This window comes from Bremerella alba, assembly GCF_013618625.1.
Lineage (GTDB): Bacteria > Planctomycetota > Planctomycetia > Pirellulales > Pirellulaceae > Bremerella > Bremerella alba.
The window spans coordinates 173,014-271,231 of the sequence record NZ_JABRWO010000012.1; the positions used below are offsets into that span (position 1 = coordinate 173,014).

Annotated in this window: 82 protein-coding genes, 1 tRNA gene and 1 riboswitch (1 of these 84 cut by a window edge); of the genes, 35 read left to right on the forward strand and 48 right to left on the reverse strand. The window is 54.5% G+C overall.

Annotation, left to right across the window (positions count from 1 at the left end):
* The 5 genes from HOV93_RS20375 to HOV93_RS20395 form a co-directional block, all read right to left on the reverse strand.
* Positions 1-102, reverse strand: partial view of a BON domain-containing protein gene (locus tag HOV93_RS20375; RefSeq protein WP_235990722.1) — the start only. 117 nt of this gene lie to the left of the window's left edge; the window shows 102 of its 219 coding nt (coding positions 1-102); the start codon lies at positions 100-102; the stop codon falls past the left edge of the window.
* 205 nt (positions 103-307) lie between these two features.
* Positions 308-3,124, reverse strand: coding sequence for an alanine--tRNA ligase (gene alaS / locus HOV93_RS20380; protein ID WP_207398383.1), 2,817 nt, complete (start codon positions 3,122-3,124; stop codon positions 308-310).
* 384 nt (positions 3,125-3,508) lie between these two features.
* Entirely contained in the window at positions 3,509-4,648 is a 1,140-nt protein-coding gene (recA, locus tag HOV93_RS20385) for a recombinase RecA (RefSeq protein ID WP_315853444.1), read from the reverse strand.
* 265 nt (positions 4,649-4,913) lie between these two features.
* A complete protein-coding gene (gene thpR, locus HOV93_RS20390; RefSeq protein WP_207398384.1) occupies positions 4,914-5,486 on the reverse strand; it encodes an RNA 2',3'-cyclic phosphodiesterase in 573 nt (190 codons plus the stop codon).
* A 31-nt stretch (positions 5,487-5,517) separates the two neighbouring features.
* Positions 5,518-6,420, reverse strand: coding sequence for a PfkB family carbohydrate kinase (locus tag HOV93_RS20395; protein WP_207398385.1), 903 nt, complete (start codon positions 6,418-6,420; stop codon positions 5,518-5,520).
* 240 nt (positions 6,421-6,660) lie between these two features.
* Between HOV93_RS20395 and HOV93_RS20400 the strand changes: the two genes are divergently transcribed.
* From HOV93_RS20400 to HOV93_RS20410, 3 genes are all read left to right on the forward strand, one after another.
* Positions 6,661-9,606, forward strand: a complete 2,946-nt coding sequence (locus tag HOV93_RS20400) for a hypothetical protein (protein ID WP_207398386.1) — start codon at positions 6,661-6,663, stop codon at positions 9,604-9,606.
* Between the two features lie 145 nt (positions 9,607-9,751).
* Entirely contained in the window at positions 9,752-10,630 is an 879-nt protein-coding gene (locus HOV93_RS20405; RefSeq protein WP_207398387.1) for a DUF1559 family PulG-like putative transporter, read from the forward strand.
* 53 nt (positions 10,631-10,683) lie between these two features.
* Entirely contained in the window at positions 10,684-11,142 is a 459-nt protein-coding gene (locus HOV93_RS20410) for a hypothetical protein (RefSeq protein ID WP_207398388.1), read from the forward strand.
* Between the two features lie 3 nt (positions 11,143-11,145).
* Here the strand turns inward: HOV93_RS20410 and HOV93_RS20415 are convergent, their stop codons facing one another.
* Positions 11,146-12,093: an isoaspartyl peptidase/L-asparaginase gene (locus HOV93_RS20415; RefSeq protein WP_207398389.1), complete on the reverse strand. Its 948-nt coding sequence runs from the start codon at positions 12,091-12,093 to the stop codon at positions 11,146-11,148.
* Between the two features lie 290 nt (positions 12,094-12,383).
* Here HOV93_RS20415 and HOV93_RS20420 point away from each other — a divergent pair, with 290 nt between their 5' ends.
* Complete coding sequence (locus tag HOV93_RS20420) at positions 12,384-13,172, forward strand: hypothetical protein (RefSeq protein ID WP_207398390.1); 789 nt, start codon at positions 12,384-12,386, stop codon at positions 13,170-13,172.
* 4 nt (positions 13,173-13,176) lie between these two features.
* Here HOV93_RS20420 and HOV93_RS20425 read toward each other — a convergent pair whose 3' ends face one another.
* The 4 genes from HOV93_RS20425 to HOV93_RS20440 form a co-directional block, all read right to left on the reverse strand.
* Entirely contained in the window at positions 13,177-14,400 is a 1,224-nt protein-coding gene (locus tag HOV93_RS20425) for a class I SAM-dependent rRNA methyltransferase (RefSeq protein WP_207398391.1), read from the reverse strand.
* A gap of 7 nt (positions 14,401-14,407) precedes the next feature.
* Positions 14,408-16,000 (reverse strand): glutamate--tRNA ligase, encoded by a 1,593-nt coding sequence (gene gltX, locus HOV93_RS20430; protein ID WP_207398392.1) that lies wholly within the window; start codon positions 15,998-16,000, stop codon positions 14,408-14,410.
* Between the two features lie 134 nt (positions 16,001-16,134).
* On the reverse strand, positions 16,135-17,667 hold the full coding sequence (locus tag HOV93_RS20435; protein WP_207398393.1) for a hypothetical protein: 1,533 nt from the start codon (positions 17,665-17,667) through the stop codon (positions 16,135-16,137).
* Between the two features lie 208 nt (positions 17,668-17,875).
* A complete protein-coding gene (locus tag HOV93_RS20440) occupies positions 17,876-18,736 on the reverse strand; it encodes a fumarylacetoacetate hydrolase family protein (RefSeq protein ID WP_207398394.1) in 861 nt (286 codons plus the stop codon).
* A gap of 266 nt (positions 18,737-19,002) precedes the next feature.
* On the opposite strand from HOV93_RS20440, the gene HOV93_RS20445 reads away from it, so the two are divergent.
* A complete protein-coding gene (locus tag HOV93_RS20445; RefSeq protein ID WP_207398395.1) occupies positions 19,003-21,246 on the forward strand; it encodes a diguanylate cyclase in 2,244 nt (747 codons plus the stop codon).
* A gap of 175 nt (positions 21,247-21,421) precedes the next feature.
* Here HOV93_RS20445 and HOV93_RS20450 read toward each other — a convergent pair whose 3' ends face one another.
* Complete coding sequence (locus HOV93_RS20450) at positions 21,422-23,023, reverse strand: glycine--tRNA ligase (RefSeq protein ID WP_207398469.1); 1,602 nt, start codon at positions 23,021-23,023, stop codon at positions 21,422-21,424.
* 190 nt (positions 23,024-23,213) lie between these two features.
* Between HOV93_RS20450 and HOV93_RS20455 the strand changes: the two genes are divergently transcribed.
* Together HOV93_RS20455 and HOV93_RS20460 are read left to right on the forward strand one after the other, a co-directional pair.
* Entirely contained in the window at positions 23,214-24,041 is an 828-nt protein-coding gene (locus tag HOV93_RS20455; protein ID WP_207398396.1) for a hypothetical protein, read from the forward strand.
* Positions 24,042-24,238: 197 nt separating this feature from the next.
* Positions 24,239-25,036, forward strand: coding sequence for a hypothetical protein (locus tag HOV93_RS20460; RefSeq protein ID WP_207398397.1), 798 nt, complete (start codon positions 24,239-24,241; stop codon positions 25,034-25,036).
* On the opposite strand, the gene HOV93_RS20465 is transcribed toward HOV93_RS20460, so the two are convergent.
* From HOV93_RS20465 to HOV93_RS20480, 4 genes are all read right to left on the reverse strand, one after another.
* Complete coding sequence (locus HOV93_RS20465) at positions 25,033-26,424, reverse strand: alkaline phosphatase PhoX (RefSeq protein WP_207398398.1); 1,392 nt, start codon at positions 26,422-26,424, stop codon at positions 25,033-25,035. The genes HOV93_RS20460 and HOV93_RS20465 overlap by 4 nt on opposite strands.
* 112 nt (positions 26,425-26,536) lie before the next feature.
* Entirely contained in the window at positions 26,537-26,860 is a 324-nt protein-coding gene (locus HOV93_RS20470) for a DMT family transporter (RefSeq protein ID WP_207398399.1), read from the reverse strand.
* A gap of 38 nt (positions 26,861-26,898) precedes the next feature.
* A riboswitch (guanidine-III (ykkC-III) riboswitch) is annotated at positions 26,899-26,963 on the reverse strand.
* A 107-nt stretch (positions 26,964-27,070) separates the two neighbouring features.
* Positions 27,071-28,039 (reverse strand): UDP-glucuronic acid decarboxylase family protein, encoded by a 969-nt coding sequence (locus HOV93_RS20475; RefSeq protein WP_207398400.1) that lies wholly within the window; start codon positions 28,037-28,039, stop codon positions 27,071-27,073.
* 43 nt (positions 28,040-28,082) lie between these two features.
* Positions 28,083-29,408 (reverse strand): UDP-glucose dehydrogenase family protein, encoded by a 1,326-nt coding sequence (locus tag HOV93_RS20480; protein WP_207398401.1) that lies wholly within the window; start codon positions 29,406-29,408, stop codon positions 28,083-28,085.
* A 237-nt stretch (positions 29,409-29,645) separates the two neighbouring features.
* Here HOV93_RS20480 and HOV93_RS20485 point away from each other — a divergent pair, with 237 nt between their 5' ends.
* A complete protein-coding gene (locus HOV93_RS20485) occupies positions 29,646-31,001 on the forward strand; it encodes a sugar porter family MFS transporter (RefSeq protein ID WP_207398402.1) in 1,356 nt (451 codons plus the stop codon).
* Here the strand turns inward: HOV93_RS20485 and HOV93_RS20490 are convergent.
* Positions 30,998-31,582 (reverse strand): MBL fold metallo-hydrolase, encoded by a 585-nt coding sequence (locus HOV93_RS20490; protein WP_207398403.1) that lies wholly within the window; start codon positions 31,580-31,582, stop codon positions 30,998-31,000. The genes HOV93_RS20485 and HOV93_RS20490 overlap by 4 nt on opposite strands.
* Before the next feature lie 146 nt (positions 31,583-31,728).
* Here HOV93_RS20490 and HOV93_RS20495 point away from each other — a divergent pair, with 146 nt between their 5' ends.
* Positions 31,729-32,679, forward strand: coding sequence for an epimerase (locus HOV93_RS20495; protein WP_207398404.1), 951 nt, complete (start codon positions 31,729-31,731; stop codon positions 32,677-32,679).
* A gap of 60 nt (positions 32,680-32,739) precedes the next feature.
* On the opposite strand, the gene HOV93_RS20500 is transcribed toward HOV93_RS20495, so the two are convergent.
* Positions 32,740-33,258: a DinB family protein gene (locus tag HOV93_RS20500; RefSeq protein WP_207398405.1), complete on the reverse strand. Its 519-nt coding sequence runs from the start codon at positions 33,256-33,258 to the stop codon at positions 32,740-32,742.
* Positions 33,259-33,755: 497 nt separating this feature from the next.
* On the opposite strand from HOV93_RS20500, the gene HOV93_RS20505 reads away from it, so the two are divergent.
* On the forward strand, positions 33,756-35,255 hold the full coding sequence (locus tag HOV93_RS20505; protein ID WP_207398406.1) for a DEAD/DEAH box helicase: 1,500 nt from the start codon (positions 33,756-33,758) through the stop codon (positions 35,253-35,255).
* Between the two features lie 93 nt (positions 35,256-35,348).
* On the opposite strand, the gene HOV93_RS20510 is transcribed toward HOV93_RS20505, so the two are convergent.
* The 3 genes from HOV93_RS20510 to HOV93_RS20520 form a co-directional block, all read right to left on the reverse strand.
* Complete coding sequence (locus HOV93_RS20510; protein ID WP_207398407.1) at positions 35,349-36,914, reverse strand: choice-of-anchor I family protein; 1,566 nt, start codon at positions 36,912-36,914, stop codon at positions 35,349-35,351.
* 296 nt (positions 36,915-37,210) lie between these two features.
* Positions 37,211-37,912, reverse strand: a complete 702-nt coding sequence (locus HOV93_RS20515) for a tetratricopeptide repeat protein (protein ID WP_207398408.1) — start codon at positions 37,910-37,912, stop codon at positions 37,211-37,213.
* Positions 37,913-37,984: 72 nt separating this feature from the next.
* The gene (locus HOV93_RS20520; RefSeq protein ID WP_207398409.1) at positions 37,985-39,241 is read right to left on the reverse strand and encodes a hypothetical protein; all 1,257 of its coding nucleotides are present in this window, start codon (positions 39,239-39,241) and stop codon (positions 37,985-37,987) included.
* 220 nt (positions 39,242-39,461) lie between these two features.
* Between HOV93_RS20520 and HOV93_RS20525 the strand changes: the two genes are divergently transcribed.
* The gene (locus HOV93_RS20525) at positions 39,462-40,568 is read left to right on the forward strand and encodes a transporter (protein ID WP_315853445.1); all 1,107 of its coding nucleotides are present in this window, start codon (positions 39,462-39,464) and stop codon (positions 40,566-40,568) included.
* Here the strand turns inward: HOV93_RS20525 and HOV93_RS26660 are convergent.
* The 5 genes from HOV93_RS26660 to HOV93_RS20550 form a co-directional block, all read right to left on the reverse strand.
* A complete protein-coding gene (locus HOV93_RS26660) occupies positions 40,532-40,708 on the reverse strand; it encodes a DUF2314 domain-containing protein (RefSeq protein ID WP_207398410.1) in 177 nt (58 codons plus the stop codon). The genes HOV93_RS20525 and HOV93_RS26660 overlap by 37 nt on opposite strands.
* An 88-nt stretch (positions 40,709-40,796) precedes the next feature.
* Positions 40,797-42,617 (reverse strand): hypothetical protein, encoded by a 1,821-nt coding sequence (locus HOV93_RS20535; protein WP_207398411.1) that lies wholly within the window; start codon positions 42,615-42,617, stop codon positions 40,797-40,799.
* 37 nt (positions 42,618-42,654) lie between these two features.
* On the reverse strand, positions 42,655-43,605 hold the full coding sequence (locus tag HOV93_RS20540) for an SgcJ/EcaC family oxidoreductase (protein WP_207398412.1): 951 nt from the start codon (positions 43,603-43,605) through the stop codon (positions 42,655-42,657).
* Between the two features lie 144 nt (positions 43,606-43,749).
* Complete coding sequence (locus HOV93_RS20545) at positions 43,750-44,874, reverse strand: HlyD family secretion protein (RefSeq protein ID WP_207398413.1); 1,125 nt, start codon at positions 44,872-44,874, stop codon at positions 43,750-43,752.
* Positions 44,875-44,905: 31 nt separating this feature from the next.
* Positions 44,906-45,220 (reverse strand): DUF3302 domain-containing protein, encoded by a 315-nt coding sequence (locus tag HOV93_RS20550; RefSeq protein WP_207398414.1) that lies wholly within the window; start codon positions 45,218-45,220, stop codon positions 44,906-44,908.
* Positions 45,221-45,421: 201 nt separating this feature from the next.
* Here HOV93_RS20550 and HOV93_RS20555 point away from each other — a divergent pair, with 201 nt between their 5' ends.
* Entirely contained in the window at positions 45,422-46,195 is a 774-nt protein-coding gene (locus HOV93_RS20555) for a class I SAM-dependent methyltransferase (RefSeq protein ID WP_207398415.1), read from the forward strand.
* Positions 46,196-46,198: 3 nt separating this feature from the next.
* Here the strand turns inward: HOV93_RS20555 and HOV93_RS20560 are convergent, their stop codons facing one another.
* Positions 46,199-47,626, reverse strand: a complete 1,428-nt coding sequence (locus tag HOV93_RS20560; protein ID WP_207398416.1) for a DUF1501 domain-containing protein — start codon at positions 47,624-47,626, stop codon at positions 46,199-46,201.
* 15 nt (positions 47,627-47,641) lie between these two features.
* Complete coding sequence (locus tag HOV93_RS20565; RefSeq protein WP_207398417.1) at positions 47,642-50,683, reverse strand: PSD1 and planctomycete cytochrome C domain-containing protein; 3,042 nt, start codon at positions 50,681-50,683, stop codon at positions 47,642-47,644.
* 115 nt (positions 50,684-50,798) lie between these two features.
* On the opposite strand from HOV93_RS20565, the gene HOV93_RS20570 reads away from it, so the two are divergent.
* A complete protein-coding gene (locus HOV93_RS20570) occupies positions 50,799-51,164 on the forward strand; it encodes a hypothetical protein (RefSeq protein ID WP_207398418.1) in 366 nt (121 codons plus the stop codon).
* Between the two features lie 198 nt (positions 51,165-51,362).
* On the opposite strand, the gene HOV93_RS20575 is transcribed toward HOV93_RS20570, so the two are convergent.
* The gene (locus HOV93_RS20575) at positions 51,363-52,589 is read right to left on the reverse strand and encodes an ATP-grasp domain-containing protein (RefSeq protein WP_207398419.1); all 1,227 of its coding nucleotides are present in this window, start codon (positions 52,587-52,589) and stop codon (positions 51,363-51,365) included.
* Between the two features lie 439 nt (positions 52,590-53,028).
* Here HOV93_RS20575 and HOV93_RS20580 point away from each other — a divergent pair, with 439 nt between their 5' ends.
* The 11 genes from HOV93_RS20580 (at position 53,029) to HOV93_RS20630 (ending at position 68,383) form a co-directional block, all read left to right on the forward strand.
* Positions 53,029-55,020 carry a hypothetical protein gene (locus HOV93_RS20580; protein ID WP_207398420.1) on the forward strand — a complete coding sequence of 664 codons (1,992 nt, stop codon included), beginning with the start codon at positions 53,029-53,031 and terminating at the stop codon, positions 55,018-55,020.
* Positions 55,021-55,962: 942 nt separating this feature from the next.
* On the forward strand, positions 55,963-56,739 hold the full coding sequence (locus HOV93_RS20585; protein ID WP_207398421.1) for a hypothetical protein: 777 nt from the start codon (positions 55,963-55,965) through the stop codon (positions 56,737-56,739).
* 23 nt (positions 56,740-56,762) lie between these two features.
* Positions 56,763-57,989 (forward strand): ABC transporter permease, encoded by a 1,227-nt coding sequence (locus tag HOV93_RS20590; RefSeq protein WP_207398422.1) that lies wholly within the window; start codon positions 56,763-56,765, stop codon positions 57,987-57,989.
* A 3-nt stretch (positions 57,990-57,992) separates the two neighbouring features.
* Positions 57,993-58,700, forward strand: a complete 708-nt coding sequence (locus HOV93_RS20595; RefSeq protein WP_207398423.1) for an ABC transporter ATP-binding protein — start codon at positions 57,993-57,995, stop codon at positions 58,698-58,700.
* A gap of 446 nt (positions 58,701-59,146) precedes the next feature.
* Entirely contained in the window at positions 59,147-59,674 is a 528-nt protein-coding gene (locus tag HOV93_RS20600) for a sigma-70 family RNA polymerase sigma factor (protein ID WP_207398424.1), read from the forward strand.
* Positions 59,671-61,332 (forward strand): LamG-like jellyroll fold domain-containing protein, encoded by a 1,662-nt coding sequence (locus tag HOV93_RS20605; RefSeq protein ID WP_207398425.1) that lies wholly within the window; start codon positions 59,671-59,673, stop codon positions 61,330-61,332. The genes HOV93_RS20600 and HOV93_RS20605 overlap by 4 nt, the downstream gene beginning before the upstream one ends.
* Positions 61,319-64,216: a PSD1 and planctomycete cytochrome C domain-containing protein gene (locus tag HOV93_RS20610; RefSeq protein WP_235990724.1), complete on the forward strand. Its 2,898-nt coding sequence runs from the start codon at positions 61,319-61,321 to the stop codon at positions 64,214-64,216. The genes HOV93_RS20605 and HOV93_RS20610 overlap by 14 nt, the downstream gene beginning before the upstream one ends.
* 35 nt (positions 64,217-64,251) lie before the next feature.
* Positions 64,252-65,658: a DUF1501 domain-containing protein gene (locus HOV93_RS20615; RefSeq protein WP_207398427.1), complete on the forward strand. Its 1,407-nt coding sequence runs from the start codon at positions 64,252-64,254 to the stop codon at positions 65,656-65,658.
* 303 nt (positions 65,659-65,961) lie between these two features.
* On the forward strand, positions 65,962-66,930 hold the full coding sequence (locus HOV93_RS20620; RefSeq protein ID WP_207398428.1) for a DUF1559 family PulG-like putative transporter: 969 nt from the start codon (positions 65,962-65,964) through the stop codon (positions 66,928-66,930).
* A 117-nt stretch (positions 66,931-67,047) separates the two neighbouring features.
* Positions 67,048-67,479, forward strand: coding sequence for a carboxypeptidase-like regulatory domain-containing protein (locus HOV93_RS20625; protein WP_207398429.1), 432 nt, complete (start codon positions 67,048-67,050; stop codon positions 67,477-67,479).
* A gap of 103 nt (positions 67,480-67,582) precedes the next feature.
* Entirely contained in the window at positions 67,583-68,383 is an 801-nt protein-coding gene (locus HOV93_RS20630) for an AraC family transcriptional regulator (protein WP_235990726.1), read from the forward strand.
* A gap of 40 nt (positions 68,384-68,423) precedes the next feature.
* Here HOV93_RS20630 and HOV93_RS20635 read toward each other — a convergent pair whose 3' ends face one another.
* Both HOV93_RS20635 and HOV93_RS20640 read right to left on the reverse strand, forming a co-directional pair.
* A complete protein-coding gene (locus tag HOV93_RS20635) occupies positions 68,424-69,074 on the reverse strand; it encodes a peroxiredoxin-like family protein (RefSeq protein ID WP_207398430.1) in 651 nt (216 codons plus the stop codon).
* 457 nt (positions 69,075-69,531) lie between these two features.
* Positions 69,532-70,017 carry an SRPBCC domain-containing protein gene (locus HOV93_RS20640; RefSeq protein WP_207398431.1) on the reverse strand — a complete coding sequence of 162 codons (486 nt, stop codon included), beginning with the start codon at positions 70,015-70,017 and terminating at the stop codon, positions 69,532-69,534.
* A gap of 184 nt (positions 70,018-70,201) precedes the next feature.
* Here HOV93_RS20640 and HOV93_RS20645 point away from each other — a divergent pair, with 184 nt between their 5' ends.
* The gene (locus HOV93_RS20645) at positions 70,202-70,885 is read left to right on the forward strand and encodes a helix-turn-helix transcriptional regulator (RefSeq protein WP_207398432.1); all 684 of its coding nucleotides are present in this window, start codon (positions 70,202-70,204) and stop codon (positions 70,883-70,885) included.
* A 124-nt stretch (positions 70,886-71,009) separates the two neighbouring features.
* Here HOV93_RS20645 and HOV93_RS20650 read toward each other — a convergent pair whose 3' ends face one another.
* The 8 genes from HOV93_RS20650 to HOV93_RS20680 all read right to left on the reverse strand — a co-directional run bounded on the left by HOV93_RS20650 (position 71,010) and on the right by HOV93_RS20680 (position 78,595).
* Positions 71,010-72,023 (reverse strand): NAD(P)-binding domain-containing protein, encoded by a 1,014-nt coding sequence (locus tag HOV93_RS20650; protein WP_235990728.1) that lies wholly within the window; start codon positions 72,021-72,023, stop codon positions 71,010-71,012.
* Between the two features lie 310 nt (positions 72,024-72,333).
* Positions 72,334-73,317, reverse strand: coding sequence for a zinc-dependent alcohol dehydrogenase family protein (locus HOV93_RS20655; protein WP_207398433.1), 984 nt, complete (start codon positions 73,315-73,317; stop codon positions 72,334-72,336).
* A gap of 148 nt (positions 73,318-73,465) precedes the next feature.
* Positions 73,466-74,146: an isochorismatase family protein gene (locus tag HOV93_RS20660; protein ID WP_207398434.1), complete on the reverse strand. Its 681-nt coding sequence runs from the start codon at positions 74,144-74,146 to the stop codon at positions 73,466-73,468.
* A 129-nt stretch (positions 74,147-74,275) separates the two neighbouring features.
* A complete protein-coding gene (locus HOV93_RS20665; RefSeq protein WP_207398435.1) occupies positions 74,276-75,202 on the reverse strand; it encodes a helix-turn-helix domain-containing protein in 927 nt (308 codons plus the stop codon).
* 853 nt (positions 75,203-76,055) lie between these two features.
* Positions 76,056-76,181: a hypothetical protein gene (locus tag HOV93_RS26235; protein WP_261358642.1), complete on the reverse strand. Its 126-nt coding sequence runs from the start codon at positions 76,179-76,181 to the stop codon at positions 76,056-76,058.
* A 306-nt stretch (positions 76,182-76,487) separates the two neighbouring features.
* Positions 76,488-77,078 (reverse strand): GyrI-like domain-containing protein, encoded by a 591-nt coding sequence (locus tag HOV93_RS26495; RefSeq protein ID WP_207398436.1) that lies wholly within the window; start codon positions 77,076-77,078, stop codon positions 76,488-76,490.
* Complete coding sequence (locus tag HOV93_RS20675; protein WP_207398437.1) at positions 77,071-77,442, reverse strand: hypothetical protein; 372 nt, start codon at positions 77,440-77,442, stop codon at positions 77,071-77,073. The genes HOV93_RS26495 and HOV93_RS20675 overlap by 8 nt, the downstream gene beginning before the upstream one ends.
* Before the next feature lie 409 nt (positions 77,443-77,851).
* Positions 77,852-78,595 (reverse strand): SDR family NAD(P)-dependent oxidoreductase, encoded by a 744-nt coding sequence (locus tag HOV93_RS20680; RefSeq protein WP_207398438.1) that lies wholly within the window; start codon positions 78,593-78,595, stop codon positions 77,852-77,854.
* Positions 78,596-78,741: 146 nt separating this feature from the next.
* Between HOV93_RS20680 and HOV93_RS20685 the strand changes: the two genes are divergently transcribed.
* Together HOV93_RS20685 and HOV93_RS20690 are read left to right on the forward strand one after the other, a co-directional pair.
* Positions 78,742-79,041 carry a hypothetical protein gene (locus HOV93_RS20685; protein WP_207398439.1) on the forward strand — a complete coding sequence of 100 codons (300 nt, stop codon included), beginning with the start codon at positions 78,742-78,744 and terminating at the stop codon, positions 79,039-79,041.
* A gap of 105 nt (positions 79,042-79,146) precedes the next feature.
* Positions 79,147-79,821, forward strand: coding sequence for a TetR/AcrR family transcriptional regulator (locus HOV93_RS20690; protein WP_207398440.1), 675 nt, complete (start codon positions 79,147-79,149; stop codon positions 79,819-79,821).
* 932 nt (positions 79,822-80,753) lie between these two features.
* On the opposite strand, the gene HOV93_RS20695 is transcribed toward HOV93_RS20690, so the two are convergent.
* From HOV93_RS20695 to HOV93_RS20720, 6 genes are all read right to left on the reverse strand, one after another.
* Complete coding sequence (locus HOV93_RS20695) at positions 80,754-81,512, reverse strand: phosphate ABC transporter ATP-binding protein (RefSeq protein ID WP_207398441.1); 759 nt, start codon at positions 81,510-81,512, stop codon at positions 80,754-80,756.
* Positions 81,509-82,408 carry a phosphate ABC transporter permease PstA gene (gene pstA, locus HOV93_RS20700; protein ID WP_207398442.1) on the reverse strand — a complete coding sequence of 300 codons (900 nt, stop codon included), beginning with the start codon at positions 82,406-82,408 and terminating at the stop codon, positions 81,509-81,511. The genes HOV93_RS20695 and pstA overlap by 4 nt, the downstream gene beginning before the upstream one ends.
* Positions 82,405-83,247, reverse strand: a complete 843-nt coding sequence (gene pstC, locus HOV93_RS20705; protein WP_207398443.1) for a phosphate ABC transporter permease subunit PstC — start codon at positions 83,245-83,247, stop codon at positions 82,405-82,407. Before pstC ends, pstA begins: the two co-directional genes overlap by 4 nt.
* Complete coding sequence (locus HOV93_RS20710) at positions 83,234-84,103, reverse strand: phosphate ABC transporter substrate-binding protein (RefSeq protein ID WP_207398444.1); 870 nt, start codon at positions 84,101-84,103, stop codon at positions 83,234-83,236. Before HOV93_RS20710 ends, pstC begins: the two co-directional genes overlap by 14 nt.
* A 67-nt stretch (positions 84,104-84,170) precedes the next feature.
* Positions 84,171-85,085 (reverse strand): sulfurtransferase, encoded by a 915-nt coding sequence (locus HOV93_RS20715; RefSeq protein WP_207398445.1) that lies wholly within the window; start codon positions 85,083-85,085, stop codon positions 84,171-84,173.
* A gap of 37 nt (positions 85,086-85,122) precedes the next feature.
* Positions 85,123-85,446 (reverse strand): ArsR/SmtB family transcription factor, encoded by a 324-nt coding sequence (locus HOV93_RS20720; RefSeq protein WP_207398446.1) that lies wholly within the window; start codon positions 85,444-85,446, stop codon positions 85,123-85,125.
* Between the two features lie 656 nt (positions 85,447-86,102).
* On the opposite strand from HOV93_RS20720, the gene HOV93_RS20725 reads away from it, so the two are divergent.
* The 4 genes from HOV93_RS20725 to HOV93_RS20740 all read left to right on the forward strand — a co-directional run bounded on the left by HOV93_RS20725 (position 86,103) and on the right by HOV93_RS20740 (position 89,557).
* Positions 86,103-86,564, forward strand: a complete 462-nt coding sequence (locus HOV93_RS20725) for a hypothetical protein (RefSeq protein WP_207398447.1) — start codon at positions 86,103-86,105, stop codon at positions 86,562-86,564.
* A gap of 254 nt (positions 86,565-86,818) precedes the next feature.
* Entirely contained in the window at positions 86,819-88,201 is a 1,383-nt protein-coding gene (locus HOV93_RS20730; protein ID WP_207398448.1) for a rolling circle replication-associated protein, read from the forward strand.
* A gap of 35 nt (positions 88,202-88,236) precedes the next feature.
* The gene (locus HOV93_RS20735; RefSeq protein ID WP_207398449.1) at positions 88,237-88,452 is read left to right on the forward strand and encodes a helix-turn-helix domain-containing protein; all 216 of its coding nucleotides are present in this window, start codon (positions 88,237-88,239) and stop codon (positions 88,450-88,452) included.
* The gene (locus HOV93_RS20740) at positions 88,436-89,557 is read left to right on the forward strand and encodes a tyrosine-type recombinase/integrase (RefSeq protein ID WP_207398450.1); all 1,122 of its coding nucleotides are present in this window, start codon (positions 88,436-88,438) and stop codon (positions 89,555-89,557) included. Before HOV93_RS20735 ends, HOV93_RS20740 begins: the two co-directional genes overlap by 17 nt.
* A 1-nt stretch (position 89,558) precedes the next feature.
* On the opposite strand, the gene HOV93_RS20745 is transcribed toward HOV93_RS20740, so the two are convergent.
* From HOV93_RS20745 to HOV93_RS20755, 3 genes are all read right to left on the reverse strand, one after another.
* Positions 89,559-92,231, reverse strand: a complete 2,673-nt coding sequence (locus tag HOV93_RS20745) for an AAA family ATPase (protein WP_207398451.1) — start codon at positions 92,229-92,231, stop codon at positions 89,559-89,561.
* A 182-nt stretch (positions 92,232-92,413) separates the two neighbouring features.
* A tRNA-Pro gene (locus HOV93_RS20750) sits at positions 92,414-92,487 on the reverse strand.
* Positions 92,488-92,669: 182 nt separating this feature from the next.
* Positions 92,670-93,428: a 2-phosphosulfolactate phosphatase gene (locus HOV93_RS20755; RefSeq protein ID WP_235990731.1), complete on the reverse strand. Its 759-nt coding sequence runs from the start codon at positions 93,426-93,428 to the stop codon at positions 92,670-92,672.
* A gap of 107 nt (positions 93,429-93,535) precedes the next feature.
* Between HOV93_RS20755 and HOV93_RS20760 the strand changes: the two genes are divergently transcribed.
* Entirely contained in the window at positions 93,536-93,943 is a 408-nt protein-coding gene (locus HOV93_RS20760; protein WP_207398453.1) for an NINE protein, read from the forward strand.
* Between the two features lie 215 nt (positions 93,944-94,158).
* Here HOV93_RS20760 and HOV93_RS20765 read toward each other — a convergent pair whose 3' ends face one another.
* Positions 94,159-95,091, reverse strand: coding sequence for a cupin-like domain-containing protein (locus HOV93_RS20765; protein WP_207398454.1), 933 nt, complete (start codon positions 95,089-95,091; stop codon positions 94,159-94,161).
* Positions 95,092-95,405: 314 nt separating this feature from the next.
* Between HOV93_RS20765 and HOV93_RS20770 the strand changes: the two genes are divergently transcribed.
* The 3 genes from HOV93_RS20770 to HOV93_RS20780 form a co-directional block, all read left to right on the forward strand.
* Positions 95,406-96,014 (forward strand): superoxide dismutase, encoded by a 609-nt coding sequence (locus HOV93_RS20770; protein ID WP_207398455.1) that lies wholly within the window; start codon positions 95,406-95,408, stop codon positions 96,012-96,014.
* Between the two features lie 403 nt (positions 96,015-96,417).
* The gene (locus HOV93_RS20775; protein ID WP_207398456.1) at positions 96,418-97,533 is read left to right on the forward strand and encodes a hypothetical protein; all 1,116 of its coding nucleotides are present in this window, start codon (positions 96,418-96,420) and stop codon (positions 97,531-97,533) included.
* 411 nt (positions 97,534-97,944) lie between these two features.
* Positions 97,945-98,218, forward strand: a 274-nt coding sequence (locus HOV93_RS20780) for a hypothetical protein (protein ID WP_207398457.1), incomplete at its 3' end; no start/stop codon positions are given.

A 98,218-nucleotide genomic window follows, 5' to 3' on the forward strand; every position in this document is an offset into this window, starting at 1 on the left:
GCGACCTTCGCTGTCTTCCACCTTAAGGTGACGACCAGGAAAGTGCGGGTTGGCGGACAGGGCCTGGTGAACATTACTCGCAATCGCGGTCATGTCTTGCATCACGGGTGCCTCACGAAAGGTCTGAGATCGGGGGAATTAGCGGCTGAGTGCTATCACTGCTATCGGAAGCCCAAGAGGCAAACCTCAACGAATTTTCCGCCGGCGATGCCAAGCCAGCCGAAACACTGCGGTTTGTTTGGATTGCAACGATTGCTAGACCGACTTCTGATCTCGTCCCTTAATACGTAAAGCACGTCGGCACTGTTTACGCGAACAAGCTCTTCGCCAACTCTTCCGCCTTAGCCATTGCCGTAGGAATCTGAGCCGCGTACTTACCACCGGCTTGCGCCATGTCAGGTCGACCGCCCCCCTTACCGCCAACGAGTGCCGCAGGCTTCTTAACCCAATCGCCTGCCTTTTTGCCGCTATCCACAAGCGTCTTGCTGAGCCCAGCCACGATGGTGACTTTGCCTTCTTCGGCGGCCGCAAACAGCATCACAGCCGACGATTCGGTGCTCTTGCGAATCTGGTCGATCAGCTGTCGCATGAGGTTAGCATTGGCACCTGGGACGTCGGCGACGACGACGCTCACCTTGCCGACCATGGTGGCTTTGGCCAGAAGGTCGTCACCGGAAAGCGTGCCGGACTTCTCGCGTTCGGCCAGCTGATGCTTCAGCTTATCGACTTCGTGATAGAGCGTTTCGACTCGTTCGGCTGACTCAAACAGCGGGCTGTTAAGCAGTCGGGCCGACTCTTTCAGCATCTCTTTGCGGTGGTAGTAATCGACATCGGCGCCGCTGTACGGTTTGACCGCAGTGGGGGCCTTAGGCGTTTTGCCACTGCCGTTGACTGCTTTCTTCAGGTCGCGAATGTACCCGGTCAGGCTGCGGACCGCTTCAGGAATGCTGGGCACATCGCACTTGAGCGTCTTGGCCATAGTATCTAGGGAGTGATCGACCTTCTCGCGATACTCTTTCGCCTTTTCGCCGGTCAAAGCGATGATGCGCCGCACGCCGGCCGAGACGCTTTCTTCGCTGATGACTTCAAACGCTTCGACCTGCCTGGTATCGGTCAGATGCGTCCCGCCGCATAGCTCGCGGCTGAAATCACCCATGGTAACCATACGGACCGGGTCGGGGTATTTCTCGCCGAACAGCATCATCGCGCCCAGTTCCCGGGCCTTGGCCAGGGGCACCGTTTCCCATTTGACCGTGCCGCCGTCGACAACTTTTTCGTTCACGTCGGTTTCGATGGTGGTCAGTTGATCGAGGGCGATCGGTTCCATGTTGGTGAAGTCGAAACGCAGGAGGTCGTCTTCCACCTTCGAGCCCTGCTGCTGGGCGTGCGAACCGAGCGTATTCTGCAGCGCGTGATGCAAAATGTGCGTGGCCGAGTGAGCCCTTTTGATGGCCGCACGTCGGGAGGTATCGACTTCAGCTTTGGCGGTGCCGTCGGTGGTAATGGCCCCCTTGGTCAGGTAGCCTTCGTGCAGAAAGAGATCGCTATCCTTCTGCGTGTCGGTAACGATGAACTCGAAGTCGTTGGAATAGATTCGACCGGCGTCGCCGACCTGCCCACCTGATTCTCCGTAGAACGGCGTCTTGTCGAGCACGACGATTAGCTTGTGCTCTGGGCCGGTCGTGTCGCACTGGTCGACCAAGTGCGATTCTTCATCTCCCTCGTGGGCAGTGACGATTCCCTTGATGGTCACCTCGGTGACTTCGTTTTCGTAGCCGACGAAATCGGTAGAGCGAACCGAATTCTTGAGCGACTCAATCGGACCGGTTTCGAAAAGCTTGACCTGATCGCCGCCAGATCGCTCGCCGAATTCTTCCATTGCCTTTTTGTAGCCGACCCAGTCGAAGGTGAAGCCATGTTCGATGGCGACTTGCTCGAACAGTTCTGGCGGGAAGCCGAACGTTTGGTAAAGCTCGGCCGCTTCGTCCCCGTTGACCACCGTCCGATTGGCCGAACGCATGCCGGCAAAGATTTTGTCGCTACGGGCAATGCCGTCGTCTAAAGAGTGGTGGAAGTTCTCTTCCTCGCTCTTGATGACGTTTTTCACACGTGTGACGGAGTCTTGTAAATCTGGATACGGTGTCTTCATCATCTCGACGATTTTGTCGACCAGTTGGTAAGCAAACGCATGATGAATGCCCATCTGGTGACCATCGAGGACCGCACGGCGAAGCAAGCGGCGGATGACGTACTTCTCTTTATTGGCGCCAGGGTAGACATTCTCGTGGACGGCCATGGTGCAAGCGCGGATATGATCGGTAATGCGGCGCAGGCGGCGGCCTTCGTCGGAATCGGGATTGTACTTCACGCCGCAGATTTCACCTGCCGCTTCCACGATCGGACGCAGGATATCGATGTGGTAGTTGGTGGTGACGCCTTGCAGGGTGGCGGCGGTTCGCTCAAGCCCCATACCGGTGTCAATGTTCTTACTGGGGAGCGGTTCGAGGTTATCTGGCGGATCTCCCACGCGATTGAACTGCGTGAAGACGAGATTCCAGATCTCGACCTTCTTGCCATCTTCGGGCGTGAAATAAATTTCACTACACGGACCGCAGACCCCATCGGGGCCTTGGCTGGGAGCGCTGGCTGGCCAGAAGTTTTCGTCTTCGTCGAGGCGCTCGATACGATTGAACGGCAGGCCAATCTTTTCGTGCCAGATGTTGGCCGCTTCGTCGTCATCTTTGTAGACGGTGACGCTCAACTGCTGGGGATTCAGCGCGAGCCATTTTTTGTCGGTCAGAAATTCCCATGCCCAGTGGATCGCTTCTTCTTTGAAGTAATCGCCGAAGCTGAAATTGCCCATCATCTCGAAGAACGTATGGTGATAGGCGGTGCGACCGACGTTGTCGATGTCGCCGGTGCGCAGGCACTTCTGGCAGGTCGTGGCCCGGGTAAAATCGAGTTTCACACGACCGAGAAAGTGATCCTTAAACTGGTTCATCCCCGCCGGAGTGAACAGTACCGAAGGGTCCCACGTGGGAACCAGAACGTCGCTCGGGCAACGTGTGTGTCCTTTGGTCTCGAAAAAGCTGAGGTACTTTTCGCGTAGTTCGTCGGTTTTCATTGGGAAACTAGTTTTCAGTGTTCAGTTTTTAGTGTTTCGGCAGAAAGCGAGAGCCACTGCTTCTTCCCCAATCATTGGGACACAAGTCCTTCATGATAAGTTCTTTGCCAATTTGGGCAAAGGTGACTGGTTCGCTCTAAAATAGGGGTCTCGCAAGAACCAAAACAAGGCCGGCCGCCCCCTGTGCTGGGGCAGCCGACCTCAGAACCCTGTTTTAGTAACGCAAAGATACGATGAAGGCAAATCCCGGGGAGGAATTTTGCCCGATCTACTTGCGTAGAGTGCGAGGAGCGAATCGGATCATCGAAATGGTTAGTCAAGTCGTAAAGACGGCCCCGCTGCAAGGACCGCGTAGGAAACCTGCCCGAGAGGGCGGGTCGTCTGTTACAAATCTTCTTCGGGTGGCATCTCGCCGTCGTCTTCCGCGTCGGGGACCGGGACCACCATCGGTTCGATCTCCGCCAGCACTTTTTGCTTGATTTCCTCGGTAAGTTCTGGATTCTCGACCAGGAAGACCCGGGCCTTTTCCTTACCTTGGCCCAATTGAATGTCGCCATAACGGAACCAAGCCCCGCTACGAGCGACCACTTTGTGGGTAATCCCCAGATCTAGTACGTCCCCTTCATAGCTGATGCCGTCTTTGTGCATCATGTCGAACTCGGCGATGCGAAACGGCGGGGCGACCTTGTTTTTGACGATCTTCGTACGAACGCGCTGCCCGACCACATCTTCGCCGTCCTTCAGCTGTCCGATGCGGCGAACATCGATTCGACACGACGAATAAAACTTCAAGGCCCGGCCACCAGGGGTCGTTTCAGGGCTGCCGAACATCACGCCGACCTTCTCGCGGATCTGGTTGATGAAGACCACGCAGGTCTTTGATTTGGCGATCGCTCCGGTCAGCTTACGCATCGACTGACTCATTAAACGGGCCTGAAGGCCGACATGTGAGTCACCGATTTCACCGTTGAGTTCCGCCTTAGGAACCAACGCTGCGACCGAGTCGACCACGATGATATCCACAGCGTTCGATTTGACGAGCATCTCGGTGATTTGCATTGCTTCTTCACCGCTCGATGGCTGGCTTACCAGCAGGGTTTCCAGTTGAACGCCCAGCTTCTTGGCCCAACTTGGGTCGAGTGCGTGTTCGGCGTCAACAAACGCGGCAATTCCGCCCATTTTTTGGGCTTGGGCAACCGCGTGCAGGGCAAGCGTCGTTTTACCGCTGGATTCTGGGCCGAACATTTCAATAATTCGACCGCGTGGAATTCCTTTGCCACCGAGGGCCAAGTCGAACGAAAGCGATCCAGTCGGGATCCCTTCGATCACCTTATGATTGTTGCCCAGGGGCATGATGGCCCCCTCACCAAACGACTTTTCGATTTGCGCGAGGGTCGTTTTCAGGGTGTTATTCCCGGCAAACACGTCCTTCTTGGCGTCCGCTCCCTTGGAAGCGGTGTCCTTTCCGGACGACTTTCTTTTGGCTGCCATTTTACCGTTGCTCTTGGTTGCGACCGTGACCATTTCTCAGGGCTCCTTTATGGGGAAAGACTGCAGGTACTGCAAGCGGCCTGCAAGCCTAAGTGCACAGATGAACAGTGTACAAATTTGCATCGTCGATGCAATCTTGTTTCTGTGTTGTTTCTAGAAATAATGATCGGTGAAGCCCCTGACACGTTAGGTCCAGGGCCGGAAAAAAAACTCCAAACGACCGACAAATATGCGTAACACCTGCCACAGAAATGTGTTACGACTTGGGACACGTAGCTATACAAGGTAAGCGGGACACTTAACCAAGCGTGCCGCGTCCGATCAGAGTAAATTTGGGACCGGTGCGGTCCAGCTTGCTGGCAAAGATACAAACTTCTTTCACGTGGCACTGACCTATCGACAATTGGGCGTTTTCAGCCAGCAGTGCCTGGAGATCGTCGATTTTACCGCCTACGCGCTTGAGCCGCCCAAGCGTGAGATGAGGGTGATACTTTTTGCGAGAATCAGGCGGGAATCCGATCGCTGCCAGATTCTCAGTCAGATCTTCCTGAAGCGAAATCAGCTGCTCGGCCCCCGTGCTGGCACCAACCCAGAGTGTGCGAGGATTGTCGACGTCGGGAAATGCTCCGGTACCGAACATCTCGAGTTCGAAGGGCGCATGCTCGGCTGCGATCTCAATGGTTTTCCTCGAGATATCGACCACGTCTTGGCCAGTAACATCGCCCAAAAAATTGGTCGTGATATGTAAGTTTTCTGACTCGACCCACTTCACATCCGTCTCAGCGGCCGAGAGCTTTTTCATCAGCTTCTCGGCCCGGCGACGGACATCCGAGGAAATTCGCACGGCCAGAAAACAGCGAGTCGCTTCCATCAAGCAGTACGCCTTCGGAGTAGTAGAAGAGTTAGAACGTAAGCATCTGACGATATTGGGCGAAACGACCGTCGATTTCATCGCGGCTTGTGCCCTGCAAGCGATCCATGCTGAAGTCTTCGACGATGAAGCTGGCCACGACGGTTCCGTAAGCCATGGCTTCCTTGAGGGTCTTCGGATCGAAGTCGTTCTGTTCGGCCAGGTAACCCATCATGCCGCCGGCGAAGCTGTCGCCGGCACCGGTCGGATCGACCACTTGCGGCGTTGGGAAGGCAGGCATCACGTAGGTTTCTTTTTCCGAGAAGAACATCGCACCATGCTCTCCCTTCTTCAAAACCACGAATTTTGGCCCCATTTCCAAAACCTTCTGGCCGGCTTTGACTAGGTTTTCTTCCTGGGTCAAGAGTTTGGCTTCGCTGTCGTTAAGGACCAGGCCGTCGATACGGCTGAGCAACTTCATGAGTTCGTCGCGTTCGATCTCGATCCACAAGTCCATCGTATCGGCCACTACCAGACGCGGGCCAGTCATTTGATCGAGCACCTTCAACTGGGTTGCCGGCGCGCCATTGGCCAGAAACACGAATGGGCAGCGGGTCGCTTCCTCGGAAAGGGTCGGGCTGAAGTTCTCCAGCACGTTCAGATGAACTTCTAACGTATCACGGTCATTCATATTGTCGTGATACTTGCCGGTCCAGCGGAAGGTCTTGCCCCCCTTTTCGACTTCGATGCCGGTCGTATCGATGCCACGCTCCGAGAAAAGCTTGGTATGCTCTTCTTGCCAGTCTTCGCCCACGACCCCCACCATGCGGACGCCGCTGAAAAAGCTGGCGGCATAGGAAAAGTGGGTTGCCGATCCGCCGATGATGTTTTCGCGAACTTCAGTGGGCGTATGAATCGAATCGATGGCGATGGAACCGACGACCAAAAGTGACATGGGGGCGTCTTTCGTTTTAGCGTGAGCAGTGGAAAATCATTTTCAACCGATGCGATGTTCCGACCCAACGATGGGAAGTTCTCCCTGTCTGGGCCATAATGAACCTCGCAAACGCCCCATTATCGGGGAATTCGCTTCGACTGCAACGTACCGCATGAAACCAAATCGGCATTGTGGTCATTTTCTTGTGGCGTCCTGAACCCCTTCATATTCGCTCGATTGCCTCGAAAGGTCGGAAAATTGCCTTTTCGCTCTGCCCTGCTCTGCGTGTTAATTTCCGCCTGCGTTTTCTATTCGTTCGCTTATGGTGACGAAGAAAAGCGGTTTGTGGCTCTGCTGGAAGATGGCCGAGTGGTAGAAGACGACGTCCTACGCAACTGGTATTCCGGCAATGCGATGCCGCAGTTGGCTGGGCAAAGCTTGATCAACGGGGGTAATCCCATGCGGTGGATGGTGGACCGCTCGTTGGGTCCTGCCGAGATGCCCAACGCCTACATCGAGCTTTTCTCAGGGGATCGCATTCCAGGGCATCCCGATGCCTATGCGGCCGAAGGGGTCGAATATCAGGCCGACGTGCCTGAGCATTTTCTGATTACACCCAGCTTTCCGTTTCGCCGGTCGACCAACTCGCGTTACCGCTCTGATATACGAGTCCGTCGCGACTTCGTGCGGAAGATCGTCTGGGAACAGTTGCCTGCGTTGATCGATCGCCATGTTCCAGCGACGGTCTTTTTGAAAAACGGGCGTGAGATCACCTTCCGCGCAATTCGCTTCTCGGAAGCAGGCATTCACCTACTGGTCGAACGCGAGCGAATGTCGTTCGGCTTTCATGAAATTGCCGAACTACACCTGGAAGTAGAATCCCCCTGGCAGTCTCATTTGCGTGAACTGGCGATCCTCTTCCCCGGTGGCAAGGTCGCTCCGGCCGATCAGCAGAGATTGGTGCAATGGGAAACCTCGGACGGCCTGGTTGCCACCACTAGCGTGCAGCGTATCGATGCCGATTCGCGGGGAGACAACAACAACTCCGATCGTTGGGCGCATGGTATTCAGCCGGCCTGGTCGATCGATCCGATCTGGGTCGAGTGCCGCTCGACCTGGATGCGGAGAAGCTGGGCTTTCGACGAAATGCCCCTATTTCGCTTGCCATATCACGAGAGCCGCGATGGGGCCATGTTTTCCCGTAACGGTTTCTCAGCCCGCATCAACCGAGGGATTTTGGCAGGTACCGCCAAGAGTGGCGATCGCATCAGCGGGTGGAGTTTGGGTGTGATGGCCCCCAGCCGTTTGAGTTTTGCCTTGCCGCCGATTGCCACTGGGTTTCGCACTTCCGTTGGGATCGATCAGGCCGCGCATGACCGGGGCTGTATTGTCGGTCGCGTTTTCGTCTCGTGGGAGAGTTCTCCGAAGTTTGAATCCAAATCGATTGTCGGTTCTGAAAAAACGACCGAAGGGGGTAATATCCATTGGAATAGCTTGCCTGGCGACGGGCAACTGATTTTGGAAGTGGACATGGCCCATCAAGATCGTCCCGAAGGTGCCGATCCGTTCGACATCCGCGACATGGTCAACTGGATTGAACCGCGTGTCCTTCTCGATCACCAGAAACTGCGCGAGGCCATCGACGAGCAAACGCCGGAGACGATCTTGGCCTGGAGCGGATGGCAACTCACATCGGACATTGCCAAGCTGCGTTTCCATACAACCCGCCGCCGTGTGGAATATCCCTTCGAAGCACCCTCGTGGCGGACCACCGTTGTCGCAAAGGACGAACCGCTGCGGTTGACGACAACCAAGAGGATCGCTCCTGAAACATCCTATCTGGAAATCAACGCAGCCAAGTTCGACGGAGGGGATGAGCCGAATATTGAAGTTCGTATCAACGACATTCCGGTTCTTTCGGAACCTCTCAAAAACGTTAATACGCACGATCATGTGAACACTCCGGCACCCTATTTAGTCGATTTGACTCCCTTCGCCGGGCATGAAGTTACGCTCGAAGTCTCGCAAACGCCAGGGCCAGACAATATCGCCGTGGATTGGCGTGGGATTCACTTTCTGTCAGAGCCATCGTTTCTGATGCCGGTGTTGGATGCTCCCTCCGAAAAACAAGTTGACAGCTTGTTAACGATCGCTGGACAGCCGGCCGGTGCGATCTGGAGGAACGATATTCGCTTGGTCAGCCGACCGGCCCTCGAGATCAACGATGGGCCATGGGTGCAGATTGCCAGTTTCGATCGTCCGATCGAGATTCGCGAACGCCCGCTGCCGGGTCAGTATCGGCAGTTGCGGTTCGCCTTTGAAAAACAGGGGGATGGCTATGTCCAGATTCGCCTGCTTCATGATCGTGATACCGAGTCACCGGCCATCTATTCGGTTGGGACAAGCAAAGCGGACCAAGGAGTCATCAAGCTAGACCCGAAGAAGATTAAGGAAAATGACTGGCACCAAGTCGGACCAGATATCTTCTCCAATTTTCGCGAACTCAACATCACCGGTATTGCGATTCAATCGGTCGGAGAAAGTAAATCAACGTGGGATCATTTTGTTTTTTCCAGCAGCGCCAGGCACTACGATCAATTGGCCTCCATCTCTCCGCTCAACAACAACTGGGACGACTGGCAAAAGCGATCAGAAGAGGTACTACCGCAACTTCGCAAAGCGCTGGTACAGGTCGATCGGCCCCAAAAACCCGGTCGTCCGGCAATTATGATTGACCAAGGCCAAGGCATCTTCGCCATGCTCGGAGATGACGATTGGAAACGGGGCAATCAGGTCACAATTACGCGAGATGACGGTAAAAAGTTCCCTGCCAAATGCCTGGGGATGGATGAAGAGTCGCAACTGGGGCTGATTCGAATTGAGAATATTGAGCAAGATGGACAATGGACCCAGATCAATCTGGCCGGCAACGATAAGTTCGATCGTCGGTTTGCCTACATGCTGGCTCAGCAAGATTCCGAGCCAGAGTTGATTGCTTGGGATATCTGCCGACCGATTACTTTCACAAACGCTATTGAGATCCTTTCCGGATCCCCCTCCATAGACTTCTCGATCGGTGCAATCGCAATCGATCGAAATCATCAGGTCGCCGGATTCGTACGCGGCAAATGCCCTAATGGGGAGCCAATTCTTACCATCGCCCATCCGCTTACGCAGAAGCGTGCCACCCTTAAGGGCGATTAACAAACTCATTTCTTTTAAATATATTTACAGCATATTACTTACCGCAAGACTCTTTATCCTTCCCGTCCAATTCGCAGGAACGCGGAGTCATTGGCGGTGCTGCGTAGCTATTCTTATCATCTCTCCATTCTTATTGGGAATCCCCATGCGCAAGACTCATGCTTTTACATTGGTCGAGTTGCTCGTCGTCATTGCCATTATCGGCGTGTTGATTGCATTGCTTTTGCCGGCGGTTCAACAGGCACGCGAGGCAGCCCGCCGCATGCAGTGCACCAATGGCGAGAAGCAAATCATCCTGGCCATGCACAACTATGAATCAACTTTCAAGTTGTTTCCCACCGGCCGTCTTGGATGCGATGGTGCATGCAACCCTACCAACGGCCCTGGTACTAGTGGTTTTGTGTTACTGCTCCCCTTCTTGGAAGAGAACAACCTATACGAATTGTTTGCACCCTATGGACCTAGTTCTGGGTTCCCAGGATCGCTCCCCGAATCGACTCTGTCGGCGCGTCCCGATGCTTTCGTTTGTGCCAGCAGCACCATGCCAGAAACAGTGACTTCCGGCAGTAAGCAATGGGCAACCAGTTCCTACGCGTTTGTCTCGGGGCATTTTGGACCTTCACAGGGCATCGGCGCGAAAGTGAAGTGGGATAACTCAGGCATGTTTGTTTACCGCGATTCATTCGGCGTCCAGGAGGCGGTCGATGGCCTTTCGAATGTGATGTTTGTGGGTGAAGTAATTGACGGCCATCTTTCCAATCACATCAACCGCTGGACCATCGCAGGCCGTCACCTCGATTCGCTGCGATCTACCGAAAACCCCGTGAACACGCCCGCCGGACAAGGCATCACCACGTCGCCGTACGGGGACGCACTCAACGGTGCATTTGGTAGCAGGCACCCAGGCGGAGCGAACTTTGCTTTTGGCGACGGATCGGTTCATTTCATTCCTGAAACGATCAATCTGACCGTTTACAAACTGCTTGGCCAACGGGCATCCAATAAGCCCAAAGCAATTAACTAGAAACGGCAATCGTCTGAGCGTTTCATTGATAATCATTCTTCAGAGATTGCCTTATGTCGAAATCCTTGTTGGTCAGCGCAGCACTCACCGCGCTGATGCTTGTTGGTTGTGGTGATGGTCGCCCTGCGGTGGTGAAGACGTCGGGGCAGGTTTTCCTTAATGGAGAACCTTTGATCTTCAAGGGGGATGGCTTCGTACAGGTGATTCCGGCCGATAATCGACCGGCAACCGGAATGATCAATCCCAGCGACGGTACCTTCACACTGACCACGTTTGACAATGATGATGGGGCCGTTCCCGGTGAACACGCGGTCACAATCCTCGTCAAGGCGCTGGGGCCTGGTGGTCAATCCGTGAACCTGCTTCCCACGGAATATACCGAGATGGAAACGAGTGGGCTCACGGTTGTCATCGATAAGCCGACGGACTCACTCAAGATTGAACTAGAAGGAAAGATGCGTGCTGCCCCCGACAGCACCAACGCCCTGCGGGGAGACGCTTCGGGCTTCTAATGATTAGTCACTAGGAAACATGGCTTCGCAGGCCTCTAGCCGAGAGCCTGCCTGGTCGGTGACGGCGATCTTCCAGTCACCACGCATACAAACCCCGGCGTGCGTTCCATCTTTGGCCAACAGATAAAGTTGCAAGTTGAAGTTAGGACGGCCCAGGGGATCTAACTCGAACGGCGGAGCGTGCTTGGCGGCGTGCTCTAAGGTTTCCATTCCGGCCTCCCTGGGCGACATCCCCTGCCCCATCAAGTGCACCGCCAGGAAGCTGCTGCAGTTGAGCAGGTTCGCCTCACCGTGCCCGACACTTCCACATGTGCCATGCTCGTTGTCGACGTACAGGCCGGCTCCGAAGATCGGCGAATCTCCAACACGACCTTTGGTTTTAAAGCAGTGTCCACTGGTCGAAGTCACACAGGCCAGGTTGCTTTGCTGATCTTGCCCTGCGGCGTGTACGGTTCCGCCGGGGTGACGATAAAAATGGGTTAAGATTCTCATAAGCTGCTCGGTCTCTTCATCCGCCGGAGCTGGCAGCCACTCTTTGTTGGACTGATAGGTCCTCTTCCACAGACGCCACAGCTTGCGTGCTTTCTCAGTTAGCAAGTCTTCCGTTGGAAAACCGCAAGCCCGAGCGAATGCATCGGCTCCTTCGCCCTGCAACATCACGCGACGCGATTCTCGCATTAGGCGGAGAGCAACCTGCGAGACATAACGCACGCCTGAAAGGCCGATAATGGAACCTCCGCGGTGCGATCGACCATCCATTACGGCGGCGTCCAAGCTGACATGCCCCTGTTCGTCGGGAAGGCCGCCATAGCCGACGGTTAGTTCGTCCGGGTCATCCTCGACCAGCCCCACTCCTTCCACGCACGCATCGATCAGCGGAAAGTTCTCTTGCAGCTTCTTCCAGGCCAACCGAGTGGCTTCCAAACCGTTGTGCGAGGCAATCACTTTCATGGTTTTTTGTCACCACCAGAGCGGTATAATTAATGGACTCGAAATGAACACGAACGCGTGATCTATTTTCCACGTTTCGTCAATGTTAACGGATATTGAATGCAGGACATCTTACCAGATGCCCTGCTTGCTGACGTTCCGCAAGGCGGTCGTTTGCAGGGATAGTTAACCTGCCAGCGAGATACGTGAACGCTCAGTACATCGTTGCTCGTTAGAATCGGGATCGTGATGCGTTTCTTGGCAAATGCGTATCATCCGATCTAGGATCGCCTTGCTCCATTGAAGGACTCATGACCAATCCATTCGACGAAAGTGATTCGCCCACGCATTTGCGAATCAACCAAAGCCCGGAAGTACTTCCTCGCCAGGCACAGTGGCTACGCGGCATCGGCGGCGTCATGGTGGGGCTTTCGCTGATTGTGGCGTTTGCTCCCCTCTTTTTCGCTGCGGACGTATCCTCTATCGAGACAACCTCGTACCTGCTTTGTCTGGTCACGGTGCTGGTTCTCGACGGGTCGCTCGTGGCGGTGCTTATTACCTGGCGGACCGTTGCCATGTCGCGTTTGGGCGAATGGCAATTCACGATCGAAGGGTTTCAATCATCGCATTATCGCAATCTGCTGCTCGGAGGCGGAATGCACACGGTCTCGTTGTTCCTGCTGTGGATTCCCTTGCTCATGCAAGACAAACCCAACACACCGCTGAACGGTTTTTTGCCCTTTGTGGCGATGGCCGGATTTGGCGCGTTGGCAAGTATGCCCTGGCTCGTGCAGTTTTTTCTGAATGTCAAAGGACACGATCTTGAAGTGCACGAAGAAGGCATGATGATTGGCGGCTTCTTTCCTTGCCGCTTCAATCGCATCCGCAGCTACAACGTCTGGGAAGATGCTGCCTCGCTGGTGGTCTTCGATATCCGTGGACGCGGCCCCGTTGAAGTATTTATGCCCCCTAACGATCGAAAACTTCTGGTGGCGGAACTTCGCCGTCACGTGGGGCCGCCACAACGAGAAGGCCGCTCGGAAGACCTGTCCGATGACAACCATAAAGGACAATTCGGAAACCTATCGGTATTTCGATAGCCGGCTATCCAACGCTGGCAATGAAACACTTCAGGTATTCATTTTCCAGACAAATTGCGTTCACCGGATGATCGGGGGCTGCTCCGCGCTGTTCGAGAAGTCGCAGATCGCGGCCCGTTTTCTGCGACACGCCGAGCAGCATCATCAGAAAATCCTCGCGGCTTACATTTCCACTGCAGCTGCAAGTCACCAGGATGCCGCCAGGCCGTAGAAGTAGCGTGGCATGGCGATTGATATGGAAGTAGGCCCGCAAGGCTTCGTCGATCGTGCGGCGAGACTTCGTGAACTTAGGGGGATCAAGGATGATTGCGTCGTACTGGTCGCCGGCATCAACGCGGGCCTTCAAGTAATCGAAACAATCGGCTTTCTCGAACGTCACGTTGCTTAGTTGGTTACGTTCCGCATTTCGTTGAGCCGCAGAAATCGCTGGACCACTTCCATCGACGCCATGCACCGAGGCTGCCCCACCATGCTTGGCGGCATTCATGGCGAAGCCCCCGCTATAGCAGAACATATCCAGCACCTTGGCGTTTTGCGGCAAATAACTGGCAGCTACACGCCGATTGTCACGCTGGTCGAGGTAGAATCCGGTCTTCTGCCCTTGGTTCATATCGACCTCGTACCGCAAGTCGTTTTCGACGAGCTCGATCGGTTCGCTGGGCAGTTCACCGGAAAGCAGTCGCGGTTCGACTTCCAGGCCTTCAAGCTTCAAGACGCCTGCTTCTCCACGCAGAGAGATGCTTTTGGGTTTGAGCAGATCGGCTAGAATCGCTGCGATGCTTTCGACGCGGCGGTACATTCCCAGCGAGGTGATCTGAATCATCAGATGCCCGGCGAAGTTTTCGACAATCAGACCGCTCAGCCCATCGGCCTCGCTATAAACGAGTCGGCAGCCTGCGTCGTCGTGCAGGAGCCCCTGTTCGCGGCGCATCAAGATGGCTCGCTCCAGACGGCCACGCCAGAAGTCGTCATCTAGTGGCTGCTGCTGGTCCCACGAGTAAAGCCGTACACGCAGGTGGCTGTTGCGATTTATCAAACCGTACGCGATAAAGCGGTCTTTATCGCTGTGAAGCTGGACCACATCACCATCTTGCACCTTGCCAATGACTTTATCGATGCCGCTGTCGCGGACCCAAGGATGCCGTCCAAAGAACGGCTGAGCCTTGCGCGGGCGAAGCTTTACAATCGGGATAGAGGACGCGGGTACATCGCTTGTTTCATCGGACATTGGGGGACTATTCAGATTCAGAAGGAAACTTTTCCTGGGCCAATTTCAACGTCGCGTCCATACGTTTCAGACACGCCTCTTTGCCCAATATGGCCAAGCAATCAAACATGCCAGGCCCGACCGTTTTGCCGGTCACGCTCAGGCGAACACCATGAATGATGTCGCCAATCTTAATATCCGCCTCGTCGATGAACGCGTGCATCTCTTTATCGAGATGCTCGACAGTCCAATCCGAAACATCGGAAAGATGATTGCGGAAGGTTGCCAATATGGCCTGAGCTTCGGGGCTGGAAAGCCGCTTCTTGAAGCCCTTCTCGTCCATTTCCATCTTATCGTCGGCGACATAGAAGTAATCGGCGTAGGAAAGAATGTCCCCCATCACCTTCAATCGATCGCCACAGGCCGCGACAATCCTTTCCAACTTCTCCATCTCCCCTTCGGCGTTAGAATCAGCAACCAGGCCAGCCTTGGTCAGGTAAGGCATCATCGCGGTGGCCTTTTCCGATACCGATAGCTTTTGCAGATGGCGATCCTGGAAAGCCCACAGCTTTTTGGCGTCGAAACTGGCCGGAGCCTTGGTGACGCGTTCCAAGCTAAAGTGCTCGATCATTTCGTCGACGGTGAAGTCTTCGGTCTTGTCGTCTAACGACCAACCCAGCAGCACCAGATAGTTGAGGATAGCCGCTGGCAGGTAGCCGACCAGTTCGTAGAAATCGACGATCACCGGGTTGAACGTCTCGGCTGACATATGAACGCCCATACGGTTGGCGATGTCCTGACCATGTTCGTTGACCCGCTTGAAGTCGGGGTTCTTCAAATACTTCTCGAGCTTTCGCTTGCTCAGCTTGTTCTTACTGCCAGGCTCGGCAACGTACGGCAGGTGAGCATAGACGGGCAATTCGTACCCAAGCGACTGGGCGATGAAGATTTGCCGTGGGGTATTGGGCAAATGCTCTTCGGCACGAATCACATGCGAGATCTCTAGGTCGTGATCGTCGACCACACTGGCCAGGTGATACAAGCACGAGCGATCGCTGCGTTGGATAACGTGGTCGTTTTCTTTAGACCACTCGAACGAGACATCGCCACGGACCGCGTCGGTAAACTCGCATTTACCTTCGCGAGGCATCTTCAAACGGACGACAAAGCTGCGTCCTTCGGCCTCGAACTTGGCGCGTTCCTCCAGCGTGGTCGCCATCCATTTGCGGCTGTACTGAAATGCTTTCTTTTCAAAGTGTGCTTGATCGCGTTCGGCGTTGACTTCTTCGGTGGTCGAGTAGTCGTAATAGGCGAAACCGTCTTCGATCAGCTTCTGGGCGGCAGCTTTGTATTTGTCGGAGCGTTGCGACTGATAATAGGGCTCGTGCGGGCCGCCCATGCCGGGGCCTTCGTCCCAGTCGATGCCTAGCCAATTGAAGCCATCGAGAATGGGCTGCAATGCTTCTTCGACGTTGCGTTGTTGGTCGGTATCGTCGATCCGCAGAATGAACTGGCCACCGTGTTTGCGAGCAAACAGCCAATTGAAGAGGGCGGAGCGAACACCACCGATGTGCAGGTAACCGGTCGGACTGGGGGCGAAGCGAGTACGAACTGGTGCCATGATGATGCGGGTTTAAGCCGTGTTGGAGGAACCGAACAGCGACAGGTGGCTTCCCCTTATCGGGAGTAAGCCACCCTGAACGATCCCTAAGCTTAGACGCTTGCGGCAAAGCCCGTCAAAGGGTCTGCGGTGATTTAAGCAGCCGCTCGGCGTTTTAACTTCTTTAAACGTCGCCGTTCGGCCTTGCTGAGCAGATGATCTGGTTTGGCTTCCAGTCGCAAGATTTCCTCATCCTCGGTGGAATTTGCCGAGTCGTCGTCCTCCTGAGAATACCTGCCGGTAATAGTAGGCACCTGATTGGCAGCGGGTTGCTCCTGAGGAGCCGGCGTATGCTTCGGTCGTGTTTTGACCCTTGGCTTCATCGTTGCCCGCTCTTGCTCGTCGGTTGCCGCCTCTTCCTGGTCGGCATCTTCGGCAGATTTTTTGCCCCACGAGAACCACCCTCGCTTTGGCGTTTCTTCAGCTGGCTCTTGCTCGATCGTGGACGCCGCGATCTTCGGCTTGGCTGGCGTCTTGATTTCCGTTTCTGCCGAATCGTCTTCTACCTTCTTTTTGCCGAATGAGAACCACCCCCGCTTCGGTGTTTCGCCTTGCAGAGTTTCCTCTTCCGTCACCTTGGCGGCAGACTTCGCGGGCTTCTTTACCGGCTTAGCAGCTTCCTCAGGTGACTCTTCTGATTTCTTCTTACCGATGGAGAACCATCCGCGTCGCGGCTTGGCTTCTTCTTCGTCCTCTTCGGAATTCTCTGGGGCAGTGGGTTTCGCCGCTGGCTTTTTGGCCGCAGAACGAGTGGCCTTCCTCGGCTTCGCTTCCTCTTCCGTTTCTTCTTTTACTCTCACCGAACGCCGTGAGATCAGCCCCTGGGCGTCTAACCACACAAATCGCGAATATTGGACGAGGGTTGCCAACAGCAGCCCCACACCCAAAAGCTGGGCCGCATGGATCGCCACTCCAGCCGGCACACTACTAGGAAGCAACAGTAAATCCATCTGCAGGGCCATCCCGGCGAATAGCAGCGCCGCACTGATCAGGCCGACGGCGATCGTGCCGAAGCTTTCGCGAACTTCAATGAGCGCTCGCAGGGCCATCGATCCATAGGCAACACACCACACGACAACCCACCAGCCATCGGTCTGGCCGAGCAGTCGCACACGCGTGACAGCTTCTAACCCACGAGCGACATCAGTGCGGAAGTTCAGCATGCAGTCTAAGCTGGCAAACAACAGTAGCCCGGCAAACCATAACCAGCAACGATACCGGCCACGGTAGTCATCCAAGCGATGCCGTCGAATACGATACGTGAGAAACGCCAGTATCGCCCCAACCAAGAGCGAGCCTGCGGAGAGATACGTTCCCAGGCTATCTACCCGGGTCAGATCTGCCCAACGCACAATATTCGCGCCGTAGTGATGCATCGCTAGCAGCACAGCGACGCCGAGCAAAATAGTGGCATAAATGAATGTGACATGAACAAGATACACCGGCACCATATCAACGATGCGAATCCTTCGCTCGTCGACGGCAGTTCTCGAGTAAGTCCGTGCCGATTTGCGTACAACGTCGTCCGCTGTGGTCGCCGCAGTTTGAGTGCCTGAATCGCTAGTGCGATCGTCCATGAGGGCCCGGCGACGACGTTCGTCGCGCAGGCCATTCCGCCTGAATTGCATGCTCAGATCCATCCCTGGTGAAAGAAATGTCCACGTCCCTGTGGCATTTAATCATCCTACACTTCTCATTTCGGCAATTGATCGGAGTGTTCTGAATGATTGCTGGACAGTATTTAGCCAGCAAACGACCGACGCTTATCGCATCGCGTAAAACACGTAAAGTCGGGCACGATTGCTGGCAAGGCTAGCGGTATCTCGCTGGCCTACGCTATTTGGCGTCGATCACCGGGTTGGTGAGCACACCTAGCTTTTCTATCTCGACCTGTACTTCATCGCCCGGCTTCAAGAAGACGGGTGGATTTCGTGCCATGCCCACCCCCGGCGGCGTTCCCGTGTAAATCAAATCGCCTGGCATCAAGGTGCAAACCTGCGAAAGGTAAGAGATCAAAACGTCGATTCGGAAGATCAACTGGCTGGTCGACGAGTCTTGCATCGTTTCGCCATTGAGTCGGCACTGAATCCGCAAATCATGTGGGTCTTCGATCTCGTCCGCCGTTACCAACTCGGGGCCGAGGGGGGCGAAGCTATCAAACGATTTGCCAAGCAGCCACTGCTTGCCCGGCTTGCCCTTTTGCCAATCACGGGCCGATACATCGTGCCCCACCGCATAGCCGGCAACATGGCTCATGGCATCTGCCTGGGCAATGTTCTTTCCGGGGCGACCGATTACCACGACTAGCTCCGCTTCGTAATCGACTTGCTTGCTAACTGCAGGCAGTTCGATCGGCTGGCCGTCGGCTCGCAGACAGGTGGGAAACTTGTTGAAAACAACCGGTTCATCACCGACTGTCGCCCCAGTCTCGGCGGCATGGTCAGCATAGTTCAAACCGATGCAGAGAATCTTTTGTGGTTCGACAACCGGAGCAAGCAAACGAAGCTTGGCCCGATCAAGGAGTCGCCCTTCCTCTGCGGCTTCCAATATGGCTTCGCGATGCAACGACAGCATCGGTAGCAAGTGCTTCATCTGAGTTGGCAGCAACGGGTCGGCCTGATTCAAGTCGACATAACCTTCGCCACGGGCCACGGCGGTACGTGGGCCGGTTTCACTTTGATAGCTGATCAATCGCATATCCGTCGACAACTTTCCTGAGAAGCAAGTCCCACAATCGGTAAAAACCTAACAACACTCAAAACTCAACTTATCGCAATTACTCGCGCGGGACAACGAGACGTTTCTGCTTTCCAACGATTGATCTGGTGTTCGAGAGCTATAGTTTTACGGAAATCCCACTTCTTAGTCGGACGTAGTTTGCTGTTCTATGGATTCTGACGTAGCGTTCAGCGCTAACCTTCCAACAACACTCAAGCGCGGTAAGCGATGGGCAGCAATATCTGATGGCCACGGAACCTCCTCACAATTCTGGCTCATTTGACGCTACGGACGTACCCCCTGGCCCCGTAGATGATCCGATTCACACCATATCGAATTTAATCGCCTGGGCCGACGAACCGTCGGAGGAGACGGTCGACGACGAATTTGGTGAAGCAGACAATCAACTCATTCAAGTAAGCCTGGGGATTGCCTCGGGGCTGTTCTACTCGCTGCAAGCGAAGCACTTCCCGACGGCTTCGCACTCGCTGCGCGTCGCCAAACTGTGCTCCCGGTGGGCCGCGATCCTCGACTTAGAAGCCTACCAGCGCGATCAGTTAGAAGTCGCCGCTCTCTTGCACGATATCGGCAAGATGGGTGTGCCTGACTATGTGTTGGCATGCCCAGGCAAGCTGGCGGCCGAAGAACAATTGCTGATGGATCGCAGCCAAGATATCGGCTTGGAGATTCTCTCGGCTTGCTGCGACGGTGAAGAGATCGTCGACCTGATCCGCTTCAACTATGCCTGGTTCAATGGTACCCATGGCAATTACAACTTGAAGGGGAAAGACATCCCCATCGAAGCTCGGATGCTGGCCATTGTCGATGCGTTTGACTCGATGACTGTTGACCAGATTTTCCGCCGGGCCCGCTCAACAGAACGTGCATTCGCCGAGTTATTTTCTTATGCCGGTACTCAGTTCGATCCGGACCTGGTCAGTAACTTTTGCGAAATGATGTCGCATCCGTTGCCAACAGAAGCGCAATCAACCCGCAATTGGCTCAGGGTACTTTCTCCAGAACATGCCAATAAACATTGGCGTGTGAACCAGCAAGGTGCCAATCCGTCGAAGTTGAGATCGCAGGCACCGTTCCAGGATAGCCTGGTTCGACACATTCATGACGCGGTCGTCTTTATTGACATCAACTTGCAGATACTTGGTTGGAATCAAGCGGCCGAGCGTCTAACCGGTTTGACACGTGACGCCGTCGAAGGCCATTACTGGACATCCGAATTGCTCGGGCTGGCCGATCATCAAGGTCGCAAGATCACCAGCGAGACCGACCCGGTTCGTGTGGCCATTGCTGCCGGTACCCAAGGCATGCACCGTCTTTCGATTCGCAACGCGGCCGGAAAATTTGTGACCGTCACGGCGCATATCGTTCCGGTGGTTGGCGAGGACGGAAAGAACCTCGGCACTACCATCCAGATGCACGACACATCCGGCGTCGAGTCACTCGAAGAGCAGATTCAATCACTGCACTACAGAGCGACCCGTGACCCACTGACCGGACTGGTCAATCGTGCCGAAATGGACCGTGGCTTGATCGATATGGTCGAACGCCACACGACCATTGGCCGATCGTGCAGTGTGATCATCTGCGACATCGACTTCTTCAAGAAAATCAACGATACATTCGGCCACCAAGCCGGCGACGAAGCATTGATCTCGTTTGCAAATTTGCTTCAGATGGATGCTCGCTCGGCGGATATTTGTGCCCGCTATGGCGGGGAAGAATTCGTGGTCCTTTGCCCTAGCTGCAACAACGAAGAGGCCGCACTACTGGCCGAGAAGATCCGCAGCGACCTGGCAGCAATGCCTCAGTCGGCATTGGGTGGCAAGAACATGACCGCCAGTTTCGGCGTGACCGAGATCCAGCGTGGCGACACGGCCGATTCCATTTTGAACCGCGCCGATCGAGCGTTGCTACAATCGAAAGAAATGGGTCGCAACATTGTCACCCAGATAGGCAATGGCTTGAAAGAGCCTGCCATTGGCGATCGACGCGGTTGGTTTACCCGTCTGATTGCTCCGGCGGAACCGGAAGTCCTGCTCAAGCGAGCGATGAAGACCAAAGTCCCCCTCAACCTGGCCGCGGAAAAGATCCGAGGCTTCGTCGCCGATCATCGGGCCGAGGTGCTCAACGTTAGCGATGAATCGATCAAAATCATGGTCGACGGAGAATCGTTGCCATTGCAGCGCCGAGTCGCCGACCGCGCTGTTCCACTGATCATCGAATTGAGGTTCAGTCCTATCACCGGTGAAAACGGCGGGCAGCATACCATGGTTCAGATTTCAATCTCCCCCCGCCGCAATCGCGATCGACGCAAGCGGGACGCAATCGAACGAGCACGTCATTTACTGATGAGCCTGCAGTCGTACATGGTGGCCTACGAATTCGTCGACACCACCATTGCCGCCGAGGAAGAACAGCCTACCTGGTGGAGCAAACTGTGGGGCAAGCCGCGCAAAGTGGAATCACGCTGAGGTTGGTTGGATCTCGGATCGCTTGAACGCGATAGGGATTTCTAGTTACTCAGCGTCGAATGTGCTCTAGAATCCCTCGCCCAAGCCCTCTCCTTTCGAAGGAGAGGGGACATGATTTGGACGACGCTAACCGATTCACTTGGTACGACGATCTAACCAGATTTGGCCAAGCCAACTAGCCGATCAGCTTTCGCAGTTCATCACTGAGATCGTCGGCTTTCACACGCCATTGGTCTAACGTGTCGCGATGACGAATGGTGACCGTTTGGTCTTGCATGCTGTCGCCGTCGACGGTGATGCAGAACGGGGTACCAGCTTCGTCTTGTCGACGATAACGGCGACCGACGGCCCCCTTTTCGTCGTAGAAGACATTCCACTCTTTCTTGAGTGTGCGATAGATGTCTTGAGCCATCTCCGGCATGCCGTCTTTTTTGACCAGCGGGAAGATCGCCGCTTTGATCGGGGCGATTCGCGGGTGCAGTTTCATCAACGTGCGCGTTTGCATCTTACCCTTGTCATCGGGTGCTTCGTCTTCCGTGAATGCTTCGCACAAAAAGGCCAGCATCGCGCGGTCTGCACCGGCCGATGGTTCGACCACGTGTGGCACGAAACGTTCGCCGGAGAGGTCATCGCGATACGAAAGATCCTTGCCGCTACCACGATGCTTGGGCTTGCCTTCTTCGTTCAGCTCGACCGTCATCGGATTGGTGTTGGGATCTAGCTTGCCTTCCATATGACTACGCAAATCGAAGTCACCTCGGTGGGCAATCCCTTCCAACTCGCCATATTCGCCTTCGGGCAAGAATGGGAACGCGTATTCAATGTCGGCCGTACCGATCGAGTAATGTGCCAGCTCTTCGGGGTGGTGCTCGCGAAGGATCAGCTTGCCTTTATCGAGTCCCATGTCCTGGTACCACTGGAAACGACGTTGCCGCCAATAGGTATACCAGTCTTGCGACGAATCGGGATGGCAGAAAAACTCGATTTCCATCTGTTCGAATTCACGTGAGCGGAACGTGAAGTTACGCGGCGTGATCTCGTTGCGGAAGCTCTTACCAACCTGGGCGATACCAAAAGGAACGCGAACACGGCTACTATCGACCACGTTCTTGAAGTTCACGAAGATCCCCTGTGCCGTTTCCGGCCGCAGGAAAGCCGCGTCTGAATCGCCACCGAGCGCGCCGATCGTCGTCTTGAACATCAAGTTGAATTCGCGCGGCGGGGTGAGCGAGCCCAAGCTCTTTGCGTCAGGACCGAGAACCTGTTCGAAGTCGTCTACGGTCGTCAACGAAACGAGCGGGCCATCCCACTTCAGTTCGTCCGCGTTCTTGGATCGCATGCCGAAGAATTTGAGCGCCTGACGTTCGAGATCGGCTTCCGGCGATTCCGAATCACTACCGGCGGTGGCGAAGATTTTTTTGCCTTTCGCTTCGACCCAACGTCCCTGGATCTGATCGTGGCGATAGCGCTTTTTCGACTCGCGGCAGTCGACCATATAATCGTGGAACAAGTCGTAGTGCCCGCTGCACTTCCAGACCTGAGGGTGCATGATGATCGTGCAGTCGAGACCGGTCATCTCGTACGCAGCCGGAGCCCCAGGCAGTTGGGCCAGGTCGTCGTGACCGGTGACCATATCACGCCACCAGGCATCCTTGATATTGCGTTTCAGCTCGACGCCCAACGGGCCGTAGTCCCAAAATCCATTGATACCTCCATAGATTTCGGATGACTGAAACATGAAGCCTCGCCGCTTGCACAACGAGACGAGCTTTTCCATTTCCATGGCGTCGATTCTGCTTGAAGTGGGTGAATAGCGTAAGTCGTTAACAGGTAAACATCTAAGTGTACCTCAGGGGTCCCTGGGGCGTCTACGTGGGTCGTCAGCCGGCAATTGGCTCGATTGCTTGCATGGTTTGCCCTAAAATTCGGACAATTCCTGCTGCCGAAGGTTCTGTCCCGTTGATTTCATGCCTAAAGACCTAATCAATCCGTTTCAGTCGCCGCAAGACACGCCGGATGAGTCGCCGTCGGCTGTTTCGGCAGTGGCTGAAGAAGTTTGGCCGTTCGTGGCGACAAAGCTAGCGATGATCGAAGAAATCGATCCGCCGCTAGGCAGGCAGATTGTACCAGGCCAGCCGTGGGGCAAGATCCTTTCTTATTTACTGCTGAGCCTTGTTGGACTCTATGTGCTTTGGATTGGGGTGATGCTGCTCGTGGCGTGGGGCACAAGCAATTCCGACGCCCTGGCCTCCCTCACGATGCAGCACATCCCGACCCTGCTGTTTGTCATATTACCAGGCATTCTGTTTGTCCTGACCATCAGCCGTCACTACTTTCAGCAGGACGTCTCCACCTTCCGCCGATTAGCAAAACTGATTCGTCAGCGCGAAACCAAACCGATCCCCTCGCTGAACTCCCCCAACTGCCAGTTCGTAGCGATCGTCCCTCGAGAACGCTGGCAACTTCCCGAACAGCAGCTCACGCAGGAAGTCGCTATCTTGCATGTCAACCCTTACGATTCGCGGATCATCGTGGAAGGGGCCGAGCATCGCTTTTGGATACCCTCGCAGGCTCTGCTCAAGTGTGGAGTCGACTGCTTCACAAAAGCGAAGAAGCAAGTCTGGGTGCTTTGCCTAGTCATTCAAACCAGCGAAGGTCCGCGGGAAGTATGCCTAAGGGCTGGCAACGTCGACGGCTTCTGGCAATCGAATAACCAGCGAAAGTCCGTCGCTGAAAAGTTTTGGGGACGAATCTTGCTGCTGAAACAAGCACCGCATTCGACCAGGAAAATATAATTAGCCAAGCCGTAACGACTCGTCGAACTCCGCTAGGCGTCTCCGCCAGAACTTATCCATTTGAAACCAAACCCCTTAGCCCCCCAAGAGCTGTGTTCTCGAATCGGAAAATCCGACCAACTTTGGCAAACCGATGGTCAAAGGAATGCAAAAGCGGAAGAATATAGAAACCGTATCCTGCATCTAAAGAACACGACATGACCACCCAACCCACCAATCCGTTTGCTGCACCGCTGGCCGACATTTCGGCAACCGGCAAACCGGAAGCCGACCAGGCGTACCCCATGACGGCCACGGCCACTGCGGTGATCGAGGATGTCCCGGAGCCACATTGCGGGAAAGTACGCACCTTGGGCATGCGTTTTCTACTTGGGCTACCCCAGGTATTGATTCCCATCACGCTTGGGATTTTGTTTTACACTCTGGCGGCGTTCGGTCCGGTGTGGTTGAACCTGGGTGGGAACGCGTCGCTCGCACTCTTGGTAGCCAGCATTATCCTCTTTTTCACACTGATCTATATCCTGACTAACGCTTTCTGCCAGGACCGCTGGTGGGAAACGCTCTTGCGGCGACAAATCGACAATCGCTCTGCCCCATGGATCGCAAGAGAGAGTTTCCCTAGCGAATTTGTCACGCTGACATCAACGCAGCCACAGTCGATGGCTTCGTTTCAGTTGGGCTCGAACGAGGCCGAGATCATTGACATCGGCCTCCTTCAACTGGACAAGACCGAGGGAGAAATCGTGCTCGAATGCGACAACCGCCGCTATCGCATTCCTCGCGGTTCCCTGCTGTTGTGTGACGTCCGGAAAATCAAGTTGCAGTCACCGTGGATTGTCGTGGTGAATCTCGCTTGTCAGACAAGCGAGGGCCCCCACGAGTTCTGCATCATGCCGGCCGACATCCAACCATGGCTTATATTCACGGCGCAGCACCGCAAAAAACAGGCAGAACGGATCGCAAGTGAAATCCTCGCTCTCCCCAAGGTCGATTAGACCAAAACGTCATCCCACGGCCCGGTGATCGCGAACGTGATACCAGGCGTTTGGATATTGGCAAACATCCACTTCCCATCAGGGCTGAATGTCGACCCGGCCCACTCCTTATCGACGTACGAGCCGCGAAGGCCGTTATGCTCGCCATTAAGCGTGATGTTGTTCTCGGCGAAGTTTTTCAACCGACCATCCTTTGTCAGGATTAGCATCCGCTGCGGTAGTGGGTCTTCGCCGGAATAGTCGTTGTCTTCGCAGAGAACCAAGCCTCCTTGAGGACTTACACACAAGTTGTCCGGCATGTTCAAAACGCGTTTGTTGCGTGATTCGTAAAGCAACGTGACCGTTTGCTGCTTGGGATCAAACTGCCAGATCTGTCCTGCCTTGGCAGCTCCGCCGTTGGTGGCATCGAAGTAAATCAAATCATTGCCGTACCAGCAGCCTTCGAGCCGAGAAAAGGTTGAGCCGCCGAGCTTTTGACCTTGCTCGAAAACCGAGTCGACCTTCGCATCAGGGTTCGTTTTCTCTAACGCTGGGTTCGCAATCCGATGCCACTTAACCGGGAACGACGAGCCATCTTTAAAGCCGCCACGAAGGTCAGGATGCCCCACGACCTCGGCGATTTCCAGTACACCGCCGGCCGCCAACTTGCCTGGCTGCGTAGGGCGGAAGCGATAGAAGCCTGCTTTGCCTTGGTCTTCGGTCAAATAGACATCACCCGTCTTGCGATCGATGGCGACGGCCTCGTGCACGAAACGTCCCATCTCCTTAATGGGCTGCGCAGTAGAAGTGCCATCCGAGGGAACTTCAAAGACCCAGCCATGATCCTTTTCGTAATGGGCCTGGCGATTGCCGTCCTCAGGCCCATCCAGGGTTTCTTCACAGGTCAACCAACTAGCCCAGGGAGTCACGCCACCGGCACAGTTACGGACGGTGCCGGAGATGGCACCGTAACTGGACAGCCACTGTCCGCGCTTGATGTCAAATTCTAACTGGGTACAACCACCGGTGGCCGATCGATCGTAGGAAGAACCATTTCTGCTGCTAAACGCAGGTCCTACCTTGCCGAGTTCGTGATTCCTAGTGATGAGCAACTTGTTAGCCTTTTGGCCTACCACGCCCATTCCGTCGTGAGCAGATGGGGTCGACTGGCCGTCGTCCATTTTATCGCCCGTCCAACCGTACGATACGTAACGAAACCCTTCCGGGAGTTTCAACAGCGGCAAGCCAGTTGCTTCATCCTTCACAGGAACCAGAGATGCCGATTGCCGGGCCGTCTCTCCGAGTGCCGTTCGCGCGCCCAGGGTCGACAGGGCACCTCCAATGGCAAACGATCCAAAAACAGAAAACGTATCACTCAGAAATTCACGACGCGATTTAGGGTCAGCCATATCCGGTTCCCAAGATGGGACTTAAAAGAAACATCAGTGCCATGCGGCAAGGTACCTAAAGTGCCGGCGAGCTGACAAGCGGCTTCACGAATTCTTAACACGTAATTCGGGTTCACGTGGCTGCCGTGCTGAACTTTAATCCCAGGATGGCAATCCCCAGTAGAGCCATAAAAAACAACCGGGCGACTGAGACCGGTTCGTTCAGGATCGCCATACCAAGCACGGCAGTTCCAGCCGCTCCAATCCCAACCCAAACAGCATACGCTGTCCCAATCGGCAAATCGCGAACCGCGACTGAAAGCAGGTACATGCTGCCAGCCAAGGCAATCACCGTCAAACAGCTGGGCCAGAAGCGAGTAAAGCCTTCGGTATATTTAAGACCCGTTGCCCAGACAATTTCGAGAAGACCGGCTGCCAATAGAATCCACCAAGCCATGATAAGCTCCTTGTAGGACGACACGAGGTTAGTTACTTCGTGCGTCGTCTTATCCTGACCGGGTACGGCGCGTCTCGTCCGGGGCTGTATGCGTAGCCAACGTTGGTAAGATTATTCGCAAGCACCCAACCAACCGCAAGCCCGGCTTACCGCACTCACGATCGGGGCCGCCCCCCCCCGACAGTAGAGCCTGACCTCTTAGCTACCCCACTAAAAATTAGGTGTGGGGGGGCGATACTGCGAAAGATCGATGGTCTTGAACCAGTCGATGGTTTGCTTGAGGCCGTCTTCCAACTGGGTAGTTGGCTCCCAACCTAAGTGCTTTCTTGCCAAGGTAATGTCCGGTTGACGCTGTTTGGGGTCGTCGGAGGGCAAGTCCGTGTAGATGATCTCCGACTTAGAACCGGTCAGTTTGACGACCAGCTCAGCTAACTGCCGGATTGAGAACTCGATGGGGTTCCCCACGTTGATCGGGCCTACCTGATCGCAAGCCATCATCTTAATGAGGCCGTCGACCAGGTCGTCGCGGTAACAGAACGAGCGTGTCTGCGAGCCATCGCCGTAAATGGTAATCGGCTCGCCGGTGAAGGCCTGGCGGATGAAGTTCGAGATCACGCGACCGTCGTAAGGATGCATCCGCGGCCCATACGTATTGAAAATTCGTACGATACGGACCTGAACGCCGTTCATGCGATGATAATCCATGCATAGCGTCTCGGCGGCTCGCTTGCCTTCGTCGTAGCAAGCGCGGATTCCGAGCGTGTTGACGCTGCCGCGATAGGTCTCTGGCTGCGGATGGATTTCCGGATCACCGTAAATTTCCGACGTCGAAGCAAACAAGTATTTCGCGCGGCAACGTTTGGCCATCCCCAGCAAGTTGATCGAACCCATCACCGACGTTTTCATGGTCTTGATGGGATTAAATTGATAGTGCCCAGGAGCCGCCGGACAGGCCATGTTGTAGATCTCGTCCACCTCCAACCAGACGGGATGGATGATGTCGTGCCGAATGACCTCAAAGTTCGGCTTCGACAACAAATGGACGATATTCGACTTCTGGCTGGTGAAGAAGTTATCGACGCAGATGACATCGTGCCCCTGTTCGACCAGTTCTTCGCAAATTCGCGAACCTAGAAAGCCAGCGCCGCCGGCTACCAAAATGCGTTTGATCTGAGACATAAAATTTCAGGTCGCTCTCTGTAGTAAAGTCCCAATCCGCAGGCTAGGTTTTGGAAACATCGACTGGTCGACGGCCCACCGAGAAATACGTGAACCCATGCTTTTCCATGTTGCCCAACTCGAACAGGTTACGTCCATCAAAGATGGTCGGTGATTTCATTTTCGCTTTTAGTTTCTTGAAGTCCGGCGTGCGGTACTCGTTCCATTCGGTGTTGATAGCCAAGCAATCCGCACCGTCAACGGCTTCCATCTCGCTTTTGCAGTATTTGCGAATTTTGTCGCCAAATTGAGCCTGAACGTTTTCCATCGCCTCGGGATCGTGCACGTGGATGATCGCTCCCTTGTCGGCCAGATAGTTCAGCAGTTCCAGAGCGGGCGCTTCGCGAATGTCGTCGGTCTTCGGCTTGAATGCGAGTCCCCAAACGCCGAACGTCTTGCCAGCAACGTCGCCACCATAGAACGCATCGATCTTACGAACCAGCGATGCCCTCTGATGAACGTTGACTTCGTCGACTGCACGCATGATCTTCGGCTCAAGCTGCAATGTTTCCGCCAAAGACGCCAAAGCACGAACATCTTTCGGGAAACAACTTCCACCGTAGCCCAAACCGGGAAAGAGGAACTGAAAACCGATGCGTTGATCGTGCCCCATGCCGATCCGCACATCGTTGATGTCCGCCCCGACTTTCTCGCTGAGATTGGCGATCTCGTTGATAAAGCTAATCTTGGTAGCCAATAGTGCGTTGGCGGCGTATTTTGTTAATTCCGAGCTTTCAGGGCTCATGAACAAGATGGGCTTGCCGGTGCGAACCAGCGGGGCATGCAGCGTTTGCAGCAACTCTTCGGCCGCTTCGTTACGAACGCCGCAGACAACGCGGTCGGGATACATAAAATCGGAGATGGCCGAGCCTTCTTTCAAAAACTCGGGATTGCTTGCCACGTTGACTTCGCGGCCGCATAGCTCCTTAAGCATCTCGTACACCTTGCCGTTGGTGCCGACCGGGACGGTGCTCTTTACTACCACCAAAGCGTCTTCTCGTAGATGGGGCGCGATGCCTTCGACGACCTTCCATACGGCAGAAAGATCGGCAGCCCCGCTATCAGACTGAGGTGTTCCGACGGCGATATAGACAATATCGGCATCTGGAATCACGTCGGCAGCATTGGTGGTGAACTGCAGTCGCCCCTCTTCATAGTTTCGCGAAACCAGTTCCGACAGGCCCGGCTCATAAATCGGGATAATGCCCTGCTTCAGTCCTTCGACTTTGGCCTGATTGACATCAATGCACGTGACTTCATTTCCCAAATCAGAGAAACAGGTTCCCGTTACCAGACCCACGTAGCCTGTGCCTATGACTGCTAGCTTCATCTAAACTCTTCCTGGCAGGAAATCGACTATGACGGTAATCGAATTAGTGTACCCCAGTTTGTAAAGGATAACAGGTGAAGAGGCTTTACGAGACCACACCTCCCGAGGCAATTCAGGATCATCTGCGGAAGAAAAGCCTTTTTTAAGCCGCATGAGTGTGAGAGAATCCGGCGGAGTCATCACACAAGACGTGATCCAGTCTTGATCTCTTTACCTAATCTTCCTGTAATCGCTGATATGCTCCCTCGAATTATATTCTGGTCGGTAACGGCTTCCCTGGCCGGCTTTCTGTTTGGTTTCGACACCGTCGTGATTTCTGGCGCAGAAAAAAACATCCAGCAGTTGTGGGGGTTAGAAGACTTTCAGCACGGACTGGCCTTGAGTGCCGCTTTGTGGGGAACCGTGATCGGGTCGATGATTGGTTTCTGGCCGACCGATCACTTCGGTCGCCAAAAGACATTGGTATCGATCGGCATACTCTATTTTGCGTCGGCGATCTGGTCTGCGCTCGCGACTGACCCTTATTCCTTCATGCTCGCTCGATTTATTGGCGGCCTGGGCGTAGGGATATCGACGGTGACATCTCCGCTGTATATCTCTGAGATCTCTCCACCCCAAGACCGTGGCAAACTCGCCGGCATGTTTCAATTCAATATTGTTTTTGGCATTCTGATCGCGTTTCTCTCGAACGCATTGATTGCGCAGTGGTTTGCCGAATCGGTCGCAGAAGGAGAAGTCAATAACGCTTGGCGGTGGATGTTGGGCGTCGAAGCGATTCCCGCGATTATCTATTCCATCTTTTGTTTCTTTCTACCAGAAAGTCCTCGTTGGTTGATTGCCCGCCAAGGGCAACGTGAAAAGGGAATCGAAATACTGCGTCAAATCATGCCGGATGATTCGCCCGGACACGTGGAAGCGGTAGCCGATGAAATCGAAATCACCGCCCAACAAACAATCGCAGGCGGCAGCATTTGGCAAGCGAAATTGCATGTACCGATGCTGATGGCCTTCCTGATTGCCTTCTTCAATCAGCTCTCGGGCATTAACGCGGTGCTTTATTTTGCCCCGCGGATCTTCGAGTTAACTGGGCTCGGCGAAGAAGCCGCTTTGCTAACATCGGTAGGAATTGGTGTAACCAACCTCATTTTCACATTTGTCGGCTTGGCCTTGATCGACCGCCTAGGACGCCGCACGTTGATGATCATCGGTTCGATCGGTTACATCGCCTCGCTTGGCCTCTGCGCGTGGGCCTTCCACAGCGAGCATTATTCAATCGTGCCTCCTTGTATTTTTGCGTTTATCGCAGCCCATGCGGTCGGTCAAGGCGCAGTTATCTGGGTCTTCATTTCTGAGATCTTTCCCAATCGCTACCGAGCCGTCGGGCAGACACTCGGTAGCTTCACACACTGGTTTTTTGCGGCGACGCTCACGCTCGTGTTCCCTTACATGGTAACCGCGTTCGCTCCTGCGATCGTCTTCGGTATCTTCTGCGGGATGATGGTCTTGCAATTGCTGTGGGTGCTTGTGCAAATGCCTGAGACAAAAGGGGTCCCGCTGGAAGAGATCGAGCGAAAACTTGGCATTCATTCCTAATTGCCGGTACGACTTGCCGAGACCCGCTTGTGCAGCCGCTTGAGACGTCGGAGGTGCTCTCCCGGTGCCGCGAGACTGCCGTGATTGGGCAGCACTCCGCGCGGATTCAAAGCTAGTGCCGTCTCGATACTGCGTACATTTTGTTGAGAATCGAGGTTGAAGATATCCAGCGGCAGTCGAGCTTCGTCACGGTAACTGACAAATAAATCGCCGGTCAGCAGTAACTTCTCTTCGCCCCACCAGAAGCCCATATGCCCGGCGGTATGACCTGGCAGATGAACTGCTTGAATGCCAGACGCGATATCGAGATGATCGGCATCGAGCCGCGGGGCGGCAATCCAGGCACCGTAAGCTTTGGCCAGGTGGGCCACATTCAAGATATGATCGAGATGCCCGTGAGAGACCACAATCCCTCGGACCGGCTCATCTTGCCATCCTTCTCGACGAAGGGCGTTCTGAAGTAATCGCCACCCCCCGATGAAACCGCCATCGATAACATAAAGCCCTTTCTCATCGCGCAGCACGAAGAAGTTAAGCGCCGGGGCACGCACTTCCAATATTCTGGGATGAACTATAGGCATATCATTACGATCGGTTTGCAGAAGTATTTGGCTTACCAAATAACGCAGTAAAAGTTGTCCGGCAAGGCACCCCTCTTCAGTTAACTGTGGCAGCGGCTTGCGGGTAACACTAGACCAGCTTAGCACGATGCATAGGATTTATAACGTTGGCAGACACCTCCCCAACCCGTCGAATCGTCATCGCAGGCGGAAGCGGATTCCTGGGTCTTTCGCTGGCTCAGCACCTGCACGAAAACAACTTCGAGGTTGTCATACTTTCACGAAATACCCCCAGGTCGGAAGGACCCTGGACGCATGTGGCCTGGGACGGTCGATCACTCGGCAATTGGAAGAGTTGCCTTGATGGAGCATACGGCATGGTCAATCTGGCGGGGCGAACGGTCGACTGCATCAAGACGCCAGACCATCAGGACGAAATCCTCCGCTCACGCGTGGAATCGACCAGGGTCCTCGGCCAAGCCCTACGAGCCATCGACCAGCCTCCCCCGGTTTGGGTTCAGATGGGAACAGCCCACATCTTCGGCGATCCTCCCGAAGCAATCTGCACCGAACAATCGGCGATCGGAGTGGGGCTGGCACCCGATGTGGCCATGGCATGGGAAGAAGAGTTCGCTAAGGCGAGACTCCCTTCTCAGCGTGGTATCGTGCTGCGAACCAGTTTCGTTGTCGGACGCGACCGGGGCGCCGGTGGAGGTGCCCTGGATCGCTTGAGCCTCCTCACTCGATTGGGGCTCGGTGGCCGTATTGGCACCGGCAAGCAGGGCTTTAGCTGGATTCACGAACTCGATCTGAATCGTCTTTTCCAACGAGCACTGATCCAAGAAAGCATGCACGGAGTCTACATTGCCTCGGCCCCCAACCCTGTCTCGCAAATCGAATTCATGCGAGCGTTACGCGAAGCGATGGGCATACGATTTGGATTGCCGGCGTTTGCTTGGATGGTCCGCCTGGGGGCACCCTTGCTGCTGCGGACCGACCCGAACTTGGCTCTTTATGGACGGTACGTGCGGTCCGATAAGTTACGGGAAGAAGGCTTTGCGTTTCAGTTTCCTGACGTCGGGCCGGCGCTCCAGGATATCACTCGATCGCTCTCGTAGTCAGGGAATTTCCGTATAGCGGATAATCCGAACGCCGCTTGGTGACCACAAGAGACACAACTAGCTCGCTCGCCAACCACTGCCAAACCAGGGCGTATCGACCTGATAATCCATCCGCAGTCGCATGACTAGCTGTGCTGCGTGATGCTGAATGTGACGCAAGTTATAAACGTGAAGCTCGGCCCGACTGAATGTCTTCGGGGGAAACTCACACGCGGCAGCCAAGTCTTGTGCAGTCTCCACCGCGAGCGTTTCCTTCGCTTTTGCTCGGCAGAATTGTAGATAGTCACCCAGCGTTGCTTTGGTGTAACGCTGCCGTTGGGCACGTGGCTCCATCTCTTCATAATCCGCAAAGAACTCGGCATGTTGCCGGTGGTAGGCCTGCTGCTTGAGTTCTTCCGGCTTCTTTCCGAGATAGTAGTCCGTGAAAAACAACGTGTGAAAGACAGCCTGATCGAAGGTCATATTGACTACTTTTCCCTGCCAGGCAGGTTCCGGGCTCTTCTCGATAGAGTAATTTAAAGTACATAATGCGGCTTCATATTGCCGCCCTAGCAGGTCGTTCCACAGATTGCCCATTCCCTTCTCCCCGTTCGGTAACGTCTTTCTACATAATCACTTAAATGCCTTGACATCTTCTTCAAGCTCAATCCATCAATGGGTTAAATTTACCCCTTTCTGGACGCATGTCGCGGAAACACGCCTAGTCTTTAGTGCGCTTAGGGAGTATATTTATCCCAAACAAGGTGTGAGACTTAGCAGCTTACAAGCCGTTTAAGTTCATTCGATTCGATAAAAAAGCGGTCACCTGGACCGAGATGTTGCAAGCGTATTGCCATCTCAATCACTCTTCCCAGGTTGCTCGTTCTCTCGACCGCGACTGATTATCTTGCCCCTTACGGCCACTCCACGCAATGAAATCGCCTGCGTGATGATCCATTTGCCACGTAAGGCAAAACCAGTTGGCCGACAATTTGGCATCGCCCCCAAAATCAAGGGGCAGACAGTTCGCGCGTGCAGGTCGAGAGGACTCTCTACCCACGGTCTGCGAATGTCATCCGAAAGCATTGATCGATATGAAGTTTACCGATGTCGCGCTAGCCGAACCATTTCAGCGTGCCCTTAAAAAGCTGAAATACGAAACGGCCTCGCCGATTCAAGCGGAAGCTATTCCCGTAATCCTGGATGGTAAAGACCTGATTGGCTGTGCCCAAACCGGCACCGGCAAGACGGCCGCATTCGCCCTGCCCATGCTGCATCGTCTGCTAGAGTCGGCTCCCCCCAGAGAACAGCCGACCGAGCGCGTTCGTGGCAAGCGGACCTCCAACAAGTTCCAAGGACCTCCACGCCCAATTCGCGCATTGATTCTCGCTCCGACACGCGAACTGGCTGCGCAAATCAGCGAGAGCCTGAAAAAGTACGGCGGGGCTACTTCGCTGAAGCACACGGTGGTGTTCGGTGGCGTTTCACAGGTTCCTCAGGTACGCGACCTTCGCTGGGGTATCGATACTTTGGTTGCCACCCCAGGCCGTCTGCTCGACCTGATGACTCAGGGGCACATCAACCTCTCGCAGCTGGAAATCCTGTGCTTCGACGAAGCGGACCAGATGCTGGACATGGGCTTCTTGCCGGCACTAAAGAAAATTGTCGCCGCTTGTCCCCACGATCGACAGACGGTGATGTTCTCGGCCACGATGCCGCCAGAGATTCGCGATTTGGCTGAAAAATGGCTGACCAATCCTGTTTCGCTACAGGTCGCTCCGGTCGCGGCACCTGCCGAACGCATTTCACAGTCGGTCCATTACGTCGACAAGCGTCGTAAGGCCGACCTGCTATCGCGTTACCTGCAAGACACTCCGCGCAGCCGCACACTGGTCTTTGTTCGCACGAAGCACGACTGCGATAAGCTTGTACGTATTTTGGAAAAGGACGGCCTGCGAGCCGCCGCGATCCACAGCAACAAAAGCCAGAGCGTGCGAAGCCGAACGCTGGCACAGTTCAAGAGCAACCGTCCGCCAGTACTTGTGGCGACCGATATCGCCGCACGTGGCCTGGATGTGAATGACGTTTCCCACGTGGTCAACTTCGATCTACCAGAAACGCCAGAAACCTATGTCCATCGAATTGGCCGCACCGCGCGAGCCGGCGCCGAAGGGGTGGCCGTTTCGTTCTGTGCCGGTGGCGAACGACGCCTGCTCAAGCAGATCGAACGCTTGACACGCATTTCAATCCCCATCGAGCCAGCCATCGACGGGTTCGAGACCAGCGACCCAATCACCCACGACGAACCTCGTCGCGGTGGTTCGCGTGGACGTGGTCCTCGTGGCAACGGCGGTCCCCGCACCAGTGGCGGCCCACGCAAATTCGGCAGCAAGCCTGGTGGTAAGAAGCCAAGTCGTTTCGGCTCGAAGTCGAATTCCGACAACCAAGGCGGTGACGATCGACCGAGCGACAAGAAGCCCGCTGCGGCAGGCCCCTTCGGCAATAAGAACAAGCCGAAACGCATCGCCGGTAAGCCTGCTACCGGCTTTGGTCAAAAGCAAAAGCGACGCCGTCCAGCAAATACCGAACGCTAAGCTAAACCGGCAACACTAGAAAAAGAAAACCGCCTGAGCGAGATATCGCTCCAGGCGGTTTTTGTTTTTAGCTCGATGCGGGCGAGAGTTCACTTAGTTGTTAAGCAGACGGGATAGTAGTCCGCCGGTTCGCTTGATCTTGAACAGGGTCGTCGTGCCGCTGACTTCGTGAGCGACGACGATCGCCGGTTCGGTAAATGGACTGTTGCTGCGAGAGATGAAGTCAATCCCTTCAGGAGCAACGTCCGTTAGATTTCGCGAGTACTGCACGAAGCTGGGATTGAGCGGGTTGGTAATGTCGTAAACCATTACGCCGCCGACACGTTCCAGGCCGATAAATGCCCAAGTGCAGCCCAGGTCGCTGCCGATGTCGATCGCTTCCGGTTCTGGCCCCTTGGCGTCGCTGCGATTATCGAAGTTATCGGAGTCGCCATCGTCTGAATTGAAGAAATCCGGAACCTGAGCGGCAGTGATTTCTTCGAAGTCGCTTCCGCTGTCGTACACTTGCACCGTTTGTCCAAACGGAGTAAGCAGCCAGATCGAGAACGATCGAGCACCGAAGCTGTACAGTTCTTCGTATTCGTTGTCGTTGTCCAAGTCGCCAAGCGTGGTCGTCACATTCAAACGACCCAGGTTTTCATCTTCCTGCAACTCGTCGGCATCAGGGAAGGCGTCTTCGTCCAGAACCAGATCCTTGATGCGTTCTTCTTCCGCAAAACCATCGTAATCGCGGGCATCCCCTTCGTTGGCGGAAGCAACTAGCGTGAAACCGAAGAATTGAGTCGAAGCGATCGAGTCAGGCATGTACATGCCCTTAGTTGGCCACGGCTGAATATTGATCGTGCCATTGTCATCGTCCGAAGCATCCATCGCGTTTTCAGGCAGCGAATGATCCTTGAAACCGAGCGGGTTGATCGACAGAACACGTTTAGCAGGTATGCTAATCACAGCGATCGCGTTGTTTTCCTGGCAGCTGACATATGCCGTACGCGAGTTTGCCGAAACCGTGATGTATTCTGGTTCGATATCTTGTGCGACCGAGGCACCTGGTCCGAAGATACGCACGCCAGCGGCCTTCAACGCTGCTTCTTCACTGTTGAACGACTCGAAGCCGGTTTCGAACACTTCCGGATCGGCAGGATCGGTCACGTCGATAATCGAAACAGAGCCAACTGGATCGATGTCATAATCGTCGTTTGGCTCCCCTTCGTTGGCAACCAAAACATACTTGCCATTTGGCGTGAAGGTGACCATGTCTGGCAGGTAACCCGCTTCAGGTTCGGAGTAAACAGTGTAGTCCTCGGCATTGAGGAGGATCACTTTACCACGCACGCCTGTTTCGGCTGCAACAGCAATCGCCACGAGACCTTCGTAACAGGACACGCTATTCACATCACCTACGTCAATCTGATGCAACAGCGTGCCGTCGGTCGCGTCCAGTACGTCCACCGTTTCGTCTGCTGCGTTGGTTACGAAAACTTTCCGTGTGTCCGCATCGTAGGAAACAATCTCGCAAGCCGTTTCGCCCCCTTCAGCCTCATATCGCCAGGCTTCTTCTAAGCTGGGCGTACCAAACAGAAAATCCAAAGGGCCAGCCGCAGCCGAACCTGCCAGAACCAGCGATGCCAGAACGGCACTGTTCAAAGAAAACACTTTCATCCGAGGTGATCCTTCATCATAGGGTCTATCCAAAGAAACAATATGCCGACCAGTTTGGGGGCATATTGTTGGCAACAGATGAAGGTCAAATGAAAACAAACAACAAAAATCTTATTGCGATTGTCTCGGCAGACGAGCCGCACGAGTTCAGTTCTGTACACGGCTTAAGATAGAATTATTGAAACAGGAGGACTCCCTGGTTCAATTGGGTCGCGTCCTTTTGCAGAGCCTGATTTCTGAAGAAGCACGCACCGCGAACTGTTAGATAAGGCAGACTTGTGTTTGGATGAAGCCGATCACTGGCCGGACGATTGCCCCTCATCCGCTGCCTCTGCTTCGTTGATCGCAGGAGCGTCTTCCGTCTCCGCTTTAAGGGATTCGATTCGCTCTTGGATGAGCTGGGGGTGTTGGTATCCTAGGGCAATTGCTTTCTTGAGTTCGCGATCCGCATCTTCCAAGCGTCCAACCGTTGCGTACGCAAGCGCTAAGTTCGAGTGCGCGACTGGCCGCGAGTCGTCCAGATCGACTCCTCTCTCTAAGTGCACGACCGCTTTCTCGAATTCCTTCTGATGGAGGTAGAACGCACCTACATTAACGTGAAGCTCGGCGTAGTCAGGCTCCAGTTCCAAAGCCTGGTTGTACATCTTTTCCGCTTCGTCGAATTCACCTCGCAGGCGATATACCACCCCTTTGTTCACGAAAGCCCTATGGTCTTGGGGATCCTCCTTGATTGCCAAGTCATGGTACTTGATCGACTCTTCGTACTCGCCCAGTTCGTTGTAGCAGTTGCCGATCATCGTCAACACGCCACTTTTGCTGTAGTTAATCAACGGCCGTTGGATTGCATCTTTGAAATACACAATGGCTTCGGCATAGTCGCCCTGGTCGCTATAGACACCCCCTTGCTCGACTAGGGCGTCGCCACTTTTCTGAGTGTCGCAGCCAACAAGCAAGATGGTTGCCACGAAGCAGGTCGCGGCGCAAGTGAGGTTCGTCATGAATTTCGATCTGAGAGAAAGGGGCAACCGATAAGCAGGGTTGCTTCGAATTCTAGCCTTGTCGCTGGATGTCTACCAGAACTTCCACCAGGGCTTCTTACCTACGGGTCGCGTAGATTGCGACATTTTGAAAACCATGTCAATGGCCTGGTCCATCGTTTCCTGAGAGACTCCGCGATCAGGCACAACACTCGGAAAGAGCTTCACGCCACTTAAGTCGGCGGCATCAGTGCCAGATTCCAACGCACTGAGAATCGCATTGGACTCGGCATTGTACAGCGTCAGCGAATGCCATTTTTCTTCGGGCAATGTCTCCCAAAGCTTGGCCCCAATGGCTCGGCCCCTGGAGTAGGCTGGCAATGCCATCAGTGGTACGTCGGTCTCGATCGTACCGTCGCGGCGTGCCCGAATGATAGTCGAGGAATATTGCACGCCGGTCGCCTCGAAATAAAGACGCCCGAATGCAATGGTCGAGACGGACTCGACTTCGTGAACCGTATCGGCATCGAAGCCTTGCCCGACCATGGCCTCTATCAATTGATCGACCGATTCGTAGTCGGAAAAGTGCTCGCCAAAGTATCGGATTGTTCGTTCAAGTTCCCTGCGATATCTGATCTCTGTCGAGTTGCTAGGAAACTCAAACACGGCAAATCGCGTCACATAGCCGAAGTCTGGCCCACCGATACCAGCCGGCCAGTTCTCTTCACGATGGGCGACTTCATGACCATCGATCTCGAGTTCCCGATGCCATCCTTTTTCGCCGTGCGAAAGGATCGTCGCTTTGACCAGGTGAACCCGCCGCGGAGCAGCCGACTCAGCGGCATAGCGAAACCAGGGCTTACTGTCGTCGAGCTTATTATGAATTGCTTCGTCGTCGATGCCTCGGGCCAGCGATGGTCCCACGTAAGCACGCAGCCCCGACAGACCGTAATCACCCGGGGCATATCCTTGCGAGAAATCACCGTCCTGGACGCCGGCCTGGCAGGTCATGCAGAGCGGTCGGTTATCGAGAAATGATTTGATTGGCCCCGCCACGCAGGTAACCCACAGTCCACCCGCTTCGCGCAGTGCGTTATCTCGATCTTCTCCCATGCCAACGACACACGCATCCAGAACTTCGTCATCATACTCGTGCAGCGTGGCATAGACATGACAATGAGCCATCTCTCGCCGCCCATCTTCCCCCTCGTAGATTACTACTGAAAGTGAAATGCGTCCGTCAAACAGTTTGAGACTGCCATCAAACAACTGCGTCCAGCCGCCCAGTTCGCCACCGTGGGTGACAATGCCTTCTTCAATGTGCTCGAGCAGTTGATGTTCTTCAGTCACGGTGGCGAAACTCCAGAAAAGCTGACATCGCTAGCAGATAAGACCTGCATGGTGGGAAGTCGTTCAAGCGAAAAGTTGAATAATCCGCAAATCTTATCATGCCCCCAAGGGCAATGCACGGTTGCAGCTCCTATCTCTTCGCCATCAATGGTTTGGTTGGCCGATGAAGGAAACATACCGTGCTCTCTCCCCAACGAACAAGCTCTAAGAGAACTGCCCTGTGAATCGGATTCGTTGCCTGGCTTTTGCGGCCCTTGCTCCTTTCGCCATGATAAATCTGGCTTTGGCACATCCCGATGACCCCATTGCTACCGATTCGCTCTATGACCCAGCCGAGCCGTTCGCTACGTGCTGGGAGTGCGAAGGCCATGGACACGGTCACGACCTGAAAGAAGATCGCCCCGACACGCACGCACCGGCTAGTTTGATGGGAGACCATGTCCACCACCAGGGCGAATACATGGTGGAGTACAAGTACCGCAAGATGTACATGGACGGCAACCGTTTCGGCTCGCGGCGGGTGACCGACACCGAAGCGCTGACCGTGACCGGCATCAACTTCATGGCCACGCCCACTCAGATGGATATGGATATGCACATGATCCATTTCATGTACGGGGCCACCGACGATATCACGCTGTACATCATGCCCATGTGGATGGAACTGACGATGGACCATCTACGCGCCAACAACACGACCTTTTCCACCTACAACTCTGGCTTCGGCGACCTCCACTTTGGTGCGTTGATGCTTCTGCATGATACGGACAGCACCGATTTGATTTTCAACTTCGGTATGAGTGCCCCAACCGGTAACATCCATGGCACCACCACCAACGTGAGCCCCGCAGGCATGGAAACACAGATGCCTTACCCAATGCAACTGGGCAGCGGGACGTTCAACTTCCGTCCCGGCATTACTTATAAGAAGTATTGGGCGATGGCGAGCATGGGTGCCCAACTTCAGACGAACTTACCCGTCGGCGAAAACTACCGTGATTACACCGTAGGTAACGAATACCAATTAAATTGGTGGTTCGCCAAGCGGGTAACCAAACCTTTCGCATTGACCTTTCGCACCGAAGCACTGTGGCGAGAAAACTACCGTGGAGCCGGCGACCCGCAGTTAAACCCCAACATGATCAGCACGGCCCGCACCGATATGCGAGGCGGCTTTTGGTGCAATCTCGGCTTCGGCGGCATCTATCAATTTTGCGACGGTAGCCGTCTGAATGTTGAAATGGTTCTGCCAGTCGCCCAAGACCTGAATGGGGTGCAGTTGGAAACCGACTACAGCATGGCAGCGAGTTTCTCGAAGGCCTGGTAAATCACACATACGCTGCTGCAAACTTCAATCCTGGGCACAATGCAGCGGCGTTCCCGAAACATTTCTCGCCGGAAGTATTTGAAGGTCGAACAAGCCTTTTTGGCAGCTTGCTCCCTTTCAAGGTTTTCGGACGGCAACATAAGAGCGGTTGATCAAAGGCCTCTTCGAAACAAACATGCCCACGCGAACGTGGGCATGTCATGAACTTGCTCGTAAGAAACGTAGTCGTTAGAACGACAGCCCTTCTCCGGAAGCATTGTTCGAGGAATCTCCTTCATCGCTCGACTTGGCGTCTTTCGGCGGGTCCATGCGAATTAACAAGTAATGCTTGGTGCTGGTGGTACCAAAATGAACCAGGACCGGCACTTCGTTCTTGGTGAGGTTATAGATTCCTGTTTCAAATACCGTCGAGGAATTGTCCCCTACGGTGAACGCACAACGCTGCGTCTTCTTGTCCACTTTCCCTTGAACAAGGTACGACTTGTCTGTGGACGTGTTGTAGTAGGAACCGCTAATGATCCCGTTGTGGTCGACGGCCAATTGAATAACCCGTGTCGGTTTAGGATCCTCTTCACTGGTAGAAATACCGAAGGTCCCTAGCGGCAAAAACTTGTCGTCTTGGCTGTTGCCGTTCTGACTATTATCCTGCTGGCTGCTGCTCTGTTGGCTATCGTCCTGGGTGCTGTTTGACTGCGTGTCGGCAGACTGAACGGTTGCCAAATCCATCGCCGACTGGGCGTATTCTTCTTGTGTGCCGACATCCTGTCCGTTGACGTACACAGAGTTATCCTGATACACGACGTTGCCGCCGGTGCCGTAGTCGTAATAAACCGGAGCCCCCCAGCCATAGTAAGGGAACCAGGCCGTCATGCGGCCCCAGGTCGCACCACGCCACCAGTACCAGCTATTGTGATTGTGCCAATCGTGTTGGTAGTACCAAGGCCTGAGGTTCGGGTGATCGTGGCTCCACCAGTCACTGCCAGGACGATTCCAATTGAAATGGTTGTCGATGTTCTGCGTGATCTCGGGATGATTGACGTTCCACCAATTGCCGTCGATATGGTTGTTGTGGATGTTCTGGACGTTGTTGCCGATGTTGTCGTGATCCTTACTCCAGAAATCACTGCCAGGGCGATTACCGTTGTTCTTGAAATCTTGAACCTTGTTATCGAGGTTCGGATGATCTTTGCTCCAGAAGTCACTGCTGGGGCGATTGGTGTTATTTTTGAAGTCTTGGGCCTTATTATCGAGATTCGGGTGGTCTTTGCTCAAAAAATCACTACCAGGCTTGGGCCCGTTACCGCCAAGCCACTTGTCGATATTGTTACTGGCGTTGGGATGATCCTTGCTCCACGTGTCGCCACCGCTCAGCCCAGAGCCTTTTGCCTTGTCGGCCCATTGTTCGAGCTTGGTGGCACGGTCGGGATTGTTATCCAACCAACTGCTGAGCTTGTTGGCACCGGGGCTGCCTGGTCCGACGATATTGCTCAGCTGACCATGAATCTTGCTGGTTGCATCGGCAGGGAAACTCGTACGAATCCCACCGTCTGCTTTGGGTCCACCCGGCAAACTAAGGAAGCTTTGCAATTGCCCCGTCGAAGGTCGACCGCCGTTGGGCAGATGCGTGGTAAACGAAGGAAAACCAGCGTGGCTTTCTCCAATACCGGCCAGATTGTCACCGGCATGAAGTGACGTGGGATTCAGTGTTCCGGGAAAACGACCGGCAATCCCCGACGAAGGCAGATTCAAATTACTTTGCGGCAAATGGGTACTGGATGGCAGATGCGCGCCACCAAAGTCCCCTCCCTGAAAGCCGCCGGCTCCCAATCCGCCACCGCCGAAGTTACCGGAAAGCCCGGCACCGCCTGGTCCTCCAGGATGAAAACCACCACCGGCCATCACGCCGCCGCCGTGAAAGCCGCCACTCAAGCCTCCCATTCCACCACCGTGGAATCCGCCACCGCCATGAAAGCCGACCGCGTAAGCCGATACCGGTAAAAAGACTGCCGCCACGACCGTCCAACACCAGGTCCAAAGATTTCGCTGCATGGAAATGTTCCCTTATGTTTCTTGTGTGCGTAAAGTCCTAGTTGCCGTATCGGGTTAGCTTGTCGGGACCACTTCCCGCCAGAACTTTGCCGTCGACTTCCATGTTGACCAGGCTGAGCTTCAACTCGTTGTTCGAGACGCGCTCGATCACTTGGCTGTACGAAGCGCGACGTCCGTCGACCAGTTTCACCACCATCGGGCAGCGCCATGTCGCCGGACCTGTTTGCTCAAACGTTCCCTCGCCAAAGCTTCCGTCGCCGTCAAATTGCCAGCAACGGATCACGTTGTGTTCGTTATCCCAGCCAATGACTTGCATGCCAGACTGACTGAAGCCTTGCGGTGTGCTGATTTGATATTGGCGGGCCAGGAAGTTGCCACCATTGATCCAACTCACTTGATTCGAGACAGTCGACTTTTCGTCGCCATCAACCCATGTGCCCACCAACCAATCCAACTGCTGCAAAGCGCCCGATGGCATCGACGCGCTGACCGGTATATCAGTTTCTTCCACTTCGCTGATCAGCCACTGATCTCCATGCTTAGCCAGCAAAGCCGACAATCGTGAGAACGAAACCGACTTGTTGGTGTGCATTACTTGCGTCGAACACTTCACACTGACGACGTCGGGCGAAATCTCTCGATACGAATTTACCGTGATGGCCAACTTGGCCTGGGGATCGGATTGAAAGAGCGCTTCATAGGCTGCCAGAATTGCCGCACGCCCCTTCAGGCTGCCTGCCAATGCCGACTGACGATGGACGGCGTCTTCTTGCCAGAGATTGGCGATCGCTTTGGCATCGTGCGCGTTGAACGCCGTTTCAAATGTTTTGAACGATGCTTGCAGCTTTTGCTCCAGCGGGTTGCTTGCAGGCTCGCCCGTTTGAGCATGTAGATTGATGCATAAAAGCAACACAAAAGAGCATGCCACCAACCCATAACCGATCTTTCCGGCACTATGGCATCGGCGTGACGAAGATAGAAACTTCATCCGACGTCCCCCGTTCTTTACGTTATTTGAGTTTGCCCCAGAAGATATTTCACCCCAAATTATAGGTGGTGTTTTTTGGGGGTCGCAACAAAAGGGTTGAAAGAATCGGCAGAGAACGGGGATTTCACGCGAGTTTCATACGGTTTACATCGGCAGGAGATAGTACATCCAGGCCTTTATCCGAACAGTGACAGTACTAATGATTTGAAAAGGCTTTCCTTTTTGGGTGTAGATGGTTGCCATTCCGGCAGTTCCCATGGGCAGCGTCTTGGCGAGTTCTCTATCGTCGAGTGCAATCTTAACGGCAAACTTTCCGCTGGAATGAACGCTGGCAGCATCCAACAACTTTCCAGAAGTCACGAACTGGCCTTCCCCGCTACCTTGAATCACCGAATCGACGGTGCCTGTGAACACCTGCCCTGGGTGATTCTTCAACGCAACTTCAACTCGATCTCCCGAAGCAACGTTCTTAAGGACGTTTTGACTGAACACACCTACCACATCGACATCGGACGTATCGACAAACGTTCCCATCGGCGAGAACGGCAGCGGCACGGCCATCGCCCCTTCGCGCACTTGCCAGTTAGTAACAAAACCATCGGCCGGCGCGTAATAGGTACATTGCTCGAGATTGAACTGGGTTGTATCGAGTTGGGCCTCAGCGAGGGCGACTTGCTGCTGAGCCGTCTGCAAGGAAAACGCAGACACTTCTTTGGCCGCGTTCGATTTGTCGACGCCAGCTTCCGAGGCCGCAACCTTGGCGCGAAGCTCGGTAAGCTCCAAGGCGCTCACAGCACCTGGCGAACGTTCGTTGGCATCTTCCTTAGCCGCCAAGTCTGCCTTGGCGGCCTCGAGGCTGGCCATCGACTCTTGGATGGTTGCATCCGCAACTTTAAGGCCCGCTTGTAGTTGCTCAACGGTTTTCTCGGCTGCACTAACGGCCGCTTTGCTCTGGTTTACCGCGAACTGGAAAGGATTCTTTTGAATCTCGAACAGGATATCCTTTCCTTTGATTAGTGGAACGTTGGGCTTGGCCTCGATCTTGGCAATGTGTCCTTTCACTTGCGGCACGATTTGAATCGTGTGCCGCGTAACCACTAGTTGGCTAGTGGTTGGTGCCGAGAATTGCCAAAAGATCACGATCGCACCAACCGCGACAATCCCAATCACGGCAGATACAGCTAGATTCACTGGCGTCGGTTTGACCTTCATCTTAATATAGAAGAGCCAAATCCCCGTCACATACAAAATGATAAACAAGGCAATCATCGTGAACCAATTCTTGTTGGGGCGAGAATTCTTATGCCGATGCGTTCTTCAATGAAGAGAGTTCAGCCTGAAGCTGGGCGACTTGCTTTCGCAGCGTTTCCACTTCGTCATTACCTGCGGAAGCCTCATTGCCGAAAGGAATAAACGCCCACACAAACGCAATCGGCCAGGCAATCCCCCCCAACGCCAGCCCGATCCAACTCGCCGCATTAATAGCATCGGCATGGGGATGATTTCGCTGCCGGGCAAGACGACCCGGGAGAGATCCCACGGCAACAATCGCGGCGACAACCACAAAAAACAGCACCGCGATAACAAACCAGGCAAACAGAGTGGCGAAATCCATAGGTCTTATCCAGAGAGCAAACGGAATAGTTTCCGTGAGTTATTTAAATTCGTTTCCTTAGTCTAGCAAGCCGTACTTCATGCGTCATTGTTTTTCCAGGCAATTCGTTTCGTCTTAACCTGGGCAATGGTATCCTCTTTATGATCCATCAAATCGAATGTTTGTTCAGTGAGCTCCTCGCCCAGCAACTTGAGAATCACCATGGCAGCGAAAGACTTTGGCGCGATAGAAACGGATTACGCGTTTTTCATGTCGCATGCCACCGAGGCAAAAAGTGACGTTCAGGAATATGCCCGCCAATTGGCACGATTTGCGGACAACCGATCGGTCGTTCACCTGCTTGACTTTGGTTGCGGTACCGGAGAGTTCAGCCGGCAATTGCTAGAGACTCTAGCATGGCCCACCGCATCGTTGTATCTGACTCTCTTTGAACCGGTCGATCATCAACAGGAAACGGCAGCCGAACGTTTATCTCGTTTCAGCGATCATGCGATTGCGAGCCTGGGGGAAGCCTCGTACGACCAGCGGCCGACTTTCGATATCATCCTTTCCAATCATGTTCTTTACTACGCCGAAGACCTGGGGCAGACCGTCGCACAGCTATTGGAACGTTTGCATCCCGAAGGCAAAATGCTTTTGGCGATTGCAGGGTCGGAGAACGCCTTGATCAAGCTGTGGAAAGTTGGCTTTGGCTTGCTCGACCAGCCGATTCCCTTTTACATCGCCCAGGACGTGGAAACGATACTTGCCGTCCACAATGTTTGCGTTGATAATTCTCCCTCGCATTACCAACTTCGCTTTCCAGACAGCGAAGAGAACCGCTGGAAGATTCTGCGTTTCCTTTTCGGAGACTACTTGCGACAGATTCCCCGCGAAAAACTACTCGAAGAATTCGATCCGTACGTTCGTCAAGATCACATCGAGATCAACACGTTCAGCGAACACTTCGTGGTGCAGCGGAATTCAGAAACGTAAGCATCACACCAGAAGTTCTTCGATCGGGTGATGCTCTTCCACGCCGGTCAGCTTAAAATTCAACCCGCGGTGACGGAACGTAAGTTTAGAGTGATCGATGCCTAGGCATTTGAGGATGGTAGCTTGAACGTCATGCACGTGCACTTTGTTCTCGACAACATTAAACCCCAGTTCGTCTGTCTTGCCGAACGATAGCCCAGGCTTGATCCCCCCTCCGGCCATCCACATGGAAAAAGCCTGAGGATGATGATCGCGTCCCTTACTTCGGCCGAGTGCGGCACTTGCTTCGACCATCGGCGTGCGGCCAAACTCGCCCCCCCACACAATCAGCGTATCGTCAAGCATACCACGGCGACGAAGGTCCTCGACTAAAGCCGCACAGGCCTGATCGGTTTGCTTGGCCTGACTGCGAATACCACCTTCGACATTACTGTGATGGTCCCAACCGGCGTGATAAACCTGCACAAAGCGAACACCCCGTTCGGCCAAGCGTCGAGCCATTAAACAGTTGGTAGCAAATTCGCTCTTTGGGTCTTTGGGATCGGCCCCGTATAAATCCAGTGTCTCTTGAGACTCTTGCGAATAGTCCATTAGCTCCGGGGCCCGGGACTGCATGCGAAAGGCCATCTCATAGGCTTCCATACGCGTGCGAATTTCAGGATCGCCGATCTCTTCAAGCTGTTTGCCGTTAAGATGGCGGATCAGGTCCAAAGAATCGCGTTGTGCTCGTTGGTCGTAGCCTGGCGGATTGCTAACGTGCAAGATCGGATCTCCTAAACCACGAAACGGCACGCCCTGATGAACCGACGGCAGGAAACCGGCGTTCCACATAGCGGCTCCGCCACTGAGACTGCCGCCACTCTTAAGCACCACAAACGAGGGCAAGTCGTCGGCTTCGTTGCCCAAGCCATAGCTGAGCCAAGACCCCATGCTCGGCCGCCCAGGCACACCGTTACCAGTGTTGCAAAAGAGTTGAGCCGGAGAATGATTGAAATGGTCGGTATAAACCGATCGCACGATTGCGATGTCATCGACGACCTTGGACAAGCCAGGCAGCATCTCTGAGAGTTCCGCACCGCACTGGCCGTGACGAGCAAATTTAAAACGTGGACCAAGCACTGCCGCGTCCGGCTGAATGAACGCATACCTCTGACCGTCAATCACCGAAGGCGGAATCGGCTTCCCCTCCATCTCGGCCAGCTTGGGTTTATAATCGAACAGCTCTAACTGACTCGGTGCGCCGGCCATGAACAGGTAGATGACCCGCTTGGCCTTCGCCGGAAAGTGCGTCGGCTTGGGCGTGAATGGGCTGGGCTCTTCAGCCAGGGCTTCGCTCGATTGAGCCAGGAGCGACGCCAATGCTATCTTGCCAATTCCTACACCGCAGTTACGGAAGAAGTGCCGGCGCGTTTGTTCTTGTAGCCAGTTCATAACGTGTATGGTTTCTTACGGTTTGGTAACGGCTTCATCCAAGTTCATCAGCGAGCGAGCCACCATGGCCCAAGCCGCTTGTTCCGGCGAGTTCGATTTCTGCGAGCCGATAGCCTGAACGTCTAGTTCTCCGCTCAGAAGACGACTGAGCTGTTGATTTCGATACGCAAAGATCGCTTTCAATTCGTCTTCTTCGGGAGGCCGTGTCAGCAATCGCCGGAAGATGTTCTCAGCGATTTCTTCTGGTGTGGAAGCGTTGTGCTGCGATGCAAATGCCAATGCTTGAGCCAACTCGACGTACATCGCATCGTTCAACAGCGTAAGCGCTTGAAGCGGCGTATTGCTGCGATCTCGTTTAGCCGTACAAACCTCACCACTGGGAGCATCGAAAACGGAGAACGCCGCGAATGGAGTTGTCCGTTTGCTAAACGTATAAATCGAGCGACGATATCGATCGTTACCTGTCGACGGTTTCCACTGAAAACTGCCATAGGCGAGCGCGGTCACACTCTCTGGCTGCGGCGGAAATACACCAGGGCCGTACATCTTGTCCGAAAACTTGCCACTGGCAGCAAGCATCATGTCTCGGACTATTTCCGCATCGACTCGAAACCTTGGACCTCGCGAGAGCAGCCGATTCGCAGGGTCGTTTACGCGATGCTCCGCAGAAACGTCGGCCGTCTGCCGATAGGTAGCACTAAGGACAATCTGACGATGGAGCGATTTCATCGACCAGCCGCTTTCCATCAACGAGCAGGCCAGATAGTCGAGCAGCTTCGGATGTGTCGGTGGATCGGACTGCGTGCCGAAGTCTCCGCTACTTTCTGCCAGACCGCGACCAAACAGCGTCTGCCAGGATCGGTTGACGACAACTCGGGCAGTCAACGGATTCTCTTCGCTGACCAACCACTGTGCCAGTTCCAACCGATTGGTAGGCCCCTCGAACGAGTCATCACGAAGAAACTTTGGCACGCGCGGCGTGACCAACTCTTTCGGGCTCAAGTACTCGCCGCGGTGATGCAGAAACGTTTTCCGTGGGTTATCGGCAGGACGCTCTTGCATGACAAGGGTCTTCGGGAACTCAGGCAGTTTGCTCCGCAATGCTTCGATCGGTTTGCGAGCCTCGGCCAGTTCCGGGGTGACCGACAGATAGTATTGATCGATTTGCTTTTGTTGCTGCGGCGAGAGTTCTTCAGGTGGTTTTACGAGCAACGCTTCTACTTCGACGGGCATTTCCTTAGCAGATACCGGCCGGTCCACCGCAGTCGCTGAGACACGGAATCGACCGACACTAGCAGCGAAGTGCCGCTCAAATAGCAGTTCGATCTTAAGCTCGCCTGCCGTTGTAATGGGCTCCACCAAGTTAACAACCAACTGATGCGACTCCCCTTCCCTCTCGGCGGTCGACCAGCCAGTCGAACCGTTTCCATCAAGTACGTTGGCTGCATCGGCATTGCCGCTGCCGCTGCCGATGCCGATCTTCCCATAGCTATGCGAAGCACCATCCAGCTTGATCGGCTGACCAGCGAAACTGGCCGAAAGCTCGCTGAGAAAGAAGTCCCCTTCTCGGCCTTCGTAGTAAGCGCGGCCGGGGCCGCCGTCCGGTAAGCGAGGGTCTGCCATGACCTCTAGCCGAATTGCCGTTAGCGGTAACTGGTTCGCGTCGAGTGAGTACGTCACGGTAAACACATCGCGTTTAGTAATATCGCCACTGGATAGAATCGAGTGATCTGGAAGTGACTCGAGCTTCGGCAAACTGCTTTCAGACTTAGTCGCTCGAAGCGTCTGCCACGGGGCCGCCTCTTGTCGTGCCGATGCCAACCAAGAGGAGCGTTTTGCCTGCAGGTTCGCTTGACGACGCTCTTCCTGTTCGCCCTCCCCTTCAGCTGGCGGAAACTGGCTGGCAAGTTCCGCTGACAACTTCTCGATCTGCGCGGCGATCTCTTGACGACGCTGGGCAACATCAGAAGCATGGATTCGCAAGTCAGGCTCGTCCGCGTTATTCAACATCGCCATAAACGAGTAATAGTCCGTATGCGTGATCGGATCGTATTTGTGCGTATGGCACTGCGCACATCCTACCGTCAGCCCGAGCCAAACGGTCCCAGTCGTGGCTACGCGGTCCACCATTGCGTAGAAACGATACTCTAGCGGGTCGATCCCCCCTTCTTCGTTTAGCATGGTATTGCGATGAAAACCGGTAGCGATCTTTTGACTTTGAGTCGCGTCCGGCAGCATATCGCCGGCGATCTGCTGGATTGTGAATTGATCGAACGGCATGTCCTCGTTAATCGCACGAATGACCCAGTCACGATATGGCCAGATCGAACGTTGACGATCTTTCTCGTAACCGTTGGTATCGGAGTAACGTGCCAGATCCAACCACTCGCGAGCCCAACGTTCGCCGTAATGCGACGAGGTGAGCAAGCGATCGACTAGTTTCTCGTATGCCTGAGGATCCTGATCGTTCACGAAAGCATCCGCCTCGGCCGGCGTGGGCGGCAAACCAATCAGGTCTAGATAGACACGACGAACCAGCGCGTAGCGATCTGCTTCGGGCGATGGCGTCAGCCCTGCTTTTTCGAGGCGGGCAAGCACGAATCGATCAATCCCGCCGCTTGGCCAGCTTGGGTTTGCAACTTCCGGCAAAGGTGGCTTCTCAGGCGGCACGAATGCCCAGTGCTCGGCATAAGGGGCGCCCTCTTCAATCCACTGGCGAAACTTTGCTTTCTGCTCGGTCGTCAGGGTGTCGTTGGTGTGCGGAGGAGGCATCTGCAAGTCCGGATCGTCCGTCATGATCCGCTCGAGCAATAGGCTCTCGTCCGGCGTGCCTGGCACGATCGCGCCATAGTCAACGGCCGCATCGCGCTCGTCCAACCGCAGATCGGCCTCGCGATGCGACTCATCCGGGCCATGGCACGCAAAGCATCTTGCGGCGAAGATAGGGCGAATGTCGCGGTTGAAATCAATCGAATTCTCGGCAAGAGCTGGCCGCGATCCGATACTTGCAGCCGCGATCGAAGTAGCAAAACAGATGAGGAAGCGAAGAAACGGCATAGTGCGTTCCAGAGTGCTAGGCAGGGGAAAAGACCACGTAAAGTATAAACCTATTTGCCCGATTGGCCAAACCTGCATAAAAACCGCCGACTACCACACCAAATCGCGACACGGCATGGCAACATCGCCCGAATTGCCGTCATGCTTGTTTGCCGTCGGCTCGCAATTTTTCACCGTTTTGCCACTGCTGAAGCGCAACGAGCAGCTCTTCAAGAATTCTCAATTGGAGAGGAAAGCTGCCATAGAACTCTTACCGTATCGCGCCGGCGTCGAAAAGGGCTTCCAATTCCTGACGACATTTGATCGTGTCGTCGAAGTCAGCGCGTTCTCCCATACGGAAATAGGATTCAACCACGCCGAAGTGATGGCCTTCTCATCTCTTCCCGGCCCTTGGTCCGGTCCTCCCTTCCAACACGACATACTTTGGCAAACGTATGTGACCGTTCGCTGGCTGAGCCAATACCTGCGAGTTGGCCGATAACAGAGCAATTAGCACCGTGCCCCACATACCCAAAAGATATTGGCGGTCGATTGCTGGCAAGATGCATGTCTCCTGGTTTACAGGAGGTCGGCATGATGCGGTAGTTTTGGCCGTCTCCCTACATCCCAGCCAACACCAGCCTGGGACTACCCAGGCCGGGCAATGGTCGATCTGGCGAATAGGCCTTCGGGAAATCAACTAGACGTAGTAATCCAGTTCTTCCTGAGCCAGCAGTAAGTCGCGCAACTTGTAGGGATCGTCTCCAAAGAAAAACACCAAGCCCCAGTGCGTCCCGAAGGCCGTCCGTTTGGTGACTTTGCCTTCCAGCGGCGAAGGTAATTCGTGGTACTCGAAGTACTCGTGATCCTTCGTCTCGTCGGGGATCTGCAAATTGCTAATGACCCGGCGTCGTGGGTACACGCCGAAGCAGCCAGCGTGCCCCTTGGCATCTTCCACTTCTTTTGGGAAAAACGCTTTGATTTCTTCCGTGGTCGTCTTCGGATCGAAGACGAGTATCGAGGCTTGATAGGCGTTAAAGCCATACGCTCTTTCAATCAACTCGAATGCCTTGAAGCCTGGTGGGCGGTAAGCAACCTCACCAAAGTAAAGTGTCCCATCGCTTGTGACAAAATACTCAGGGTGAATCTGACCGAATTTAATGTCGAAAGTTTTGATCAGCTTTTCAACTTCTTCTACGATTCGGGGCCGCCATTTCTCCAGTTCCGGCGTGGCCGGAACGAAGACGGAATAGCCCAGATGCACGTATTCCGAGATATTGAGAAAGCAAATTTTACCGTCGTGAATCCAAGCCTCGACGGCGAACTCCCAACCATCGAGATGGCTTTCCATCAAGACAGGGAACTCATCTTCAGGAATACGCTCGACATCTTCCGGCGTACGGACGACGCGATGCCCCAGACAGCCTGCCTTGTCGAATGCTTTCAAGTGAATCGGATCGTCTACGTCACCATCTAGCTTCAAGAGTGTTTGGTTCACTCGGCGGATGAAACGGATAACATCGTCTCGGTCGTGTGCTTCTTCAAAGATTCCAACACGAATGCCACCCAACTGTGCTCGGCGTTTCATCAATGCTTTATCTCGGAAGAGAACAGCCTGACCATGCAGCCTGGGATTGTCAAACAACATCGAGTTGATGGCTCCGGCCCACTCGACTGTCTCTTCGTAAAGCGGAATCGCAACGTCGACCCCCTCCTCTTTCAGCCGTTCAGCAATTTCGATCGAGCGTTCGTTGAGGCGTTCGAAATTCCAGGGGATGTACGGAATATTGTGCTCTTTGGCGTAGTCCTCGGCCCAATCTGGAGCGACGACGATGTAGCGACGATCAAAGTTTTCTGCGGCTTCGATCGCGCCCAGGGACCACCCGAGAAGTGCGATATAACCTTTATTGGGATCCTTGTTGCTCATAAGAAGCTGCCATCTTTCAACTAGTTGTTTTTGCGGTTTTAAAGAGCGATGTATCGCACAACTTACAGTTCAGGGAAGTTCCCTGAGGCACCGCGATAAATGGCGGGTGCTATAACGCTCGGAAGAGCGATGCCGCTAAGAATTATTGTGCGAACGTTGTTTGAGTGTGCATCCAGCGTGCCAATTGCACATTGAATGTCTTGATCGACAAGTGTTTTCGGAAAACCTGGATACCGTCTTGCCGTTGCCAAGACTGACAAACTTACTAGACAATCACTATACTATATTTCGTGGCGTCTATCGCCCCCAAGATTGAGAGTTTCCCTAGGCTCTGGCCTGGGTGTCGCAGAATCGTGATGAAGTTCGCGACGAATGAGTTTGCAAAATTGTTGATATAAGGGCGAAGGAATCATGCCCGTTTTCTTTAAGAAGGATTGTGATGAATCGACCGTCGTCGAACCATCTTCAAACTTCGATCGAGCGATTTTCCTCCGCTCTCGAAAAGTTCGAGCATTCGCCCTCGTTTACCAAGCGAAAGCACATTGGTCGCGTACTCGATACGGCTGAGCGTGTTCTCCGCTGCGATGGTGGACCTGCGGCCATGTATCATTTCGCCGATCGTTTTGACCGTGCAGGAGTATTCGCAGAAACGGATTGGGATCATCCCGACCGTCTGCAGGCCAGCCTGGTACCCATCACTCTGTCTTGCGGTCAGGCATGGACCATTACGCTGGAATGCCTTAGTCAGTTGCGTCTGCTCGCCATCTCGCAAGGACAGACTACGCGTTTAGGATTATCCGCCGAACAGGCAGTCAATTACCTGCGGAAGGTTCTTGCATTAAGTCTCGATCACATCTTTGAGCGTCAGACGGAAGCGGCTCGTCTAGAAAGAACCCAATCCGTTGCTGCGGGACGCGTGCTACTTTTCGTTGCCGAGACGATAGGCTACGACGATCTATTAGGACAACTCGTCGAAGAGATCTGGCGTCTGCTCTATCAGCGACCGATCAACGTGGCGCCTATTCGCACGATGGTGACGAAGCTGGCTGCCTATTGTTACGACGACCAGCATGAAACCACCGCCATCCCCATCGGAGCGGACCGACTGATCAGTGCGTTGTACAGCCCGACGACCGCCTCCCGGGAAGACCCCGGCACCGAAGTTTATACCGAGCGGTTAATGCAGATGGATGAAATTTCGCTTCAGAACGAAGCGAACTCCGCGGCCAGAGCAATGCATGATACGGGGCTCGTTTCTCCTTACCACGGCGTATTGCTACGTCACCTGCTTACCCAGGCCCCCAACCTAATCGCTTCGGCATTGGGCCTTAGCGCGACGGGAATCGACAGCTACCTGACTTATCGACAGCTTGTCCATGCGTTGATCGATAAAGCCGTTCATCCGGAAACCTGCCAGTGTCTGTATGGGCTCGCAAGTTTGCTTGAACGCGCCGTTCTTCATTATCCGGGTGTCGCTTCCTCGCTTTGGCGGCAGATAAACTTGCCGCTTACCCATGCCGTCCAGCAGCGTATCGGCAATGCGTGCGGATTGGAACACTCGGCGGATGTGCACTTGCTCGGCGGTGTAATCAGCGTGCTCGGTCAACCATTGGGTGTAGGCCAAGGAGACAACGCGACCTGTCAAGCGGCACGGGCCTTATCGCTATGGGCATATTCCGATCCGGACTATCTGTTGCAACTGCTGGCCTGGGCCGGACGCGACGATGGCGTACTCATGGAGTTTCACGGGCACCAACTCTCCTCTGCGTTTCTCAAGGAGGGTGCGGCAGGTACCATCGGCATAGATTTGGATCCGGTCTCGATGGTGCTGGTACCTCATCTGGATCGCGTGTACGCGGAAATGACGCGGCTGGCCACTCGAGCCGGCGAAGACCCGCACATCTATGTGAATCCAGAGTTCCACGGATGGCGTGTTGGCCGCGGGTTCTCTATTGCCGTCAACGTCGAAACCGGCAAATTGAAAGCGTACAACGCTTTTATCCGACGCTTTTATGCTTGCTACCATCCCAGCTACAACGGCAATGTTCCGATCATTCATCCCCAGCCGGTTGGCGTAGCCGTAACGGATTCGATGGCGAGATTTGTCGGGTGGCACGCGGTGACCCTTTTGCGGGTCGCGCTCGATAAAACGGGCCAGCCGCGGGTTTACTTCTACAACCCCAATAACGATAGCGGCCAGAACTGGGGCAACGGGGTTACCGTTTCAACCCACGGTCGCGGCGAATTCTACGGCGAGTCCTCGTTGCCAGTCGACGAGTTTGCCTCGCGTCTCTACTTGTTCCACTACGATCCGCTTGAAGTTTGGGACGAGTCGGCTATCCCAGGCAACGTCATCGATAATGTGACCAAGCTCGGACGCGAAAGCTGGGCGATGTCGAAGATCTCGGTTGCGGTTCCTACCTCTGACTGAGTATCGACATCCGTTCAAAAAGTCAATTCGTTTACCGAAGCCGACAAATGGCTTAAACGCAATTCATTGGGTACAGAGCCTTGCTGGGCTTTCCCAATCAAGTATTGCGAAATTGCTTCCTTTTGCGCCTCATGAAAGACCAGCGATGGTCTCCGACTGATCTTTGACTCTTCCTTTGATTCCGCTAGAAACCGTTCAGAAACTGCCACGAGAGGGACGAATATATCGAAGGCAGAAGTATTACCGATCGCGTGGAACTTGAAGTATGCCTCGACGGGCGACAGCAATGATGGCAGTTCTAGCAGTGTTTATTCACTGTGTGCTCGGCTGTTGCGCTCGTTGCCTCACCGCTAGCGAGCATCACACCCCCGCCGAGCACTGTCAGGCAAATTGCATTTGCTGTGATCATCACCAGCACGATGCCTACGTCGAACTCTGCTTGCAACCGGCCGTCAGTTTGACGATAGCCGAGCCATCCTCCGACGCAGATCCTCAGCAACATCATGAGTGTCTTTGCTGCGGCATGGCCAAGTGTGCATTCATCCTCAATGAATCTCCCAGCGACGGGCTGATCAACGCCCTGCTTCTGCCTGCGGATACCTTCTGGTCGGAGATATCTTATCTGCCGATCGAAAGCGTCTCTCAGAACAGTCCAAGGGAACTTTGTCACAGAACATCATCGCATGCTACGCCCAAAGTGCGCCTCCATCTCTCCCTGGCTGTCCTCACGCTTTAGAGTCGGCCTCGGCTGATTCAATCGTTCTCCTAATGCTTATGATGGTCGGCCATCTACGTTTTCGACAAATCCAACAACCGGGTGATGCATCGGTCAAGTGGCCGGTCCGTCACGAATCAATATTAATCGTCACGCCAAGAGCCGAGGCCCTTGCTGCTGCTCTGGCATCGTTTCATTCATACAACATTTCATCCGAAAGGATTCTGATGAAGATTATCACGCATGTAGTCCTTACACTTGCTTGCCTGTTTGCCCTGCACGGTGCCAGCTTCGCCCAGACCGACGTCAACGCGACACTGCAGCAGGCCCAGCAAACGGGCCAATATACTTTCATTGTCTTCTACAAAGACAACTCTCCGCAGACTCAAAAGATGCTTCAAGTCGTGCAACAGGCCGTATCCAGCCAACCGCAGCAAGCCACCATCGCAACCTCTAGCATGGCTTCCGCCCAGGGGCAAGCGATGGCCGAAAAGTTCCAGGTCAGTCGGGCACCGATGCCCATGACCGTGGCGGTTGCTCCTAATGGAGCAGTGACCGGTCTGTTTTCACGTCAGATTGCCAAGGCCAACATCGATGCGGCGATTGTCCCCCCGGTCATGATGGACTGCATGAAGCATCTACAAGATCAAAAGCTTGTGTTCGTCTGTCTGACCAAGTCGGAACAAGCCGCTGTTCCGGCAGGCGTGCGGACCCTGCAACTCGACCCGATGTTTAAAGACCGGATGGCCCTAATCGGGTTGAACGTGCAAGATACGTCAGAAGCCCGGCTCATGCAGCAGTTGAAGGTCGATGCCGACCAGGTCCAAGGACCTTATGCCGCGTTGATCGCACCTCCCGGAGTTCTAGTGGGTCACTTCTCAGGCACATCGACGGCAGAGCAAATTGCTGCTGCCATCCACAAGGCCGGTAAGTGTTGCGATGATCCGAATTGTAAGCATGCCGGCAATGCCCAGGCATCGCAGTCGACTTCCACACGCCGCTAAGCCCTTACCCGGAAGAATACCACATGAACGTTCGTTCCATCATCTGGCACGAGTTGAAGTCGCGCCCGGCAGGGGTGGCCTTCAACAGCCTGACGATCTTTCTAGGAGTCGCTGCTTTAGTGGCGATTCGGCATGTCACGGTTCACTCGGAAGAAGCCGTGTCGAAGCAACTAACTAACCTGGGAGCCAACATCTTGGTGCTTCCCAAGGAGGCTACGCTCCAAGACTATTATGCCGCCGATCAAAACGGCGGTACGTTGCCGGAAGAGTACGTCGCTGAAATCTTCCTCGCCGGATTGTCCGGTGTCGAACAGGTTTCCCCACGTTTGAACGTCTCGACGGAACTCGACGGTCACTCGGTCGCGGTCACGGGAATTCTGCCTCAGTCGGAAGTCGAGACGCTTGCCACATGGCAAGCAACGACGATGTTCATGAACCCAACGGCAACCGGCTGCTGCACCAAGGCCAACGTCGCCACGACCAACGACTTGGAAGCTCCGGAGGCATTGGTTAAGCATCGGGCAATTCAGAATCTCGATAAGAATGCGCTGGTACTGGGAGCCGACATCTCCCAGAAATTGAACTGCCGGGTCAATGATCGGCTGAAACTCCAAGACGAGAACTTTACCGTCATCGGAGTTCTACCGGTCACTGGTACCGTGGACGATGGTCGTGTGTTTGCGCACCTGCATTCGGTTCAACGTATCTGGAAGAAAGATGCGACCTGCAATGCCATTGAAATTGTCGGCTGTTGTGAAGACGCCGCCGGCAGCCTGGTACCACAGCTTCGCGAACTGCTTCCGGAAGCCAAGGTCGTGACGATCTCGCAGGTGGTCGAAACTCAGGTTGGCGTCAACGCGCTAATGGCAAAGACCTCGTGGATCGTGCTGGCCGTGATGATCGTCGTCGGTGGCGCCGGTTTGGCCGGGGCGATCGCGTCGAACGTGCGGGAGCGCCGACGCGAGATTGGTACCTTGATGGCCCTGGGAGCAACGCCTGGCACCATCCAAAAACTGTTCCTCGGCAAGGCATTTATCTTAGGGCTCGCTGCCGGCAGCGTCGGCTGCCTGACCGGCGTCGTAGCGGCCATCATTGCGGGCCCGGCCTGGGCAGGCGTGTCGATCACCCCGCTCATTGGCACGTCGCTGCTTGCCGTTCTCGTTGCCACGCTGGTCGCGATTGTCGCCGCGTGGTGGCCTGCTCGCGGAGCGGCCCATCTTGATCCATGTATTTGTTTCCGGGAGGTTTAACCCATGATTCAACTAGAAGCGATCCGCAAGGATTACAGTCGACGCGGCCAAGCATTGACCGCGTTTCAGTGTGAATCTCAGCAAATCGATGACGGCGAGTACATCGCCATCGTCGGCCCGAGTGGAAGCGGTAAGACGACCCTGCTTTCGATGCTCGGAGGGATGCTCACACCCTCGACCGGTCGCGTACTTGTCGACGGTGTCTCCCTTTACGAACATTCAGTCGCCGAGCGCTCGGCCATTCGCGGAAAGAAGATGGGCTTTGTGTTTCAAAGCTTCAATCTAATCCCGTACCTTTCAGCGCTGCAGAATGTTCAGATTCCACTCAGTTTTTCGACGGTTTCAGCAGACGAGCAACAGCAACGTGCCACGCAGATGCTCACGCACCTAGGCTTGGAAGAGCGTCTACATCATAAGCCGTCCGAACTAAGCGTCGGGCAACAGCAACGTGTGGCCCTGGCACGTACGTTGGTTAACGATCCCCAGATCATTTTGGCCGACGAGCCCACCGGCAACCTCGACCCAACAAGCCGAGAGGTTGTTCTGCAGACCTTCGACCAGTGCCACCAGCAAGGCAGAACCTTGATCGTGGTCACCCACGACCCCAGCGTCGCTAGCCGAGCAACGCGACGGTTGACGTTGATTGATGGGACGCTGGTTGATGGGGACGAAGTCAATTCGGCAGCGTCACCGCAAATGACGGCGGCCTGATACTAGGACGTCTCTAGAACGGGAAAAATCCCGCAGACAAACGGAAATGCAAATCGGCGGATATCTAGCGCAGGTCATCGACCAACCGCCGGTTTGCGAACGCTCTCTATTGATTCGTCCTGCGAGCATCGTTGTCGATATCTAGCGATCGAACACAGTACGGTTCGATGAATTAGTTACTTCTTTTTAGGCAGCGAGCTGGCTGCTGAACCTCTTGCAGCTGGCATCTGTTGCAGCAGCGACATCAGCAAACCTGGGCAACCGGCGATTGACAATTCTTGTCGGCACACCGTCTTGTGCATTTGCGACACCAATCGGCCTGAATAAGCCACTAACGCCACAATCCGACTCCTTACCAATAAAGATATTTCCAAACTCGTATTCTTTTCAATTTTTCTGTAACCATGGATACTCGAAACGGTAAGTCCCCGTTGAAAGGAAGATCGATGGCAGAGCTGAGCCCCACTGAGCAGTTCATTCAACTTCTCACCGAGAATCAGAATAGACTTTATGGCTATATCTTCTCCCTGATCGGAGAGCGTAGTCATACGGCGGATGTTCTGCAGGAAACGAATCTCGTTTTGTGGCGGAAGATCGACCAGTTCGATCCCCGTCGACCTTTTCTGCCGTGGGCTTTCTCGATTGCCCGATTTCAGGTCCTGGCCAATCTGCGAGACCGGAAGCGAGACCGCGTGCTTCTCAATTCGGAACTGATCGAATCGATGTCGAGCGAGGCGGAATCAATGGCAGGACAAATCGACGGGATTCGCGAAGCACTCAGCCGCTGCGTTCAGCAATTGAATTCAGCAAATCGCCAGTTGATTCAGAGGCGTTATTTCGAGGCGGAAAGCCTTGACGAGATCGCGGAAACATCCAACCGCACCGCCGGAGCCATCAAAGTTGCTCTCTTACGCGTGCGGAAACAACTGGCTCAGTGCATTCAACATCGATTGGCCGCTGAAGGAAACGCATGAACGCTCCATTGAACGAACTCGAACTGCTATTGGCCGAATGGGAAGCCGATACGCTCACGGAGACCGACCTGGCGCGTCTTCAGGCGATTCTCCAAGATGACCCTGAAGCCCGAAGCTATTTCCTGCAGTGGCAGATGTTAACTGCCGCGCTGGATCTTGAATCGCATGCCGCGCCAATTTCGGCAGTGAATCCTCTGACCACAATCCCTCACCGAACAAGTGTCGACGCGAAATCGAGTTGGTTGCGGACGGTCGCCGCCTTCACTCTGGCCGCTTCCATTTTAGTGGCCTGCGTAGTGGCGTGGTCGATCTTCGCAAGCGGAACCAATTCTGGCCAGGATGAACAGCCCCTTGCATCCAACCCGTCGAACGCCAAGGGTTCCGCAGTACAAGAGGTCACCTCTCAAGGCGTCGCCATTTTAACTCGGTTGGTCGAACCTACCTGGCCGGATGGGCAGCCCATGCGCCAGGTAGGCGAGGCCCTTAATCCGGGAACTTTCCAACTCAGCAGCGGATTGGCCCAAATCGAGTTCTTCTGTGGAGCAACGATTGTAATAGAAGGTCCAGCGAATATCGAATTGGAATCCTCGAAGCAGGCCCGAGTTCGCCAAGGCAAGATCCGCGCGAACGTGCCCCCGGCCGCACGCGGATTTTCTTTGAATGCCGACAAGCTCAAAGTCGTCGACCTGGGTACAGAGTTTGGCATGGCTGTCTCGTTAGATTCAGTCGACGTTCAGGTATACGACGGAGAGGTCGAATTGCATCCCCAGTCGCAGGAAGTCCGTCGCATTACAACCGGTCAAAGCATCAGCATGGACCAGACCGGAGACCTGATTGACGCACCGATGCAGCCGGAAAGCTTCATCGGAATACCCGAACTTGAATCGCTCAGTGAAAAGCAAAACCGTCAACGGTACACGCGTTGGAAGGAATGGTCGGATGCAATCCGCAGCGATTCGCGATTAGTGACCTATTACGCGTTCGACCGGCTAACGGATTGGCAGCGCCGGTTGGCTTGTGATCTTATACCGGTCGACCAAGATCTGGATGGCGCGATCATTGGCGCCAAGGTCGTCAATGGACGCTGGCCGCAGAAAAGCGGCTTAGAATTCAAGCAGCCGGCCGACCGAGTTCGCGTCGATATTCCTGGAGAATTCACGTCGTTGACGTTTTCGTGTTGGACTCGGATCGATAGCCTAGACCGGCTGTTCAACTCGTTATTTCTAACCGACTCGTACGACAAAGGAGAGCCGCACTGGCAGATCCTTGACTCGGGTCAGTTGTACTTTTCGGTACGTCCCGTCGATCGCGCCAGCAAGGATGGGCCAAAAGACTTCAAAGCTCTTTCCCCTTCCTTTTGGAATCCCTCGTTACAAGGCAAGTGGATTCACTTGGCCGTGACCTGTGATTTGGATTCACGCACCATCACTCATTACCTCGATGGGCGTGAGCTAAGCCGGCATGTTGTGCCCGCCCAACAAATGCCATCCTTGGCCCAAATCGGGCCTGCGTCGATTGGCAACTGGGAGCTTCCTACGCTACCCGATGCCAAGTTTGCCGTACGCAATTTGAACGGCCGTATCGATGAATTCATGATCTTCTCCTCGGCCCTTTCGCCTAATGAAATTCAAGACATTTTTGACCATGGCAAACCGTAAGAAATACGCATCTCGATGCTCGTTAGTGATCGTGTTGCTGGGATTCTGGGGACTCGCAAGAGTTGTCGTCGGGGCAGAGTCCCCAGATCCTCATCGCGAAGAAACTGAGCGACTCTTCACGCTGAAGGTCCTCCCCGTCCTGCAGGCGAAATGCTTCGGTTGCCACGGCGGCGATGCGGAAGACGTGCGTGGCGAATTCGATTTGCTTACCCGCGAGGGGATGCTCGCCGGCGGTGAATCCAGCGAACCTTCTTTGGTGCCTGGCAATCCAGAAGAAAGTTCACTCTACCAGGCCGTTCTTTGGAATGGCTATGAAATGCCACCCAAGGAAAACGACCGTCTGAGCGAAGCTCAATCCGAGGATCTTCGTCATTGGATCGCGGCCGGCGCCGCCTGGCCTTCCGCAGAACGTCAAGCTGAAATTCGCCGTGCCGAGTGGGAGGTCGAAACGAATGAAGATGGGCAACTGGTGAAGACCAGCGGGGGAACATCGGAAGAATGGTCCAATCGTCGCTACGAACCGAATGACTTATGGGCGTTTAAGAAGCTACCTGCGAAGCAAGACATCTTGGCCGGTGTATTGCCCCTTCACGAAGTGATCGATCATTTTGTCCATCAAAAACATGACGAGGCCAATCTTCCTGTCGCACCGCAGGCTCTGCCACGTCAACTCGTCATTCGAGCCAACTGGGACTTGCTGGGACTACCGCCAACCCCCGAGGCAATCGATGCGTTTGAGACGGCGTGGTCGCAAGATCCCGACAGGGCCTGGAGCGATCTAATTGATCGACTGCTCGACAATCCTCGCTACGGAGAACGCTGGGGACGCCATTGGCTAGACGTCACGCGTTACTCCGATACCGGCGGCATGGCGAACGACTACGAACGATCGAATATGTGGCGATACCGCGACTATGTGATTCGTTCATTTAACCAAGACAAGCCTTATAACGAGTTCATCGTGCAGCAACTGGCCGGCGACGAACTGGCCGATCAGTCCGTACGAGAACGCACCGGCGGCAAGCAACAGAACGTTTACAAGACGCAAGTGAGTGGTGACTACAACGAACAAGAGTCTGAATGGATTGTCGCCACCGGTTTTTTACGCATGGGACCATGGGACAATGCGATGGTCGAAAAGGACGAGGCTCGACAGATTTATCTCGACGACCTGGTCAACGTCACCGGCCAAACCTTCTTGGGCCAAACGATGCGGTGCTGCAAATGCCACGACCATAAGTTCGATCCCTTGCCGACCCGCGACTATTACCGGATGTACTCGGCCTTCTCGACAACGCACATGGCCGAACGAAAAGTACCCTTTCTACCGGAAGAGAGTCAGGCACGCTTCGACTCAGAAAAAAAGCATGTCGAACGCATGTTGAAATTTGCGGTCGACGAGAAGAGCAAACTGATCGAGAAACGGGAAGCAGCCGCGAAACAGTGGTTTGAAGAGCACAATCTGCCCTACCAAGACGAAGCCCAGCGGCGTAGCCTTCCCGACGACGAGAAACCGCCGCGCCACTGTGGCCTCGATCACGTTGAACAGGGTCAACTGAAAGTCCGCGAGCAAGACGAATGGATCTGGACGCGTCGCCTGGAACGCTTTGCTCCCATGGCACAAAGCGTGTACAACGCGCCAGCTTCTCAATCCGGCGGTGCGTTTGCTCGCAAGCTGCGCATCAAACGGCCCAAAGCTCCGAAAACAGATCTCGTGCAGCATATTCTCATCGGCGGTGCCCTGTCCGCGCTAGGAGATGCCGTCCAGCCAGGTGTGCTAAGTGCGGTGGGAATCCCTGTGAATCCCTCCTCCGAATCACCCTACCTGGTGACATCTGATACCGATGGTCGCCGTTTGGAATTGGCGCGTTGGATCGCCCATCCCGAGAACGGGCTTACCTCCCGAGCAATCGTGAACCGCGTCTGGCAGTCTCACTTTAGCCAGGCGATCGCAGCAAACCCCAATAACCTTGGTGCCAAGGGTGGTAAGCCATCGCATCCCGAACTACTCGACTACCTGGCGTCCGATTTCGTGGAAAATGGCTGGACGATCAAACGATTGCATCGCGAAATCATGCTCTCGGATGCCTATCGTCGTTCCTCCATTCCGAAAGCCCCAGATCGGACCGGCGAGATTGATCCCAACAACCAACTGCTCAGCTACTTCCCCCGGCGCAGACTCGGTGCGGAAGAACTACGGGATGGTATTTTGTCGATCACCGGCGAGTTGGTGCACTCTACAGGAGGCTTGCCGATCATGCCTGAGATCAACATGGAAGTCGCTCTGCAACCGCGGATGATCCAGTTCTCGTTGGCTCCTGCCTACCAGCCGTCTGCAACGCCGAACTTGCGGAACCGCCGGACCATTTATGCCTACCATGTTCGTGGTCAGGCCGATCCCTTCACGGAGTTATTCAATCAACCCAATCCGAACGACTCGTGTGAACTGCGAGAGACAGCCGCAGTCACGCCGCAAGTATTCACGCTGCTCAACAGCGACACCATGATCGACCGATCACTCGCGATGGCCCTTCGTCTGGAAGCATTCGCTGAGAAGATACCGTCGCAAATTGATTCGGCGTTCCGATTGGTCCTCGGGCGTCATGCCACGAAAAAGGAACTCGATCGGCTTTCACGCTATATAGTGGACATGCAATCGTACCATGCAAGCAAGACTCCCCAGCCAGCAACCTATCCCGCTGAGATCACTCGGTCTCTCGTGGAAGAGTTCTCCGGCGAAGTATTCGAGTACACCGAGATTCTGCCGGTGTTCGAGAATTACAAGCAAGATACCAAGCCAGCGGACGTGTCGCCCCAGACACGAGCTTTGGCAGATCTTTGCTTGCTGCTGTTGAACTCCAACGAATTCATGTACGTCGACTAAGCGTCCTGCGAACGCTACTTAAGGTATCCACCAATATGAATCCTCATCAACTCACTCGTCGTCAGGCACTCTACGGCTTGGGGGCTACGCTAGGCAGCGTCGCTTTTTCGTCACTGATCAACAGCAAAGCCGAAGCGGCAACAAGTCAAGAGTCGCCCCTTGCTCCCAAGAAACCCATGCTGCATGCCAAGGCAAAAAATGTGATCATGCTCTTCATGGAAGGTGGTCCCGGTCATATGGACACCTTCGACCCGAAGCCCGAGTTGACCAAGCGGCACAAGCAAGTGTCGAAACTAACCGGAGGCCTCGAGAAGGGGTTCAAGTTCTTTGTCGGGAGTCCCTTTAAATTCCAACAGGCCGGTGACAACGGTATCTGGATGTGCGACCAGTGGAAGCATCTGGCAGATCCCTATGTGGCGAACGAACTTTGCAACTACCGTGGCTGTCAGGCAGAATCGCTCAACCACCCCGAAGCCCTCTATCACATGAACACCGGCAGTAGGCTCGGTGGCGATCCAGCTCTCGGCGCATGGGCTACGTATGGCCTGGGCACCGAGAACCAAAACCTGCCCGGCTATGTAGTGATGACCGAGTTGGCCCTTCCGCAAGGAGGTCCCGGTAATTGGAGCAATGGCTTTCTGCCCCCTTACTATCAAGGCACCCGACTTCGGCCTGAGGGTTCTCCGATCCTCGACCTGGCGACCCCTTCTTTCAAGACACGCGAGCATCAGCGCCGCGCCTTGGATGAGTTGGCGGCGTTGAATTCGAGCTATCAGCATTCTCTCGGCGTGGAAGACAAGCGTCTCTTGGCACGCATGGAAAGCTACGAACTTGCATTCCGCATGCAGGCCGAAGTCCCGGACGTGATCGACCTCCAGCAAGAGACAGAAGCCACGCACGAAATGTACGGTCTAGATCAGCCGGATACCCAATCATTCGGCAGGCAGTGCTTGATGGCCCGCCGATTAGTCGAAAAAGGCGTGCGATTCGTTCAGATCTTCAGCGGCGGCTGGGATAGCCACGACTATCTCGAGCGGGGACACACCTCACGTATCAAGAGTGTCGACAAACCCATCGCGGGATTGATTCGCGACCTGAAACAGCGTGGTCTTCTGGAAGATACGCTTGTTATCTGGACGGGTGAATTTGGTCGGACGCCTGACAATAACAAACGGGGTGGCGTCTATTCGCTCGGACGCGGTCACAATAACCAGGCCATGACCATGATGATGGCCGGAGGGGGTGTACGTCCTGGTATCGTCGGAGCGACCGACGAACTAGGGCGATCGGCCGTGGAAACGGTCCATCCGATTCGCGATCTGCACGTGACGCTGCTTCATTTACTCGGTTTAGATGACAACAAGCTCACCTATTTTAATGGAGGTCGATTTAAGCAGTTAAGCCAATTTGGCGGGGAGATCATTTCCGACCTGATCGCCTAAACCAATGAAAAACTTTCGTGTCGCTTATTCACCAAAAAATGACAAGCTTCGACAATTTCCAATAGTCTTGACATTTTCCCTGACATCTATTTTTTGCGAACGCATACGATGACACCGGCCGGATGAAGATGGCAAAGCCCCGCATCATTCGCCGCAAAAACTGTCCCAAATGCACCAATGACAGGTGCACTTTTCCAAATATCAAAAGGTGCCTTGCAATCTCCCGACGTGGAACGGTTGCTGTCGCAATTTGACAAACACTCTTCTTCTCGACTCTTCATCCAATCAGGAGAACATTCCGTCATGCCCATCTCACGTCATCGATCGGCCTTTACCCTTGTGGAACTCTTGGTGGTTATTGCCATCATCGGTGTCTTGATCGCGTTGTTGCTGCCAGCGGTACAGCAAGCTCGCGAAGCGGCCCGACGTATGCAATGCAGTAACAACCTCAAGCAGTTGGCGCTCGGGTTCCACAATCATCACGACACGTTCGGTCAGTTCCCACCTGCGCTTCGTGAGGACATCGACGTCGACAGCAATCAGCCCAATTGGTCTTGGGGGGCGTTTATCTCTCCCTATATCGAAAATGGCAATGCGACCGATGCCATGAACTTCCCGCGGGGCACGGCTCTCGAAGCGATGGACGACACTACCATGCGGGCCGTCATGACACAGCCCGTCGACGCATTCCTTTGCCCCAGCGATACCAGTAGTGGTGTGAATGACGTGCGAAGAGTGAGCGCGAGCAGCGGGCAGTACGATACGGCCTTGTCAAACTATGTCGGAAACCTGACTCACGAGCGATACAACTACAAGGAATGGGGCACCGGCTCCTGGCAGTTGCAAACCGGCATAATGGCCGCAGGCACTCAATTCGGCATGCGTGATGTGACCGATGGAACTTCCAATACCATTCTGCTTGGCGAAAAAGTCTTTGAAAACCTTGGCCCTACGTGCGGCACCAATGGTAGTGGCACCCCTTACTTAGCTCGTGCCGGCTTGGTTTACGTTTCTCGCGGCTCCGGTTCCACCAACTGGCGAAGCGCCAACGACGTAACCTTCAACGGCGACGGCGGCATCAACGACTGCTCGATCTGGGAATTTCCTCAAGGCGCTTCCAGTCGGCACGCAGGCGGTGTTCAGTTTGCCTTAGTAGATGGTTCGGTTCGCTTTGTCGCAGAAACGATTCAGCACGCGAACGACGTCGCTCCGAACTCGACCTACGAATACCTGCTCTCCCGAAACGATGGGCAGGTACTCGGCGAGTATTAATCCTTGAGTCCTCACATGTGAACGGTTGTTGCTGGTCCGAAAACGTTAGCGAGGTTCGGCTGGTAACGACCGTTTCATTCTCATCCCCCCTCTGCTTTGCTTCGAGGAACCTTGCCGATGTGTCGATATTCTACTTTCTTACCGCTGGCCGTTTTATTTGCATCGATTGGACTTCTCTCAGGCTGCAATGCCGATTCGAATCTCTCGCTTGTCCAGGGTATCGTCACCCTGGACGGTAAACCTCTGCCAGGGGCAAGCGTTACCTTTCAACCGCAACCCTCCACCATGGGACAAACAGCCCGGGGGCGTACCGATGAGACCGGCAGGTACACCTTAAAGGTTCGCAGCAAAGAGTCCATCGTCGCTGGTGAATATCGCGTGGAAGTCAAAGTGGTCAACGAAATCACCAACCAGCAAGGCATGGTCGTCGGTGAAAAAGAAGACCCCAAATTGAAGATTGCTCGCCGCTATAACGACAAAACAGAACTAACGGCGGACGTGCAGCCAGGGCAAAATAACGAATTCAATTTCGATGTTTCATTGAAATAACCTCCACTGCCTATCAATTGAATCTAGGCCGAATTTTGTTCCAATAAAGACACGGCATCCTCCTTCTAGCCTCCTCTTATCACTTCACATTCTCATGATCCAAATGACTCCTCAGCAAGCTTCCGAACTACCTCGGGCGTCAGTTCCCGATTGGAAAAAGATTCAGACAGACTTCTTCCAACGCATGGGCGGAGACCAACAGCTACGGCACCTGTTTGAGCTGATGCCAGGCACGTTTTTCTTTATGAAGGACGAACAGAGCCGAATGATCTGCGCAAGCCGAGCTATTTTGAAACGGTTAGGCGTCAACTCGGAAGCGGAAGTGATCGGACGTACCGACTACGACTTCTTCCCCCCTTCGATCGCCGATAACTTTGTGCGCGACGACCGAAAGGTGATGGAGACCGGGCGTGCGATGGCGAACCATGTCGAAATCTGGTACAGCGAACAACGGATTCTTGATTGGTTTGTCACCAACAAGCTGCCCGTGCTCGACAAGTCAGGCCAACCGATCGGAGTGATGGGAACCGTCCACAGCTACGAAGGCAAGAAGCAAGAGCTGTTGCCTTTTTCTCGCGTCAGCACAGCGATCGAATATATCCGACAACACTTTCGACGCACGATTTCTATTGATGAACTCGCTGAACTAGCGGGCCTGTCTCCTCGGCAGTTGCAACGCTCGTTTCGGGAAACGATGGGAACCGGAATTCATGATTTCATTCTCAAAACCCGAGTCGAGAGTGCCTGCCACATCCTCCAGACAACCGAGATGCCGATCGCCGAAGTCGCCAAGCAACATGGTTTCTGCGATCAAAGTGCCTTCACTAAGACGTTCCGCCGAATCGCCGGAGTCACCCCAGCTCGATTTCGCAAGGAATCAATGAAACGCGCATCGCTGCGGTAACCGGCAAGCCCCTACCAACAACACGGCCACAACACCTGACTCAGGCAAGCTTACCAAGCGCCGCGACGATATCATCTGGCTCGGCCCGCTTTCGATAATCGACGTCAACAAAACGCCAAGTCACGATACCGTCGCGGTTAAGCACGAAAGTGGCCGGAATCGGCAACACGCTGCCGTTGCCACCGTTGATCTTGGCCAGTTCAAGATTTCGATCGTTTCGCATGTGCTCGAGAATCGGTTCCGGCACCTGCCATGCAACCCCATATTGAGCCGCAACCAGGGCGTCCTGATCTGAAAGCACAGGAAACTCGAAAGCCGCCTGCTCGGCCGGCGACATCGATTCATCTGGCACCTCGGGACTGATCGCCACCAGGTTGGCACCCAACGCGTGCAACTCAGGCAGTCGCTGCTTCATCGCTTGCAACTGCAAATTGCAATAGGGACACCAGCTACCACGATAGAAAGTCACCACCACCGGGCCTTGGACCAGCAAATCGGACAGCGAAACCCTTTCGCCAACAGGGTTCGGCAACGCAAAGGTCGGAGCGTTCTCTCCGACCTTAATCGCATTCGCACCGGACTGAAACATTTCCGCAGAAGCCAGCAAGTCGTCCACAAGCTTGGCAAACTCAGGATTGTTCTGCCGCGTACTCGCAAATTTCGCGTCTGTTTGTTCTCGTAGGATGGGCATGAGGTTACTCCTTAATAAGTTCAAACAATCGCGAAATGTTGGTGGCAATCTACCAGCGACAAACAAAACCGAAACATGCTTTGCCGCACAGCAATTTACCACTAAACCATTTGCGTGGAAAATGCTGTGGGCTGTTCTTAAGGTCGATCAAGCGCGTGTGCTGAAGAAGGATGCTCGGTACTGTCTCGTCTCCATCAATCAGCGGTCACCTGTCGTGTGATTCTCGCTGCATGCGAAGAAGGCATAAAGCAGCTAAACGAAGCGGACGCTTCTTGTAACACTGCGGCATTCTTAACCGCCTGCACGTAACTGCCCGATAATCGACAGTTACGCGGTTAAAAAAGTCGGGGCGATGAGACACCGCTAGAACTTTTTGGTCGCGGTGTCGTCGAACTCTCAACATCGCAACCATTTGTCTGTAGCAATCTTGCGACTGTATGCCTCCGAGGCATTGCAATCAACTCACTAATAGGTCATCAATGCGACAGTATCCCATTTCCATGGAATCTGTCATGCCAGTCGCTAGTGCGGCATCGCGGGCCTCTTTCGAGGCATACTCAATAAGCGTGGCGACAGTGGTAACTCCGTTAACATCTCGAAAATTGATAGTAACGACTGCTGAATGACTCATTTCCTCGCCGGGATTGAGTGGTCCATAGCTTTCGTCCTGAACGATCTTGCAAAGCGATTCAATTTTACGAAACTCACCGACCAATCCAAACTCCGTGCCTTCATCGTTGTTTCGGAATCGGTTTTCGTACTTACCACCCACTCGAAAGTCCATCTCGCAGATAGGCATCGACCAGCCTGGCGGTCCGAGCATCCATCGACGAATCAACTCTGGCTCAGAGAAGGATTTCCAAACCAAGTCGACTGGAGCGTCGAAGCTTCTCACGACCTCGACCTGTCTTTCAGAAGGCGTTTTGATAGCGGCAGGCTTCATCTTTCTCATCTCTCGTGAAGGCCAATTGACATAGATATGTGGGTTGTCTGGTTCCAACTCGGTTTCTTGGTCCCCGAAGCGAATCCCACAGAAGAACTTTACAGAGCCCTACTGACAGCGTACTGTCAGGAGACTGTCAGGATTCACCAAATTCCCCTTTCAACTGCTCTATGGTACCTCCCGCATGCGTCGAGCCGACCGCCTATTTCGAATTGTCGAGTACCTCAAATTCCGCCGAGAGGCAGTTACCGGGGAAACGCTCGCAAGAGAAATGGAAATCGGAGTTCGCACGATCTACCGCGACATTGCCAATTTGCGATCTTCGGGCGTGCCGATTTTTGGCGAAGCAGGCGTCGGCTATCTGCTCAACCAGGACTACCTCGTTAAGCCACTCATGTTTGACGTTGAGGAACTCGATGCGTTATTGCTTGGGGCCCAGATGGTTGAAAGTTGGGGGGACGCTGCGATTGCCCGTTCGGCCCGTCGGGCTATCTATAAGATCACAGCGGTCTTGCCGGCATCGTTAGCCGAAGACGCAAACCGTTCGGCCGCCTACGCCTGCTCGAGCCGGAGCAAGTTGCCGATAACGATTGACCTCGCCTCTTTGCGTCGAGCGGTCCGCACCAAGCATTGCGTGGAAATACGATATAAGGTCGAATCGGGCAAAGAGTCCCAACGGCGGATTCGCCCCTTGTGCCTCGTCTTCATCGCACCGGCCTGGCTACTTGCTGCATGGTGCGAAGCCCGCAACGATTTCCGTGAATTTCGCGTCGATCGCATCACAAGCATGAAAATCACTGACGAGCAATTTCAGGATGAACCCGGGAAGAATCTGAAGGATCTTCAGCAACGGAAGCGGAAGACTTAGAGGTTCTAGCCTCGTTAAATGGGTGGCAAGATTCGCTTGGAACTGTTCCGCGTAGTATGGGTCAAGCTGCAAACATCGCAACCACGGATGTGCCGAAATGCTACGGCAATTTTAGCATGCGATCCTAGAAGTCCGCGTTCGGCAATCGCATCGGCGTTTCCGCCCCCCACAGTTTCGTTGGACTAACGCGGCGAATTCCCCAAGCGATCGAGGTTCCTGGTGCAGCCTTGGCAAGTTCGCCTAGGCTAAGAACATTACCGGTAGCCGAGTGCCCCGAGCCAACGACAAGCACTTTTTTGCCTGCATATCGCTCACGGTCGAGCCCCAGAACATCCGGCATGCCGTATTGAATGTGCTCGAGCGATTGCCGCTCACCATCTGCGAAAACACCTCCGGCACCAAGCGGATTCGGCGTTGTCCACGTGCCCGACGCGTCGATCACTGCCCTGGCACGTAGTCGCTGCGGACCTTCCGGCGTTTCGACAACGATCAAGAAGGGAGCCTCGTTTCGCCGGCCATCCTTTATTCGATCGTGTCCCTCTCGCGAAACGGAAATGACCTTGTGTTTGAGCTTGATATGCGGGGCAATGTCGTCGTGCTTCGCAAGTGGATCCAAAAAGCTCTCTACTAATTCACTCGCATAGGGGACCCGATCAACATCCGGCTCCTTCCAGTTCCCATCGGCTTCGAGAAGTCTTCGCCCGGCCGGATCGATCAAAAAAGACCACGGCGTGAACAGCCGCACGTGTCGCCACTTCCACATGCTCGCCGCGATACGTCCTCCGGCCTCAAGCACAATAAAGTCCTGCTTACGTTCGACCAGATTGGCCGCCGCCGCCAACCCAACCGGGCCACCGCCAATCACGACCACCGGTAGCTCTTTGTTCGTTTCTGAACGGTCGCCAGAAGACCGCGTCGCAAGCTCTGTCGTAGACCGAGCCTCCGTCGCCCCCCCGCAACAAGAGGTAGTCGGCAACAGAATTTCCCCAGACACCTCGCCCTGGCCATTCGGCTTAGAACCACAGCAGCCCTGGGAAGAATTGATCGGTTTGGCCGCCGCGCCGTCATGATTATTCAGATTTTCGCTAATTGCTTGGTCGCCTGCCTGATCGCAGCACGAATCGTTGGATGTGTTCATCTTCGTTCCTTTGATAAGAAGTTTGCTTCTTTCTTACCAATAGAGACGCAAGACATCGCCAATAGACGCAAACAAGCCAGAAAAAGAAATCCTGACCGCTAAGGAGAGAGAAGACGACACTTCCGGTCAATTCGTTGGCTGCCCGCAGGAGTGACCGAGCAAATAGAAACGATGGCAAAAGCATGATGCCTGCTTTTCACTATAAAAAGCCTGCCTAGCAGAACTCCCGGCAAGTTGCGTTTGCGAATCACTTGTAGAACATTTGTCGGTGGATTCCGCTCTGCTACATGAGATACACCGTGAACGCCTTTTACTCTATAGGGTCACTAAGCCGAGGTTCGACTGCAATTGCGATCTTTCCTTGAACACTGTTATCGGGACTCTCCAGCCGGGCGTGGGCGAGCGGAATATCGGCAAGCGAATAGACGGCGGCAATGTGCGGCTGCAGCTGCCCACGCTCTATTAACGCACTCAACTCATCCAGCTTGCCGCGGTTTTGTCTAGTGAACACGAAGTGATAACTCGCGTTCTTCCCCCAGGCCTGGATAAGATTTTGGGGCTGATTAGTGTCTACGATCGTGACAACGCGGCCAAGTTGCGCAAGCGTGTCGGGGCTGCGAGACAATGTGTTGCCGCCGATGGTATCGAACACGACGTCGACTCCACGGCCACCCGTTTCCCGCATGGCAGCATCGACATAATCCTCGTTTTGGTAGTCTATGATGACATCAGCCCCTAAACTTCGTGCGAACTCAAAGTTTGCTTCACGCACGGTCGTGAGTACCCTTGCTCCCATGGCTTTCGCAAGCTGGATCGCGATATGACCGACACCTCCCGCGCCGCCGTGAACCAGAATACTTTCCCCCACTCTTAGCGCAACGCGCACGGCCAGTGCTTCCCACACCGTCCCACCAACCAAGGTCAGGCTTGCCGCCTCAAGATGGCTCAGCGAGGCAGGCTTTTTTCCAATAATGCTTTCGGCAGTAACGTGGTACTCGGCATAACTTCCTTGTCCGTCGAATATTTGCGGGGTATACCAGACTTCGTCTCCTGGAGAGAAGGTCGTCACACCTTGCCCAACTTCTTCGACAACGCCCGATACGTCGTGTCCGGTAATGGCCGGCAGTTGCACCAAGTCGGCATAATCGCCACGTCGGACCTGGCAATCCAACGGGTTGATAGAGGTTGCGTGGACCCGGACCAGGACTTCGCCCGCGTGCGGCATGGGCTTGGGTACGTCACAAAGATCGAACGATTCCGGGCCGCCAAATGATTTAAGTACGATCGCTTTCATTGCAATGCTCATTTCTAAATAGCGCTGAATGACCGGGCCGAGAAACCGGGGCCGCTCAGTGACGGTGAACGCTAAAAAGCGGATGTGCGGCCCCGGTCAGGCCAGCGGCTGGTTCGGCGTTTTCGCTCTCAGCGAGCATGGATCACGTCTACGCCGGGCTGGCCTCGAACTGATCCAGCGTGGTTTCGTGCCCGTCGCGTTGCACGCTTTGCGCCTTGTTGTAGCTCTCCATCAGCGCCCCGTAGTGCGGCAAGAGGTCGACCATGATTGCCGCGAAGTCCATTGCGTCGGGGCGGTTCCAGGTACTCATTAGTTCGCCCAGGACGGCAAACGTGTCGATCGGCATCGCTCCGGCCTGAGTAATGCGTGTGAGCGTCAGGTCGGTGGCCATTTGGGAGTGGTTGCCAGATGCGTCGATGATGCAGAAGACATTATACCCCGCGACGACAGCGCTGATGGCCGGGAACGCCATGCAGACGCTCGTAAGAGTACCGGCGATGAGCAGCGTCTTGCGGCCCGTCGCCTCGATGGCCTCCACCCACGGCGGGTTGTCCCAGGCGTTGACTTGGCCCGACCGCGGGATGTACACCGCCTCCGGGTTCTGCTCGTGGATTTCCGGTATGAGCGGGCCGTTCGGCCCGTCCGGAACCGAGGCCGTCGTGAAGGTCGGAACCTTGGCGAGACGGGCCACCTTTGCCAGGGCGATGACGTTGGACCGCAGGACGGGAAGTTCGATATCCTTAACCAATTGAAACAGCCCGCTCTGGTGGTCGATGAGCAGCATTACTGCATCGTCCGGGTCGATCATCCACTTGTTGACTTTGGCCATGATTTTCTCCTGAAGGGAAGAGGACTCTGTTCTGTACCGCGACACCGCGATGTCTGGATAACAGAATAGAGAACCGGTTCAGGAGTGTATCGGCGGATATTGCTGTCTTTTTGGCGATTCTTGCTGTCGTCAGTCGAATCGCTTGGGGGTGACGCCGACGAGCCGTTTGAAGTGCCGGTTGAGCTGGCTTTGATCGCTGAAGCCAACCTCGATGGCGATCTGGGCCAGCGAGAGTCGCCCCTCGGCGATGAGGTGTTTCGCTCGCTCGACGCGCTGGTGGATGACGAACTGATGCGGCGGCAGGCCGGTCGTCTGCTTGAACAGCCGTGCAAAATGAAATTCGCTCAGTTGGGCGACTGCGGCAAGATCAGCAAGGGAGATGCTTTGGTGGAGGTGGGCGTGGATGTACTCTTCGACCGCCCGCAACGCATGTCGCGTCAGTCGACCGCCCGCCCCGCGAAAGGCCCCATTCGCCCCCTCCCTGTTGGTCATCTGTCGAATGAGTTGGACGACAAGCACATTCGCCAGCGACTCGGCACACAGCCGTCCGCCTGGCCCGCCGGTGATCAGCTCGCGGCGAAGGGCTGTGAGCGTGTTGATCACCTCGGGGCTGGATCGGTCGTAGTAGCGAACAGGAAAATGAACGCGGGCCGGGTCGAGATCGAAAGCCTCTTCAGCCACCTTTGCAATCAGTGTCGGAGACAACTGGTAGTGGGTCGAATCGGTATAGTCGAACGTGTTGCGCCACTGCCACAGACTCTCGACGCCGGGCGGCAGGAGATTCACTGCGTGCGGCAAGCCGTCCCCGCGGTACCGGGCATCATCGCAACGGTGATCGGTACACTCCGAAATGACCTTGCCAGTGAGGACAAGCCACAAACTTTCGAGGGGCGGGTGGACGTAGTCGCTCGCGGAATGGTTCGGGTCGTGTTCGACGCGCAGCCCATTCCAGCCAAGCGTCTCGCTCGTGTGTCGAAACGCAAATGGAATGTGTCCCAGTCGATCATCGGGGTTAAGGGGGCGAAAGGACTTCCGTGGATAGTCTGTCCGCGTCATAATGCACACCTCCTGGTATACGCCTCCCTCGCCCAAAGCCAAAGCTCGGTACCAGGAGACGCTTTGGAACCTCTGAACACGAAAAACCCTAATGCGGCCCGGTCTGCCGCAGCGGTATTGCAACACCTTGTTCGCCATTACTGATTACTCACCGACGACCTTCATCGTAGTGTTTTCGGGGCCAACTTCATAGCAATCGCATTGGGGAGCGAAGGTCCAAACAGAGGACAAGATTTGAACGGTGTATCGACTGACTGTGAAACGAATTACGTCATTTCATGTGGAATCGTGAGAAATCCAGCTAGATGGTTGAACTCGATGGTCAAGTCTCAAGTCCTGCGGTAGCAATAAGAAAGCCCTTCGACGTGCTCGAAGGGCTTATTTCTGAAAAAAGTCGGGGCGACAAGACACGGTTAGAACTTTTTTGCTCAGCTCTTGCTGACCTGCAAACGTCCGGATCCCGTGGCTTTTGCGGGGCTCGAGTCCCTGATCGGACAAAACCGTAAACAGCTGAAGTGATTCGCTTCTCGCCTTCCAAAGCAAGACTAAAAGCGGTTTATGATACAGCTTTCTCAAAGCCCTTGCCGAGCAAAGTTTGATTAGCGGCTCCTTCGCTGGCACGATCTCGCAAAGACGCTTTCAAAGGCTTCTTTGCTGATCGCCCTTTTGTGTTTCTACCTAGCCCCGAGATTGCTCACGAGTACAACTCGTGACTCAGGCGGACACCCCAGTCCGCATCGGGTTTCATTTCGGAGCTGCCGAGCCGTTCCTGGACTGTCGCCACCGCTAGGGCACGCCGCGACGCCTCGGCCGCCGCTTACGCGGCTGGCAGCTCTACGAGAGTGAGGTCCGCCTAGTAGGGCTCGGCCGGTAGGTCGGCAACCAAAGGGCGATGGTTCCGAGAAATGGAGAGGATGACCACCTTAACGTCCTTGACGGCTTCGGCCGCCGAGACCGCCCGTGCATCGGAGGCCAGCACATTGGATTCGATGGTCTCCGGGCCAGCTAAGTACGAACCTCATAGGCACCACTCGTGCAGATGTGTGGCACTCCAGACAAGGCGAACGCTAGCTGTCTTCCCAAGCAACAATGACCTGTGGTCAAGTCAAAGGGGCTGCGAGGCTGCGGACACTTCATGTGCGCCGAAGACCAGTAAGGCGGCAAGTAAACATATAACTGCGAAGACCCCGTCCAGCCAGAGAAAAGTGCCCGAAGCTTCTTATCCACTGGGTGCGACGTGCAGTACAACGTAACAGCCAATAATACGGCTCGGCCTTACCTTCCGTCAGGTCACGGGATCCCTCAGGATCGTACGCAGCGCATCTTGTGGGGTCTGACGGGTGAAGGCGTCAAGGTGGATCTCGTGATGCGGCCCACTCCGGGTGACGCCGGCGCGGTCGGCGAACCCCCCAAGCCGTTCGAGCGTGCCGAATTCGTCGGCAAAGGGCCCGTGGTGCATCACCTGAACTGCGGTACTCTCCGGCAGGGCGAACACCTCGAGGTGGTCAGCCGGGTCGTCCATGCTGCTCGCCGCAGTGCTGCGGGCGGCTATTATGTCGTCGTCGGTGATGCCGTCGGAGACGGCGGTCATAATCCGGTACCGCAGCGACGGGATGGGATTCACGCTGTAGAAGTCCGCGATGCCGACCGGCACGGAGCCCTCCGGGTACCAGTACTGGATCTCGATCACCGGTGTCGCGCCGTCGGGTGCGAAGGTGCGCGCGACGTCAGCCAAGAGCGCCTTCTTGCGGTAGAACTCGTTGGAGCCGGGCGAGCCGTTCCCGAGCACCGCGACATAACGGACGGCGGGGGTACAGACGAGCTCGGGCTCATCGGACGCCGCGAGATGGTCGGTCAGGGGCAGTGGGTCAGCCACGGAGACCACCGCCGATCTTGCGCATTGTGTCGGCGTAGGCCGCCGGTAGGTCGACATCGAGCTTGTCGGCGAGCACGAAGAGCCACCACAAGCACTCGGCAAGCTTATGTTTGAGTTCCGCGTCGACGTCGCCGTCGATACCCCAGGTGCGCTCGGCGGCCAGGATCAGACGACCTACGTAGGCGGCGTCGTTGTTGAACCCGACAGCGAGTTCGGGCAAGGTCCAGGTGCGCTGGATCTCCCGCTGCTCGATCCGTTCGTACATGGCGCGCACCTCTAGAGCGACGGCATCGGCCTCGACGAGGGTCTGCGGGGCTGGGTCGTGTGCCGGGCTTCGCTCGGCAGGGGTCTTCGAATCCGGCATTTCGGTTCCTTTTGGTCTCAGGGTACGTTTCGACGCCGGGCCGCATTCTGGACCGCGACAGTCTGGGTAGGCCTTCCCACTCCTTATCCCTTTACGGAATTCGAAATGGCGAGGGGCTGGTCATCTGGAATTTCAAACTCCACCGAGATCACTGCGTCATCTTTCGTCAAAACCACGGCCTCCTCCAGACCACGCGTCTCGCCATAAAACTTCCGTGTTTCAGCCTTATCATTCACTGCATAAGAAAAAAGCAATTCTCTCGATAACGATTCCATTCTTAAAATTAATGATGTTAGATCTGCGACGCGCCGCCGATGATGAACAGCACGATGCCGTTGAGGTAAGCCGCCGCGCCGCTGGCCAGGAAAGCCACTGCACGGGCGATGACCTCGGTTCCCGGCCGGATCAGTTAGGTCTGAGATGCACCACCATCGGCGAACAGTTCTACGCCATTGATGTAGCTCGCCTCGTCACTGGCCAGGAACGCCACTGCCGACGCGATTTCCTCCGGCTCGCCTATGCGCCCCAATGGACTCTTCGCAATCAGGAATGCCAGACCTTCTTCGGCTTTGTCTCCGAAAGACTCACGAAGAGAGTCGGTATTGGTTGGCCCTGGACTCACGATGTTGAGTCGGACGCCCGAGCCTTTGAGTTCAGCGACCCAACTGCGCACCATGTTGCGTATGGCCGCCTTGGTGCCGCCATAGATACTCATCGAGGGGGCAGGATCTTTCGATGCCGTGGAGCCAATGATTATCACGCTGGAACCGGGGGAGAACAGGGACAACGCCCCTTGGATCGTCAACACCACGCCCTTCACATTGGTCGAGAACTGTTGGTCGATCTGAGTCTCTGTGATCTCTCCCAGCGGCGCATGCACGCCGCCGCCAGCATTGGCCACGAGCACGTCGATTCGACCGAATCGACGCCGCACATCGGCATACAGTGCTTCGAGGCTCGCCGCTTTGGACACGTCGGCAACGATCCCTACCGCACAGTCACCCAGCAAGGCTACAGCTTCATCCAGCACCGCCTGTCGCCTACCAGTTATCACCACGCTGGCTCCTTCGCTTGCCAATCTCCTAGCAATCGCCAAGCCAATTCCACTGCCGCCGCCGGTCACGACGGCGGTTTTTTCGTTCAATTTAGACATTTCACATCTCACAGTTCAATCTGTAGTGATCACTACAGAGTTGTAGTGGTCACTATAGTACGGTATAGTGATCGCTAAAGCAATGGCAGTCATCGACTGGGGCTGGCTTCCCCTCAACTTTTAGCCGAACCGACACGAGGAAAACGATGAGATCTTCCGATAATGAACTTGTCTCCATGGCTCTGTTGAGCGCCGAACGTGAAATCAGTCGCTTGATCGCCACCTATCCACATCTGCTCGACGCGGGGAAGTTCGACGAGTTAGCGAAGCTCTTGCAGCATGCAACGCTGGAGGTTTCCGACGCGAATGCCGGAGACCAAGCGGCGATCGAACAGTTCCTGGTGTATAGCATACGGCGACATGAGAACGGAACGCGTTCGCCGGGCTGTCGTGCCGCACCTGATGGGGTCCCCGTCAGCGGCCGGTGTGCAGAGGTGCATCTTTGATGAGCCCCGAAACTGCCTGCTTCCAGCCCAAGGCAGCCTAACCTACTATTGACCCAGACCTTATTGTATCTTGGTCCATTTTTGAAATCTCCACAAGAATACTGGATGAGTTCATCGACTATGAAACAGAGAAAGTCGGGATCGCTCAAAGGCGATGCCGGACGCCTGTCAACCCGCCCATCGCGGCGCGCCTTCGATCGTGGAGCCGGTCTTTCCATTGCGAAAGATCTGTTCCATGAACGTGGGTATGACGCCGTAGGGATCGCCGAACTAACGCGCGTCCTAGGTATCAATCCACCTAGTCTCTATGCCGCCTATGGCAGCAAGGCTGGGCTTTATGAACGCTGCCTTGAAGTCTATGTCGAAGAGGCCAATCTACCGGCGAACAAGATACTGACGCCCGACCGACCGCTTCCCGAAGCGATTAGCGAATTGCTATTGCGAGCGGCCGAGCTTTACACGAGGTCGAAAGCCAAGCGTGGCTGCATGGTGGCGGAGGGCATGGGCGCCGACGATCCACAGGCTCGCGCTCTGGCCAATGCCTACGGTGAAGCTGCTGCTCATTTCATCGAGCATTACATAAGCCAAACCGAGCCGCAGCGGGCGCGGGGACTAGCCGATTATGTAGTCACAACCCTCCGTGGTTTGTCGTCAGCATCACGCGCCGGGTTATCCAAGACGCGACTATTGGCGGTTGCCAAACTCGCCGCTCAGTCTTTTAAGATTGTTCTTGCCACCCCTTCTGAGTATCACATCGTCATGCCTGTCATTGATGATTGAATTCGGAGTGCGCGACGCTGAGGGGTCGCGAAGTTTTCATGAACATGCCCTTGCACTTTTGGATATTGTCTGGGTCATTCCGGTCGGCCCTGATCGGCAGCAAAGAGACGGCTACCGTGCCTAACTTCAGGTGCATTCAATTACATGACCAAGGTCGAACCGTCCTGGGCCCCGAGGGCCGACGAGAGATAGCCGCGCTCGCGGCCAATCAATGCTGCTCTCGGGGTCGCCTTCGTCAACGCCCCGTGACATATTGCCGGCCGAAACGCCACGCCATATGGTCTGGACCGCAGTTGGCGAATGGAAGATCCATCGCCGTAAGGATTAGACAGATGACGGGATTTGAACTCGCAGGTCTCCAAAACGTCTGCGTTTCGGTCGACACGGTTCGCAGCATGACCTAGCAGAGCTGTGATACGGGATTGAGAACCAGATTCTTAACCACCGCGTAAGCTGTTGTGCCAAAGGCATTTACGAAAACACGTCGTTTTGAAATGCCGTGCGCCTTCCGCAAGTCGGGACAACCAGACACGGTTAGAACTTTTTGGCTCTGAATTCGACAACTGGCCAGTCGTGATTGTGGAGTCGATGTTCGACGCCGCGTAACTGTTAACCGAGCTGCCGAGACCGAAAAGCTCCCCGAGTCGGACTCTATGCGAACATGGGCTCGTTGAGCTAGGAGCTTTTTTTATCAAGAACTTACGTCGATTGCCAAAGGTGCAGTTTTACCCGTGGTCTTCGACTACGGCCGTTCCGAGGCCGAAAAAAGTGCCCAAGAAGTCACGCCCAACGGAGTCGAAGCAGCTCAGTACGACCAATCTATGCTCGACTCTGGCGAAGTTTCGACGAGGTCTGAATTGTTCAGGTTACTCGGAGTGAATCGTGCTCGGGGCACTCAAGTGCTCCGAGCACTCAAATAAATCGACCGCGAGTCATCCCCGTTCTCCAGACAAATACGACTTCACGATTTCATTCGAGGATGCCTCGAACAAAGCCTCAGTCGGACCATATTCAACGATTTCACCGACGCCGCCTCGCGTCCAGAAGACGGCAACGTGGTCGGCCAAACGCCGTGCTTGGCCGAGATTGTGAGTGACAATGATGATCGTGTAGTGCTCACGCATTGACTGGATCAGTTGTTCGACACGCTCGGCAGCGATCGGATCGAGAGCACTGCAAGGCTCGTCCATCAGTAGCACTTGAGGTTTCAGAGCAATCGCCCTCGCGATGCAAAGCCGCTGTTGCTGTCCGCCTGAGAGCTCAAGGGCCGACTGATCGAGCCGGTCTTGAACCTCATCCCAGAGGCTAACATCGCGCAGGGCTCTTTCTGTAATCTGCCTCAGCTCGTCGCGATTGCCCAGCCCATGCTCACGCAGAGCCAGCTCGATATTGCGTCGGATGGACATCGCAAAAGGATTCGGCTTTTGAAAGATCATGCCGACCTGACGTCGAAGCTCAGTGCGACTTGAAAACACTCTGTCGATTGGACGACCATCAAAAGAGATTTGCCCAGTGACGTTGGCACCGGGAATCAAGTCCGTCATGCGATTCAGTGCCGCCAAGAAGCTACTCTTGCCACACCCAGACGGACCAACAAGGGCAAGGACTCGTCCCGGATTTGCTGCAACTGAAGCGTTCCGCAAAACAGTGCGTCCATGGTACGAAACCGATAGATTCTCAGAGGAAATCATTGACGGTCTCTGCCTTGTGGTGTCGTGCCCAGGCCGGCAACTTTCAACAGCAATGCTGTTGTCCCGTTGATAACCAGCAGAATGGCAACCAGAACGCAAGCGGTTGCGTAGGCTCTCGCCCCACCATTCGGCACGTTCATTGCTAAGTCGTAGATATGCACACTGAGCGACCTGCCGGAATCAAAAAGTGATTCGGGTGATCGCGCGACATAACCTGAAGTGAATATCAAAGCAGCCGTCTCTGCCAGCGCTCGACCGACGCCGAGAACCACTCCGGCCGCCAAAGCTGGAGCGGCAGCAGGGATTACTACGCGGAACAAAGTCGACGATCGAGTCAGTCCAAGAGCCGCAGCGGCCTGACGATGTTCCATCGGAACCGAATTGATGGCTTGCTCCGCCGTGCGGATAAGAATTGGCAGAATCATGCAACTCAGAGTGAGGCCACCGGACAGGATTGAGTAACCAAGCCCGAGCGTAATGGTAAAAAATGCGTTGCCAAACAATCCGAAAACAATGGAGGGAACCCCCGCGAGAATATCGAGGCACCGACGAACGAATCGAGCAAGCAGGGAGTCGTATCCAATTTGCTCCGTCAGTGCGATGGCCGTTGCTATCGACAGCGGAACTGATACCGACAACGTCACAAGTAGAATTAGGATGGTTGAGAGAATAACGGGACCGATCCCACCGGACCGTCCAGCGTCCGTGACGTCGTCGAGCAGAAACGAGATGTTGATCTGTGAAACTCCTCGTACAGCGATGTCGGTGAGAATCCAGGCCAAAATCCCCATCACCAGGCATGCTGCACACCAGATTGCAAGCGTGGCCACGTACTCGCGGATTGTGTGTTTCCGTTGATCTGGACGGGATGGCTCAATGGAACGCGTGATGCTCATCTGATCGGCCTCCCGCGTCGCGAAATCACGATTACGATGACACTAACAACCAGCATCAAAATAAGTCCGCTGACAAACAGAACCGAACGATGTGAAGTTGATGCATAGCCGAGTTCCAAGGCGATGTTCGCGTTCAGCGTGCGGCCCGGCGACAAGAGCGACGTCGGCATCTCGACAACGTTCCCAGCCAACATCAGTACGGCCATCGTCTCGCCCAAAGCACGAGTGAGCGCCAGGATCACTCCGGCCGCGATGCCAGAACGGGACTCCGGCAGGACAATTTCCCACACGATTGCCCAACGCGACATTCCCAGCGCGGCTGCGCCGTGGATCGCCTCTCGCGGAGCAGCAGCGACAGCATTGTCGGACAACACGGCAACGGTTGGCAAAACCATGAGCCCCAGTACGACGGTAGCAGTCAGCAAGTTCTGCCCACTGCCCCCCAGATTCGCAATGATCGGCGCGAGTACGACCAGTCCCCAAAGTCCGAAGACGACCGAAGGGATACCAGCAAGAAGTTCGACGATACGTCTGTGCCAGGTGGCTAGTGCTGGAGGAGCGTAGAAGTGGACGAACAACCCTGATGCAATTCCCAGCGGTCCGGCAATGGCGACAGCTCCCAGACTTGTCACCAGTGTCGCCACGATCATCGGCTTGAGATTGAAGTTGCCTGACAGGGGATGCCAACTCCGATCGGTGAAGAACCGACTCAGCCCGATTTCAAGCAATGCGGGTGTCGCTTCGCGAAAAAGAAATCCGAGGATTACCAACACGACTGCGGCGGACAGGAGAGCCGAGACGCGGCTGATGATCATGAGAAGCAGATCACTGCGCGGCATTGGGCTCACTTGTGACTGGAACGAAATACTGCGAGCGGACCAAGTCATGCACTTCTGTCGATTGGCAGAAGCGAATGAACTCCATTGCAAGTGGTGATGGGGAGTCCGTCGTGATCAGGCTCAAAGGGCGACTCATTGGAAACTCACCACTGGCAACTGTGGCTGTGCTCGCTTCCACACCACCCAACGACAGCAAGCGGATTGGTACGTCCGCAGCGATGTCGGCCTCGGCTGTCCCAATGGAGACGTATCCAATCGCGTTCTCAGTTCCCACGACAGTTTTGATGCCGTGCTCGTTTTCCCCAACGATGACATCCGCTTTAACAGTCGTGTTGTCGATTGAGAAATGATTGAGAAACACATCCAGAGTCGCACGGCCCTCTGCCTTGTGGACGACGATGATCTCGCTCTCATCACCGCCAACATCCTTCCAGTTTTGAGTCTGGTTTGTGTAGATGGAATTGACTTGCTCGGCTGTCAGTTCTTCGATCGGATTGGAACTGTGCACAATCAGACCAACTCCGTCAGCCGCAATCTGATGTGCAGTCAAATCAGTTTCATCAGATTTCAAGGCACGGCTGGCCATACCGATATCAGCGACTCCCATGCGAGCGTCGGCGATGCCCTTGCCGGAGCCACCCGTCTGCACATCAATGCGTGCCTTTGGATGACGTTCTTCAAAACGCCTGGCAATCTCGGTGACGAGAGGTGCGACCGTACTCGACCCCGTCAGCGTTAGTTTGCCGGACAGGTTTCCGTCAGCCTCTACCGAGACTTCGCTCGATGGACTCCCGGAGCATCCCGCCAGCGAGATGACGAGGACCGTCGTATATAAAGCGGGATGGATCAGTTTCATTCTCTGTCTGCGTGTAATGCTGTGTGCTGAGGGTTGTCCGTCGACCAAGTGGACGGGAATGTGTCGGTCAGTTTTCCTTGGTCTCGGCCGGATACTGTTTCAGGGATGCGTATTCCTTCCACGAGCCTTCGTAGAGGCGGACGTTTGGATACTTGGCAACGTGAGCCAGGTAGAACCGCAGCAAACTTCCCTCGCGGGACGTTCCGCAGTAGACGATGATCTCTTTGTCGGGAGTAAGGCCGGCCGATTTGAGTTCGTCCTTGACCGTGGTCATTGGAAGAAACTTGTGGGTATTGTCAGCTTCCATCAGTCGAGCCCAGTGAAAGTTGATTGCTCCGGGAATGTGCCCTTTACGCACCCAGATATCATCGTCACCGACATACTCGTTATGAGGTCGGGCATCGACAAGGACGACGTTGGGCTGGTCTTTGCGTTTCAGCAGTTCGTTGAGATCAATCCCTATCCGTTTGTTCATCGTTTTAGGCAGTTCTCCAGGTGGATTGCCAAAGTATTCTTGAGTCGTTGGCAAACCATTCTTCTGCCACTCAGCCAGACCGCCGTCGATGACTCGAATATTCTTGACACCGAATTTTTCCAAGACATACGCCACCATCGTGGCGCTCAGGATTTCATCATTCGGCAGAACGTCACCGGTCGCATACACCAGGAGAGCCCGGTTTTTGTCCACGCCGGCTCGCGATAGGAGTGCCGCAGTCAGATCATCGGGAAGGTATTGGACAGGGACTCCGTGGTCCGTGCCGCGAAGTGTGCCAAAGTTGATGTGATGGGCCTTAGAAATGTGACCTCGGAAGTAATCCTTGTAGCCACCACGGGTATCGAGGACTGCCACGCCTTGGTCGGAACCCGACTGCTCGATCAATTCCCGTGCCTCCTGCGGCGCAATGATCCCAATTTGACCGAAGCAGACTGAGCAGTTGATGATGCAACAGGCACCGACAAACGCCTTGAAATCGAATGGCATGATGTTGAGTCCGTAGATGACGAGGATTTGGGGGTGATCAGGAGAACGAAAGAGTGCAGCAACCGAGGTCTATCGCCCGTCCTTTTCGACGCGCCAAGAGCGAGGAAACCAGCGCGTACGATGCGTTCCGCCCCTGTCGTTCACGAGTGACAAGTCCGGCGTCGCGTAACGCTCTGAGGTGGTGAGACAGCAGCGTTGGCTCGACTTCAAGTACATCGTTGATCTCTGCAACGGTCTTGGGGCCATCGAGCAGGGATTCAACCACAGCCAGACGTGTTTCGTCTGCCAAGACTTTCAGAACGCTGGCGCACGACACGTCGACTTCTGAGTCCTGACCGAGAATGCTTAGGGATGGTTTCATGGCGTATCACTTGAACCGACATTCAGTTGAGTGGCCATTCAATCATAATAACGAGATGTGTGCAACCATGCCGAAAGTTGAAACCTGATCCGATGCGCTCATACGCAGGGCCTGAAACAAAAACGCTTCCGCTGTAGGACTCGAGCCAGACTGCCGGCCCCCGAGAGTGGCGACAGGATTTGAACGTCGTAACCCCCTGCTAAGCAGTCGGTTCGAGCAAGTGCCCTTTATCGCCTGCTGAATCGTGTCGTCTGTTTGAACTGACTGAGTTGCCATTCGTGGTTTGCGTAACTTGTTCACATCAAACGAGAAACAGCTCGCCGCATACAGACTGCGACGAGCTGATTTGAATTTAAGTCGGGGTAACAGGATTTGAACCTGCGACCTTTTGACCCCCAGCGCTTGAAGACGAAATTTCGGGTTAATTTGCAATCATTTTCACCCGGTTTCGTGAACTTTAAGCCACTTCTTGGCTACGGGGATGCTCTTGTTTTCCCGACAATTCGTGACACTTTTGGCCTCAATCCGTGACACCACAAGTGACGCCGCACGTAACGCCGCACATTTAGGCAGTGACATTGCCACACTGACTCACAAAAGTGTAAAGTAGCTTCCGTTCAATGGTCGAAATTCAGGTCAGAAGGAGGGCTGTAGACATGGCCAAACGAAAGACGACAGCAAAGAAAGCACCGGCTACCCAGCAGACTGAATCGGAAGCTCCGATCGACAGTTCCGTCGATCTCCGTGTACGCGTCGATGCTGACATTCATCGAAAGATCAAAGAAGTAGCCGAGGAATGCGGTTTGAGCATCAGCCAACTTGTAGCGGGCGTGATCGAAGGAGTTGTTGACCGGATGCAACCAGGTTTCCCCAAGCTGCAAGATAAGGTCGTAAAGGTAGAACCCCGATCGAAGTGCCTCTTCATCGGCCAACCAGCTAAATACGTGACCTACACCGAGGAGTGCTACAACGAAGAATACGCTCTATGGAAACGCGGAGAAGGCCAGGAACCGAACCCGCATGATATCGGAGCAAAGACACCATACGAGAACGGTGAAGTCTGGTTCATTCTGGACTATAGCGGTCGGCCGGTTCGTTACACCGTTGAGAAGTACTAGCCGACCTGGCCGAAGCCATCCGCTCTGGCCCTGTCGCGCTTTGTTGGAGAAGGAGGGGTCCAGGGGAACCTTGAGGCTTTATGGTTCCCCTGGTCGCCCGAAGTAACTGCTCACAATATGGAAATCGCTTTTAGAGGGCGAAATGAGGTAGTTTTGATTTCACGCCGCGAATGGTTTGCGGCATAAAAAACCCCAGGAACGAAAGTTTGGTCGCCGACGTTCCCGGGGCATAACGTTACTAGGGAGTAAACGTCATGTCTTCACATGATAACAAGGATGTCTGCGCGCGTGCAGTGCAATCGGACCAGCGTTGGAGCGAAGAGCCGCCTGGTTACGGCTGGGTCTGCGATCTTGAAACCGTTCGTCATCGGAGAGTTGGCGATAGATGGGTACGAGTGGCCGAAAATGGCAACCTCCGGTTTGTTGGCCAAGTTCAGGGCGATGATGCCTATGACATACTTCGACAACGCTACGAAGCCGCCGTCCTTCGTGGCGAGGTAGAACCGCTAAAGGGACATAGCGTAGACGAAGGGGCCGACCGGAGCGAAGCGGAGGGAGGCCCCGGAGTCGCAGCGGCGTCCGTTTCTCATTCACTTGAAGAGAAACGGAAACAGTGTGGGGAAGAGTGTGACCGAGAACGGCCACCTGAACCGATCGAACCTGAAACCACTTATGAAGCTCGCCGGTGTCGATGCAAGAGTTGGTTCTGCGACGACTGCGCCCCAAGCATGGGAATCGCACTTCGTCTTCGGCTCATCCCAATCATTGAGACATTCACCAGTGTCCAGATGTGGACATTCACCATAGATCCAACATTGTTTAGTAGCCCTGATGAGGCGTTTGAGTACTTCAAAGCGAAACGCTGCCTCTCCAATCTTATGCGGGCGCTACGTGATCGGGGACTCGTCCATTCCAAGAGGTTCTTCTCGGTCATTGAGTGGCATAAGAACGGCTATGCCCATTGGCATGTGCTGATTGACGCGTCGTACGTTTCGAAAAAGATCGTTCAGGAGATGTGGGACAACTATCGTCCCAGGTGGGCAGGTCCCAAACCTAGTGACCGCCCAGGATTCGGATTGATTCGATTCTCAAAAAGAAAATTCAATTCCAAGCTTCACGCTGCAAGATACGCCACGAAGTATCTGATCAAGCCACCCGAGTCTGGTTATCCCGATTGGGTACTAGACTATGGCCCTCTCGTCCGGCGTTACTCAACGTCCAACGGCTTTTGGGAAAGCTCGAAAGGTGAGACTAAGAGCATTCCAATAACAAAGGAGGCCGCCCCGGATGGGCACGACGAAAATGCCCGTCCTAAGAAAGAACGCGACCCTGGCGAAGTGCGTTCTACGATTCGCGAGCGTCTCGCTCGCTGCGGTCAACAAACCGTTCTGCTGGCCAATCACATCAAGACACACCACAACGGAACTCGGGAATACTCGACCCAATTTCTTGGCCAATTGAGGTTCGTGTCATTCCACGACGCTAAAGCGTTCTTTGGCTTCGAGAACTTTTGCCTCAGAGCCATTCCCCTTACTTCCGAGAGCGTTACGCAGCTGATCCTTGAAGACAAGAATCGGCAACTCAACTTCCGTCTCGAAGCGCTGGCATTGAAAGGCGACGCCAGACGCGCCGCCTAGATTTCACGATTGAACAATCACGAAAGGACATTTACATGACAAGCAATCAGCAAGGATGCGGCGTGATTAGTCGCCAAGAGTTGTACACAACGCGCCAGCTCAAAGCCCGTCTTGGGATTTCCGATGCCTCGATCAGAGAAATGAAAAGAGAAGGCCTACCTGTCATAAGACTTGGTAAACGAGCTTTCATTTCAGGCAACCAGATCATCGAATTCCTGGAAAGGAGAGCCTCCAATGCACAAGAAAGCTAACGTCCGAGTCTGCGATATTGGCCGACGCTTCCTGGTTCTCCGCTGGACCGATCCCGAGACGGGGGCGATTCGTCAGAAGTCGGCGGAAACGAACAGTCCAAAGGAGGCAGAACGCCTGGCGGGAAAGATCGAGGCCGACGTTAACGCAGGCATCGAGGTTAATCCGGCCAAGCTTCCTTGGGAGTACTTCCGCGAATGCTTTGAGGAAGACAAGTTTCCGCTGCTCGCCACTCAGGCCGCGTATACCTACGATGCGATGTTTAACAATGTTGAGAGGATTCTGAATCCTCGTTACGTTAACGACATCACCGCCCAACGCCTGGCCCGGTTCCAAGCTGAACTACTGAAGTCTGATAAACGTCTCGCCACGATTATCACCTATCTGAAGCACCTTCGAGCTGCTCTTAATTGGGCAAAAGATCACGAGATGATCGACAAGGTACCAAAGTTCCGATTACCTAAGCAGCCGAAAGGCTCTAAGCTGATGCGAGGTCGACCAATCACTGATGAAGAATTCCAAAGAATGCTTGATGTTGTTTCTGAAGTGGTTGGAGAGGAGGCAACGGAAAGCTGGCGATTCTTTCTTCGCGGCATTTGGTGCTCGGGACTTCGCCTCTCGGAGTCGCTCGAAGTCTACTGGGATCGCCAAGACAAAATTCAAATTGTCTTAGATGGAGAGTTCCCTATGCTTCGAATTTTGGCTGAACTGGAAAAAGGCCGTTGTGACCGTTTGCTTCCAATTACTCCCGAATTTGCCGCCCTCTTAGAGCAAGTACCTAAGGCGAACAGAAATGGTCCGTTGTTTTTCCATCCAAGCCATGGAGAACGCTGGAAGGCGGACTGGTACTCTCGCCTTGCTTGTCGAATTGGCCGAAAAGCCAAAGTGATTGTTGATATCAATCCCATCTCGGGAAAGGAAAAGTTTGCTGGGCTACACGATCTCAGACGATCGTTTGGTCAACGCTGGGCACAAAAAGCCCTTCCTCAACACTTAATGCAATTAATGAGACACGAGTCGATAGAGACAACCTTGAAATATTATGTTGGCTCAGACGCACGCATCGTATCTCAGGCCATCTGGGGCAATGAACAGCCAACTAGCTGAACTAATCGCTATTACCGTATTTTTGCTGCCTGGCTCGAAGTGCTTGTTCACCACCATCCAAAACATCTAATACGGATGGTGCAATCCTGCTTGATTGACAACCAAAGAAACCTCGCTCAACAATTTGACCCGACTTGCCATCGGAATCGGCATGAACAATTAGATCGGAGTCCGTTAAAACGACCAAGTTTGCATTGTGCGAAGTCGTAACAAACTGTTGACCGTTCTTCTTCTTAAGTAGATCAGGTGCAATAGTATCCGCGATATACCGGTTATCGAGATTGTCTTCCGGCTGATCAATAACGAGCGGCCCTTTGGTGTTTCTCAGCAGCAATGGGAAGACGGCGGTACAGCGCTGCCCAGCGGACAGGTTCTGAATGGGTACAAATCCAGCAGCGCCAACCTGCATTCTGATTTCAACATCGTCATCATCGAAGATCTTCAAGAACTCAACGAATTTCGCATCCCACATCAAGTCCTTTACGGCCCATCGTTCTTCCTCGATTTTTAAGTCGCGAAAATCAGCAAAGAGGCTACGCAGCTTTTCGTACGGCTCAGCACCGCCATACTCGTTGACTAAACCCATGATCCCGCTTGCCTCTTCGCGGTACGTATTCATAAACGAATCACGCCGAGCATGATTAGCGGATCGAAGAAAAGACATCTCAATTGAATCGACTTCGGTATTTATTTGAGCAATGTTGGCAATTCTTATGTCGCAGATTTTCTTGCGTGACTTGCAAATGTTGTCACAGAAATCATGAAGTTCAAGCGCCAGAGCTTGTACTTCGTCTCTGAGGGCACGGGCGATATCTTCTTCTTCTGGGAGTCCTTTTGTTTCCTCGATAATCAGAATTTGACGAGAGAGTATTTCGCGTTCCTCCGTAGGAAGTTCGTTTGTACGCGGCTCATACTCGTTTTCCCTAAACTTGGCAAAAGCTTTTATAACCTCGTCTATTTGCGTTTGAATAATATCCGAGGAGTCTTGGGAAAGAGTCGAAATCTTATCACTGATTCCGTCAATCTCTGATTTCAGATGCTTGCGACATTCGGACGAACGATTGATAGGTTCCGTTATGTCTGCTGGCATCGCGGCCACTTCGGTTGGATCGTTTTGGAGAAAACGAAAAGCCGAATCGACTTGTTTTTTAGTGCGATTTCCCGCTCGAATTAATTGAGTCTTTAACGACTTGAGTTCCTCTTGGATGCTCAAATACTGTTCGTACTTATTCTGGAGCTGTAGCAACTCACCTTCTTCCAGTTTCTGAAGAGTCCGACGTTTTCGCTGAAGTCCCCATAGAGACTTTAGTGATTCGTCCAGGCGTTTTATCTTCCGCTGGAATGTAGGTAAGAGGTCTCGAGCATTTTCAATGTTTGACTCGATCGTGGAGTACAATAATTTGATCTCGTCCTCGCCTTGAATTCGGTCAAGAAGCTTAATACGAGCGGAAGGACGATCAGCCACCGCCTCGATCTCATGCCATCCCAAAATCGAGACATCAAAGTCGATGCCCTCCCGTATCTGTACTTCTCTTGCTGTGCCATCTTGCTCAGTGATTTTAATACGATCCTTGCTCTCCATTTTTCGCGTCAGCAAATGTTGAGTGCCATCGGATTTCTTAACGAGGCATTCGACGTACCCCGCTGGTCCTAGAATGTGATTTAGGTGCTTGTCGACTGTTTCCTGACGCTCAGATGGAACATCGGTGTTCAACACGAAACGTAAACACTCGAGTACCGAAGTCTTACCTGAACCTTTGCACCCGATCAGACAGTTGATGCCAGGGCTAAACTCGATCCAAGACTCTTTGATAAAGCTGCCCTCAACATGCAATCCAATCACTTGGCTATGCTTAAAGTCTGGAGCTTCTAGCCGAACTCGATGGCGAAACGACAATGATGCTTTAAGCTCTTCGAAACTCGGCGTTTCCATTTGCACCCAGGTAGAGCGTTGACGCTCTATCAAATGTTCGTGGCTGTGAGCATCACTTGAACGCACGCAAATCGCTTTAGGAATTTGCTTTCCACTCTTTGTTGTTCTACGACCATCGAAGAATTCGGCCGTAGCGGTAGAACGAACCTCTAAAGCTGTAAATACTCCCGACTCTACAAAATCCAGAAAAGCATCATCCTCATAGATATCGTCTACACTACGAGACTTTTCAGGTGCCTTCGCCTGGTGGAGATGCGCGGCAATAAAAAGAGCTCCTTCGCCAATAAAGAATTTCCCCAAATCCTCAATACTTGAGTGAAAACCCGAAGGATAATTCTCCCCCTTGTAAGTGAACTTGTCCTTTGCCTTATGCAATAGATAAGCCCAATCTGACTTTGGATCGGCAACAACGATGCAATGAAAGTAATGATCTTTCGATACCTTTTTGTCCAAAGCATCGACAAAGACATTTATCTCCGCCCCTGGCAGAAGAACTGTGTTTTTACAGAACTTCTGAAGACTTTGAAGCTGTTCCTTAGTAGGGAATTCCTGGTGTCTCAAAACAACAGCTAAGCCAATACCTTCATCGTTAAGAGCTTTGCCCATCACTTGAACAGAGTCGTCGCCCTTGTATTCGTAATCATCAAGACCGGGATAGTGCACGTGAAAGTCCGTCCGGACAAAATTGCCACCAGATGAGACAGACTTTTCCGCTAGCTGCTTTTTAAAACCTTCAAGCATCAGTTGCTCGCAATTCGTATCGATGTGCGCGGGAGTATCTGTGGCGATAAGAATACGCCTAGATAGCTCTGACCTTGACTAAGTGACATAAATCATGACACTTCAATCATTGAGAGCTGTGATAATAAACCGAGCTATTCGTAACCGCTACCCAGGGGGGCAGTTACGATAAGAAGTATAAGTCGGGGTAACAGGATTTGAACCTGCGACCTTTTGACCCCCAGTCAAACGCGCTACCAGGCTGCGCTATACCCCGTGTTTTCCCTGTGGTTGTGTCGGTGAGACACCATCGATAGGCGCCGGTTCGCTTTAGGGAAGCCGGCACCTGGGTGGGAAATTACCAATATGCCAACTCTGGGCCGGGGAAACAAGGCCTGATGTGGCTTCGCGGTGGGGGCTTATGGCTGTTTCTGCTGACAAGTGGGCTGGAATGTTGCGTTAGGGGGCCGAATTCCGAGAATCACGGATTTCCCAGGTCTTCGGATTCAGCATCGGCACCACGTCGAACTTGTCGAGCGTGGCCGCGATATCGATATCGTTTTCTTGCCCCAGACGCAGCACGTTGCGGCCTCCGCGGCTTTGTTTCAGACGGTCGGCCAGCGTGGTGGTGGTCAGCTCGGTCTTGGATTCCAGCCAGGCATCGGCGGCGATCTGGGCCTGATCGTTAAGCTGCATCGGCTCGGTGGCGTCGGTGGAAAGATGGTCGACGATGGCTCCGGCCAGTAGGACGTCTTCCCGCGTGATCTCTCCTGCGGTGCCGGCACACACAACGAAGATGTGCGGGCAATCGGCCAGCTTGTTGCAAACCGCCGTTAGGTTCACGAACCCGGCGATATAGATTTCAGCTGCCGTGCGACAGGCCTGCATGGCCTTGGTGCCGTTGGTGGTGGTGAAAAGAATTTTCTTGCCACCAACCACGCTCTCGGGGTACTCTGCCGGAGAGTTCCCCAGATCGAAGCCGTCGATCTTTTGACCGCCGCGTTCACCGCCCATTAAAGCGGAAGGATTTTTGGTTCCCTCCCCTTTTGCCTCGTCAATGGTTAACAAAGGAACGACACAATCGGCTTGATGGGCGATGGCATGCGTAATGGTGGTGGTCGCCCGCAGCACGTCGATCACTACGGCCGCCCCGCCTGAGAGATCGGTTTCGCCTATCAGGGCCGGCAAGAGAAAGACATCGATTCGCTTGGTTTTCAAGATTAACTCCCAGGGACTCGGCAATTTTCTTTCGGCGGCGACGAATCTATGATTAGAACAACAACACACCAACCACTAAATTATGACCTGAAAGGGTTGACTGAGGAATGACGGAGAACAACAACACCCACTCGATCATTGTGGGTTACATTGCCTGGGCGTTCGGTATGTTCGGAGCCCATCGCTTCTATTACGGCAAGCCTGTTACCGGCGTGATCTGGATGCTGACGCTGGGGGTTCTGTTTATCGGCTGGATCATCGACCTGTTCCTAATCCCTTCCATGGATGCCGAGTGCAACCAACGCTTCAAGGCTGGGCCGATCGATTACACGGCCGCTTGGCTGTTGACGGTGTTCCTGGGCTATCTGGGCATCCATCGCTTCTACATGGGGAAGTGGATCAGCGGCATCATTTGGCTGCTCACGGCCGGTGTGTTCGGCATCGGCTGGATCTACGACTGCCTGACGATCAACCAGCAAGTCGATGAAATCAACCGCGAACTGGCAAACGTTTAGTTACCGGCCGGTAGGCGTGGCTTGGTAGAACGCAAAGAACAGATGGCCTAGAAATTCATCTCTAGGCCACATGCGGTTCATGCTGCCGAGTAAATAAGAATGGCTGCCTGGCGATTGGGCTACGCTCTTGCATTAGCCGCTTGTCGGCGTTGCCGACCCAGAGACACGATAGAGCCACTGACTCTAAGGTTGAAGCCGAAGCCTTCCGGGCGAAACTACTTCGCCAGTTCTTGAATCTTAGCAGGGCTGCTCGGGTCGAGTTCGAAGGTTACTGGGTAGTGGTAGCCGTCGGCTTTCTCAGGGAACAGTTTCTGCCAGGCACGCACGACGGTATAGGCCGCGACCTTCGTAAGATAACCGAGCCCTTCGGTGTTTTGCGAAAGCGTTTGATAGCCTAGTTTGTGTCGCAGAAAACGGTTCGCGCGGAACAACTTGATGCGACGGCGAGCCTTCGGCGTGAGGTGTTCGGTCGTTAGCGAAACGTTCAGCCCTTCGATGTTACTCACGCGATGCGGTGTGTTCTGCGGCCAGGTAATCATTTGGCCCGGCTGCAAGTCGACGACCATGGCTTCGTTGTCGAACTCGGGGTTGTAGTCGAGTTCTTCATTGCACACGCCGCAAATGACATCTTCAATCTTCTTTTGCGTGACGTAGCGCTCGTTACGCGGCGGATAGGCAAACACGCGTTTCACACCACGCAGGTGCCACAGCATGTTGCAGGGGATGTCCAAGTGGTAATAAACGAGCGCCCGGGGCGAACTGACCAGCAAGTTGGCCGAACGCTGCAAAGCATGAAAGCCGGTGGCCTTGGCTTCGACTTCGTTATAGACGTCGTCGATCAGCTTGCGGAAGTCTTCGTGATGTTGAGCCATGTTGCGGACGTTCAGCCACAAGCGGCCGGCCTTGGTGGCTTCCAGCAGCTGCTCGCCGGAAAGCTTCGAGGCATCCCCTTCTTGCCACTGGTTCGACTTCTCGTCGGTGCCCATCGTGTGGACATTCAAGTAATCGCGCGGATGAGTGTCCAGAATGCGAACAAGTTGTTCGTCGGTGAATAGCCCGCTATCTAGCAGATGATGCGGGACGGTCAGCGGGGTTTCTTCCAACTGCTGATTCGTAAAATTGCAGTCGACCAGGTTCGTTGCGACCATTTTCGGGGACTCTCGCGCAATACATTGAGGAAATGCGTGTTAACCGTTTATTTAGGAAGTCTAGGTGCTGCCCACGCCGTAAGCCTGCCCGAGCTAACTTCTTTCCCCAAACCACCCTAAACGATCGCTGGCCCGATTGATTTATTCCTTCTAACCGTTACCAATGGAATAACCGTCGCCGGCGCGGCTGATTGCCACCGTGCGGGGGATGCGTTATTCTGTCGGCAAGTCAGACCGTTCGTCGAATGCGGACTATCTGGCCGTTGCTTTTGCCCGTAACGACACCTAATGAAAATAAGTTGAGGATCCCAACTATGGCTTACACACTTCCCGCACTGCCGTACGCCTACGATGCCCTGGAACCGCACATCGACGCCAAAACGATGGAAATCCATCACACAAAGCATCACAACGCCTACATCACCAAGGTGAATGCTGCGATCGAAGGGACCGATCTCGAAGGGAAGTCGATTGAGGAACTCGTCACCGACATCAATTCGGTGCCTGAAAACATCCGCGGAGCCGTTCGCAACAATGGTGGCGGTCATGCCAACCACACCCTATTCTGGACCGTCATGAAGCCAGGCGGCGGTGGTACGCCTTCGGGCGATCTGGCCTCGGCCATCGACAGTGAACTAGGCGGCTTCGACAAGTTCAAGGAAGACTTCAGCAACGCCGCTGCTACGCGTTTCGGTTCCGGCTGGGCTTGGCTGGTTGTCTCCGGTGGTAAGCTCGAAGTGATGAGCACCCCGAACCAAGACTCGCCCCTGATGGAAGGCAAGACCCCGATCCTGGGTCTCGACGTCTGGGAACACGCTTACTACTTGAACTACCAGAACAAGCGTCCCGACTACATCTCGGCGTTCTTCAACGTCATCAACTGGGACGAAGTCGCCACGCGTTACGCCGCTGCCAAGGGTTAATTATCGCAGGGTGCCACGGCTGGCTCGTCCAGCCGTGCGAACCTGATACCAGCTTCCCAAACCCTCTCCCTTTGAAAGGGGAGACGGGACGGTAGTTGATAGCATCGCATTCAATGCAGGCCTGATCCGCCGTTGGGATCAGGCCTTTTTTCGTGTCGTGTCGTATTTCTTTGGGGGAATGCCATTGACCCCGCTTCGGCCCGTTATTACGATTCGCCACCGATTTCCAGGGCCCTCGTCAAACTGGGTTGGGGATTCTGAAAATTCGTATCGGAATGATTGAAGGCCAATCCTTTAACTTCCGATCTCAAACTAATGGTAGGGTTATCGGGATCTGCGTCGAAGCGTTCCAAGTGAATGCCGTCCGACGCCATCACCGACACCAAAATTGAAACATAACCGAATGAGCTGGCCAGCGAAGAAGGATTCTCTCGCTACCATCTCGTGCACATCCGAAGGCAAGGACGCCATGCGAATGCACACCAAGCACTGGTCGCTACTGTTCGCCGTAGCCGTTTCCGTCACTTCCGTCGCCGCGACGGGATGCAAGTCGATGCCCGGCTATAACTACATGGCCAGTTTGGGTGCTCCTCAAAAAGCACCGTCTGCTTCTTCGGAAGCTCCGAAGTACGCTGCGGCACCTTCTTCGACATCGACTCCGGTACCGTCATCTTCGCAGTTGGCCGGTCGTCAGTCGGTCACACCAAACTATCTGGCCGGGGCAACTCCTTCGGCCAGCCCTTATGCCTACCAGCAGCAACATGCGGCTCAGGCAGGTCAAGCAGGTCAAGCAGCTCAAGCTTCGCAGGCAGCGATGCAGCCGCAACGCGGTTTCTACGCTGCGTCGCCTGGCGGATCGGCTCAAGCCGCCGCCGCAACGCCGCAAGCTGGTTTCGGTGCTTACAACCCATCGGCTCAGGGTGGTGGTTACGGAACTTCGCCGGCAGCCTACACGGCCAACGCCAATACCACGTCCAGCTACAGCGGCACAGCTCCGGCTGGTTACTCGACTCCACCAGCTTCGTACACGAAGCCCCAAGGCAGCTCGCAGTATAGCGGTGGTTCCTCGTACACCGGTGGCCAGACTTCCAGCTACAGTGGTGCCTCGACACCAAGCCCAAGCGGCTACCCTAGCACCTCCGGCCCCGGCACCCCGAACCAGGGCACGCCGAGCTACCCATCGACGTCCGCACCAACCGGCAGTTACCCGTCGACTGCGACTCCTCAGTCGAACTACCCATCGACCAATAACTCGCAGTCCAGCTCGTCGTATCCTTCGACGAGCAGCTACTCGAGCACGTCGGCCCCGAACCCGAACAATTACCAGGCCATGAGCAGCCCGGCCTATCAAACGGCTTCGACCACCTCAGCCGCCGGTGCCAGTTCCGGTTCCGGCTCGCACTACCGCCCAGGCGGCACGGCCGACTACAGCGGAAGCTCCAGCAACACCAGCGGAACGACTTCCCGCTACGGTAGCACCGAATCGAGCTACCCAACCACGTCGACCTACACTCGCTAAGACATCGCGAGCACAACCGAACAACAACCACGGGGGGGAGCATGCTGGTTTGCTCCCCCTTTTTTTATGCGCTGTGCGAAGAACCTATTCTTGATCGGTAGGGCCTCACGCGAACGCGGATCGCATGCCTGATACCCGCTTCACGCCCCGCGCACTCGAATCTAAAAAAAATTTTCATTTGAGCACTATACATATGCTACACCAGGCTGATATATCTAAATCATGCCCAGGGGACGCTTCCCCGGCACCGTGCCTATTTTCTTTTTAGGCATACGAAAAACAGTACCCAGTTCGCTGCTAGACAAGCAGCAAAACGTAGGGCCCGCGTGCCGCGGGTCGCGAAGTGGGTACCCGGAATCCGACCCGCGACACGCGGGCCCTACCAACCCAACACCACACAAGAGCACCATTATGTCCCATCACCACGAAAAACCTGAAAAACACGAACCGGGCGCCTCCGCGCACGGTTCGCAGGTTGCCGTGATCGATGGCAACCGACTCCTCTGCCCCTGCTGCGGCGAAGTCCTGGCACTACTGGCCGACGAGCCTCCGAAAGAACCTCCCGAGGAGCCACCCTTCGAGAACCCCATGCATCGGGCCGAGTACGGCAACGATCCCTTGGGCCGCCCGCAAGGGGCAACCTTGAGCGCGATCATTCGAAGACAAGAAGCCCAGGAAGCCGGCG

Bases quoted from the DNA above. Each gene is read 5' to 3' on its own strand.
- HOV93_RS20565 (WP_207398417.1), bottom strand. From the start codon at position 50,683: ATGCCGTTTCTTCGCTTCCTCATCTGTTTTGCTACTTCGATCGCGGCT.
- HOV93_RS20450 (WP_207398469.1), bottom strand. From the start codon at position 23,023: ATGGAAAAGCTCGTCTCGTTGTGCAAGCGGCGAGGCTTCATGTTTCAG.
- HOV93_RS20475 (WP_207398400.1), bottom strand. From the start codon at position 28,039: ATGTCTCAGATCAAACGCATTTTGGTAGCCGGCGGCGCTGGCTTTCTA.
- HOV93_RS20535 (WP_207398411.1), bottom strand. From the start codon at position 42,617: ATGCAGCGAAATCTTTGGACCTGGTGTTGGACGGTCGTGGCGGCAGTC.
- HOV93_RS20485 (WP_207398402.1), top strand. From the start codon at position 29,646: ATGCTCCCTCGAATTATATTCTGGTCGGTAACGGCTTCCCTGGCCGGC.
- HOV93_RS20655 (WP_207398433.1), bottom strand. From the start codon at position 73,317: ATGAAAGCGATCGTACTTAAATCATTTGGCGGCCCGGAATCGTTCGAT.
- HOV93_RS20600 (WP_207398424.1), top strand. From the start codon at position 59,147: ATGGCAGAGCTGAGCCCCACTGAGCAGTTCATTCAACTTCTCACCGAG.
- HOV93_RS20770 (WP_207398455.1), top strand. From the start codon at position 95,406: ATGGCTTACACACTTCCCGCACTGCCGTACGCCTACGATGCCCTGGAA.
- HOV93_RS20615 (WP_207398427.1), top strand. From the start codon at position 64,252: ATGAATCCTCATCAACTCACTCGTCGTCAGGCACTCTACGGCTTGGGG.
- HOV93_RS20610 (WP_235990724.1), top strand. From the start codon at position 61,319: ATGGCAAACCGTAAGAAATACGCATCTCGATGCTCGTTAGTGATCGTG.
- HOV93_RS20425 (WP_207398391.1), bottom strand. From the start codon at position 14,400: ATGTCCGATGAAACAAGCGATGTACCCGCGTCCTCTATCCCGATTGTA.
- HOV93_RS20775 (WP_207398456.1), top strand. From the start codon at position 96,418: ATGAGCTGGCCAGCGAAGAAGGATTCTCTCGCTACCATCTCGTGCACA.
- HOV93_RS20470 (WP_207398399.1), bottom strand. From the start codon at position 26,860: ATGGCTTGGTGGATTCTATTGGCAGCCGGTCTTCTCGAAATTGTCTGG.
- HOV93_RS26660 (WP_207398410.1), bottom strand. From the start codon at position 40,708: ATGTTGCCGTCCGAAAACCTTGAAAGGGAGCAAGCTGCCAAAAAGGCT.
- HOV93_RS20555 (WP_207398415.1), top strand. From the start codon at position 45,422: ATGGCAGCGAAAGACTTTGGCGCGATAGAAACGGATTACGCGTTTTTC.
- HOV93_RS20545 (WP_207398413.1), bottom strand. From the start codon at position 44,874: ATGATTGCCTTGTTTATCATTTTGTATGTGACGGGGATTTGGCTCTTC.
- HOV93_RS20420 (WP_207398390.1), top strand. From the start codon at position 12,384: ATGACCAATCCATTCGACGAAAGTGATTCGCCCACGCATTTGCGAATC.
- HOV93_RS20435 (WP_207398393.1), bottom strand. From the start codon at position 17,667: ATGCAATTCAGGCGGAATGGCCTGCGCGACGAACGTCGTCGCCGGGCC.
- thpR (WP_207398384.1), bottom strand. From the start codon at position 5,486: ATGGAAGCGACTCGCTGTTTTCTGGCCGTGCGAATTTCCTCGGATGTC.
- HOV93_RS20645 (WP_207398432.1), top strand. From the start codon at position 70,202: ATGCGTCGAGCCGACCGCCTATTTCGAATTGTCGAGTACCTCAAATTC.
- HOV93_RS20765 (WP_207398454.1), bottom strand. From the start codon at position 95,091: ATGGTCGCAACGAACCTGGTCGACTGCAATTTTACGAATCAGCAGTTG.
- HOV93_RS20650 (WP_235990728.1), bottom strand. From the start codon at position 72,023: ATGAACACATCCAACGATTCGTGCTGCGATCAGGCAGGCGACCAAGCA.
- HOV93_RS20505 (WP_207398406.1), top strand. From the start codon at position 33,756: ATGAAGTTTACCGATGTCGCGCTAGCCGAACCATTTCAGCGTGCCCTT.
- HOV93_RS20635 (WP_207398430.1), bottom strand. From the start codon at position 69,074: ATGCCCATCCTACGAGAACAAACAGACGCGAAATTTGCGAGTACGCGG.
- pstC (WP_207398443.1), bottom strand. From the start codon at position 83,247: ATGCCGCGCAGTGATCTGCTTCTCATGATCATCAGCCGCGTCTCGGCT.
- HOV93_RS20715 (WP_207398445.1), bottom strand. From the start codon at position 85,085: ATGCCATTCGATTTCAAGGCGTTTGTCGGTGCCTGTTGCATCATCAAC.
- HOV93_RS20460 (WP_207398397.1), top strand. From the start codon at position 24,239: ATGACCACCCAACCCACCAATCCGTTTGCTGCACCGCTGGCCGACATT.
- HOV93_RS20515 (WP_207398408.1), bottom strand. From the start codon at position 37,912: ATGACGAACCTCACTTGCGCCGCGACCTGCTTCGTGGCAACCATCTTG.
- HOV93_RS20660 (WP_207398434.1), bottom strand. From the start codon at position 74,146: ATGGCCAAAGTCAACAAGTGGATGATCGACCCGGACGATGCAGTAATG.
- HOV93_RS20690 (WP_207398440.1), top strand. From the start codon at position 79,147: ATGAGTTCATCGACTATGAAACAGAGAAAGTCGGGATCGCTCAAAGGC.
- HOV93_RS20740 (WP_207398450.1), top strand. From the start codon at position 88,436: ATGCACAAGAAAGCTAACGTCCGAGTCTGCGATATTGGCCGACGCTTC.
- HOV93_RS20730 (WP_207398448.1), top strand. From the start codon at position 86,819: ATGTCTTCACATGATAACAAGGATGTCTGCGCGCGTGCAGTGCAATCG.
- HOV93_RS20760 (WP_207398453.1), top strand. From the start codon at position 93,536: ATGACGGAGAACAACAACACCCACTCGATCATTGTGGGTTACATTGCC.
- HOV93_RS20695 (WP_207398441.1), bottom strand. From the start codon at position 81,512: ATGATTTCCTCTGAGAATCTATCGGTTTCGTACCATGGACGCACTGTT.
- HOV93_RS20445 (WP_207398395.1), top strand. From the start codon at position 19,003: ATGGCCACGGAACCTCCTCACAATTCTGGCTCATTTGACGCTACGGAC.
- HOV93_RS20500 (WP_207398405.1), bottom strand. From the start codon at position 33,258: ATGGGCAATCTGTGGAACGACCTGCTAGGGCGGCAATATGAAGCCGCA.
- HOV93_RS20595 (WP_207398423.1), top strand. From the start codon at position 57,993: ATGATTCAACTAGAAGCGATCCGCAAGGATTACAGTCGACGCGGCCAA.
- HOV93_RS20620 (WP_207398428.1), top strand. From the start codon at position 65,962: ATGCCCATCTCACGTCATCGATCGGCCTTTACCCTTGTGGAACTCTTG.
- HOV93_RS20490 (WP_207398403.1), bottom strand. From the start codon at position 31,582: ATGCCTATAGTTCATCCCAGAATATTGGAAGTGCGTGCCCCGGCGCTT.
- HOV93_RS20745 (WP_207398451.1), bottom strand. From the start codon at position 92,231: ATGCTTGAAGGTTTTAAAAAGCAGCTAGCGGAAAAGTCTGTCTCATCT.
- HOV93_RS20590 (WP_207398422.1), top strand. From the start codon at position 56,763: ATGAACGTTCGTTCCATCATCTGGCACGAGTTGAAGTCGCGCCCGGCA.
- gltX (WP_207398392.1), bottom strand. From the start codon at position 16,000: ATGGCACCAGTTCGTACTCGCTTCGCCCCCAGTCCGACCGGTTACCTG.
- HOV93_RS20630 (WP_235990726.1), top strand. From the start codon at position 67,583: ATGACTCCTCAGCAAGCTTCCGAACTACCTCGGGCGTCAGTTCCCGAT.
- HOV93_RS20405 (WP_207398387.1), top strand. From the start codon at position 9,752: ATGCGCAAGACTCATGCTTTTACATTGGTCGAGTTGCTCGTCGTCATT.
- HOV93_RS20665 (WP_207398435.1), bottom strand. From the start codon at position 75,202: ATGACGCGGACAGACTATCCACGGAAGTCCTTTCGCCCCCTTAACCCC.
- HOV93_RS20720 (WP_207398446.1), bottom strand. From the start codon at position 85,446: ATGAAACCATCCCTAAGCATTCTCGGTCAGGACTCAGAAGTCGACGTG.
- HOV93_RS20640 (WP_207398431.1), bottom strand. From the start codon at position 70,017: ATGAAGCCTGCCGCTATCAAAACGCCTTCTGAAAGACAGGTCGAGGTC.
- HOV93_RS20395 (WP_207398385.1), bottom strand. From the start codon at position 6,420: ATGTCACTTTTGGTCGTCGGTTCCATCGCCATCGATTCGATTCATACG.
- HOV93_RS20480 (WP_207398401.1), bottom strand. From the start codon at position 29,408: ATGAAGCTAGCAGTCATAGGCACAGGCTACGTGGGTCTGGTAACGGGA.
- HOV93_RS20625 (WP_207398429.1), top strand. From the start codon at position 67,048: ATGTGTCGATATTCTACTTTCTTACCGCTGGCCGTTTTATTTGCATCG.
- HOV93_RS20605 (WP_207398425.1), top strand. From the start codon at position 59,671: ATGAACGCTCCATTGAACGAACTCGAACTGCTATTGGCCGAATGGGAA.
- HOV93_RS20575 (WP_207398419.1), bottom strand. From the start codon at position 52,589: ATGAGCAACAAGGATCCCAATAAAGGTTATATCGCACTTCTCGGGTGG.
- HOV93_RS20560 (WP_207398416.1), bottom strand. From the start codon at position 47,626: ATGAACTGGCTACAAGAACAAACGCGCCGGCACTTCTTCCGTAACTGC.
- pstA (WP_207398442.1), bottom strand. From the start codon at position 82,408: ATGAGCATCACGCGTTCCATTGAGCCATCCCGTCCAGATCAACGGAAA.
- HOV93_RS20725 (WP_207398447.1), top strand. From the start codon at position 86,103: ATGGCCAAACGAAAGACGACAGCAAAGAAAGCACCGGCTACCCAGCAG.
- HOV93_RS20455 (WP_207398396.1), top strand. From the start codon at position 23,214: ATGCCTAAAGACCTAATCAATCCGTTTCAGTCGCCGCAAGACACGCCG.
- HOV93_RS20735 (WP_207398449.1), top strand. From the start codon at position 88,237: ATGACAAGCAATCAGCAAGGATGCGGCGTGATTAGTCGCCAAGAGTTG.
- HOV93_RS20685 (WP_207398439.1), top strand. From the start codon at position 78,742: ATGAGATCTTCCGATAATGAACTTGTCTCCATGGCTCTGTTGAGCGCC.
- HOV93_RS20550 (WP_207398414.1), bottom strand. From the start codon at position 45,220: ATGGATTTCGCCACTCTGTTTGCCTGGTTTGTTATCGCGGTGCTGTTT.
- HOV93_RS20570 (WP_207398418.1), top strand. From the start codon at position 50,799: ATGGCAACATCGCCCGAATTGCCGTCATGCTTGTTTGCCGTCGGCTCG.
- alaS (WP_207398383.1), bottom strand. From the start codon at position 3,124: ATGAAAACCGACGAACTACGCGAAAAGTACCTCAGCTTTTTCGAGACC.
- HOV93_RS20585 (WP_207398421.1), top strand. From the start codon at position 55,963: ATGAAGATTATCACGCATGTAGTCCTTACACTTGCTTGCCTGTTTGCC.
- recA (WP_315853444.1), bottom strand. From the start codon at position 4,648: ATGGTCACGGTCGCAACCAAGAGCAACGGTAAAATGGCAGCCAAAAGA.
- HOV93_RS20580 (WP_207398420.1), top strand. From the start codon at position 53,029: ATGAATCGACCGTCGTCGAACCATCTTCAAACTTCGATCGAGCGATTT.
- HOV93_RS20410 (WP_207398388.1), top strand. From the start codon at position 10,684: ATGTCGAAATCCTTGTTGGTCAGCGCAGCACTCACCGCGCTGATGCTT.
- HOV93_RS20415 (WP_207398389.1), bottom strand. From the start codon at position 12,093: ATGAAAGTGATTGCCTCGCACAACGGTTTGGAAGCCACTCGGTTGGCC.
- HOV93_RS20540 (WP_207398412.1), bottom strand. From the start codon at position 43,605: ATGAAGTTTCTATCTTCGTCACGCCGATGCCATAGTGCCGGAAAGATC.
- HOV93_RS20680 (WP_207398438.1), bottom strand. From the start codon at position 78,595: ATGTCTAAATTGAACGAAAAAACCGCCGTCGTGACCGGCGGCGGCAGT.
- HOV93_RS20440 (WP_207398394.1), bottom strand. From the start codon at position 18,736: ATGCGATTGATCAGCTATCAAAGTGAAACCGGCCCACGTACCGCCGTG.
- HOV93_RS20465 (WP_207398398.1), bottom strand. From the start codon at position 26,424: ATGGCTGACCCTAAATCGCGTCGTGAATTTCTGAGTGATACGTTTTCT.
- HOV93_RS20710 (WP_207398444.1), bottom strand. From the start codon at position 84,103: ATGAAACTGATCCATCCCGCTTTATATACGACGGTCCTCGTCATCTCG.
- HOV93_RS20675 (WP_207398437.1), bottom strand. From the start codon at position 77,442: ATGCCGGATTCGAAGACCCCTGCCGAGCGAAGCCCGGCACACGACCCA.
- HOV93_RS20510 (WP_207398407.1), bottom strand. From the start codon at position 36,914: ATGAAAGTGTTTTCTTTGAACAGTGCCGTTCTGGCATCGCTGGTTCTG.